The 115,090-nt window shown below is 62.6% G+C and carries 104 protein-coding genes and 1 tRNA gene (2 of these 105 cut by a window edge); 60 read left to right on the top strand and 45 right to left on the bottom strand.

Features of this window, described 5'->3' with window-relative positions:
• The 3 genes in view from paaK to paaG are tightly spaced (at most 34 nt apart) and all read right to left on the bottom strand, a layout consistent with a single transcriptional unit that may run on beyond the window.
• Window positions 1–1,058: the 5' portion of a phenylacetate--CoA ligase PaaK gene (gene paaK / locus R1T40_RS20205; protein ID WP_317385425.1), read on the bottom strand. Its footprint begins 253 nt before the window's first position; only the first 1,058 of its 1,311 coding nucleotides appear in the window; its start codon is at window positions 1,056–1,058; its stop codon lies beyond the left edge, outside the window.
• Window positions 1,059–1,092: 34 nt separating this feature from the next.
• On the bottom strand, window positions 1,093–1,542 hold the full coding sequence (gene paaI, locus R1T40_RS20200) for a hydroxyphenylacetyl-CoA thioesterase PaaI (RefSeq protein ID WP_317387013.1): 450 nt from the start codon (window positions 1,540–1,542) through the stop codon (window positions 1,093–1,095).
• Between the two features lie 9 nt (window positions 1,543–1,551).
• Window positions 1,552–2,337, bottom strand: a complete 786-nt coding sequence (gene paaG / locus R1T40_RS20195; RefSeq protein ID WP_317385424.1) for a 2-(1,2-epoxy-1,2-dihydrophenyl)acetyl-CoA isomerase PaaG — start codon at window positions 2,335–2,337, stop codon at window positions 1,552–1,554.
• A 160-nt stretch (window positions 2,338–2,497) separates the two neighbouring features.
• Here paaG and paaZ point away from each other — a divergent pair, with 160 nt between their 5' ends.
• From paaZ to R1T40_RS20135, 12 genes are all read left to right on the top strand, one after another.
• A complete protein-coding gene (paaZ, locus tag R1T40_RS20190; RefSeq protein WP_317385423.1) occupies window positions 2,498–4,528 on the top strand; it encodes a phenylacetic acid degradation bifunctional protein PaaZ in 2,031 nt (676 codons plus the stop codon).
• Between the two features lie 69 nt (window positions 4,529–4,597).
• The gene (locus tag R1T40_RS20185) at window positions 4,598–5,446 is read left to right on the top strand and encodes a PaaX family transcriptional regulator (protein WP_317385422.1); all 849 of its coding nucleotides are present in this window, start codon (window positions 4,598–4,600) and stop codon (window positions 5,444–5,446) included.
• 114 nt (window positions 5,447–5,560) lie between these two features.
• Window positions 5,561–5,637, top strand: a tRNA-Met gene (locus R1T40_RS20180).
• Between the two features lie 219 nt (window positions 5,638–5,856).
• Window positions 5,857–8,631, top strand: coding sequence for a PAS domain-containing hybrid sensor histidine kinase/response regulator (locus R1T40_RS20175; protein WP_317385421.1), 2,775 nt, complete (start codon window positions 5,857–5,859; stop codon window positions 8,629–8,631).
• 107 nt (window positions 8,632–8,738) lie between these two features.
• Window positions 8,739–11,006 (top strand): methyl-accepting chemotaxis protein, encoded by a 2,268-nt coding sequence (locus tag R1T40_RS20170; RefSeq protein WP_317385420.1) that lies wholly within the window; start codon window positions 8,739–8,741, stop codon window positions 11,004–11,006.
• 228 nt (window positions 11,007–11,234) lie between these two features.
• Window positions 11,235–12,260 carry a LacI family DNA-binding transcriptional regulator gene (locus tag R1T40_RS20165; RefSeq protein ID WP_317385419.1) on the top strand — a complete coding sequence of 342 codons (1,026 nt, stop codon included), beginning with the start codon at window positions 11,235–11,237 and terminating at the stop codon, window positions 12,258–12,260.
• Between the two features lie 94 nt (window positions 12,261–12,354).
• Window positions 12,355–13,659, top strand: a complete 1,305-nt coding sequence (locus R1T40_RS20160) for an ABC transporter substrate-binding protein (protein ID WP_317385418.1) — start codon at window positions 12,355–12,357, stop codon at window positions 13,657–13,659.
• Window positions 13,660–13,765: 106 nt separating this feature from the next.
• Window positions 13,766–14,632: a carbohydrate ABC transporter permease gene (locus R1T40_RS20155; RefSeq protein WP_106163820.1), complete on the top strand. Its 867-nt coding sequence runs from the start codon at window positions 13,766–13,768 to the stop codon at window positions 14,630–14,632.
• Window positions 14,633–14,647: 15 nt separating this feature from the next.
• Window positions 14,648–15,478 carry a carbohydrate ABC transporter permease gene (locus tag R1T40_RS20150; RefSeq protein ID WP_106163821.1) on the top strand — a complete coding sequence of 277 codons (831 nt, stop codon included), beginning with the start codon at window positions 14,648–14,650 and terminating at the stop codon, window positions 15,476–15,478.
• Between the two features lie 12 nt (window positions 15,479–15,490).
• The gene (locus R1T40_RS20145; protein WP_317385417.1) at window positions 15,491–16,498 is read left to right on the top strand and encodes an ABC transporter ATP-binding protein; all 1,008 of its coding nucleotides are present in this window, start codon (window positions 15,491–15,493) and stop codon (window positions 16,496–16,498) included.
• On the top strand, window positions 16,495–17,265 hold the full coding sequence (locus R1T40_RS20140; RefSeq protein ID WP_317385416.1) for an L-iditol 2-dehydrogenase: 771 nt from the start codon (window positions 16,495–16,497) through the stop codon (window positions 17,263–17,265). The genes R1T40_RS20145 and R1T40_RS20140 overlap by 4 nt, the downstream gene beginning before the upstream one ends.
• Window positions 17,265–18,740, top strand: coding sequence for a mannitol dehydrogenase family protein (locus tag R1T40_RS20135; protein ID WP_317385415.1), 1,476 nt, complete (start codon window positions 17,265–17,267; stop codon window positions 18,738–18,740). Before R1T40_RS20140 ends, R1T40_RS20135 begins: the two co-directional genes overlap by 1 nt.
• Before the next feature lie 164 nt (window positions 18,741–18,904).
• On the opposite strand, the gene R1T40_RS20130 is transcribed toward R1T40_RS20135, so the two are convergent.
• From R1T40_RS20130 to R1T40_RS20120, 3 genes are all read right to left on the bottom strand, one after another.
• On the bottom strand, window positions 18,905–20,326 hold the full coding sequence (locus tag R1T40_RS20130; protein WP_317385414.1) for an alkaline phosphatase D family protein: 1,422 nt from the start codon (window positions 20,324–20,326) through the stop codon (window positions 18,905–18,907).
• A gap of 292 nt (window positions 20,327–20,618) precedes the next feature.
• Window positions 20,619–21,305 carry a fumarylacetoacetate hydrolase family protein gene (locus tag R1T40_RS20125; RefSeq protein ID WP_317385413.1) on the bottom strand — a complete coding sequence of 229 codons (687 nt, stop codon included), beginning with the start codon at window positions 21,303–21,305 and terminating at the stop codon, window positions 20,619–20,621.
• A gap of 62 nt (window positions 21,306–21,367) precedes the next feature.
• Window positions 21,368–22,345: a GlxA family transcriptional regulator gene (locus tag R1T40_RS20120; RefSeq protein WP_317385412.1), complete on the bottom strand. Its 978-nt coding sequence runs from the start codon at window positions 22,343–22,345 to the stop codon at window positions 21,368–21,370.
• Between the two features lie 98 nt (window positions 22,346–22,443).
• Between R1T40_RS20120 and R1T40_RS20115 the strand changes: the two genes are divergently transcribed.
• The 6 genes from R1T40_RS20115 to R1T40_RS20090 all read left to right on the top strand — a co-directional run bounded on the left by R1T40_RS20115 (window position 22,444) and on the right by R1T40_RS20090 (window position 29,984).
• Window positions 22,444–23,694, top strand: coding sequence for a sarcosine oxidase subunit beta family protein (locus tag R1T40_RS20115; protein WP_317385411.1), 1,251 nt, complete (start codon window positions 22,444–22,446; stop codon window positions 23,692–23,694).
• 36 nt (window positions 23,695–23,730) lie between these two features.
• Complete coding sequence (locus R1T40_RS20110; protein WP_317385410.1) at window positions 23,731–24,036, top strand: sarcosine oxidase subunit delta; 306 nt, start codon at window positions 23,731–23,733, stop codon at window positions 24,034–24,036.
• Window positions 24,033–26,984, top strand: a complete 2,952-nt coding sequence (locus R1T40_RS20105; RefSeq protein WP_317385409.1) for a sarcosine oxidase subunit alpha family protein — start codon at window positions 24,033–24,035, stop codon at window positions 26,982–26,984. Before R1T40_RS20110 ends, R1T40_RS20105 begins: the two co-directional genes overlap by 4 nt.
• Complete coding sequence (locus tag R1T40_RS20100; RefSeq protein WP_317385408.1) at window positions 26,977–27,576, top strand: sarcosine oxidase subunit gamma; 600 nt, start codon at window positions 26,977–26,979, stop codon at window positions 27,574–27,576. Before R1T40_RS20105 ends, R1T40_RS20100 begins: the two co-directional genes overlap by 8 nt.
• A gap of 409 nt (window positions 27,577–27,985) precedes the next feature.
• On the top strand, window positions 27,986–28,765 hold the full coding sequence (locus R1T40_RS20095) for an HAD-IIB family hydrolase (RefSeq protein WP_106163831.1): 780 nt from the start codon (window positions 27,986–27,988) through the stop codon (window positions 28,763–28,765).
• Complete coding sequence (locus tag R1T40_RS20090; RefSeq protein WP_106163832.1) at window positions 28,758–29,984, top strand: glycosyltransferase family protein; 1,227 nt, start codon at window positions 28,758–28,760, stop codon at window positions 29,982–29,984. The genes R1T40_RS20095 and R1T40_RS20090 overlap by 8 nt, the downstream gene beginning before the upstream one ends.
• 27 nt (window positions 29,985–30,011) lie before the next feature.
• On the opposite strand, the gene R1T40_RS20085 is transcribed toward R1T40_RS20090, so the two are convergent.
• From R1T40_RS20085 to R1T40_RS20075, 3 genes are all read right to left on the bottom strand, one after another.
• Window positions 30,012–30,506: a GNAT family N-acetyltransferase gene (locus tag R1T40_RS20085; RefSeq protein ID WP_317385407.1), complete on the bottom strand. Its 495-nt coding sequence runs from the start codon at window positions 30,504–30,506 to the stop codon at window positions 30,012–30,014.
• 79 nt (window positions 30,507–30,585) lie between these two features.
• The gene (locus tag R1T40_RS20080; RefSeq protein ID WP_106163834.1) at window positions 30,586–30,843 is read right to left on the bottom strand and encodes a YjhX family toxin; all 258 of its coding nucleotides are present in this window, start codon (window positions 30,841–30,843) and stop codon (window positions 30,586–30,588) included.
• Between the two features lie 194 nt (window positions 30,844–31,037).
• Window positions 31,038–32,780 (bottom strand): sugar phosphorylase, encoded by a 1,743-nt coding sequence (locus R1T40_RS20075; RefSeq protein ID WP_317385406.1) that lies wholly within the window; start codon window positions 32,778–32,780, stop codon window positions 31,038–31,040.
• Window positions 32,781–33,123: 343 nt separating this feature from the next.
• Between R1T40_RS20075 and gap the strand changes: the two genes are divergently transcribed.
• A complete protein-coding gene (gene gap / locus R1T40_RS20070) occupies window positions 33,124–34,128 on the top strand; it encodes a type I glyceraldehyde-3-phosphate dehydrogenase (protein WP_317385405.1) in 1,005 nt (334 codons plus the stop codon).
• A gap of 129 nt (window positions 34,129–34,257) precedes the next feature.
• On the opposite strand, the gene R1T40_RS20065 is transcribed toward gap, so the two are convergent.
• Together R1T40_RS20065 and R1T40_RS20060 are read right to left on the bottom strand one after the other, a co-directional pair.
• Window positions 34,258–34,893 (bottom strand): ChrR family anti-sigma-E factor, encoded by a 636-nt coding sequence (locus tag R1T40_RS20065; protein ID WP_317385404.1) that lies wholly within the window; start codon window positions 34,891–34,893, stop codon window positions 34,258–34,260.
• The gene (locus R1T40_RS20060) at window positions 34,890–35,411 is read right to left on the bottom strand and encodes a sigma-70 family RNA polymerase sigma factor (RefSeq protein WP_207796919.1); all 522 of its coding nucleotides are present in this window, start codon (window positions 35,409–35,411) and stop codon (window positions 34,890–34,892) included. The genes R1T40_RS20065 and R1T40_RS20060 overlap by 4 nt, the downstream gene beginning before the upstream one ends.
• 299 nt (window positions 35,412–35,710) lie before the next feature.
• Between R1T40_RS20060 and R1T40_RS20055 the strand changes: the two genes are divergently transcribed.
• The 9 genes from R1T40_RS20055 (at window position 35,711) to R1T40_RS20015 (ending at window position 44,797) form a co-directional block, all read left to right on the top strand.
• Entirely contained in the window at window positions 35,711–37,021 is a 1,311-nt protein-coding gene (locus tag R1T40_RS20055; RefSeq protein WP_317385403.1) for an NAD(P)/FAD-dependent oxidoreductase, read from the top strand.
• Window positions 37,018–37,782 (top strand): DUF1365 domain-containing protein, encoded by a 765-nt coding sequence (locus R1T40_RS20050; protein WP_317385402.1) that lies wholly within the window; start codon window positions 37,018–37,020, stop codon window positions 37,780–37,782. The genes R1T40_RS20055 and R1T40_RS20050 overlap by 4 nt, the downstream gene beginning before the upstream one ends.
• The gene (locus tag R1T40_RS20045; RefSeq protein ID WP_317385401.1) at window positions 37,782–38,942 is read left to right on the top strand and encodes a cyclopropane-fatty-acyl-phospholipid synthase family protein; all 1,161 of its coding nucleotides are present in this window, start codon (window positions 37,782–37,784) and stop codon (window positions 38,940–38,942) included. Before R1T40_RS20050 ends, R1T40_RS20045 begins: the two co-directional genes overlap by 1 nt.
• Window positions 38,932–39,444, top strand: coding sequence for a chalcone isomerase family protein (locus tag R1T40_RS20040; RefSeq protein ID WP_317385400.1), 513 nt, complete (start codon window positions 38,932–38,934; stop codon window positions 39,442–39,444). Before R1T40_RS20045 ends, R1T40_RS20040 begins: the two co-directional genes overlap by 11 nt.
• Entirely contained in the window at window positions 39,444–40,664 is a 1,221-nt protein-coding gene (locus R1T40_RS20035; RefSeq protein ID WP_317387012.1) for an MFS transporter, read from the top strand. Before R1T40_RS20040 ends, R1T40_RS20035 begins: the two co-directional genes overlap by 1 nt.
• A complete protein-coding gene (locus tag R1T40_RS20030; protein ID WP_317385399.1) occupies window positions 40,661–41,224 on the top strand; it encodes a DUF3833 domain-containing protein in 564 nt (187 codons plus the stop codon). Before R1T40_RS20035 ends, R1T40_RS20030 begins: the two co-directional genes overlap by 4 nt.
• Window positions 41,221–41,943: an SDR family NAD(P)-dependent oxidoreductase gene (locus tag R1T40_RS20025; RefSeq protein WP_317385398.1), complete on the top strand. Its 723-nt coding sequence runs from the start codon at window positions 41,221–41,223 to the stop codon at window positions 41,941–41,943. The genes R1T40_RS20030 and R1T40_RS20025 overlap by 4 nt, the downstream gene beginning before the upstream one ends.
• Window positions 41,940–42,671 carry an SDR family NAD(P)-dependent oxidoreductase gene (locus R1T40_RS20020; protein ID WP_317385397.1) on the top strand — a complete coding sequence of 244 codons (732 nt, stop codon included), beginning with the start codon at window positions 41,940–41,942 and terminating at the stop codon, window positions 42,669–42,671. The genes R1T40_RS20025 and R1T40_RS20020 overlap by 4 nt, the downstream gene beginning before the upstream one ends.
• Before the next feature lie 146 nt (window positions 42,672–42,817).
• A complete protein-coding gene (locus R1T40_RS20015; protein ID WP_317387011.1) occupies window positions 42,818–44,797 on the top strand; it encodes a sensor histidine kinase in 1,980 nt (659 codons plus the stop codon).
• Window positions 44,798–44,854: 57 nt separating this feature from the next.
• Here R1T40_RS20015 and R1T40_RS20010 read toward each other — a convergent pair whose 3' ends face one another.
• The 9 genes from R1T40_RS20010 to R1T40_RS19970 form a co-directional block, all read right to left on the bottom strand.
• Window positions 44,855–46,204 (bottom strand): sigma-54-dependent transcriptional regulator, encoded by a 1,350-nt coding sequence (locus R1T40_RS20010; RefSeq protein ID WP_106163845.1) that lies wholly within the window; start codon window positions 46,202–46,204, stop codon window positions 44,855–44,857.
• A gap of 9 nt (window positions 46,205–46,213) precedes the next feature.
• Window positions 46,214–46,339, bottom strand: a complete 126-nt coding sequence (locus tag R1T40_RS20005; protein WP_279327903.1) for a hypothetical protein — start codon at window positions 46,337–46,339, stop codon at window positions 46,214–46,216.
• A 323-nt stretch (window positions 46,340–46,662) separates the two neighbouring features.
• The gene (locus R1T40_RS20000) at window positions 46,663–47,877 is read right to left on the bottom strand and encodes a formate dehydrogenase subunit gamma (protein WP_317385396.1); all 1,215 of its coding nucleotides are present in this window, start codon (window positions 47,875–47,877) and stop codon (window positions 46,663–46,665) included.
• Window positions 47,878–47,995: 118 nt separating this feature from the next.
• Window positions 47,996–48,589, bottom strand: coding sequence for a formate dehydrogenase FDH3 subunit beta (gene fdh3B / locus R1T40_RS19995; protein ID WP_106163847.1), 594 nt, complete (start codon window positions 48,587–48,589; stop codon window positions 47,996–47,998).
• 12 nt (window positions 48,590–48,601) lie between these two features.
• Window positions 48,602–51,613: a formate dehydrogenase subunit alpha gene (locus tag R1T40_RS19990; protein WP_106163848.1), complete on the bottom strand. Its 3,012-nt coding sequence runs from the start codon at window positions 51,611–51,613 to the stop codon at window positions 48,602–48,604.
• Between the two features lie 112 nt (window positions 51,614–51,725).
• The gene (locus R1T40_RS19985; RefSeq protein WP_317385395.1) at window positions 51,726–51,914 is read right to left on the bottom strand and encodes a twin-arginine translocation signal domain-containing protein; all 189 of its coding nucleotides are present in this window, start codon (window positions 51,912–51,914) and stop codon (window positions 51,726–51,728) included.
• A gap of 111 nt (window positions 51,915–52,025) precedes the next feature.
• Window positions 52,026–52,664, bottom strand: a complete 639-nt coding sequence (locus R1T40_RS19980) for a TorD/DmsD family molecular chaperone (RefSeq protein WP_394805004.1) — start codon at window positions 52,662–52,664, stop codon at window positions 52,026–52,028.
• Entirely contained in the window at window positions 52,661–53,332 is a 672-nt protein-coding gene (locus R1T40_RS19975) for a DUF3306 domain-containing protein (protein WP_317385394.1), read from the bottom strand. The genes R1T40_RS19980 and R1T40_RS19975 overlap by 4 nt, the downstream gene beginning before the upstream one ends.
• Entirely contained in the window at window positions 53,329–53,862 is a 534-nt protein-coding gene (locus R1T40_RS19970; RefSeq protein WP_165798126.1) for a DUF3305 domain-containing protein, read from the bottom strand. Before R1T40_RS19970 ends, R1T40_RS19975 begins: the two co-directional genes overlap by 4 nt.
• Window positions 53,863–54,230: 368 nt before the next feature.
• On the opposite strand from R1T40_RS19970, the gene R1T40_RS19965 reads away from it, so the two are divergent.
• Window positions 54,231–56,189 carry a 4Fe-4S binding protein gene (locus R1T40_RS19965; RefSeq protein ID WP_317385393.1) on the top strand — a complete coding sequence of 653 codons (1,959 nt, stop codon included), beginning with the start codon at window positions 54,231–54,233 and terminating at the stop codon, window positions 56,187–56,189.
• Window positions 56,190–56,207: 18 nt separating this feature from the next.
• Here R1T40_RS19965 and R1T40_RS19960 read toward each other — a convergent pair whose 3' ends face one another.
• On the bottom strand, window positions 56,208–56,978 hold the full coding sequence (locus tag R1T40_RS19960) for a hypothetical protein (protein WP_317385392.1): 771 nt from the start codon (window positions 56,976–56,978) through the stop codon (window positions 56,208–56,210).
• Window positions 56,979–57,070: 92 nt separating this feature from the next.
• Between R1T40_RS19960 and apbC the strand changes: the two genes are divergently transcribed.
• From apbC to R1T40_RS19940, 4 genes are all read left to right on the top strand, one after another.
• Window positions 57,071–58,141, top strand: coding sequence for an iron-sulfur cluster carrier protein ApbC (gene apbC / locus R1T40_RS19955; RefSeq protein WP_317385391.1), 1,071 nt, complete (start codon window positions 57,071–57,073; stop codon window positions 58,139–58,141).
• On the top strand, window positions 58,138–58,842 hold the full coding sequence (locus tag R1T40_RS19950; protein ID WP_317385390.1) for a biotin/lipoate--protein ligase family protein: 705 nt from the start codon (window positions 58,138–58,140) through the stop codon (window positions 58,840–58,842). Before apbC ends, R1T40_RS19950 begins: the two co-directional genes overlap by 4 nt.
• 15 nt (window positions 58,843–58,857) lie before the next feature.
• Complete coding sequence (locus tag R1T40_RS19945) at window positions 58,858–59,337, top strand: DUF6505 family protein (RefSeq protein WP_106163854.1); 480 nt, start codon at window positions 58,858–58,860, stop codon at window positions 59,335–59,337.
• A 156-nt stretch (window positions 59,338–59,493) separates the two neighbouring features.
• A complete protein-coding gene (locus R1T40_RS19940) occupies window positions 59,494–60,042 on the top strand; it encodes a hypothetical protein (protein ID WP_317385389.1) in 549 nt (182 codons plus the stop codon).
• An 83-nt stretch (window positions 60,043–60,125) separates the two neighbouring features.
• On the opposite strand, the gene R1T40_RS19935 is transcribed toward R1T40_RS19940, so the two are convergent.
• The gene (locus R1T40_RS19935; RefSeq protein WP_317385388.1) at window positions 60,126–62,114 is read right to left on the bottom strand and encodes a CocE/NonD family hydrolase; all 1,989 of its coding nucleotides are present in this window, start codon (window positions 62,112–62,114) and stop codon (window positions 60,126–60,128) included.
• A gap of 128 nt (window positions 62,115–62,242) precedes the next feature.
• Here R1T40_RS19935 and R1T40_RS19930 point away from each other — a divergent pair, with 128 nt between their 5' ends.
• Complete coding sequence (locus tag R1T40_RS19930; RefSeq protein ID WP_317385387.1) at window positions 62,243–63,043, top strand: helix-turn-helix transcriptional regulator; 801 nt, start codon at window positions 62,243–62,245, stop codon at window positions 63,041–63,043.
• A gap of 7 nt (window positions 63,044–63,050) precedes the next feature.
• Here R1T40_RS19930 and R1T40_RS19925 read toward each other — a convergent pair whose 3' ends face one another.
• A complete protein-coding gene (locus tag R1T40_RS19925) occupies window positions 63,051–64,163 on the bottom strand; it encodes a CaiB/BaiF CoA transferase family protein (protein WP_317385386.1) in 1,113 nt (370 codons plus the stop codon).
• A gap of 468 nt (window positions 64,164–64,631) precedes the next feature.
• On the opposite strand from R1T40_RS19925, the gene R1T40_RS19920 reads away from it, so the two are divergent.
• The 10 genes from R1T40_RS19920 to ureG all read left to right on the top strand — a co-directional run bounded on the left by R1T40_RS19920 (window position 64,632) and on the right by ureG (window position 71,186).
• Window positions 64,632–65,426 (top strand): urease accessory protein UreD, encoded by a 795-nt coding sequence (locus R1T40_RS19920; RefSeq protein ID WP_317385385.1) that lies wholly within the window; start codon window positions 64,632–64,634, stop codon window positions 65,424–65,426.
• 4 nt (window positions 65,427–65,430) lie between these two features.
• Entirely contained in the window at window positions 65,431–65,733 is a 303-nt protein-coding gene (locus tag R1T40_RS19915; RefSeq protein WP_106163859.1) for an urease subunit gamma, read from the top strand.
• 25 nt (window positions 65,734–65,758) lie between these two features.
• Window positions 65,759–65,926, top strand: a complete 168-nt coding sequence (locus tag R1T40_RS19910) for a hypothetical protein (RefSeq protein WP_317385384.1) — start codon at window positions 65,759–65,761, stop codon at window positions 65,924–65,926.
• The gene (locus R1T40_RS19905) at window positions 65,923–66,228 is read left to right on the top strand and encodes an urease subunit beta (RefSeq protein ID WP_317385383.1); all 306 of its coding nucleotides are present in this window, start codon (window positions 65,923–65,925) and stop codon (window positions 66,226–66,228) included. Before R1T40_RS19910 ends, R1T40_RS19905 begins: the two co-directional genes overlap by 4 nt.
• Before the next feature lie 367 nt (window positions 66,229–66,595).
• The gene (gene ureC, locus R1T40_RS19900; protein ID WP_317385382.1) at window positions 66,596–68,308 is read left to right on the top strand and encodes an urease subunit alpha; all 1,713 of its coding nucleotides are present in this window, start codon (window positions 66,596–66,598) and stop codon (window positions 68,306–68,308) included.
• 33 nt (window positions 68,309–68,341) lie between these two features.
• Window positions 68,342–68,956, top strand: coding sequence for a hypothetical protein (locus tag R1T40_RS19895; RefSeq protein ID WP_317385381.1), 615 nt, complete (start codon window positions 68,342–68,344; stop codon window positions 68,954–68,956).
• Between the two features lie 138 nt (window positions 68,957–69,094).
• Window positions 69,095–69,322 (top strand): DUF1127 domain-containing protein, encoded by a 228-nt coding sequence (locus R1T40_RS19890; protein ID WP_317385380.1) that lies wholly within the window; start codon window positions 69,095–69,097, stop codon window positions 69,320–69,322.
• 49 nt (window positions 69,323–69,371) lie between these two features.
• Window positions 69,372–69,902, top strand: a complete 531-nt coding sequence (gene ureE / locus R1T40_RS19885; RefSeq protein WP_317385379.1) for an urease accessory protein UreE — start codon at window positions 69,372–69,374, stop codon at window positions 69,900–69,902.
• A 1-nt stretch (window position 69,903) separates the two neighbouring features.
• On the top strand, window positions 69,904–70,548 hold the full coding sequence (locus R1T40_RS19880) for an urease accessory protein UreF (RefSeq protein ID WP_317387009.1): 645 nt from the start codon (window positions 69,904–69,906) through the stop codon (window positions 70,546–70,548).
• Window positions 70,545–71,186 (top strand): urease accessory protein UreG, encoded by a 642-nt coding sequence (gene ureG / locus R1T40_RS19875; protein ID WP_317385378.1) that lies wholly within the window; start codon window positions 70,545–70,547, stop codon window positions 71,184–71,186. The genes R1T40_RS19880 and ureG overlap by 4 nt, the downstream gene beginning before the upstream one ends.
• Window positions 71,187–71,322: 136 nt before the next feature.
• Here the strand turns inward: ureG and R1T40_RS19870 are convergent, their stop codons facing one another.
• A complete protein-coding gene (locus R1T40_RS19870) occupies window positions 71,323–71,454 on the bottom strand; it encodes a hypothetical protein (protein ID WP_317385377.1) in 132 nt (43 codons plus the stop codon).
• Between the two features lie 359 nt (window positions 71,455–71,813).
• On the opposite strand from R1T40_RS19870, the gene pgi reads away from it, so the two are divergent.
• From pgi to R1T40_RS19820, 10 genes are all read left to right on the top strand, one after another.
• Window positions 71,814–73,424: a glucose-6-phosphate isomerase gene (gene pgi / locus R1T40_RS19865; RefSeq protein ID WP_317385376.1), complete on the top strand. Its 1,611-nt coding sequence runs from the start codon at window positions 71,814–71,816 to the stop codon at window positions 73,422–73,424.
• A 30-nt stretch (window positions 73,425–73,454) separates the two neighbouring features.
• Window positions 73,455–74,906, top strand: a complete 1,452-nt coding sequence (zwf, locus tag R1T40_RS19860; protein ID WP_106163869.1) for a glucose-6-phosphate dehydrogenase — start codon at window positions 73,455–73,457, stop codon at window positions 74,904–74,906.
• A 47-nt stretch (window positions 74,907–74,953) separates the two neighbouring features.
• A complete protein-coding gene (gene edd / locus R1T40_RS19855) occupies window positions 74,954–76,765 on the top strand; it encodes a phosphogluconate dehydratase (RefSeq protein ID WP_317385375.1) in 1,812 nt (603 codons plus the stop codon).
• Between the two features lie 3 nt (window positions 76,766–76,768).
• Entirely contained in the window at window positions 76,769–77,419 is a 651-nt protein-coding gene (eda, locus tag R1T40_RS19850; protein WP_106163871.1) for a bifunctional 4-hydroxy-2-oxoglutarate aldolase/2-dehydro-3-deoxy-phosphogluconate aldolase, read from the top strand.
• 342 nt (window positions 77,420–77,761) lie between these two features.
• A complete protein-coding gene (locus tag R1T40_RS19845; RefSeq protein WP_317385374.1) occupies window positions 77,762–78,736 on the top strand; it encodes an alpha/beta hydrolase family protein in 975 nt (324 codons plus the stop codon).
• Between the two features lie 309 nt (window positions 78,737–79,045).
• Window positions 79,046–80,077, top strand: coding sequence for an AraC family transcriptional regulator (locus R1T40_RS19840; protein ID WP_317385373.1), 1,032 nt, complete (start codon window positions 79,046–79,048; stop codon window positions 80,075–80,077).
• A 341-nt stretch (window positions 80,078–80,418) separates the two neighbouring features.
• Window positions 80,419–80,883, top strand: a complete 465-nt coding sequence (locus tag R1T40_RS19835; protein ID WP_106163874.1) for a (2Fe-2S)-binding protein — start codon at window positions 80,419–80,421, stop codon at window positions 80,881–80,883.
• 4 nt (window positions 80,884–80,887) lie between these two features.
• The gene (locus tag R1T40_RS19830; RefSeq protein WP_317385372.1) at window positions 80,888–83,077 is read left to right on the top strand and encodes a xanthine dehydrogenase family protein molybdopterin-binding subunit; all 2,190 of its coding nucleotides are present in this window, start codon (window positions 80,888–80,890) and stop codon (window positions 83,075–83,077) included.
• Between the two features lie 225 nt (window positions 83,078–83,302).
• On the top strand, window positions 83,303–84,178 hold the full coding sequence (locus R1T40_RS19825; RefSeq protein WP_317385371.1) for an NAD(P)H-binding protein: 876 nt from the start codon (window positions 83,303–83,305) through the stop codon (window positions 84,176–84,178).
• 217 nt (window positions 84,179–84,395) lie between these two features.
• Window positions 84,396–84,947 carry a P-loop NTPase family protein gene (locus R1T40_RS19820; RefSeq protein WP_317385370.1) on the top strand — a complete coding sequence of 184 codons (552 nt, stop codon included), beginning with the start codon at window positions 84,396–84,398 and terminating at the stop codon, window positions 84,945–84,947.
• A 99-nt stretch (window positions 84,948–85,046) separates the two neighbouring features.
• Here the strand turns inward: R1T40_RS19820 and R1T40_RS19815 are convergent, their stop codons facing one another.
• The 5 genes from R1T40_RS19815 to R1T40_RS19795 form a co-directional block, all read right to left on the bottom strand.
• A complete protein-coding gene (locus tag R1T40_RS19815; protein WP_317385369.1) occupies window positions 85,047–85,712 on the bottom strand; it encodes a D-lyxose/D-mannose family sugar isomerase in 666 nt (221 codons plus the stop codon).
• Between the two features lie 39 nt (window positions 85,713–85,751).
• On the bottom strand, window positions 85,752–86,375 hold the full coding sequence (locus R1T40_RS19810; protein ID WP_317385368.1) for a nucleoside triphosphate hydrolase: 624 nt from the start codon (window positions 86,373–86,375) through the stop codon (window positions 85,752–85,754).
• Window positions 86,375–87,151 (bottom strand): ATP-binding cassette domain-containing protein, encoded by a 777-nt coding sequence (locus R1T40_RS19805; RefSeq protein WP_106163880.1) that lies wholly within the window; start codon window positions 87,149–87,151, stop codon window positions 86,375–86,377. Before R1T40_RS19805 ends, R1T40_RS19810 begins: the two co-directional genes overlap by 1 nt.
• Window positions 87,151–88,212, bottom strand: a complete 1,062-nt coding sequence (locus R1T40_RS19800) for an ABC transporter permease (RefSeq protein WP_317385367.1) — start codon at window positions 88,210–88,212, stop codon at window positions 87,151–87,153. Before R1T40_RS19800 ends, R1T40_RS19805 begins: the two co-directional genes overlap by 1 nt.
• Before the next feature lie 145 nt (window positions 88,213–88,357).
• A complete protein-coding gene (locus R1T40_RS19795) occupies window positions 88,358–89,374 on the bottom strand; it encodes a sugar ABC transporter substrate-binding protein (protein WP_106163882.1) in 1,017 nt (338 codons plus the stop codon).
• 186 nt (window positions 89,375–89,560) lie between these two features.
• Between R1T40_RS19795 and R1T40_RS19790 the strand changes: the two genes are divergently transcribed.
• The 3 genes from R1T40_RS19790 to R1T40_RS19780 all read left to right on the top strand — a co-directional run bounded on the left by R1T40_RS19790 (window position 89,561) and on the right by R1T40_RS19780 (window position 92,372).
• On the top strand, window positions 89,561–90,757 hold the full coding sequence (locus R1T40_RS19790; protein ID WP_317385366.1) for an ROK family transcriptional regulator: 1,197 nt from the start codon (window positions 89,561–89,563) through the stop codon (window positions 90,755–90,757).
• A gap of 110 nt (window positions 90,758–90,867) precedes the next feature.
• A complete protein-coding gene (locus R1T40_RS19785; protein ID WP_317385365.1) occupies window positions 90,868–91,704 on the top strand; it encodes a sulfite exporter TauE/SafE family protein in 837 nt (278 codons plus the stop codon).
• On the top strand, window positions 91,695–92,372 hold the full coding sequence (locus tag R1T40_RS19780) for a FadR/GntR family transcriptional regulator (RefSeq protein WP_317385364.1): 678 nt from the start codon (window positions 91,695–91,697) through the stop codon (window positions 92,370–92,372). The genes R1T40_RS19785 and R1T40_RS19780 overlap by 10 nt, the downstream gene beginning before the upstream one ends.
• Before the next feature lie 34 nt (window positions 92,373–92,406).
• On the opposite strand, the gene R1T40_RS19775 is transcribed toward R1T40_RS19780, so the two are convergent.
• The 7 genes from R1T40_RS19775 to R1T40_RS19745 all read right to left on the bottom strand — a co-directional run bounded on the left by R1T40_RS19775 (window position 92,407) and on the right by R1T40_RS19745 (window position 98,986).
• Window positions 92,407–93,201 (bottom strand): ORF6N domain-containing protein, encoded by a 795-nt coding sequence (locus R1T40_RS19775; RefSeq protein ID WP_106163886.1) that lies wholly within the window; start codon window positions 93,199–93,201, stop codon window positions 92,407–92,409.
• A gap of 178 nt (window positions 93,202–93,379) precedes the next feature.
• Complete coding sequence (locus R1T40_RS19770) at window positions 93,380–94,441, bottom strand: TRAP transporter substrate-binding protein (protein ID WP_317385363.1); 1,062 nt, start codon at window positions 94,439–94,441, stop codon at window positions 93,380–93,382.
• 36 nt (window positions 94,442–94,477) lie between these two features.
• Window positions 94,478–95,767, bottom strand: coding sequence for a TRAP transporter large permease (locus R1T40_RS19765; RefSeq protein WP_106163888.1), 1,290 nt, complete (start codon window positions 95,765–95,767; stop codon window positions 94,478–94,480).
• Window positions 95,767–96,357, bottom strand: a complete 591-nt coding sequence (locus tag R1T40_RS19760; protein ID WP_317385362.1) for a TRAP transporter small permease — start codon at window positions 96,355–96,357, stop codon at window positions 95,767–95,769. Before R1T40_RS19760 ends, R1T40_RS19765 begins: the two co-directional genes overlap by 1 nt.
• A 61-nt stretch (window positions 96,358–96,418) precedes the next feature.
• Window positions 96,419–96,928 carry a flavin reductase family protein gene (locus tag R1T40_RS19755; RefSeq protein WP_106163939.1) on the bottom strand — a complete coding sequence of 170 codons (510 nt, stop codon included), beginning with the start codon at window positions 96,926–96,928 and terminating at the stop codon, window positions 96,419–96,421.
• Window positions 96,929–96,941: 13 nt separating this feature from the next.
• Window positions 96,942–97,832, bottom strand: coding sequence for an aldo/keto reductase (locus R1T40_RS19750; protein ID WP_317385361.1), 891 nt, complete (start codon window positions 97,830–97,832; stop codon window positions 96,942–96,944).
• Window positions 97,832–98,986, bottom strand: coding sequence for an LLM class flavin-dependent oxidoreductase (locus R1T40_RS19745; protein ID WP_317385360.1), 1,155 nt, complete (start codon window positions 98,984–98,986; stop codon window positions 97,832–97,834). Before R1T40_RS19745 ends, R1T40_RS19750 begins: the two co-directional genes overlap by 1 nt.
• A 111-nt stretch (window positions 98,987–99,097) precedes the next feature.
• On the opposite strand from R1T40_RS19745, the gene R1T40_RS19740 reads away from it, so the two are divergent.
• Both R1T40_RS19740 and R1T40_RS19735 read left to right on the top strand, forming a co-directional pair.
• Window positions 99,098–99,820, top strand: a complete 723-nt coding sequence (locus R1T40_RS19740; protein ID WP_317385359.1) for a GntR family transcriptional regulator — start codon at window positions 99,098–99,100, stop codon at window positions 99,818–99,820.
• A gap of 11 nt (window positions 99,821–99,831) precedes the next feature.
• Window positions 99,832–100,938, top strand: coding sequence for a Gfo/Idh/MocA family protein (locus R1T40_RS19735; RefSeq protein ID WP_317385358.1), 1,107 nt, complete (start codon window positions 99,832–99,834; stop codon window positions 100,936–100,938).
• A 73-nt stretch (window positions 100,939–101,011) separates the two neighbouring features.
• Here the strand turns inward: R1T40_RS19735 and R1T40_RS19730 are convergent, their stop codons facing one another.
• The 6 genes from R1T40_RS19730 to R1T40_RS19705 all read right to left on the bottom strand — a co-directional run bounded on the left by R1T40_RS19730 (window position 101,012) and on the right by R1T40_RS19705 (window position 110,288).
• On the bottom strand, window positions 101,012–101,974 hold the full coding sequence (locus R1T40_RS19730) for a glucokinase (protein WP_317385357.1): 963 nt from the start codon (window positions 101,972–101,974) through the stop codon (window positions 101,012–101,014).
• A 203-nt stretch (window positions 101,975–102,177) separates the two neighbouring features.
• On the bottom strand, window positions 102,178–102,915 hold the full coding sequence (locus tag R1T40_RS19725) for a DUF1868 domain-containing protein (protein ID WP_317385356.1): 738 nt from the start codon (window positions 102,913–102,915) through the stop codon (window positions 102,178–102,180).
• A 73-nt stretch (window positions 102,916–102,988) separates the two neighbouring features.
• Complete coding sequence (locus R1T40_RS19720) at window positions 102,989–103,783, bottom strand: IclR family transcriptional regulator (RefSeq protein ID WP_106163896.1); 795 nt, start codon at window positions 103,781–103,783, stop codon at window positions 102,989–102,991.
• A 243-nt stretch (window positions 103,784–104,026) separates the two neighbouring features.
• Window positions 104,027–105,205, bottom strand: a complete 1,179-nt coding sequence (locus tag R1T40_RS19715) for an acetyl-CoA C-acyltransferase (protein ID WP_106163897.1) — start codon at window positions 105,203–105,205, stop codon at window positions 104,027–104,029.
• 23 nt (window positions 105,206–105,228) lie between these two features.
• Window positions 105,229–107,319, bottom strand: a complete 2,091-nt coding sequence (locus R1T40_RS19710) for a 3-hydroxyacyl-CoA dehydrogenase NAD-binding domain-containing protein (protein ID WP_317385355.1) — start codon at window positions 107,317–107,319, stop codon at window positions 105,229–105,231.
• Between the two features lie 194 nt (window positions 107,320–107,513).
• Window positions 107,514–110,288, bottom strand: a complete 2,775-nt coding sequence (locus R1T40_RS19705) for a methyl-accepting chemotaxis protein (RefSeq protein WP_317385354.1) — start codon at window positions 110,286–110,288, stop codon at window positions 107,514–107,516.
• Between the two features lie 518 nt (window positions 110,289–110,806).
• On the opposite strand from R1T40_RS19705, the gene R1T40_RS19700 reads away from it, so the two are divergent.
• Window positions 110,807–112,258 (top strand): aldehyde dehydrogenase family protein, encoded by a 1,452-nt coding sequence (locus tag R1T40_RS19700; RefSeq protein ID WP_317385353.1) that lies wholly within the window; start codon window positions 110,807–110,809, stop codon window positions 112,256–112,258.
• 58 nt (window positions 112,259–112,316) lie between these two features.
• Here R1T40_RS19700 and R1T40_RS19695 read toward each other — a convergent pair whose 3' ends face one another.
• The 3 genes from R1T40_RS19695 to R1T40_RS19685 form a co-directional block, all read right to left on the bottom strand.
• The gene (locus tag R1T40_RS19695) at window positions 112,317–113,621 is read right to left on the bottom strand and encodes a TRAP transporter large permease (protein WP_317385352.1); all 1,305 of its coding nucleotides are present in this window, start codon (window positions 113,619–113,621) and stop codon (window positions 112,317–112,319) included.
• The gene (locus R1T40_RS19690) at window positions 113,618–114,331 is read right to left on the bottom strand and encodes a TRAP transporter small permease (protein ID WP_106163902.1); all 714 of its coding nucleotides are present in this window, start codon (window positions 114,329–114,331) and stop codon (window positions 113,618–113,620) included. The genes R1T40_RS19695 and R1T40_RS19690 overlap by 4 nt, the downstream gene beginning before the upstream one ends.
• Window positions 114,332–114,410: 79 nt before the next feature.
• A protein-coding gene (locus tag R1T40_RS19685; RefSeq protein WP_317385351.1) for a TRAP transporter substrate-binding protein crosses the window boundary here: on the bottom strand, window positions 114,411–115,090 show its 3' portion. The gene runs 298 nt beyond the window's last position; only the last 680 of its 978 coding nucleotides appear in the window; its start codon lies beyond the right edge, outside the window; its stop codon occupies window positions 114,411–114,413.

The following is a 115,090-nucleotide window of genomic DNA, read 5'->3' as shown; positions in this document are numbered from 1 at the left end:
GTCAGCATCTGCTCTTCGATCTGGCTGGGGAAGACATTTACACCGCGCAGGATGATCATGTCGTCCGAACGTCCGGTGATTTTCGCCATCCGCCGCATGGAGCGCGCAGTGCCCGGCAGCAGGCGTGTCAGGTCACGGGTGCGGTAGCGCACCATCGGCAGGCCTTCCTTGGTGAGCGTGGTAAAAACCAGCTCGCCCAGCTCACCATCCGGCAGCACCGCGCCGGTTTCCGGGTCGATGATTTCCGGCAGGAAGTGATCCTCCCAGATGACTGGCCCGTCCTTGGTCTCCACACATTCATTGGCAACGCCCGGCCCCATGATCTCTGAAAGACCATAGATATCAACTGCATGCATATCAAACGCCGCCTCGACTTCCTTGCGCATGGCGTCCGTCCATGGTTCGGCGCCAAAGACGCCGACCTTGAGCGAAGAGCTGCGCGGATCGATGCCCATGCGGTGATATTGCTCCAGGATGTTGAGCATATAGGACGGCGTCACCATGATGCCGTCGGGCCGGAAATCCTCGATCAGCGTCACTTGCTTTTCGGTCTGGCCGCCCGACATCGGCACCACCGTCGCGCCCAGGCGCTCAATGCCGTAATGCGCGCCAAGCCCGCCAGTAAACAGCCCATAGCCATAGGCGTTATGCACCATATCACCGCGCCGCAGGCCGGACGCACGCAAGGACCGCGCCAAGAGGTCCGCCCAGGTGTCGATGTCCTTTTGCGTGTAGCCCACCACCGTTGGCTTGCCCGTTGTACCGGAGGACGCATGCAACCGGAGGATCTGCTCGCGCGGGACTGCAAACATGCCGAATGGATAGGCATCGCGCAGATCGCCCTTGGTGGTGAAGGGGAACTTCGCGAGATCGGACAGCTCCTGCAGGTCGTCCGGATGCACGCCGGCTGCATCGAACCGCGCTTTGTACATTGCCACATTGTCGTAGGCATGGCGCAACGACCATTTCAAACGCTGCAGCTGCAGGCTGCGGATCTCGTCGATGGACGCGATCTCGATCGGGTCCAGCTCGGCCCGGTTGGGTGTCAAATCACGCATAGGTATCCTCCAACGTCCCTTGATCTTCTGCGGCTCAGTCCTGAGCCACCGGGGGAGCTGTCTCCTCAAACAGCTGCCCCTTGATTGCGCGAGAACAGCCGCGCATTTCCGCGATCAGCTGCCCGTCCTGATTTTTGACGCTCGCGTCATAGAGCCCGCTGCGCCCGGTCAGCGAGACTTCGCGAGCCTCGGCCAGCAGCCGGTCCCCTTGGCGTCCCGGCGCGATAAAGCTGATCATGTTGTGCTGCGCCACCGTCGCCTGATTGCGGCTGTTGCACGCAAAGGCAAAGGCGCTGTCGGCGAGCATGAAAATCACACCGCCATGGCAGATACCATGGCCGTTGCAGTGATGCGCCTCGACGGTCAGCGCCAGCGCGGCACTGCCCTCGTCGACACGCTCGATGCCGATACCGGCCCATTTGGACGCCTGATCGTCGGCCCACATGGCGGCGGCGGATTTCTCGGCGCGGGTCTTTGCGGTCATGGTCATGCGCTATTCTCCGCGGAACGCTGGCTGGCGTTTTTCCAGAAATGCCCGCACGCCTTCGGCGTAATCCGCGCTCTCGCCACAGGTCTTCATCGCATCCGCCTCGCGCTCCAGCTGCTCGGCCAGCGTATAGGCCCCCGAGGTCTGGATCAGCGATTTGGTTAGCCCAAGACCCAGCGTCGGCCCATCGGCGAGCTTGGCCGTCAGGGCGCGCGCCTCCTCCATCAGCACATCATCGGCGACGCATTTCCAGATCAGCCCCCAATCAGCGGCCTGCTCGGCGCTCAGGGGCTCTCCGGTCAGCGCCAGCGCCTTGGCGCGGGCCTCGCCCAACAGGCGCGGCAGGTGGTAGCTGCCGGCGGTGTCGGGGATCAGCCCGACCTTGGCAAAGGACTGGATGAATTTCGCGCTCTGGCTCGCCAGCACGATGTCTGCGGCCAGCGACAGGTTTGCCCCGGCGCCCGCCGCCACGCCGTTCACCGCGCAGACCACCGGAAACTCCAACGCGCGGATCAGGTTCACCAGCGGCGCATAAAACGTGCGCACCGTGTAGCCCAGATCTACCGGGCCACCCGCCGCATCCGGGTCGCGCGCTGACAGATCCTGCCCCGCGCAAAAGCCCCGCCCCGCGCCCGTCAGTAAGAGCGCCCGCTTTCCAGAATCGCGCGCCTCTTCCAGTGCGGCGCGCAGGGCCAGATGCATCTCATCGTTAAACGCATTTAGCCGATCCGGACGGTTCAGCGTAATCTCGCACCACGTCCCGTGATCCTGCGTCAGAATGCTCTGCTCCATGATGCCTCCCCTTGCCCACGGCGGGCGATCTTGAGCCCAATTGGGAAAAGACTTGCATAAACCGACCGGACGGTCAATATTTCTCATCAGGAAAATGCGCCGCCCCGAAATCGGGCGCTGGCACTGCATTTGCACAACAGACTTCAGGGAGACGCAGCCTATGTGCCCGAAAGATGTGGCGAGCTTTGCCGCCGGAGAATGGATCCAGCCCGACAACAGCGCACGCGAGATTGCCTCTGCCATCACCGGCGAGGTGATCGCCCGCGCAGGCAATGCCACGCTCGATGTGCAAGCGATGCTCGACTATGCCCGCAACATCGGTGGGCCCGGCCTGCGCGCCATGACCTTCCATGACCGCGCCCGCATGCTCAAGGCGCTAGCGCAGCATTTGGAGGCCAACAAGCAGGACCTGTATGATCTGAGCTTTGACACCGGCGCGACGCAGAAGGACCACCTGATCGACGTGGACGGCGGTATCGGAACAACGTTTGTATTCGCCTCCAAGGGGCGGCGCGAGATGCCCGACAGCACGGTCTACACGGACGGCGCGGTCGAGCAACTGTCGCGCCACGGCACATTTATGGGCCAGCACATCTGCACCTCGCTGCCCGGTGTTGCGGTGCATATCAACGCCTTCAACTTCCCGGTCTGGGGCATGCTGGAAAAGCTCGCGCCGACCCTGCTTGCCGGTGTTCCGGCCATCGTAAAACCCGCAACCGCCACCTGCTATGTCACAGAGGCCGCCGTGCGCCTGATGCTGGACAGCGGTCTTCTGCCGGAAGGCGCGCTGCAGCTGGTGAGCGGCGGCATTGGCGACATGCTGGACCGGCTGACCTGTCAGGATGTGGTGAGCTTTACTGGCTCTGCAGCAACCGCGCTGAAACTACGGCAAACACCTGCAATCGTTGAAAACTCCGTACGATTTGTGGCGGAACAAGACAGCCTCAACGCGTCGATCCTTGGCCCTGACGCAGCGCCCGGCAGCGCGGAATTCGACCTGTTCCTCAAGGAAGTGCAGCGCGAAATGACCACCAAAGCGGGGCAGAAATGTACCGCCATCCGCCGCATCATCGTGCCCGACGCACAGGTTGACGCCGTTATTGAGGGGCTGAGCACCGCGCTGGCAAAAATCACCATTGGTGACCCGCGCGCCGACAGCACCCGCATGGGTGCGCTGGTCTCCGCCGCGCAAAAACGCGATGTGCTGGAGCAAGCCGCCAAGATCGCCACCGAGGCCACGCGGGTTTTTGGCGACCCCGACGACTTCACCGTTGAGGGCGCCGACAAGGACAAGGGTGCCTTTGTGCCGCCGATGCTGTTCCATTGCGCGGACCCCGACGCCGCCCAACATGTCCACGACACCGAGGCCTTTGGCCCCGTCTCCACCGTGATGGGCTACCGCGACCTTGCGCATGCAGCCGCACTGGCCAATCGCGGCCAAGGCTCCCTCGTCGCCTCTCTCATCACTGCCGACCCTGTGGTGGCGCGTGAGGTGACACTGAACATCGCCGCCTTCCACGGACGGGTCTATATCAACAACGCCACCTCGATGAAGGAGTCCACAGGCCACGGCTCCCCCCTGCCCCATATGGTTCACGGTGGCCCCGGTCGTGCTGGCGGTGGCGAGGAACTGGGCGGCGTGCGCGCCGTGAAACACTACATGCAGCGCACCGCCGTGCAGGGCAGCCCGGAGATTCTCTCAGCCATCACCGGTACCTGGATTCCCGGCGCCCCCGAAACAAGCGATGCCGCGCATCCCTTCACCCGCCGCTTCGGTGCGCTGGCCATTGGCGAGACGCTCAATACCGCGCCGCGCACCGTGACCAGCGACGACATTGCCCATTTTGCGCAGTTCACCGGCGATACCTTCTATGCCCACATGGATGACGCGGCCGCCGAACGGAACCCGTTCTTCCCGGGACGGGTGGCGCATGGCTATCTGCTCTTGTCCTTTGCCGCCGGTATGTTCGTTCAGCCCGAAGAAGGACCGGTACTGGCCAACACCGGCCTCGACAGCCTGCGCTTCATGAAACCCGTGGTGCCGGGCGACAGCATCAAGGTGCGCCTGACCGTCAAGGCCAAGACCCCGCGCAACGCGGACTACGGCGAAGTGCGCTGGCGTGTCACCCTGACCAATCAAGATGACGAGATGGTGGCCGAATACGAGCTGCTGACCATGGTCGCATTCTGATCGTTTATACGCGTCCAATTGCAGGCATGAGGGCTGGCGCTTACCTGCGCCCGCCCTTATCCTGACCTCATGACAACAAACGCACATGACTGGTTTACTACGGCGGTAGAGGCACTTGCAGAGCCTCAGGGTCAACGCGTTTGGTCGATCATCGTGTCGTTCCTCGGGGACATGGCACAGGATGATGGCGCTGGCATCAGCAGCGCGGCCCTCACCCGCGTGATCACACCGCTCGGCATCAAGCCCGAAGCCATCCGCGTCGCGCTGCATCGACTGCGCAAGGATGGCTGGACCGACAGCAAACGACGCGGGCGCGGATCCGTGCATTTCCTCACCCCTCATGGGCGCGTGCAGTCGGCTCAGGTCACCCCCCGCATCTATGATCCGACCGCCTGCACCACGGCAGAGTGGCATATGCTGATCGCGGGCACCCCCAGTGGTCTGGAACTTCTGGATGCCCTCAGCGAGGGCGCGCCGGACGGCGTGATCCGCGTCAACCGCCACACCGGCTTGGCTCCCGGCCCCGCGCCTGCGCCCATGTCCGATCTTTTGATCGCAAACGGACAGATCGAAAGCGTTCCCACATGGCTGCAGGAAGAGCTGTTCCCCATCCCGCTGCGCCAGAGCTGTGCGTCACTGGATGCCGCACTTGCCCCTCGTGGCGCCCCGCCTGAGCTGGATCCCTTACGCCGCGCCTGCCTGCGCACGCTGCTCGTACACCGCTGGAGGCGGATCGTATTGCGTCATCCGAGGCTGCCCGTGCAGTTTCACCCAGCCGACTGGACCGGAGAATCCTGCCGGACAAAGGTCTTTGAGCTATTGGAGCAGCTCCCGCAACCCAGCCTGTCGGAACTCGAAACCGCCGAGCCGCTGCCCATGACGTTGGACATACCGCCGTCGCCTGATGCAGCCCATTGAAATCAAATGGCAATGCGGCGTGGTTGGAAAAAACTTTTCCAAAACCACCCTTCTTTGAGATTTCGCACTTGACCCTCTGGGCGGCATTCCGTAAATCGCCTCCACACAGCGAGCGGCGGAGTAGCTCAGTTGGTTAGAGCAGCGGAATCATAATCCGCGTGTCGGGGGTTCAAGTCCCTCCTCCGCTACCACCCTTCCCATACTTACCGGCTTGATGAATGGGTTCGCCTGTCGGATGAGGCGAAACGCCTCGTCGCGATGAGTGTTTCTGGGCTTGCCCTGCCTGTCTATCTTGGCGCTGCGTCTCCCCTCCCACATCGCGTGCCTGCCAGGTTCTGCGCATCAGCTTGGCGCAATTCTCTGGATTATTTGCACCGAACCTTAAGGATCCAGCGCCTAAGTTACAGCGCATGAGCATCCGTCCTGATCCTTTTCCGCAGAGTAAGCAGCAAGAGCGCATTTCCGCGCTTGAGCAGACGCGACGCAAGGATCGGCGCAATCTGAAAATGGCGAACGCGATGCTGTGCGGCGTTGAGGCCATGAACAAGGCCAACACACGCGCAGACATACTCGACGCTCTATCGGACGCATTGAAGGACGCCATCGGCGCCCATGAGGTCACGGTGATCGGTGATGTCGCCGAAGGAATGTTCGGCGTCCCGCAAAGCCGCCCCACCGTTCTGCACCCGTTGCGGCCACAGCCGGCGCTGACACCGGACATCTTCGACTGGTTCGCCCGCCACCGTCAGATCAAAAATCTGAGCGTCTGCCGCGCCCCGGCTGCCGGGCTGGTCAGCGCCCGCAGCACAGGCAGCCTGATCTCGGCTCCCTTTCGGCGCGAGGGGGGACAAATGCTGGTTGTGCTCTGCTGGCACCCAAGCGTCGACTACTTCGATGCGGATAAGGCCAAGGTGCTTGACCGCATGACCGTCATGATGAGTCACGCCCTGCGCGGCATTCGCACGGATGACCGCCATGCACTTCTGGCCTCGGTTCTGGAGAATGCCGAAGTGCCCGTCATGTTGGTGGACCCAGCGGAACAGGGAAGCGCAGTTGTATATGTCAACCGCGCGTTCGAGGCCCTGTCGGGACGCACGCTCGCGGATGCAATGGGTATGCAATTCATCACGGATCGCTTTCGCCCCGGAGCGGACCTGGAGAGTATGGCGGCGGCTTTCGCCGCCGGGCAACGCGGACGATATCGGGTCTGGAACTCACGAAAGAACGGGGTACCCTTTCTGGACGAGATCAGCCTCACACCCATTCGGGATACCTTTGGCAGCCTGCGCTACATGCTGGCGACCCATACTGATGTCACCGAACAGGCGCAAACGCTTGAAGTCGTGCACCAGCTTGAGCAGCGCATCGAATCCGCAATGGAGGCCGTGAGCAGCGCCATTCTCGCGACCGGAGCTGATGGCGAGGTGCTGTATGCAAACACGGCCATGCACCGGCTGCTGCACGAGCTCTATGGCACGGAGATGCGCCCGCATCAGGCCATCGCGACCTTTGTCAAACAGGTTGAAGACTGCGCCCAGAACCTGGAACTGACCTGCTCTGATGGCGCCGTTTTCCTTATCCGCAGCTTTGACAGCAGCGAGGGCGGACATGTTATCACCGGCACCGATGTCACAGAGATAAAACGCGCTGAGCGGGAGCTGAAACAACGCGCGGCCGCGATGGACAGCACCACCGAAGGCATTGCGATCGTCGAACGCAGCGCGCGTATCGCCTATGCCAACCCGGCCTTTGCCCGCATTTTTGGAGCTGGTCCTCCCAGCAGTATTCTCGGCCGGAAATGGTGCGATGCATTTCTGGCGGAGGATGTGGCTCGGCTGTCGGTCGAGGTGCGTCCTAAAGTCGAAAGCCTGGGCTTTGCCCAGATCGAGATGCGCGCGCATGTCGATGGCAAGAAACTCACATTCGAGGTCTGCGTCACGCGGATCGACGACAAGATGCGCATTGTCGTGGTTCGCGACATCACCAGACGTATCGAATACGAAGACGCCCGCGCAAGCTTCGACAAGAAGCTGCATGACTTCGAGAAAAACGAAAGCATCGGACGGCTGGCCGCAGGTGTCGCACATGACTTCAACAACCTGCTGGCGGTGATCAATGGCCACTCGGCCCTGCTCAACGAACGCACCGCACCGGACAAGGTGCAGCTCTATTCCGAACGGATCAACGCCGCCTCCTCGCGCGCGGCCAAGATGATCAATCGCTTTCTCGACCTCGGCATGTCGGCCGACAATCAAAGCATGATTGATCTGCGCAATCTCATGAGTGAATCTCAGGACCTCTTGCGCAGCGCCTTGTCCGCGGAAACCCGTTTCACACTGGATATGGATGACGCGGAGATGGAGATGCTGTGCTATCCATCCGACCTACTGCGTGTGGCGCTCAATCTGGTGCAGAATGCGCAGGATGCACTTGGCGGGCGTCCCGGCCAAATTCACCAATGTCTGAAACGGTTTGCGGGTATCGACCTGATGGATCTGCCCCTCGCCATTGGCAGCATCGACCCGGAGCAGACCTACGCGCGCTACACGGTTGAGGACTCTGGCTCGGGCATTCCCGCCGACGTGCTTGGACGTCTGTTTCACGAGCACTGCTCGACCAAAGGGCAGCGTGGCAGCGGTATCGGCATGATGGCCATCGCCGAGATCATTCGCAGCCACGAGGGGGCCATACGCATTCTCAGCCAGGAGGGCCATGGCACACGCGTGGAAATCTTCCTTCCACTGTCCGACTATTCAGTCACGCGGATCAGTGACGAGGACATTGGCTCCGTGCGGCTGGATGGTCAGCTGATCCTGTTGGTTGACGACGACGCACAGGTTGCGGAATCCATTGCCGCCTTCCTGGAACGCCTTGGCGCCGAGGTCAGCATCTGCCTGCACCCGGATGAAGCTCTGGAAGCGATCAAGGAAGACCCAGGCCTTTGGTCGTTCCTCGTCACGGACTATAATATGCCCGGCCAAAACGGTGGTCAGCTTGCTCAGGCGGCGAAATCTGCAGATGGCGATCTACCCATCGTGATTGTCACTGCCCTGGCACGTAAACTCTCCGACCCGAACCTCTCTGAAGACGTGATCAGCGCCCTTCTGGGAAAGCCGGTCGACCTCAACACGCTCGCGCATTTGATCGCCCAACACGGGCGCGTGTTGCCTCCGCCGCAGCCATAGTTCACCCCGCATGCTGTCCAGTCAGACAGGCACGAACCTTATTTTAGGGAATCTATGCGAAGCTTGGCCGGTCGCGTAGATCAGAGCCCCCTCGAAGGAGTACGACTGTGTTGTTGAAGGCCTCTTCCGTTTCACTAAAGCTGAAACTCCCTGTGCTGATGGTTGTCCTCACCGTGGCTTTTGTCATTACCGTGTCGTTCCTGATCTACACGATGGCAGAGCGCAGCATTCGCGAGAATGTGGCCTCCGCACAGGCCTCCAAGGCACAGGCGGGCGCACAGGCCCTCAGCTTCAGCATCGGCGCGGCACAGCGTGACGTGGTCAACCTGGCTGCACAGCCCACCACATTCCGCGCAATAAACAATTTTGAGCGCGTCATCGGCATGATCGAAGACGATGATCAGATTGGCTACCTGAAGAAACACTTCGTGACGGAGAACCCCAATACCGAACAGCGCGCCGATCTGGTCGATCCTGGCGATGGCTCCTACTACAGTCAATCTCATGTCACATACCATCCAACGTTTGTGCAAACATCCGAATTGAATGGATACTCGGACATCTATTTGATCAGCCCGACTGGGCTCGTCTTGTATTCAATTCACAAGCAAAGCGACTTCGCCGAGACCATCACTGGTCCTGTTCTCGCCGACACCCCACTATCGCGTGTGGCTCAAGGGGCTCTTGCGGCGGAGCCCGGCGCCGTTGTGGTCGAGGATTTCTCTCCCTATGCGCCCGCTGGCTCAAACACCGCATTTCTGGCCTCCCCCGTCCTCAGCAAGCGTGGCGACACAGTTGGCGTGATTGCCGTACGCATCGGCACTGAACTTGTGCAGTCCGCGCTGACTGCGAATCTCGCCGACACTGCGCATGAGAACATCTTTCTTGTCAGTCCGGATGGGCTTGCCCGCAGTCCCAGCGTCGTGGAAGGCGCCTTCGAGATGCTGACGGAACTTCCGGACGCCCCTCACATCGCCGCAGCCCGCGACCAGGTGGCCGGTCAGTTCGAGGATGTTGTCACCGCGGCAGGACAGCGCGCAACCGCCGTGGTCATTCCTCTCAACCTTGCCGGGTTCAACTGGTCGCTGATCATGGAAACCGATTCCGACACCGCATTTGCGATGGTCTATCGCATCCGATGGATGGTGCTATCGCTCATCGGCGCCTCTTTTGTCGTATCGATCATTGTCTCTTGGGCAGCTGCCAACCGGGTCACGCGCCCGATCCACCACCTGAGGGACGTCACCAACGCACTGGCCAACAAGGATTATGACATCGACATTCCCGGCCGGACACGCGGGGATGAGTTCGGTGATCTTGCGCGCAGCCTCGACACCTTTCGGGACAAGCTGACCTCCGCAGATGAGGCCAGCAGCCGCGAGGAAGACTCAAGAAAGCAGACCAATCTCGTGGTCGATGAAATGAGCCATGCTCTCTCCGAGCTGCAGGAGGGCAACCTCGTTTGCGAGATCAACACTGCCTTCTCCCCCCATTACGAAGACCTGCGCAAGAACTACAATCGCAGCCTGGAGAACCTGCGGCAGTCGCTGCGCGAAGTGGTCGAAGCCGCCCACCATGTGGATCGGTTCTCTCAAGAACAGCGGGCCGCAGCAAATGACATGGCCGAACGGACTGAAAGTCAGGGGTCCACACTGGAAAAGACTGCCTCTGCCATGCAGGATCTCACACAGCGCCTGCGCGACACGGCGGAGAAGGCGACGGAAGTCGACAGCACCATGCGCGTTACCCGCCGTGAAGCCGAGCAGAGCAACGAAGTGGTGCGCTCAGCCGTGGCCGCGATGGATCAGATCCAGCAGGCCTCTGCCGAAATCTCCAAGTTCATCAACCTGATCGATGACATCGCCTTTCAGACCAATCTTCTGGCGCTGAACGCTGGCGTCGAGGCCGCCCGCGCCGGCGAAGCGGGCGCCGGTTTTGCGGTGGTGGCCTCCGAGGTGCGCAACCTTGCGCGGCGCGCCTCCGAAGCGGCTGGCGAGATCCAGGCGCTCACCTCAGCGAGTGAAGAGCACGTGGCCAATGGCGTCTCTATGGTAGATCGCGCAGGCGATGCTCTCACCAGCATCATTCAACAGGTAACCGCAGTCAGCGATCTCATTTCCGAGATTGCCGGAGGGGTTCAGCATCAATCGCAGGGCCTTGAAGACATCAACGCGGCCATGCGCGAGTTGGATGCTGTTACCCAGCAGAACACGGCGATGGCAGAGGAGGCCTCCGCCTCCAGTCAACTCCTGCAGAGCGAAGCCAACACGCTGTCGCAGGTCACCTCCCGTTTCCAAATTGACGCACCGATTGATGCGGATGCGCCCGCGCGTTGGGAAGACCTGTCTGATACCCAAGACGTGCAACACGGCTAGGGCTGAACGCGCGCACTCTCCCCGTACGGCAACCAGCCAGGCAGCCACTTTGACTGCACGCGCTCATTCGGGCACTGGCAGCTTGCGCTTTGAACCGGAAAAGACGATCACCCTTCTCAAACACATCCTGTAAAGTTTGCGCCCGCAAAGAATTGGGCGCACTATGGGTGAAGAACAGATCGTCGCTCGCTCCGCCCGTATCCGGGAGGGGCAGCAAGGAGGGCCTCCATGTCAGAATCGAAAATCCGGAACATGGAAGAGCTTGCCGGTGTGAGCGGCATCTCACGCCCCACCCTGTCCAAGTATTTCAACGCCCCTGACAGCGTCCGCGCCTCCACCCGCAAGAAGATCGAAGCGGCGCTGGAGACCTATGACTACCGTCCCAACATCTACGCCATGAACCAGAACCGGCGCCTGACGAAGAACATCGGCATCGTGGTTCCATTCCTCGCCGATCCGTTTTTTGCCGAGATCGCCCGCACCCTCGAGCAGCGCTGCATCGACGCGGGATTCCGCCCTACCTTGTTCAGTTCGCACGGGCTGCCTGAGCTGGAAACCGACATACTCGACACGCTTCTGTCCATGCGTCCTGCAGGGGTGCTGTTGGCCCCCTTGGGCCGGGCCTCAGACAAGGAGGCCATTGAACGATTTTGCGAAGATGTACCAACCGTGCTCTTTGACAGCAATGTGGAGCAATTTGGCATTGCCTTTGTGGGCTCCGACAACTTTCAGTTCACCAAACTGATGACAGACTACCTCTGCCGGACCGGAGAGCCGCCCAGTTTCTTTGAAATGCGCACCCCCGCCAACCCGAATGCCCATCGACGTCGACAAAGCTACCTGGACGCAATGCAAAAGTTCGGCCACACGCCTCAGGTGATCTCGGTCGAGGGCGAAGGCTGGCAATTCGAGGAGATCGGGCGTTTGGGCGGGCATGAGGCTCTGTCGTCGGGCGCGTTCAATTCCAACTCGATCCTCTGCAGCAATGACCGCCTCGCCATCGGACTGATGACGGCCTGTTACGAAAAAGGGGTGCAGGTCGGGCGCACTGAGGGATGCTCGATTCGGGTGGCCGGAATCGATGGGCACCCCTTCGGACGTTATACTTGTCCGCCGTTGACCACTGTGTCGCACGATTATGATGCCGTCTCCAAAACCGCGACAGACACCCTGTTCTCTGCGATCAACGGCGATGTATCACCTTGGAAAAGCACGAGATCCGAAGGCAAACTGATCATGCGCGACTCCGCCTGACCCCTCACAAATTTTACGCGCGTAAAATTTATATTGACGCCGCGCAGTGAACTCCCCTAGCGTGATGGCAGCATCTACCAAGGGAGGAACGAGGATGTCTTTGAGGAGCGCACTTTGTGCGGCCACTGCGTTGTCGCTGGGGACAGCCGGCGCGGGCTTTGCAGAAACCATCACCATCGCAACCGTGAATAACGGCGACATGATACGAATGCAGGGCTACTCGGACCACTTCACCGAAGCGACCGGTATCGAGGTCGAATGGGTGACACTGGAAGAGAACGTGCTGCGCCAGCGCGTGACCACCGACATCACCACCAAGGGTGGCCAGTTCGACATCATGACCATCGGCATGTACGAGACGCCGATCTGGGGCAACAACGGCTGGCTGGTGCCGCTGGATGACCTCTCCGAGGCCTATGACATCAACGACATCCTGCCCGCGATGCGCAATGGCCTGTCTCATGACGGCACGCTGTATGCCGCGCCGTTCTATGGCGAAAGCTCGATGATCATGTACCGCACCGACCTGATGGAACAGGCCGGTCTGGACATGCCGGAGGCCCCGACATGGGAGTTCATCCGAGACGCGGCCGTCGCGATGACCGACCGCGAGAAGGAAATCAACGGCATCTGCCTGCGCGGCAAGGCTGGCTGGGGTGAAGGCGGCGCGTTCATCACCACGACCGCGAACTCCTTTGGCGCGCGCTGGTTCGACGAGAACTGGACGGCACAATTCGACCAGCCGGAATGGAAAGAAGCACTGGGCTTCTTTGTCGACCTGATGGAAGACGCAGGCCCTCCGGGCTATTCGACCAACGGGTTCAACGAAAACCTGTCGCTGTTCCAGCAGGGCAAATGCGGCATGTGGATCGACGCGACCGTGGCAGCATCCTTTGTCACCAACCCGGAGGAATCCACCGTAGCGGACAAGGTCGGCTTCGCCCTGGCGCCAAACCACGACGGTGTCGAGAAGCGCGCCAACTGGCTCTGGGCCTGGGCGCTCGGCATTCCTGCCGGCACCAACAACGAGGCCGCTGCCAAGCAATTCATCGAATGGGCCACCTCCAAGGAATACATCGAACTGGTCGCGGCCAATGAAGGCTGGGCCAATGTGCCTCCGGGCGCCCGGACCTCTCTCTACGAGACGCCGGAATATCAGGACGTGCCCTTCGCCGACATGACCTTGAAATCCATCGAGGCGGCCGATCCGACCAATCCAACGGTCGACCCGGTCCCCTATGTTGGCATTCAGTTCGTGGCTATCCCGGAGTTCGCAGGCATCGCGACGCAGGTCAGCCAGGAGTTCTCGGCAGTCTACGCCGGTCAACAGACCGTGGATGAGGCGCTTGAAAAAGCGCAGGCCTTCACATCCGAGGAAATGGAAGCCGCAGGCTACTGACGCCCCTCCTCCCCTGGGCCGGAGATCGCGCGCATTGCGGTCTTCGGCCTCTTTTTTCCAACATCGTATTCGTGACGGCGCTGTCCGTCCACTGATGAGGCCCTCCATGGCAACCCAGCACTCCCGCTCTGCCGCGCGCATCATGATGGCCCCGGCCGTCATCTTGCTCCTCGGCTGGATGCTCGTACCGCTGACGATGACCGTGATCTTTTCCTTCAAGAAATACCTGCCCCTGCGCGGCGGCGATCTTGGGTGGGTCGGGTTCGACAATTACGTCCGCTTTGTATCTTCCTCCACATTCTGGCCCAGCGTACAGGCCACGCTTGTCATCGTCGGCGGTGTCCTGGCCATAACTGTGGTCTTTGGCGTGCTGCTGGCACTCTTGCTGGACCAGCCGATGTGGGGTCAGGGTGTGGTCCGCATCCTGGTCATCGCACCGTTCTTCGTGATGCCGACGGTGTCCGCATTGGTCTGGAAGAACATCTTCATGGACCCGGTGAACGGCCTGTTTGCCCATCTGTGGAAATTCTTTGGCGCCGAGCCGATCTCCTGGCTCTCCGAAGCCTCGATGCCGTCGATCATCCTGATCGTCAGCTGGCAATGGCTGCCGTTTGCCACATTGATCCTGCTGACCGCGATGCAGTCCCTGGACAGCGAACAGCTGGAAGCCGCCGAAATGGATGGTGCAAGCCCCCTCGCCCGTTTCGGTTACATCGTGCTGCCGCATCTGGGCCGGGCGATCACCGTCGTGGTGCTGATCCAGACGATCTTTCTGCTGTCGATTTTCGCGGAGATCTTCGTGACCACCCAAGGCGCTTTTGGCACTCGGACGCTCACCTACCTGATCTTTCAGCGCGTTCTGGAAAGCCAGAACATCGGCCTCGGATCCGCCGGCGGTGTCTACGCCATCATCCTTGCCAATATCGTTGCCGCATTCCTGATGCGCATCGTTGGCAAGAACCTCGATACGTAAGGGAGGACCTGCGACATGGCACGCTCCGTGACCCCGCAACGCAAGGCGATCAACACCATCGCCGCCTGGGCCGTCGGTCTGGTGATCTTCTTTCCGATCCTCTGGACCATCCTGACCTCCTTCAAGACCGAGGCGCAGGCGATCAATGACCCGCCCTTGTTCCTGTTCTTCGACTGGACGCTGGAAAACTATGCCGTTGTGCAGGAACGCTCCAACTACATGCGGTTCCTGTGGAATTCGATCATCATCGCCGGCGGCTCCACCGTTCTTGGCATCATCATCGCGGTCCCGGCCGCCTGGTCGATGGCCTTTGTGCCCTCGAAACGGACCAAGGACATCCTGCTGTGGATGCTCTCCACCAAGATGCTTCCTGCCGTGGGCGTGCTCTATCCGATCTACCTGATCTTCATCCGGATGGGATTGCTAGACAGCCGCGCCGGACTGGTGATCGTGCTGATGCTGATCAACCTGCCGATCATCGTCTGGATGCTCTACACCTATTTCAAGGAGATCCCCGGCGAAATTCTGGAGGCCGCCCGCATGGATGGTGCCAGCCTGAAAGAGGAAATCCTCTATGTGCTGACGCCGATGGCCATTCCTGGCATCGCCTCCACCTTGCTCTTGAACATCATCCTCGCCTGGAACGAGGCCTTCTGGACCCTGAACCTGACCGCAGCCCAGGCGGCGCCGCTGACGGCCTTCATCGCCAGCTACTCCAGCCCCGAGGGCCTGTTCTACGCAAAACTCAGCGCGGCCTCCACCATGGCCATCGCGCCGATCCTGATCCTCGGCTGGTTCAGCCAGAAACAACTTGTGCGCGGCCTCACCTTCGGCGCTGTGAAATAAGGACGACGACTTATGGGACGTATTACACTCGACAAGGTGACCAAAAGCTTTGGTGCAACAGAGGTCATCCCGCCGCTGGACCTGACCATCGAGGACGGCGAATTCACCGTCTTTGTCGGCCCCTCGGGCTGTGGCAAATCCACCCTCCTGCGACTGATCGCGGGGCTGGAGGATGTCTCCTCCGGCCAGATCCGCATCGACGGCAATGACGCCACCATGGTGCCGCCGGCCAAACGCGGGCTGGCGATGGTGTTCCAATCCTACGCGCTCTACCCGCATATGTCGGTACGCAAGAACATCGCCTTCCCGATGCGGATGGCCAACATGCCGCAAGAGGAACAGGACCGCCGCATCGACGCCGCCGCCAAGGCGCTGAACCTCACCGACTATCTGGACCGCAAACCCGGGCAGCTCTCGGGCGGGCAGCGGCAGCGGGTCGCCATCGGCCGCGCCATCGTGCGCGAACCCTCGGCCTTCCTGTTTGACGAGCCGCTGTCGAACCTTGATGCGGCCCTGCGCGTCGGCATGCGGATGGAGATCTCCGAACTGCACAAGAAGCTTGCAACCACAATGGTTTACGTGACCCACGACCAGGTCGAGGCGATGACCATGGCCGACAAGATCGTGGTGCTGCGTGCGGGCCATATCGAGCAGGTCGGCAGCCCGCTCGACCTCTATCGCGCGCCGCGCAACTTGTTTGTCGCGGGCTTCATCGGCTCGCCCAAGATGAACTTCATCGAGGGCGAAGAGGCCGCGAAGTATGACTGTCACACCATCGGCGTTCGCCCGGAACATATTGCCATCAGCGGCAGCGAGGGGGCCTGGTCCGGTGTGGTCGGCGTCTCCGAACATCTGGGCTCCGACACCTTCTTCCACATCCACGAAACCGGCCTTGCGGAGACCATCACCGTGCGCGCCGACGGCGAAGTGGGATTCAAGCATGGCGACCGGGTGTATCTGACCCCGCGCACCGACATGCTGCACCGATTTGACACCAAGGGCTTGAGGATCGACGCATGAGACTGAGCGGAAAAACAGCGCTGATCACCGGCGCCGCGCGTGGCATCGGATGCAGCTTTGCCGAGGCTTACGTGCGTGAGGGCGCGCGCGTGGCCATTGCCGACATCGACATCGTGCGCGCCCGCCAGACCGCGGCGGAAATCGGCGACGGCGCCGTCGCGGTGGAGATGGACGTCACCCGGCAGGAGAGCATCGACAGCGCGGTGACCCAGACGGTGGAGGCGCTGGGGCGCATCGACATCCTGGTGAACAACGCCGCGATCTTCACCGCCGCGCCGATCATCGAAATCAACCGCGCGGACTACACTCGCGCCTTCGAGATCAATGTGGCGGGCACTCTCTTCACCCTGCAGGCGGTGGCCAAGCACATGGTCGAACGCGGCGGCGGTGGCAAGATCATCAACATGGCCAGCCAAGCGGGACGGCGCGGCGAAGCGCTTGTCGGGGTCTACTGCGCCTCCAAGGCGGCCATCATCAGCCTGACGCAATCGGCGGGGCTGAACCTGATCGCCCATGGCATCAACGTCAACGCCATCGCCCCCGGCGTGGTGGACGGCGAACATTGGGACGGGGTGGATGCCTTCTTTGCCAAATACGAGAACAAGGCCCCGGGTCAGAAGAAACGCGAAGTCGGCGAGGCAGTGCCCTATGGCCGCATGGGCACGGCGGCGGATCTGACCGGCATGGCCATCTTCCTCGCCAGCGCAGAGGCCGACTACGTGGTCGCCCAGACCTACAATGTCGACGGCGGAAACTGGATGAGCTGATGACTGCCCTGCCCCTCTCGAACGCGACCCTTGGCCAGCTGCCCGAGGAGATCGCCCGCCCGACCTATGACCGCTCCGCGCTGACCCCCGGCATTGTCCACATCGGCCTTGGCAATTTCCACCGCGCCCATCAATCTTGGTATCTGCACCGTCTGATGCAACAGGGACTGGCGCAGGACTGGGCCATCGTCGGCGCCGGCGTGCGCCCTTATGATGCCGCCATGCGCGACCGTCTGCTGGCGCAGGATTGCCTGACCACGCTGATCGAACTGTCGCCAGACAGCGCCCGCGCTGAGGTTGTCGGTGCGATGGTCGACTACCTGCCGATCGAGGCTGACAATGGCGCGCTGATCGCCGCGCTGAGCCGACCCGAGATCCGGATTGTCGCCCTGACCGTGACCGAAGGCGGCTATTATCAGGATGCGGTCAGCGGTGGCTTTGCCGCCGATCACCCCGACATGCAGCACGACATCCTGCACCCGGCCAGCCCCCGCACCGCTTTTGGCGCGATCGCCGCAGCCCTTGCGCATCGTCGCGCCGCCGGGCATGGGCCGATCACTGTGCAAAGCTGCGACAACCTGCAGGGCAATGGCACGATCACCCGGCAGACCGTGCTGGGTCTGGCCCGGGCCACTGACGCCGCTCTGGCGGACTGGATCGACGCGCAGTGCAGCTTTCCCAACTCGATGGTGGATTGCATCGTGCCCGCCACCGGCCCGGCCGAGATCGCCCGCGCCGCAAGCCTCGGCATCGCCGACAGCGCGCCGGTCACCCATGAGCCCTATCGCCAATGGGTGACTGAGGATGACTTCTGCGCCGGTCGCCCCGATTGGGACAAGGTTGGCGCAATCTTCACCGATGCGGTGCATGAGTATGAGACCATGAAAATCCGCATCCTGAATGCGGGCCATCAGGTCATCGCCAACGCCGGGGAGCTGTTGTCCTGCGCCACCATTGCCGACTGCATGCAAGACGCCGATATCTCCGCCCTGTTCCACAAGGTGCAGACCGAGGAGATCGCCCCCTATGTGAAGGCGGTGCCGGGGATCGCACCTGCGCAGTATGTCTCCTTGATCGCTGAACGCTTTTCCAACCCGGCGATCCGTGACACCACCCGCCGCGTCGCCTTTGACGGCTCCTCGCGTCACACCGGGTTCATCCTGCCGATCCTACGGGAAGCGCTGTCGGCGGGCGGGTCCGTCGATGGCCTTGCACTGGTAGAGGCGCTCTGGGCGCGTATGTGCGCTGGCACGCGCGAGGACGGCAGCGCCATCGAAGCCAATGATCCACGTTGGGATGAACTGGCCATTATCGCACGCGCTGCACAAGACGATCCGCGCAGCTGGCTCGTACAAACCGGCTTTTATGGTAGCGTTTCGACAGAGCCGCGATTTGTTGAGCGGTTCGACGTTTGGTTGCGCATGATCTGGACCCAAGGCGCCCGCGCCGCCTTGCAGAGCTATGGTCACCCGTAGCGCCAAGCGCCGCAGGTGATTGTTCGCACTGGATTGTTCGCGCCATTTTTTTCGCACTGGCGGGTAGACGAGATGTCCCGCTGGTGCGCATGGGGCTGCGCGCCGATATCGCTCAAATCGCGCGCCCCCGCACAGGTTCACAAAACTCTCGCGGTATCGACCGTCTATTCCAGCGCCATCGGAGCGGTATCGCCGCTGTCCTCCAGATGCCAGATCGCGCTCCATTTTCCGTCTGTTCGGCACAATTCCAAATAGTTCCGCTCAGCGACATAGCGGTGTTTTTGTCCCGGCAGCGGATGGATGCGGATCGGGTGCCCGGGCACCGGCGCATCGCCCAGCCCCGCAAGCGCCCCCAGACTGCGTGCGTAGCTTTGCGGCGGGGCGCGATGCGCAATGCCGGACGCCACGAGCTGGTTTATGCGCGTCTCACCGGTGCCCATTTCGGCACGGGTGGCCAGATGGATTTCCCCGGACAGCACCGTGACCGGGGCGGTTTCGCGCCACTTCAAAACCTGCTTCAGCATCCGGGCCCATTCGGCCCGGTGGGCACGGCTCTGCCACTGATCGCGCAAGTCATCTTCGTATTTCTGCATGGTCGGGATCACGAGCATGAACCGCTCCACCAGTGACAACCGTGGCCCAAGAAGCGGCGTGCTGGAGATCAGGAAAGTGTGCGTCTCGCCCGGCTGCACCGCCTCTGTCGCAGACCAGCCATAGGCGCCCATGACCTGCCGACGTCCCCGCTCCGCCCGCAGATCCGGTGCAAAGAACTGCACCCCGGGCAAGGCCCGCTGCCAGGACAAAGATGTGCCGGTCTTGTCGAGGAAGAGGTCGGGAATATCCGCCTCAACTGCCGCATGCTGGAACAGCAAATACATCTCGCGCGCGACGCGGAACAGACATTGCCCCACCTCCGAATGGGTCTTGCGACGATAGAGCGAGCCCCAGCCATCGCAGATATCGTGGTCGTCCCAGATCGCCAGCGTCGGCACGCGGGCCATGATCCACGCCGGCGCGTCCCCGAACAAGGCCTGCACGTAACGCTCGGCGAACCGCTGGCGCAGGTGGTCTGCCAGATCCTCCAGCTCTTCTGCAGTGCTGGGGCGGTGCACTTTTTCAGGCCAGTCCTCGCTCAGTGGATGCCCCTGCGTGGCTTCATCGGCGTAGATCTGGTCTCCGCCTTGCAACAGCAATGCAAAGGGCGCGCGACGGTGCTCATTGCACATATGCGTCCACATCTTGTTGCGCTCTTCCTGATCGCGATCCAGATCACCTTCTTCCTCGCCATTGCAGGAGGCAAAAGCGATCCGTATGTCGCCGGTCAGTTCTGTCTGCACCTCATAGGTCTCATCGCCCAGCCGGTAACCGCCTGCTGCTTGCGACAGGTGAAAATCAAAGCGCCAGATCGCATTGCGGCCAACCTCGCGCAGCAGTTGCGGCTCATATGTGTCATCGCCCGCGTAGAGCAGGTCTGGGGTCTCACCGATGGGCAAGAGAACCATGGCCGCCAGCTTCAGCCGGTCCCCCTCAAGCCCGCGATAGTAGAGAATGGGCCCAAGCCGCGCCGCGCTAAATTCTGAAGTCATATGCCCCTCATACTGCAATCATGCGCCCATCAGGCTCGGTCAGACATAGGCAGTTCATCAGGCTGATATAACCCACGGAGGTTCGACAGGTCGTAAATCTATCGTTTATCCCCAAGGGTTCCATCTACCGGATGCGCATCGCTCCAATAGGAACGTCCCCACATGCCACGACAGAGCGTCATCTGCGCGTTCTGGTCGAGATCTCAACTCTGCTATGCCGGTTTTGTTCACCGCTTTCCTGCGTCATCCGCTGTGTTCGAACAGGCGCACAGCGTCGTCGCATTCGCAGGTGTCAGACCACATCGACCCGAAGCGGTGGAAATGGCGCGCATGTCAGCTCCATCACATCACCGCGCGCAACCGGGCCGACACCAGACGGCGTGCCGGTCAGGATCACATCACCGGCGGCCAGCGTGTAATAGCGGGACAAATGCGCGATCATCTCCGGAACCTTCCAGATCATCTGGTTGAGATCTCCCTGCTGGCGCGTCTCGCCATTCACCGTCAGGGTCAGCGCCCCTGCATCGGGATGGCCGACCTCGGCCACGGGGCACAGGGGCCCCACAGGCGCGGCGGCTTCAAAGGATTTGCCGATCTCCCACGGGCGCCCTGCCTTCTTGGCCACGCCCTGCAGGTCCCGGCGGGTCATGTCCAGCGCCAGACCATAGCCCCAGACATGCGCCAGCGCATCGGCCTCGGCGATATCGCTGCCACCCGTCCCGAGTGCCACCAATAGCTCAGCCTCGTGGTGCACATCGCTGCTCATCACGGGATAGGGAAAGCGGCCGGAGGCATCGAGGCTATCCGGTGTTTTCTGGAAGAAGAACGGCGGCTCGCGATCCGGGTCATGGCCCATTTCCACCGCATGCGCCGCGTAGTTGCGACCAATGCAATAGACCCGCCGCACCGGAAACAGGGCCGCACTGCCCTGCACCGGAAGGCTGGCCTGTGGCGGCGGGGCAATGACATAATCATTCATGGCGCGATCCTCTCACTTGTTGTTGCTCAAGGTGATAGCCGCTCTGCCGCCCCACGCCAAGCTCAGCCGGAAAGATGCCTCAAGCCAAGTTGAGCCCGGCGGTCACGTGGGCTGCCGCCGAACTGCGCGCGGTAGGATTTGGCAAAATGCGCCTGGCTGATAAATCCCGTCGCCAGCGCCACCTCGCCAACCGGCAGTCGGGTCTGGCGCAGCAGCTCGTCGGCCTTCTCCAGCCGTCGGATCATGTAGTGCCGCATCAGGGGTTGGCCGATATCATCACCAAACTGCCGCTGCAGGCTGCGCGGGCTGAGCCCGGTAAGCTGCGCCAGCTGCTCCATCGACAGGGGATCGGCCAGATGGGCCTCCATCAGCGCCAGCGCCGCCGCCACGGCGCGGTGCAGCCCGTCCGGCACGGCCCCGTCCGAGCGCTGCGGCGCATCCGCGTCGCGAATGCCGGTGTGGATGTACCAATCGCTTACCTGTGTTGCGAGCTGCGCCCCATGGTCCGAGCGGATCAGCGCATGCATCAGGTCAAGTGGCGCCACCCCACCGGCGCAGGTGTAGCGGTCCCGGTCGATCACAAAGAGACGCCGCTCCATCAGGAAGTCGTCTGACCGCGCACGCAGGGCGTCAAAATGCTCCCAATGCACGGTGAAGCGGCGGTTCTGCATCACTCCCGCCTGCGCCAAAACCGCTGCCCCGCCGGAGATCCCGCCCAGCGGCACGCCTTCGGCGCTCAGACGCCTGAGCCAGCCCAGCACCGCCCGGTCCTCAAACGCAAAGGGGTTGCCCCCCGCAATCACGAAGACCAAATCCGGCATCGGTCCGACCGCGATCAGATCGGTTTCGAAAATGGCCCCGCAGGAGGCCCGCACCGGCCCACCATCGCGGGACAGGAAGCGCAGATCATAGAGATCCGCGCCGCTGAGCAGGTTTGCCGCCCGCAATGGCTCTACCGCCGAGGCTGCCGACATCAGGGCGAATCCTTCGACCAAGAAGAACCCGTAGCGCCGTGTCTCTGTCTGCGTTTCTGCCTGCATCACAACTCACCGTCCAAAATGGGACAAAATTAGACCATATCAGAAAAGTCAAGCCTGCCGCCGCTGCTACACTCTCGCGAAACGACCTGGAGAAAGACATGCGTTATTCCGCGCTTCGCATCGCCTGGGAGGCCCTGACCGGCCACAAGGGCTGGACCCAAGCCTGGCGCGACCCGGATCCGCAGCCCGCCTATGACTACGTGATCATCGGTGGCGGCGGCCATGGGCTTGCGACCGCCCACTACCTGGCGAAAGTCTACGGCAAGGCCCGTATCGCAGTGCTGGAAAAGGGCTGGATCGGCGGCGGCAACGTGGGGCGCAACACCACCATCGTGCGTTCGAACTACCTGCTGCCGGGCAATGAGCCGTTCTACGAGTTCTCGCTGAAACTCTGGGAGGGGCTGGAGCAGGACCTGAACTACAACGCCATGGTCAGCCAGCGCGGCATCATGAACCTGATCCACAGCGACGCCCAGCGCGATGCCTTTCGCCGCCGTGGCAATGCGATGATCCTGCAAGGATCCGATGCCGAACTGCTGACCACCGACCAGGTCCGCAAGGAAGCGCCGTTCCTCAACTTTGACAACGCGCGCTTCCCGATCAAGGGCGCGCTGGTGCATCGGCGCGGCGGCACTGTGCGTCATGATGCGGTGGCCTGGGGCTATGCCCGCTCCGCCGACCAGCATGGCGTCGACATCATCCAAAACTGCGAGGTCACCGGATTTTGCATCGAAGAGGGCCGGATCAAGGGGGTCGAGACCTCGCGCGGCTATATCGGCGCGGGCAAGGTCGGCGTCGCAGTGGCAGGAAATTCGTCACGCGTGATGGCCAAGGCCGGTATGCGCCTGCCGATCGAGAGCCACGTGCTGCAGGCCTTTGTCTCCGAAGGGCTGAAACCAGTGCTGCCCGGCGTCATCACCTTTGGCGCCGGACATTTTTACGTCAGCCAGTCCGACAAGGGCGGTCTGGTCTTTGGCGGCGACATCGACGGCTACAACTCCTACGCCCAGCGCGGCAACCTGCCGGTGGTCGAGGACGTCGCCGAGGGCGGCATGGCGTTGATGCCGATGCTGGGCCGCGCGCGCCTCTTGCGCATGTGGGGCGGTATCATGGACATGTCGATGGACGGCTCCCCCTTCATCGACCGCACCCATATCGACGGGCTCTTTTTCAACGGCGGCTGGTGCTACGGGGGGTTCAAGGCGACGCCCGCATCCGGCTATGCCTTTGCCCATCTTCTCGCCACCGATCAGCCGCATGAGACCGCGCAAGCCTATCGGCTCGACCGTTTCCTGAACGGTCACATGATCGATGAAAAGGGTGTAGGCGCGCAGCCGAACCTGCACTGACCCTTCCCGCGACACCGACACAACGGACCCGCCCTCATGATCATTCCCCATCCGCTCCTCGGCCCCCGCGACGCGCAGGAGTTCACCTATCTCGGCGATGCCAGCCTGCTGGACCGCCCTGACCCCGGCACCGCGACGGCGGCAGAGGACTTCCACGCCTATGCCTATCTGCGCGACAACCCGGCAGGTCAGCACCAGGAGCTGTGGTTCCACGAACAGGGCGACCGCTCCTGGCTGGTCGTCACCCGCGACACCACCACGCATGAGATCCTGAACGCCGAACTGGCGCGCGACGTTGTGCTTGCCAGCCGGGCCGCCGCAGACAAGGGAGCCGACGCATGAGCCAGCAGAACCGCCTCTCCGGGGGGCAAATCGACCGCAGCCGGACGCTGGATTTCACCTTTGATGGCAAGAGCTACAAAGGCCACCCCGGCGACACGCTGGCCTCGGCCCTTTTGGCCAATGGCGTGCGCCTGATGGGCCGCAGTTTCAAGTATCACCGCCCGCGCGGGGTGATCTCAGCAGGTTCCGAAGAACCCAACGCACTGGTGGAGCTGCGCACCGGCGCGCGGCAGGAACCCAACACCCGCGCCACCGTGGCGGAGCTCTATGACGGTCTCAGCGCGCAGAGCCAGAACCGCTGGCCCTCGCTCGCCTTTGATGCGCTGGGGGTGAACGATCTGTTCTCCAGTGTCCTGACGGCGGGGTTCTACTACAAGACCTTCATGTGGCCACGCGCCTTCTGGGAAAAGGTCTACGAGCCCATCATCCGCCGCGCCGCCGGCCTCGGCTCGCTATCGATGCAGGCCGATCCGGATACCTATGACAAAGGCTTCCTGCATTGCGACCTCCTGGTGATCGGCGCCGGTCCCGCCGGCCTAGCCGCCGCCCTGACGGCTGCGCGCAGCGGCGCGCGGGTGATCCTCGCCGATGAGGATTTCACCTTGGGTGGCCGCCTCAACGCCGAGGTCGAGGAGATCGACGGTCAGTCCGGCGCAGATTGGGCGGCACAGGCCGGTGCAGAGCTACAGAGCCTCGCAAACGTGCGCCTGATGCGCCGCACCACCGTTCTGGGTGCCTTTGATCACGGGGTTTACGGCGCGCTTGAACGCAATGCCGATCACCTTGCCGCACCCACCGGCGAGATGCCGCGCCAGACGCTGTGGCGGATCTACGCCCGTCAGAGCGTCCTCTGTGCGGGCGCCACCGAGCGCCAGATCGCCTTTCAGAACAACGACCGCCCCGGCGTTATGATGGCGGGAGCCCTGCGCGCCTATGCCAACCGCTGGGCGGTGGCGGCGGGGCAGCGCGTTGCGGTCTTCACCAACAGTGACAACGGTCACCGCACGGCACGCGATCTCGCCGCGCTGGGAGTGGATGTTGTCGGCGTGGTCGACAGCCGACCCAGCGCCCCCGCCCTTGGCGACTACCCTCTCTTCACGGGCGCACAGGTCATCAACACCACCGGCAAATTGGGCCTCACCGGCGTCACCCTGCGGCGCGCCGATGGTGGCACCGAACATCTGAGCTGCGCCGCGCTCGGTGTCTCCGGCGGCTGGAACCCCAATGTCTCGCTCACCTGTCACCAGCGCGGCCGCCCGGTCTGGGACGATCATATCGCCAGCTTTGTCCCCGGCGAGAGCCTGCCGCAGGGCATGCATGTTGCCGGTGCGGCCGCGGGCAGGTTCTCCACCGCCGCCGCGCTCAAATCCGGCATCGACAGCGCCGTGGCCGCCCTCGACACGCTTGGCCTCAGCGCAACGCCGCTGCTCTGCCCCAAAGCAGAGGATGGCGCCTATGACCTCGCGCCGCTGTGGTATGTCGCCGAAGGCAAGGGGCGCAAATGGCTCGACCTGCAGAATGACGTCACCGTCAAGGACGTGAAGCTCGCCCATCAGGAGGGGTTTCGCTCCGTCGAACACCTCAAGCGCTACACCACCCTTGGCATGGCCACCGATCAGGGCAAGACCTCCAACCTCGGCGGGCTTGCGGTGATGGCGGAGATGACCGGTCAGAGCATCCGTGAGACCGGCACCACCATCTTCCGTCCCCCCTACACCCCCGTCGCCATGGGCGCGCTGGCCGGACGCTCGGCGGGCAAGGACTTCAAACCGACCCGCCGCACGCCATCGCATGACTGGGCCGAGGAACAGGGTGCGATCTTCGTCGAGGCCGGTCTGTGGCTCCGGGCGCAGTATTTCCCCCGCACCGGCGAGAGCCACTGGCGCCAGACCGTCGATCGCGAAGTCCTTGCTGTGCGCAGCTCCGTCGGAGTTTGCGACGTCACCACGCTGGGCAAGATCGACGTGCAGGGCAAGGACGCTGCAGCGTTCCTCAACCTGATCTACGCCAACGGATTTGCGAAACTGCCGGTGGGCAAATGCCGCTATGGTCTGATGCTGCGCGAGGATGGCATTGCCAAGGACGATGGCACCGCCGCGCGGCTGGCCGAGGATCACTTCGTGGTCACCACCACCACCGCCAATGCCGGGCCGGTCTATCGCCACATGGAATTCGTGCGCCAGTGCCTGTGCCCGGAAATGGACGTGCAGCTGATCTCCACCACCGACGCCTGGGCGCAATACGCGGTGGCAGGGCCAAACGCCCGCAAACTGCTGCAGAAACTCGTCGACCCAGAGCATGACATCTCCAATGCCGCCTTTCCCTTCATGGGCTGCGGCGAGATCACCATCTGCAGTGGGCTGCGCGCGCGGCTGTTCCGGATCTCCTTCTCCGGTGAGCTGGCCTATGAGATCGCGGTGCCCACACGCTATGGCGACGCGCTGATGCGCGAACTGATGACACAGGGCGCAGAGTTCGACGTCACCCCCTATGGCACCGAGGCGCTTGGGGTCTTGCGGATCGAGAAGGGCCACGCCACCGCCAATGAACTCAACGGCCAGACCTCCGCCGATCACCTTGGCATGGGCCGCATGGTCTCCACGAAGAAGGACTCAATCGGCGCTGTGCTGTCGCGGCGCGAGGGGTTGAATGCCCCGGACGGGCTGCGGTTGGTGGGGTTCGAAGCGCTCGACGGCAACGATCTGCCCGCTGGCAGCCATCTTTATGCCAAGGCCGCTACCCCCACCGACGCCAGCGAGGGCTGGCTGTCATCCGCCGCCTACTCGCCGCATCTGGGCAAATCCATCGCGCTTGGCTTTCTTGCCCGTGGGCAGGACCGGCTGGGCGAGACCGTGACCGTGGCCAACCCGCTGCAAGGCCAGTCTTTCACCGCCCGTGTGGTCAGCCCCCATTTCATCGATCCCGAAGGAGAGCGTCTGCGTGCCTGATCCCAGCCCCACACCACGCCTGTCCGCCCGCACGGCGTTCGGCGCCACCACAGCCCGCCTCGACAGCCTCGGCCCCTGGACGCTGACAGAGCGCCCGGACCGCGCCCTGGCCTCCGTTGCCGCGCGCGCCGCAGACCCGCAACAGGTCGCCGACAGGCTCGCATCACGCGTCGGCGGCGCCATCGCACTCGGGCAGCTGGCGCAGGGCGAAGACCACGACATCTTTGGCACTGCACAAAACCAGTGGTTCGTGATGGCGGACCACACACAGCAGGAAGACCTCGCCCGCCAGCTCAAGACGGAGCTGGGAGACATGGCCTCCGTGACGGAGCAAAATGACGGCTGGGTTGTCTTCAACCTGAGCGGGGCCGGCGTCTGCCGGGTGCTGGAGCGGCTGGTGATGGCGGACCTTGCGCAGATGCCGGACGACAGCGCCCAGCGCCTGCTGCTGGAGCATATGAATGTTGTCCTGCTGTGTCGGCAGCACGACCAGTCCTACGACATTCTTGTCGCCCGCTCCTTTGCACTGTCGCTGCATCACGCCGTGACCACCGCAATGAGGAGCGCGGCGGTGCTTGCCACGCCCAGCTGAACGGCGCATTGCACCGACGGATCCCCAAGAGCACTCTTCGCCGGGGACACCTGGGCCCTGCGCCCCAGAGATACCCTCTGCTGGCGCGGGGCCGTTCTTCGGACAAACCCGCGCGCTGTTCAGCATGCAACGCAAACACTCTTTTCAGGCCTGAAATTCGGATCAGACAAAGATATGCGCGACCATGCCTCCGTGGTCACCCGAAGATACCCGCGACCTTGAGAGTATTGCTGCGGGTCGCCTTGTTCGGGTCCCTTCGTCGAACAGCGAGAGCAAAAAATTCGCACAAAAAACACGCAACCTAACCTGATATGCCCCATTCAGCGTAAAACACATGGTCGGGACGTTTGCCTCAGGTTGCTGACGACCTAGGATCAAGAAATGGCACAGTCTTTCAACGAGGCACACCATGATCCAGTTACTCGTGTTCAGCGATCTCGACGGCACTTTGCTGGACCATGACACTTATGATTATACACCCGCGCTTCCGGCCATCGCGGACATAAAGGCACGCGGCGGGCTTCTAATCCTCGCCAGCTCAAAAACTGCCGCAGAAATGCTGCCGTTGCATCAGGCGCTTGGTCTGGAGGACACGCCGATGATCGTGGAGAACGGGGCAGCCTGCCTATCGCCTGCGTACATCGGCTCAAAGGATGCAGACTACCGCGCCATCCGTGAGGTTTTGCGCAGCTTGGGCGCGCCCTTTCGCGGCTTTGGCGACATGAGCGTGTCAGAGGTGAGCGCCGAGACGGGGCTGAGCATGGTCGATGCTGCCCGCGCCAAGACCCGCCAGTTTAGCGAACCCGGCGTGTGGCAAGGCGACGCCCATCAAAGCGCAGGCTTTCTTGCCGCCCTCGCGCGTCAAGGCATCACTGCGCGTCGGGGCGGGCGCTTCCTGACACTCTCGTTCGGCGCGACCAAGGCAGACCAGATGCAGCAGTTGTGCCGATCCTATGCACCCAGTTATTCCGTCGCGCTTGGCGATGCCCCCAATGATATTGAAATGATCGCCACCGCTGACCGCGGCGTCGTGGTGCGCAATGACCATAGCCCGGATCTGCCCGGTCTGGCGAATTACCCTCACATCCTGCGCACCACTCTTGCCGGGCCCACCGGCTGGAACGACGCGATGTTGCAGATACTCGACGAATTGAACTTCACTCAAAAAGGAGCCGCCGCGCATGGCTGATTTCCACCAAAACGGCAATATCGCCCAATTTCACGATCTACGTTGCCGTCCGGTGGAAGAACTAGAATACGAGCTTTCGACTTTTGCCCAGACTCGCAAGATCTCACTCATCCTGCCCTGTCTCTATTCCGAACTCGAAGGCCCGGCCCTGCGCCATATCCTCGATGAGCTGGCGAAAGTCCCCTACCTGCATCACATCGTTATCGGCCTCGATCGCGCCACCGAGGAGGAATATCGCCACGCGCGTCAGTATTTCGCCTCCCTGCCCCAGAGCCACCGCGTAATCTGGAACGACAGCCCGCGGATGCGGGCATTGGGGGACCGGCTGGCGGAACAGGGCCTCGCGCCGCCGGAACCCGGCAAGGGCAAGAACGTCTGGTCCTGCATCGGCTATCTGCTGGCCCAGGCCGAAAGCTCGGTTGTGGCGATCCATGATTGCGACATCACCACCTATTCCAAGGACATGCTGGCCCGGCTGGTCTACCCGGTGGCGCATCCGGCGTTTTCCTATCAGCTGTCAAAGGGGTTCTATGCCCGCGTCGGCAATGGCAAGCTGAATGGCCGGGTCTCCCGCTTACTGGTCTCGCCGCTGCTGATCGCCCTGAAACGCACCATCGGGGATCGCGATTACATCGACTACCTGCGCAGCTTTCGCTATCCGTTGTCCGGCGAAATGGCCCTGCGCATGCCCTTGCTCCCGGACCTGCGCATCCCCTCGGACTGGGGGCTGGAGATCGGCGTGCTGTCGGAGGCTTGGCGCAACCTCGGGCGAAAGGCGGTCTGCCAGGTGGAGATCGCCGACAATTACGACCACAAGCATCAGAGCCTCAGCCCCGAGGACGCCAGTGCCGGCCTCAACCGCATGTCCACCGACATCTGCAAGGCCATCTTCCGCAAGCTGGCCGCCGATGGCACCGTATTCACGCCAAATGTCTTCCGCACCCTGAAAGCGACCTATTATCGCTCCGCGCTGGATCTGCTGGAAGCCTATTCCCACGACGCCATCATGAACGGGCTGGAGATGGACCGCCACGGCGAGGAGAAGATGATCGAGATGTTCGCCAACAATATCATGACGGCGGGGCAGGTCTTTCTCGAGAACCCGCATGAAACACCCTTCATCCCCAACTGGAACCGCATCCACTCGGCCAATCCGAGCTTTCTGGGCGATCTGAAGGCAGCAGCCCTGGCCGATGACGCGGATTACGCCCCGGTATAATCCGGGGTGATGCGGGGCGTAGCGCGCTTAGATGCCAAAGGCCGGGTGATAGGCGACGACGCCCTCCGGCACGTCACCCTGCAAGGCAAGCGCCATAAAATAGCTCGCGGGCAAACCGGGCAACACCAAGCCCCTGTGGCAGGCAAAGCCGAAGCGCGCGTAAAATGCAGGCTCGCCCAACAGCACGATCCCCCGGTCGCCGCGTCCCGTAAGCCGCGCCATCCCCTCATGGATGAGCGCGGAGCCGATCCCCTGTCCCTGTCTTGTCGGCAGAATTGATATCGGCCCCAACCCCAGCCAGCCCAGATCGCGCCCATCAATGGTCACCGGCGAGAAGGCCACATGGCCCACGACCGCGCCCGCCTCCTCCGCCACGAGCGAGAGGGTCAATGCGCCTGCGGCCCGCAATCCCGCAACAATGCCCGGCTCGCTGCCGTCACTATGGGGATGTCCAGCAAACGCCGCCTCCGTCACCACATGAATTGCATCCGCATCCTTGGCCTGTTCGTCTCGAATGATCAAACCGATCCTCCTTTCATGTTTTCCAACTCAAAATAATCCGGGGAGCGCGAGGGGTTCCCCCTCGCACCCGCCCTCTTGGTCATCGATTGTCAGCCTGTGAACGCACTGATCGACGCCCCTTTTCGGAAATCTGATAGGGGCTGGACATCCGGCTTTCGACCAGCCGTTTGCGCTTCAGCCGACGAAAAATCTCCAGCGTGCAGTTGCTGAGGATCAACCCGTCGCGGGTCACGCAGGTCACCTCGGTGACCCGTCCGTTTGGCGCGCGCTCATAGAGAATACGCCCGCCCTGCGCCAGCGCGTGCAGCACGCGCTGTTCGTGTTTCGAGATGTTCATTGAAGTCTGCCTGTGATTGAACCACGTCAAAACCGCCACGCGCGCGCAGAGGCGCCGCGCGTTTCGCGGGTGCGACAGGTTCCGGGAATACCGAAACCGTCAGCAGGTGGTTGCAATCTCCAACATCAACAATTCCCTTGTCTGGAGGGGCATTTCCCCGTGCTTAGCAGCCCCATCGCAGGCGGGCAATCTTCTCAAGCCCGATTGGTAATCCAGCGGCATTGATAGGGCGCGAGTGTGATTTCCGCGTCCCAGGTCACGCCCTCGCCCGACAGGAGATCCTGCCAGTCCTCCCCTTCGATCAGGTTCAGCGCCCCCGGCGGCAGGATCACCCCATCGGCGCTGACGTTGTGCAGGGCAAAGATCGATTGCGCCCGGTCCAGCGATTGCCGCCAGAGCGCAAACACCCGATCATCCAACTGCAGGGTGAACTGCGTCGCATTGGGATGAAACGCCGGTTGTTGCGCCCGCAGGCGCAGCCGGTCCGACAACGCTGAAAGCACCTGTGACTGCTCCGTCTGCGCGTCCTGAAGCCGCTCACACAACGCCGGATAATCCCAGCGGTGCCGGTTGATCGCCCGGTTCATGCCCCGCCGCGCCACTGCGTCATGGTCATTTGGTGTCGCCAGAAGCGCATGAATGTAGAAGGCTGGAATGCCCTCAAGGCTCATCGGAATGGTCTGGGAGCAGATAAAGCGGTCAACTTTCAGATCATCCGCGCCCTGCAGGGTGCGCGACATGGCGTCGAAATAGGTGCAATTCACCTCGTAGGGCGCCTCTCCGCCATCCGGTAGCGACCGCATGGAGACCAGACCGCCGCTCTCCCTGACACACTCAATCATCTGATCGATCTCCGCCTGCGGCAACACGCCTTCGGCCGGTCTCATGCCGATCCCATCGTGGCTGGCGGTGAAATTCAGATAGGCACAGCCCAGCGGCGCTGGTGGCATCGCCCGAGCCCATTTCAGCAAAAACCGCGCCGAGCCCGCAAGCATCGCATGCAGGATCAGCGGCGGCAGCGGAAAGTTGTAGACCACATGGGCCTCATTGCGATTGCCGAAGTAGCTCAGGTTCTCCGCCCGCGGCACATTGGTCTCGGTCAAGAGCACCACCGTCTCGGTCGCGTAATCCGCCAGCAAGCGCAGCAGCTGCACGATGGCATGGGTTTCGGGCAGGTGGATCGAGGGGCTGCCGGCCTGTTTCCAGATGAAGGCCACCGCGTCGAGCCGGATGATCCGCACCCCCTGATCGATATGCAGCCGGATAATGCGCAGGATTTCAAGCAGCACCTCCGGGTTCTCGAAATTCAAATCGACCTGATCGTGGCTGAAGGTGCACCAGACGTGTTTCACCCCGTTTGCCGTCTCCACCTCCTGCAGCAGCGGAGTCGTGCGGGGCCGCACCACCTGCGACAGGTCTTGCTCAGGGCTGGCATCGTAGAAAAACCCGTCGAAAGGCGCCTGCCCCTGGCGGTAGGCGTTGAACCATGGGCTTTGCGAAGAGACATGGTTGAGCACCATGTCCGACATCAGGTGAAACGCCCCGCCAATGCGCCGGATATCGGCCCAGTCGCCCAGCTCCGGATTGACCTTGCGATAATCAGTGACCGCAAACCCATCGTCCGATGTATAGGGAAAGAACGGCAGGATATGCACGCCGTCCACGACCCCCTGCATATGGGTCAGCAGGAAATCATGCAGCAAATCCAGAGGCTTGTGGCTGCCATCAACCAGCGAATTGCCATAAGCGATCAGCAGCGCATCCCGCTCGGACCAGAGCGTGTTGCCCGGCGTGCGCGGCCGTTTGCGCCGGTGCGTGTCCTGCGGCCAGAAGGCCTCCACCACCTGGGAGCCCAGGATCTCGCTGTCCAGCTCCGGATAGATCTGCTGCAGGAGCCGTGTCAGACGACCCCCGAAAGACGCGCTGCGCTGCACCATGTCCGACCCTCCTCCGGCTGCGCGCGGATCATTTTCCGCTTTGCCTTCAATTGCTTCGCTCAAAGGCCTCTGAGCCTCAGCCTAGCCGCGCCATCGCACTTGCGTAAACCGCTGGCCCGCCACTTGGCGCGGGTTTTGCGCAAAGTGACCATTTTACGGGCAGGTATCGTGACGTGGATCGGAAATGCGCTACGCTCCAATAGGTAATAAATCGCCGTGATGCCGAGGGGCAGGCATCGTCACGGGGCTTGATCGACGGCGACGTTAGCGTTAACGATGGCCGCGAGTGATAGCGGTACCATCAGGGTGCCGTGCCCGGAAACCGAACCGGAGTTATTGGCAAATGACCCTTAAGATCGCGATCAATGGATTTGGCCGGATTGGCCGCAATGTGCTGCGCGCGCTGCTGGAGAATGACACCACCGACGTCGAAGTCGTGGCGATCAATGACCTCGCCGCACCCGCAACCCAGGTCCACCTGCTGAAATACGACAGCGTGCATGGCCGTCTCGGCGCCGAGGTGGTGATCGAGGGCGACACCATGAAAGTGGGCCGCCACGAGATCCGCCTGACCGCGATCCGCAACCCCGAAGAGTTGCCCTGGTCCGACGTGGACATCGCATATGAGTGCACCGGCCTCTTCACCTCCCGCGAGGCCGCCGCCCGCCACCTGGAAAACGGCTCCCAGCGGGTGCTGATTTCCGCACCGGGCAAAGAGGTCGACCGCACCGTGGTCTTCGGCGTCAACGACGCGGATCTGACCGCTGAGGATGTGATCGTCTCCAATGCCTCCTGCACCACCAACTGTCTGGCCCCGGTGGCCAAGGTGCTGGACGATGCATTCGGCATAAAGACCGGCTACATGACCACCATCCACGCCTATACCGGCGACCAGCCGACCCATGACAGTGCCCACAAGGACCTCTATCGCGCCCGCGCCGCGGCGCTGTCGATGATCCCAACCTCCACCGGGGCTGCCCGCGCAATCTCTGAAGTGCTGCCGCATCTGAAGGGCCGTCTGGAAGGCTCCGCCATCCGGGTGCCAACGCCAAATGTCTCCGTCGTCGATCTGACCTTCCAGCCGGAAAAAGCCGCCAGCGTCGAGAGCATCAACGCCGCGATCCAGGCGGCTGCCGCCGACGGCCCGCTCAAGGGCATCCTCGGCTACGAGGACGAGCCGCTGGTCTCGACCGACTTCAACCATGACCGCCGGTCGTCGATCTTTGCCGCGCCGCAAACCGCCGTCACCTCCGAAGGTCTGGTGCGCGTAGTCAGCTGGTACGACAACGAATGGGGCTTCTCCAACCGCATGATCGACACTGGTCGCGCGATGGGCAAATTCCTCTGACCTCCAGCAGAGCTCAGAGCTGAAGACCTCAGACCCAAACACCAAAGGGCCGCAGCACATGCCGCGGCCCTTTTCATCTTCTGCATAAATATCCCGGAGCACGAGGCAGAGCCTCGTAAGACCCTTGCGTCAGATCCGGAAGATCGGCTGTAGCATGCGCGGGACAAAGGACCGGAACCGCAGCGCGGCATCGGTGGCCGCAAGGCAGATGCAGGCCGGGCCATCCTCGGCCACCGGCTCATGCTCCAGATCGCCGTCTGCAACCTCCAGATCGCCAACACCAAACCGGCCGGTCTCATCCGAAAAGGCCCCTTGCAGCACCAAAGTCAGCTCCAGACCGTTGTGTCCGTGATCCGGCACTGCCATGCCGCCCGGAATATACAGCAGACGCACGCTGCCGCTGCGGTCGTGGTTCAGGATCATCTGCCGCACGCCGAGGCCAAGGGGCTTCCACTTCGGTGGCAAACCGCCCAGCGCCTCCATCACCGGTGCCGGAAAGATGCCGGAGCGCTCATAGACCCGCTCTGTCGCCGCCGGGGTATCCAACGCATCAAACAGACGCGCCTTCATGTCGGAGGAGACATCCTGCACGGGTGTATCATCCAGCAGCGCGCCGCCCAGCGTCTCATGCGCGCCAAGGCGGGCCCGGCACTCGTCACACATGGAGACATGCGTGGCGACCACGGTTGAAAACGCCTTTGGCAAGCTGCCTGAGGCATATGCAATCAGCAGCTCGTCAGGGATATGATGCGTTATGCCCGTCATGTCCTGTCCGTTCCCTTCAATTCGTGACGCAGCTTTTCCAGCCCGAGCCGGATGCGCGACTTGATGGTGCCCAGCGGCAGGCCGGTTTCGGCCCGGATCTCCGCATGGGTCAACTCGCCCAGATAGGCGCGTTCGACCATCTCGCGCTGTGCGGGCTTCAACCTGTTCAGCGCCGCCCGCAAAGCTGTCGTCTCCTCTTCCAGCGCCACAATCTGTGACGCGTCGTCTTCTGCCGTCTCGGCCGGTTTCAACTCTTCCGGCACCGGGCGGCGTTCCTTGCGCAGCACGTCGATCTGACGGTTGCGCGCAATCTGATATATCCAGGCCGAAACCTGCGCCCGACCGGGGTCGAACATATGCGCCTTGCGCCAGACCGTCAGCATGACGTCCTGCACAATGTCCTCCGCCTGAGCCGGCGGCAGGCCGGATCGACAAATCACCCCTTTCAAACGGGGGGCGAAGTGGTCGAACAGGTGACCAAAGGCCACCTTGTCCCGCTGGTCGCGCACCGCCAGCATCCAGACCGTTGTTTCGGCATAGGGTTCGCCTGTCACCAATATGTTCTCCCTGGCACGCTTCGCGCCATCGCCCACCCTAGCGGGCGCGGCTTCGGCTTCAAGCCTGTCTTCCAAAAGAACGTCTTCACTGACATCGAACATGACTTTCATACGCCGCCCCGCTCCGGCTGGATCAAAAATTCTGTACCCCGCAAAAAATTCGTAAAGCGACGAGAAACCCTGCCACGTTTTTCTTTTTTGCTTTTTTGATCCAACCGGGCCGCGCCTTGCGTAAGATCATCAAAACCAATGGAGTTTACATGTCTTTTGATGCCCTCTCGTCACAGCGTCGCCGAATTGCAATCGTGGGTGGGGGGATTTCCGGACTGGCGTCGGCGTGGTGTCTTGGGCCGCGTCATGACGTGACGCTGTTCGAGGCCGCTCCGCGTCTTGGAGGGCACGCGCGCACGGTCACAGCAGGCATTCGCGGTGACCAGCCGGTCGACACCGGCTTCATCGTATTCAACTACGTGAACTACCCGCATCTGACGCGCATGTTCAACGAACTCGATGTGCCAGTCGTGCGCAGCGACATGTCCTTTGGCGCCACTATTCAGAACGGCGCGGTGGAATACGGGTTGAAGGACCTCACGGCCCTGTTTGGTCAGCGGCGCAACCTTGGACGTCCGGCCTTCTTTGGCATGGTGCGCGATATTCTGCGCTTCAATGCCCGCGCCGAAGGCGCAGCCCGCGACGACAGCACCACTATCGGCGAGCTGGTCAAGGAGCTGTCTCTCGGTGAGTGGTTCCAACGCTACTATCTGATGCCGATCTGTGGCGCCATCTGGTCCACCCCGCCGGAAGAAATCCGCGATTTTCCGGCCCGCTCTCTGGTGCGCTTCTTCCGCAATCACGCGCTGCTGTCCGCTGCGGGGCAGCACCAGTGGTGGACGGTCAAGGGCGGCAGCATCGAATATGTCACCCGCCTCTGTGCCCATCTGGAAAAAATCGGCGTTGATCTGCGCGCCGCCTGCCCCGTGCGCTCGGTCGAGCGTCACGACAGCGGCGTTACCCTGCATCTACCCGATGGCCAGTCGGAGGGCTTTGACGAAGTGATCTTTGCCTGCCATTCCGACGACGCACTCCGCCTACTGGCGCGTCCAACCACGCAGGAGCAGGCCACCCTTGGGGTCATGCGCTATCAGGACAACCAAATGATCCTGCACCGAGATGCCGGACAGATGCCGCGACGTCGCGCCTGCTGGTCCTCCTGGGTCTACAAGGCCGACCAGCAAGACGACCGCCCCGCCATCGGCGTCACCTACTGGATGAACCGGCTGCAGAACCTGCCGGAAAACGATCCGCTGTTTGTGTCGCTGAACCCCGTGCAGGAGGTGAACGCAAAGCTGATCTACGATGAAAAGACCTTTCGCCACCCGGTCTTCGACCGCGCTGCGGTCCGGGCACAAAACGCGGTGCAGGCGATGCAGGGACAGAACAACACCTGGTTCGCCGGGGCCTATCTGCGCCATGGCTTTCACGAGGACGGCTTTGCCAGCGCGGTCCGCGTGGCCCGTGCGCTGGAGGCCCGTCACCTGCCGAGCCGTGATACGCAAGAGGTCCTGGCATGAGCGCCAGCACCGACATATGGCCTGAACATGTGGCAGGATACACCACCCACGCCCGGCGTGGCAGCATCCGCAATTCATTTCGCTACAGCGTCGATTATGTGCTGCTGGACCCGAAATCCGCAGACGGGCCGCGCCTGTTCTCGCGCAACCGCTGGAACCTGGCTTCCGTGCAGGACCGCAGCCACGGAGGCGCGCCCGGACAGGGGCGCGGTGTGGTCTGGGCCGAGGAGATCCTGACGCAGGCCGGGCTGCCACTTTCCGGGCTGCGCGTCATGCTGCTGACCCAGCCTTCATTCCTCGGCTATATCTTCAACCCGGTCAGCTTCTGGCTGGCGATGGACGGCACCGCGCTGCGGGCGGTGATTGCCGAGGTGTCCAACACCTTTGGCGACCGGCACAGCTATCTCTGCGCCCTGCCCGACTTTGCCCCCATCACGGCGAAATCCTGCCTCACTGCACAGAAAATCATGCATGTCTCACCTTTTCAGGAGGTCGCGGGCGCATATCGGTTTACGTTTGATATCGGGGAGGATCGGATCGCAATCCGGATTGCCCATGAAAACGGCTCCGAAGGCGTCATCGCCACGCTGATCGGAGACCGTCATCCCCTGAGCAATTCCCGGCTGATCACCGCCGCCCTGCGCCGCCCGCTGGGCGCCATGCGCACCATCGCGCTGATCCACTGGCAGGCGCTCAAACTCAAACTCAAGGGCGCGCGCTACAGAAGACGCCCGCTTCCGCCCGAACAGGAGGTAAGCTGATGCTGTTCATCACCAACCGCGTCAAACGCGATTTTCTCGATAGCTGTGCCAGGATACGACGCGGCAGCCTGCGGCTGATCACGCCCGAAGGCGAAGTGCATGATTTTGGTCAAGGCGCGCCCGAAGCCGAAATGCAGATCAACGACTGGTCAGTGGTCACAGCGCTGGCCTCGCGCGGCGACATCGGACTGGGCGAGGCCTATGTCGCCGGCCTTTGGGATACACCATCGATCGAGGCGGTGACCCAGGTGGCGCTTTTGAACCTCGACTATCTTGAGGCCTTTGCCTACCCGAGCCCGCTGGCCACGTTGAAATTCCGTGTCGTGGACCGTTTGCTACGCGCAAATTCCCGCAGTGGCGCCAGCCGCAACATCAAGGCGCATTACGATGTCGGCAATGAGTTCTATCAGCTCTGGCTTGATGAAAGCATGACCTATTCCTCGGCCCTCTTTGCCCCCGGCGACCGCAGTCTGGAGGATGCCCAGCACCGCAAGTACGACCGCATCCTCAACCGTGCCAGCGACGCCGAACGTATCCTGGAGGTCGGCTGCGGCTGGGGTGGATTTGCCGAACGTGCGGCCGATCATGGCCGCCATGTGACCGGTATCACCATCTCGCCCAGCCAGCACGGGTTTGCCGATGCGCGGCTTGACGGGCGGGCGGAAATTCAGCTCTGCGACTATCGCGACACCAAAGGCAAATTCGACGGCATCGTGTCGATCGAGATGATCGAAGCGGTGGGCGAGCGGTATTGGCCACAGTATTTCGCCATGCTGAAGGACCGTCTGACCGAGAGCGGCCGCGCAGTCGTGCAGGCCATCACGGTGCCCGACGCCTATTTCGACATCTATCGCAAAGGGTCAGATTACATCCGGCAGTACACCTTCCCCGGTGGCATGCTGCTGTCCAATGCGATGATCGCCCATCACGCCCAGCAGGCAGGCCTGAAGGTCACCGACAACTTTGGCTTTGGTCTCGATTACGCCCGCACCTGCCGCATGTGGTCGGATCGGCTTAGCGCCGCTTCGGACAAGGTTATGGGGCTTGGCTACGACCAGAGCTTCCTGCGTAACTGGCAGTTCTACCTGCAGATCTGCGCTGCCTCGTTCGAGACCCGTCAAACAGATGTGGTACAGGTGGAGCTGGCCCATGCGAGTTGATCTCCGCGCGGTACTTGCACTGGTCCTGACCCTTGGAGCCCCCGCCATCAGCCATGCCAATGGCACCGGCCTTGGCGCGCCCGTCCCACTGGGGCAGGCCACCCTGCGGTTCCTCGGCTTTGAGGTCTATACCGCCACCTTGCACACCGAAGGGGCCGATCAATTCGACTGGGACCGGCCCTTGTCGTTGCGACTGGACTACGCGCGCGGCTTCTCTGCCGAGGATCTGTTGCAGGGCACCCGCAAGGAGTTGCAGCGCATCGAGGGCAAGCGCTCCGATCAACCGCAAATGCTGAAAAAACTGGCCACCTGCTTTCGCGCCGTGGGTGACGGGGACCACTACGTGGCCGTGTCCACCACGCCGGATACCGTCGAAATGCGCCTAAATGGCGCGCGGACCTGCCGTGTCTCCCACCCGGATCTGCGCAAGCGGTTCCTCGGGATATGGCTGTCGCCCAACAGCCGGTCCGCGCGCCTTTCGGCCCAGTTGCGGGGCGAATGATGCATCCCTGGCGCGTCAGCACCTATGCGCTGATGCTGGCGGCCGCCGGTCTGCCGCTCTATATCCATCTGCCGCGCTATGCCACCGGTGAGCTGGGGCTGAGCCTTGCGACCCTCGGGGTGATCCTGGCGGGCATCCGCGTGATGGATTTTGCTCAGGACCCGGCGCTTGGCTGGCTGGTTGATCGCTACCCCGCGCGCAAACCCGCCTTTGCGGTGCTGGCCGCGCTTGGCATGGGGGTCGGTTTCGTGATGCTTTACACCCTCCGCCCGGAAACAGGCACGATCCCCTGGCTGATCGCGGCGCTGGTTCTGGTCTTCACCGCATATAGCCTTGGCACCATCCTGTTCTATGGCCAGAGCGCTGCCCTCGCCGGCAGCCCCGATGGGCTGATCCGACTTGCAGGCTATCGCGAGGCCGGCACGTTGGGCGGGATCATCCTCGCTGCAACCGCACCGACCGCGTTGGTGGCCCTTGGCGCATCTGGCAGCGGCTACAGCGCCTTTGGCCTGTTGCTGGCAGCGGTCTGCCTGATCGCCCTCGTGGTGAGCCGCCCCCTTTGGCGTGTCTCGGCACCGGCAGAACGCCCGCTGTCCCTGTCAGAGCTGCGCAGCTCCGGCGCGCTTGGCCTGCTGGGGTTGGCCTTTGTCAACGCTCTGCCGGTGGCGATCACCTCGACCCTGTTCCTGTTCTTCGTCGAGGACCGGTTGCGCCTGCCGGATCTGGCTGGTCCCTTCCTCATCCTGTTTTTCCTTGCCGCAGGGATATCGGTCCCACTCTGGACCCGCGCCTCTGCGCGCTTCGGCCCGGCCCGGGTGCTGGTGCCCGCCATGGGGCTGGCCATCGTGGCCTTTATCGGCGCTGCGGCCCTGCCCACAGAGGCGGCCTTCGGGTTTGCGCTGATCTGCCTCGGCTCCGGTGCAGCACTTGGCGCCGATATGGTGATCCTGCCGGTGCTCTTTGCCGGCGCATTGAACCGCGCCGGGCTGCAGGCGGGTCGCGCCTTTGGCCTTTGGTCCTTTGCCGCCAAACTGGCGCTGGCCAGCGCGGCCGTGCTGTTGCTGCCCCTGCTGGAAATCAGCGGCTACCGCCCCGGTGCCACGAATTCCGACGCCGCCCTCACCGCGCTAACGCTGGGCTACGCAGTGCTGCCCTGTCTCATCAAATGCGTCGCCATCGTGCTGGCGCTGCAACTCCCCCGGAAAGAGGTTTCTGCATGAAGCTCCTGCTTGCTCTTATCATCCTCGTGCTGCTCCTCCTGCTGCTGCGCCCCGGATTTGGCTTTCGTGCCCAGCGGCCCTCGGACTATGCGAACACCGGGCCCGCCTTTGACATCCGCAAACATCTGAGCGGGCGTTTCATCTCCGAAGGGATGATTTACGGTCCCACCGGGCGCGTGGTATCGCGTTTCGTGGCGGAAATGACCGGCGAGTGGGAGGGCGACAGCGGCACGCTGAGCGAAGACTTCCAATATGCAGGCGGCGGCACGCAGGCGCGAAAATGGATCCTCACCGCCGGGCCGGATGGCGCCTTCACTGCCGAAGCGGACGATATCATAGGCACAGGGCGCGGCCAGCACTCCGGTTCAAGCGTGCGGCTCGACTATCGCATCCGTCTGCCCGAGGACGGCGGCGGGCATGTGCTGGACGTCACCGACTGGATGTATCTGATGGAGAACGGCACCATTATGAACCGCTCCGAGATGCGCAAGTTCGGCGTCAAGGTGGCCGAGCTGATCGCCACCATTCGCCCGGCCTCGGACACGGAGGCAGAGCAATGAGTTTTGAAGGAAAGACCTGGTGGATCATCGGCGCCAGCGAAGGTCTCGGTCGTGCGTTGGCCACGGCGCTGGACCGCGAAGGCGCGCGGCTGATCCTATCCGCCCGAAACCCGGACAGGTTGACGGAATTGGCCGGTGAGCTGCGCGACGCCGTGCCGTTGCCGATGGATGTGACCGACGCGCGATCCGTGACGGCAGCGGCAGAGGCGGCCCAAGACGCGGATGCGGTGCTCTATTGCGCCGGTCTTTATGATCCGATGACGGTTCAGGACTGGGAGCCCGAGGCAGCCGAAGAAATCTGTGAGGTGAACTTCATGGGGGTTATGCGTGTGCTGGGCAGAGTGGCCCCGCGCATGGCACAGCGGGGGCGCGGGCATATCGCCCTGATCGGCTCGCTTGCTGGCTACACCGGCTTGCCCGGTGCCATCGGCTATGGTGCCTCCAAGGCGGCGGTGATGCATCTGGGCGAAAACCTGCACCGTGATCTGCGTGATACGGATGTGAAGGTTCAGGTGATAAACCCCGGCTTCATCAAGACCCGGCTGACCGCGAAGAACGACTTCACGATGCCGATGATTCAAAGCCCCGAGGACGCTGCGGCCTGTTGCATGAAAGCGCTGCGCTCAAACCGGTTTCAAAGCGCCTTTCCCGCGCCATTTTCCTGGGTCTTTCGTATCGCGGCGTATCTGCCACGCAAACTTGTCACGAGGCTCATATGACGCAGAGCACTCCCCGCGAAGTCGTCATTTTCGGCGCGTCAGGAGGGCTGGGGCGTGCGCTGGTCGCGGCCTACGCCGCTCGCGACAGCGTCACCCGCATCCATGCCGTCGGGCGCCGCGTAGATGCATTGCCAACCGGCGAGAAGATCACTCCGCACCGCGCCGACATCACCTCCGAGACGGACCTTGAAGCGCTGGCGCCACAGCTGGGAGAACCGGATCTGGTTCTGGTGGCCACCGGCCTGCTGAGCGACCCCGAAACAGGGCTGAAGCCGGAAAAATCCTATCGCCAGCAAAGTATGGCCGCGTTCGAACAGGTGTTCCGCGTCAATACGTTCGGCCCCGGGCTGGTGGCCAAACACCTGCTGGGGCGGATGCCGCGTCAGGGCCGCACGGTCTTTGCGGCATTGTCCGCGCGGGTCGGGTCAATTTCCGACAATGGATTTGGCGGCTGGCATGCCTATCGCGCGTCCAAGGCCGCGCTGTGCATGTTGATGCGCAACTATGCGATCGAGGTGGCGCGCAAGAACCCGGATGCGATTTGTGTCTGCCTGCATCCGGGAACCGTCGACACAGGTTTGTCGGCCCCGTTTCAGTCCAATGTGCCCGAGGACAAACTGTTCGCCCCCGACTATGCCGCCAACTGTCTGCAAGGGGTGCTTGACGGATTGAACCCAAAGGACAGTGGCGGACAGTTTGATTGGGCCGGTCAGAAAATCCCAGAATAACATCATCCAAACGCTGCCAGTGCGAGGCCACTTTGTCGGGTCCGTTCGGGCCTCGCCTGTGGTCTTGCCCCCCGGCGTCGATCCGGCGACACTGACGGACTATTGCCACCTGCGTCGGTGGCACCGCAAGGAGACCATCGCTTGTGCTGAAATCCGTTCGCCTGCGCCTGCTAATCCTTGCGTTGCTGCCCCTTAGTGTCCTGATGCCGCTGCTGATGGTCGTCGCGATGGCGCGATGGAATGCAGATTACGACAAGGTCCTGATCGCCAATGTCGAAAGTGACCTGCGGATCGCCGAACAATACCTCGGCCAACTCCAGGGCAACTCCGCCCGCACCTTGCAGGGATTGGCAGATTCGGCGCGTCTGGCAACGGTGCTGTCCTCCGGCGCGCTTCAGGTTGACCGCTTTCTCACCACCCAAAAGAGCGCGTTGCAGCTCGATTTCCTCTATCTGTTGCAAGGCGACGCCTTGACGGCGGCCAAGGCGAAATGGCCGGTCATCCACGAGGCCGCTGCTGGCCGCATGGCGTCGGAAATAGATATCTTCTCTGCCGCAGAACTTATGGATGTGTCTCATGCTCTGGCAGCGCAGGCGAGCATAGACCTGATCGAGACCGAAGCAGCTGCCCCCACCGATCACGACGTCGAGGATCGGGGCATGGTCGTCCATACCGCCGCCCCGGTGCGCGTCAGCGGCGCCGACGGGGTGTTGGTTGGTGGATTGCTGCTGAACCGCAACCTTGATTTCATCGATACCATCAATGCGCTGGTCTATCTGCACGGGCAATCGGATGTCAGCCGTCAGGGCACCGCAACACTGTTTCTCGACGACACCCGCATTTCGACCAATGTACGTCTGTTCGAAGATGTGCGGGCGCTTGGAACGCGGGTCTCGGCTGCCGTGCGCGGCGCCGTTTTAGGCGACGGCGAGACCTGGCTTGATCGTGCTTTTGTCGTGAACGACTGGTATATCTCAGGCTACATGCCCCTGACCGACAGTTTCGGGAAACGGGTCGGTATGCTCTATGTCGGCTTTCTGGAGGCCCCCTATCAGACCGCGAAGAGAGCCGCCTACTGGACGGTTGCCGGCGCCTTTGTTCTGGTCATCGCCTTGACCGCGCCGTTGTTCCTGTGGCTGGCCAAGGGGATTTTTGCCCCGCTCGAACGCATGACCCGCACCATGGCGCGGGTGAAGCGCGGCGATCTGACTGCGCGCAATGGCACCATCGGGCGCAGTGACGAAATCGGCCAGGTCGCCAGCCATCTCGACACTCTGCTGGATCAGGTACAGGAACGGGACAAGCGCCTGCGCAACTGGGCGGACGAGCTGAACGCCCGCGTCGAGGAACGCACCCGGGAGCTGAAAGTCGCCAACACCAAACTGGAGGAGACGTTCCGGCAGTTGGTGATGAGCGAAAAGCTGGCGTCGATCGGTGAAATCACCGCCGGCGTTGCGCATGAGATCAACAATCCGGTCGCCGTTATCCAAGGCAATGTGGATGTGATGCGCATGACGCTCGGCGAGGCCGCCGACCCGGTGCAGACCGAACTCGATCTGATCGACAATCAGGTGATGCGGATCGGTGCCATCGTCGGAAAGCTGTTGCAATTCGCGAGGCCATCAGACTTTGGCACCTTTGCGGAACATGTAGACGTGGCCGCCGTGGTTCGGGATTGTCTGGTATTGGTGGATCATGTGATCTCGAAGCAGGAGATCCGGGTCCTTACCCAGTTCGACGACACACCTTGCGTCCGCATCGACCCCGGTGAGTTACAGCAAGTTGTGATCAACATCATCATCAACGCCACCCAGGCGATGGATGGACGGGGTACCCTGGCGATTTCTGTTGGGGCGACGTCCCGTGAGGGTCAGAACGGCACCGCCCTGCGCATCGCAGACACCGGTCCCGGCATTCCATCCGAGCGGATCGATCATATTTTCGATCCGTTCTTCACCACCAAACAAGGAGAGGGCACCGGGCTTGGCCTGTCGATCAGCCAGACTTTGATCCAGCGCGCCGGGGGCCGCATCACGGTGCATAACCGAGAAGCGCGTGGCGCAGAGTTCCTGATCTGGTTGCCGGATCCTTCATCGTCCGCCGCAGATCTCAACGCCCCGCACTAGCACAGCGTCCCGACACACCGCTGTCAGGATTTGCACTCAGCCGTTGGCAAAGGCCTTTCAAACGCCCCAGCTGGCACATTTCCTGTCAATGGTCTTGCGCGAGACCCCAAGCCGCCGCGCCGCCTCTGCCCGATTGCCCTCACAGGCATCGAGCACATGCATGATATGGCGCTGCATCACCATATCGAGGTTTTCGACCGCCTCCACTCCGGTGACGGACCCAGTGCCTGTGAATTCCTCTGGAAAGGCACCAAGGATCACCGAACGTTCGACAAGGTTGCGCAGTTCCCGCACATTGCCGGGCCAGTCGTAGCGGGAGAATTTCAGCAATGTCTCCTCATCCAGCTCCAAGGTTGGCATGCCAAGGCTGAGGGCGAATTGTTCCGTGAACAGCGCCGCCAGCTCGACGATATCCTCGATGCGCTGTCGCAGGGGCGGCATCTCGATATTCACGACATTGATGCGGTGATAGAGGTCGGCGCGGAACCGCCCGCTTTCGACCGCCTGCTGCAGGTCCGCATTGGTGGCAAAAAGAAAGCGCAAATTCAGCGGAATGTCCCGCTCTGCTCCCACCGGACGCACCTTCTGATCCTCCAGCACCCGCAACAGCGCTGCCTGCACCTGTTCGGGCATCTGCGCCACTTCATCAAGGAACAGCGTGCCGCCATCGGCGTGCAGGAACAGCCCGTCGCGGCGGCGGTCCTGCGCATCGATCACGCCAAACAATTCCTCCGCCAGCCGATCCGGCGACAAGCCGGCGCAATTGACGGCAACAAAGGGTTGTTCGGCCCGGTCAGACAGCGAATGCAGCGTGCGCGCCGCAATCTCCTTGCCGGTGCCGGACGCCCCTGTGAACAGTACCGGCGTCGGCAGCGGTGCCAGACGTTGCAGCATCTGGCGGACCTTGCCGATGGCCACGGATTTGCCCAGCAACCGCCCGCGCGCGCCCGCGTTCTCTGCCGACAGCTCATGTTTCAGCAGGTAGTTTTCGCGGCGCAAATACTTGCGATCCAGCGCCCGCGCTACCGCGTTCAGGATCTGATTGGCGCGAAAAGGTTTGAGCACGAAATCCGCAATCCCGATCCGCAACGCCTGAATGGCAGTGTCCAGATCCGCATAGGCCGTCACCAGGATGGTATCTGCAAAAAGCCCCACTCGGCGCTGCTCGGCGACCCACTCAAGCCCCGTCTTTCCGGGCATGATATTGTCCAGCACAATCAGATCGAAATGCGCCTTGTCGAGGATGTCAGAGGCGTCCTTCGCCGAAGCTGCCTGCTCCACCCGCTTACAATGAGGCTCCAGCACCTTGGTCATGAAATGGCGCATGCCCGGTTCGTCATCAATCACCAGGATCGACGCAGAGGACAGCGACGCGGAATACTCATCGCGAAGGGCGGTGACGTTCATGGGATACAATCAGTTCAGGCGTACAGCAGCGCCAGAGTTTTGATCCTGCGCGGAGAACCCTGCACGCTCCAGCGCAAAGTCCGCGCCGACGGCGATCACGGCGATGAGGGCAAAGCCCGCAAGCATGGCTTTCATATCAGATGTCCTCTTGGTGTGTTGTCGCAGTTGTCAGGTGGTCTTGCAGATCCGCCCGGTCGATGTGGGCCGCGATCTGCGTCATTGGTTTCATTGAAGCCGGCAGGCCGTAATATAGCGCTCCAGCCGGTGAACTAAAAGCACATCTATAGCCCCAACGTTCAAGGCATTCCTCATTTTTGAACGCACATCAGAAGGAAGATCACCCGAGGGAAGAGCCCTGTAGCATCCCCTTGCGGTTCCCAGTGATGATCTCCGTCTTCCGGTTTGCCAACCGGGGCGACGTCACAAGGCGCAGGCCAGGTATCAGTCGCCCCATGGTCCTATTCTGCCGGAGTAGCGCCCGTAGTCCCGGACTTCGCCCGCTCCTTCTCCTGAACTTCCTCAAGCCAGATCGAATGGTGCTGGTGCGCCCAAGTCTCGTCCACCTCGCCGGTGCCCATGGCATCATAGGCCCCTTCCATGCCCACCGTGCCGATGTAGATATGCGCAATGATGATCGCCATCAGCACAAAGGCCACGATGGCATGCCACAACTGCGCCAACTGCATTTCCTCCTGCGGCGCCAGCTCGGTCGGCAAGGCACCATACCCCAGCCATTGCGGCAGGCCGAGATCGTTGAGGATGCTGAAGGTCTTGGCAAAGAGCGGCAGTTCATACGGGAACAGCAGCGACAGGCCGGAAATTGATATCGACGCGCCGAACAAGATCACCGACCAGAAGATCACCTTTTGGCCTGCATTGAACTTCTTTGCCGGCGGGTGTTTCTTGCCGACGATGCCGCCAAACTGCTTGATCCAGACCAGATCGAGCTTGTTGGGGATGTTATGCGCAACCCACATGAAGAACACCATGATCAGGGCCAGCATGAAGGCCCAGGACACCGAATTGTGGATCCATTTGGAGCCGATCAGCAGCAGGGAATTCACGTCCTTGCCCAGATAGGGCTGGATCGCCACACGTCCGAACAGCGTCAAAAGGCCGGTCACCCCGAGCAGAATGAAAGATCCCGCCAGCATCCAATGGGCCAGACGCTCGATGAACTCAAAACGGGTCACGGTGCGACCGGTTTGTTCGCCATCGACACGCACCCGCCCTCGCAGCAGGAAGAACAGCGCCAACGCCCCCATCGTGCCGAGGAGCAGCCAACCGCCATATTGGCGCAACGGTCCTTCGCGGAAGGTCAGCCAGCTCATGCCGCCATCCTGCACCAGAACAGTGGCCACTTCGCCGCCCGCCGAGACGCGAATGTCGGCAGAATTGTAGCGCAAGGCCCGCCACAGCTCCGGGTCGGACTGGCCACCAAGGGTGCCCAAGTGCTCGTTGATCGCGGCGGCCGCGTCCGGGCTGCCGGTGGCCTCACTGCGGAATCGATCGTCAATCGGCTCGCCACGCTGGCGGGCCATGATGTCCTCCAGCGTCTGCGCCCCACCCGTCGCGCTGCGGTCGGGGGCAGTCGGGGCGGCGTCTTGTGCATAGGCCGAAAGGCCGCACATCAAGGCCAGCTTCAGAACGAATACGAAAATCAGGCGCGGCATGGATGGAACTCCCCGTTAAGCCGGATTTGAAAAATTGAATAGAGGGCACACCGGAAGGGGCCCGCCGCATGGCGGGCCGCCTCCTGTTGTCGGCGTGCCTTGAGAACAAAGGCCGGCGTCAGCCGCCCTTCTGTTCGTAGGCTGTGCCCCAGCCCCATGCGCCGGAACCAAAGCCACGGGCCACCACACGCTCACGGTAGACCGAGGACACCACGTCCCCATCACCCGCCAGGAGCGCTTTGGTGGAGCACATCTCGGCGCAGATCGGCAATTTGCCTTCCGCGATCCGGTTGCGCCCGTACTTCTGGAACTCGGCCTGCGAGTTGTTTTCTTCGGGACCACCGGCACAGAAGGTACATTTGTCCATCTTGCCGCGGGAGCCGAAGTTGCCCGCCTGCGGATACTGCGGCGCGCCAAAGGGGCACGCGTAGAAGCAGTAGCCGCAGCCAATGCAGAGGTCCTTGGAGTGGAGAACCACCCCTTCCTCGTTCTGGTAGAAACAATCCACCGGGCAGACCGCCATGCAGGGTGCATCGGAACAATGCATGCAGGCGACCGAGATGGACCGTTCACCGGGCTTGCCATCATTGATGGTCACAACACGGCGCCGGTTGATGCCCCAGGGCACCTCGTGCTCGTTCTTACACGCGGTGACGCAGGCGTTGCATTCGATGCAGCGTTCGGCGTCGCACAGGAATTTAGCTCGTGCCATTTATCCGTCTCCTTACGCTGGCATGATTTTGCAGAGGGTGGCCTTGGTCTCTTGCATCTGAGTGACCGAGTCGTAGCCGTAGGTCTGCGCCGTGTTGGTGCTTTCGCCCAGAACATAGGGGTCGGCGCCATCCGGGTACTTGGACCGTTGATCCTCGCCCTGGAAGTGACCACCAAAGTGGAAGGGCATGAAGGCCACGCCGGCCCCTACCCGTTCGGTCACCATTGCCATCACCTTGACCTTGCCGCCCTCGGGGCCTTCGACCCAGACCTGAGCGCCATCGCGCACGCCGATGTCGTTGGCGTCACGCGTATTGATCTCGATGAACATGTCCTGCTGCAGTTCGGCGAGCCACGGGTTTGACCGGGTCTCGTCGCCGCCGCCCTCATATTCGACCAGACGGCCGGACGTGAGGATGATCGGATACTCCTTGGAGACATCGTTCTTCTGGATCGAGGCATACATGGTGGGCAGACGGTAGAATTTCCGATCCTCATAGGTCGGATAATCCGCCACCAGATCACGCCGGTTGGTGTAGAGCGGCTCGCGGTGCAGCGGCACCGGATCCGGGAAGGTCCACACCACAGCACGGGCCTTGGCGTTGCCGAAAGGGGCGCAGCCATGTTTGATCGCGACCCGCTGGATACCGCCCGAAAGGTCGGTTTTCCAGTTCACCGAAGCGGTCTTGGTGTTGAAATCAGACGGGAACGGAGACATGGACTGCTCGCCCACTTCTTCGCCTGCGCCCTGATTGCCAGTACCACTGGTTCCGGCTTCACCCATGCCATCGAGCTGCACGCCCGCGACACCTGCGATGACGGTTTTCTCCTCTTGGGTCAGGTCCTTGTCCCAACCGAGGTCGACCAGCATCTGCATGGTAAACTCAGGGTAGCCATCCTGAATTTCCGCACCGGGGTTCGAGACGCCCTCGGCAAGCAGATTGTCGCCATCGCGCTCCACACCAAAGCGGGCGCGGAAACAGAGACCGCCATCCGCCACCGGCTTGGACATGTCATAGAGGTTCGGCGTGCCCGGATGGTTCATCTCCGGCGTGCCCCAACAGGGCCACGGCAGACCGTAGAAATCGCCATCCGCCGGACCACCGACCGCTTGCAGCGTGGTGCGGTCAAACGTGTGCTGGTTCGCCATATGGAGCTTGATGCGTTCCGGGCTCTGGCCGGTGTAACCCACCGTCCACATGCCTTGATTGAACTCGCGCGTGATGCTCTCGATATTGGGGGTCTCGGCGTCTTCCATCTCGATATTGCGGAAGAGACGATCTGCCCAGCCGAACTTGTTGGCGAATTTCGCCATGATCACATGATCCGGCAGGCTCTCGAACAGAGGCTCGACCACCTTGTCGCGCCACTGCAGCGACCGGTTCGACGCCGTTACCGAGCCGCGTGTCTCGAACTGAGTACAGGCGGGCAGCAGGTAGACGCCATCAGTCCGGTCATGCAGCACGGCAGAGACGGTCGGATATGGGTCCACCACGACAAGCATGTCGAGCTTTTCCATCGCCGTCTTCATCTCCGTCATCCGGGTCTGAGAGTTCGGCGCGTGGCCCCAGAGAACCATGGCCCGCACATTGTTGGGCTGGTCGATGTTCTCTTTGTCCTCAAGGATACCGTCGATCCAGCGGGACACCGGAATGCCCGTCAGGTTCATCAGGTTCTTGTCCTTGCCGTCGGCGGATTTGACGGTTTCGAACTGTCCCTTGAGCCAGTCGATATCCTCACCCCAGACACGGCTCCAATGGCCCCATGCGCCAGCCGACAGGCCATAGTAGCCCGGCAGCGTGTGGCTGAGAACGCCAAGGTCGGTTGCGCCCTGCACGTTGTCGTGGCCGCGGAAGATATTGGTGCCGCCACCTTCGGTGCCCATGTTCCCAAGCGCCAGCTGCAGGATGCAGTAGGCACGGGTGTTGTTGTTGCCGTTGGTGTGCTGCGTGCCGCCCATGCACCAGATCACGGTGCCGGGACGGTTGTTCGCCATGGTCCGCGCCACGCGCTTGAGCTGGCTGCCGGGGGTGCCGGTCACGCGCTCGACTTCCTCGGGCGTCCATTTGGCGACCTCGTCGCGGATCTGGTCCATACCCCAGACACGGGTGCGGATGAACTCTTTGTCCTCCCAACCGTTCTCGAAGATGTGCCACAGGATCCCCCAGACCAGCGCCACATCGGTGCCGGGACGGAAACGGACATATTCGTCCGCGTGGGCCGCGGTGCGGGTGAAACGCGGATCGCACACGATCAGCGGCGCGTTGTTCTGCTCTTTGGCCTTCAGCACGTGCAAGAGCGAGATCGGATGCGCCTCGGCAGGGTTGCCGCCGATGATGAAGATCGCCTTGGAGTTATGAATGTCGTTGTAGCTGTTGGTCATGGCGCCGTAGCCCCATGTGTTCGCAACACCCGCAACGGTGGTGGAGTGACAGATCCGCGCCTGGTGATCCACGTTGTTGGTGCCCCAGTAGGCGGCAAACTTGCGGAACAGATAGGCCTGTTCGTTGTTGTGCTTGGCCGAGCCGAGCCAATAGACGCTGTCAGGGCCGCTTTCTTCGCGGATCTGCATCATGCCGTCGCCGATCTCGTCGATCGCCTGTTCCCAGCTGATACGCTTCCACTCACCGCCTTCTTTCTTCATCGGGTACTTCAGGCGACGCTCGCCGTGGGCGTGTTCGCGTACCGATGCACCTTTGGCGCAATGCGAGCCAAGGTTGAAGGGGCTGTCCCAACCGGGTTCCTGGCCGGTCCAGACACCATCCTGCACCTCGGCAATCACGGTACAGCCGACCGAGCAGTGGGTGCAGACAGATTTGATCGTTTCGACCTTACCGGTTGCCGAAGCCGCCGCATTGGCCTGCGTCACGGTCCCGCCGGTGGCGCTGATCGCTGCAAGCCCGCCGATGGCAAGGCCTGAGCCGCGCAGGAACGCGCGGCGGTCGACGGCTGTTTCGCCGACCTTGGACAGGATACTGGTCCGCTGGGGGCGTCGCGCTACCCCGTTGGTCTTTTTCCTAAGCATTTTAAACCTCCCTTGCTTGTCCCTGCAGTCAGGAACGCGCTGGGTTCATTGAGAAACCTTCGCTCAGTCGGGCGTCACGCAACCAGTCGGCTCAGGCATGAATGGCAACCGATCAGAACCGGGTGCTGTCGTAGTAGGCGCGGGTATGCGCGGTATCCTGCATCTTGTCCGATGACAGGTCCGGGGTCGCGGCCTCGGCCTCGCCTCCGGTGGTTGCAAGCGCCACCGCTGCTACGGGCGTGGTGGTTGCAGCCAGTTTCAGAAAGTCGCGGCGGCTTGCGCCATCCTCTTTCCGTGACATGTGGATCCTCCTCCTCTTTGGTCTTGTCGGGTCCAACTCTTCAGGCGATCGGGCCGCCTCACCCTGCGCGTGCCCACCACGCGCGTCATAAATGGACTTCGCCGGGGCCAATCAGCCGCCCATGCGAAATGCCTCTGCCTCGATCTCCATGAAGGCACGCCCAACCGAGGCGACCGACGCATAGAGCACCGAGTTTTTTGCCCCCTCAAGGTCGGCAAAGAAATGCGTCGCCCAGGGACCGATGTGTTTGTTGAAGAACGTCTTTTGTTCGTCGAGCGTGGCCGGAGCGCCAAAGCGCCCCACGATCATTGCGCCCATCATCTCCATCAAGGAGGCGATGTTGTCTTCGGGCTCAAAGCTGTTGGGCGCACGGCTCAAGCCACGAACGCTCATGTCACTGCGCAGCGCCGCCAGCGGTTTTTCATTGAGGAACCCGGTCAGATAGTAGCTGGCGTAGGGCAGCAGTTCGCCCCGGCCAAGGCCGATGAACAGCGCGTTGAACTCTCGTTCCGCTCCGGCAGGTTTGGTGCGTTTTGCCACCCGCGACAGCTGCGTGATCGCCTGCCCCAGCGGGGTATCGTCGCCACTCAGCCCAGCTGTCTGCTCCAGCAGCATCTGGTCCGGCGCGGAAGCCAGCATCAGCCCGAGGTAATTGTAGAGATCCGCGCGCAGGCGATCCTCTTCATGTGCCATGGGCTGCTCTACTGACGCGCTCAACGCTGCCTCTGTCATCCGGCTCTCCTCCGTCATGTTTCTGTCTCCGCCCCATCAAACGCAAAGCGCATTCGCCGAGAAGGGGCCACACCAGAGACCTCGTCCTCAGAGCCAATCGTGCTGACCTGTTGCTGCGCCTCATGCTGGAGATCCGCGAGATCGCCTGCCTGCTCTGGCAGCGCTGGCGCATCCTGGTCCTCAGCCTCAGCCATCCCGGCGTCCGCCTCCGCGCCGTCATCCTCTTCGAGAGAGGTTTGGTCGGTCTGCCCTACATCGCCGGCCTCAGCCGCCGCTTTCAGCTCCGCCTGACGCGCCAGTTCCTCGACATGGGCGGTCATGCCCTTACCGACCTGATAGGCGGTCTGGATGTTCTCCACCGCCATTGCCGCGTCAGTGAAATCCTCACCGTAATCCAAGAGCCCGTCGACATTGGCCAGCACCGGGTTGGTCAGCCACAAGCGACGCAGCGCCCGGGTCTTCAGCCGCGCCGGAACCGCATCAGACAGGAAGGCCTTGAAATCATCGCCCGCCCCCAGCGTGTCCGGGTCAGGCAGGTCCAGCTCGGCCAGCAGCTCCGCCTCATCACGGTCCGCCAGTGCGGCCTCGCGCTCGGCGACCTCGACTTCCGCCACAGCGCGCGCCTCCGTGACCGCCTCCGCCTCGACCGCAGCGCGGCGGCGGGACCAGAAATCCCGCGCACTCATTGCAGGCGCTCCTTGCGGGCCTTGACCGGCGCGCGATAAACATCCGTCAGTTGCGGAATGCGCGCATCGCCAACGCCATCTTCCTCAAGATCAACCCGCTGGCGATCCCGCCGGCGTTTCTTGAATTCTTCTTCCTTGAAATGCGTGAGGGTGAAATCCCGCACCCAGGCCACCAGCCCGGCGGGCATGTCCACCTTCTCGACCTGATCCTCGCCAGTGTCGGCATAGTCCTGCGCCTCAAACGGCGAGGCGGTCACCAGCGTCACCTCCGGGCGCGCATTTGGCCCCGGGCGCAGCACCACGTAGATGCTCGGCGGATTTGCGGTCAGCCCCTGCATGTAAGCCTCGGCATCGGCGCGGTGCAATTCCAGCGTCAAGGTGGCCGCGTGAAACTCACACGCCCCATCCTCTTCGCGCAGCAGAGCCCAGTCCGCATCCGCCGCCCCCGGCAGCACGGCCACGACCGTCCACGCCCAACGCGCCCACGGCGTCACCCCGGGGGTTCGCCGAATAACGACGCCCAGCGGCATCACGTCGATCTTTGAGCTGTTCTGGTCCACGGCCCATCCTTGGCTTGGTTCCCGCAACACTGCCGCAAACCATGCTGCATGCAAAAGCACACAGTGCATCTCCTGCCCGTATTTTCATCAGCGCTGGACAATTTGGCGGCCCGTTTAGCCCACCCCGGACAACAGTGGACGAATTGTCTAATTCTAGTTTTTTTATCAGGCATTCAGTTTTTGTGATGACGGCGCGAATCACCTCGCCTATCGATGCAGAGCCGCGCATCACCCGCCGTGCGACCAGTGGTTTACGACCGGATGAAAACATGTCTAGGGTGAGGGCCGAAACCGTAAAATCGGCGCCAAATGCCAGCCTGACCGCGAGCGAGAAATCAATGACCAAACGTTTGATATTGTGTGATTGTTCCGGATCACAACCCCTCGACCCGGAGGCATTGACTGACGCGACAGGACTGCCGTGTTCCAAGGTCCATTCCGCCCTGTGCACCCGGGAAACAGAGGCCGCGGTGGCGGCTCTTCACGAGCCTGACACAATTATTTGCTGTGGCCAGGAAACCCGACTTTTCGCCGAACTTGCCGAGGAAACCGGCGCTGGCTCCCCCCTCTTTCTCGACCTCCGGGACCGGGCAGGTTGGTCCACCGAGGCCGAAAAACCGGGGGCGGTGATACCCAAAATGTCCGCCCTGATCGCCGAAGCACAGATGGGCGGCACCCAGGCCAAGACGCTGGATGTGATCAGCGAAGGCCTCTGCCTCATTCTCGGCGCGGCTGATGTGGTTTTGCCCGCCGCGGCGAAATTGCAGGATATTCTTGGGGTCACGGTGCTGTTGAGCGACACGGAAGAGCCGCCAATGTCGCGCGGTTTCGACGCAATCCGCGGTCAGCTGCGCAGCGCGCGCGGCGCCCTTGGCGGCTTTCGTATCACGGTCGACGCGCTGCAATCGCTCGATGTCACCGGGCGCAACTGGACCTGGAGCCCCCCCCGTGATGGCGGCCAGTCGGAGTGCGATATCATTCTCGACCTCAGCGGTGGCCACCCCCTGTTCCCGGCTCCGGAAAAACGCGAGGGGTATCTGCGTGCGGACCCCAAATCGCCCACCGCAGTCGCCGATGCCATTCTCGCCGCAAGTCAGCTGGTCGGCACGTTTGAAAAGCCGCTCTATGTCAAAACCGAGCCGCTGCTCTGCGCCCATTCTCGCGCCCGGCAAACCGGCTGCACGCGCTGTCTGGACGTCTGCCCCACCGGCGCGATCCTGCCCGATGGTGACAGTGTGTCCATCGACCCGATGATCTGCGCGGGCTGTGGTGCCTGCGCCTCGCTCTGCCCGTCTGGCGCGATCACCTATGATGCACCGCCCGCCGAGAGCCTGTTTCGCCGCATCCAGACCCTCGCCAAGGCCTACCTCGACGCCGGGGGCACCGAACCGCGCCTGCTGGTGGTCGACGCCCATGGCGCCGAGATGATCCGCCTGGCCGCCCGTTTTGAACGTGGCCTGCCCGCCGCCATGATCCCGCTGGAGGTCGAAGCGCTCAACACCTTTGGTCACGCCGAGATCCTCGCCGCCCGCGCCGCAGGGTTCCTCGACGTCTCCCTCTTGCCCGGCCCCAGCACCGACATGGAGGTGCAGATGCGGGAGATCGCGCTTGCCGATGCCATCGCTCCGGGCGCGGCCCGGATGCTGCAGGCGAGCGAGCCTGAAGCGTTCTGCGATGAGCTTTATGCCGAGCGCACCCTGCCCGCCCCTGTCGAAACACCCCAGCGTCCCATGGGCACCCGCCGTCAGATCACCCGGCAGGCGGCGCTGGCCCTCACACCGGCGGACACTCAGCTGCCGCTGCCCGAAGGCGCGCCTTACGGGGCTGTTCTGGTCAATCAGGACGCCTGCACCCTGTGCCTCTCCTGCGTGTCGCTCTGCCCGTCCGGCGCGCTTGGCGACAATCCGGACCTGCCGCAGCTGCGCTTTCAGGAGGACGCCTGCCTGCAATGCGGCCTCTGCGCCAATGTCTGCCCGGAGGATGCAATCACCTATGAACCGCGCCTCAACCTCGCCGCCTCGGCGCTGGATCAGGTGGTGCTGCACGAGGAAGAACCCTTTGCCTGCATCGAATGCGGCAGCCTGTTTGGCGTCAAATCCACGGTCGAGAAGATCACCGAGAAGCTGGCCGGAAAGCACTCGATGTTCGGCAACCCCGAGGCCGCAAAGATGATCCAGATGTGTGATGACTGCCGGGTCAACGCCCAGTTCCATCAGCAAAACTCGCCTTTTGCCGGCAAGGAGCGTCCGCGCGTGCGCACCACCGAGGACTACCTCAGCAAACGCCGCGATCACTGAGGGCGCGGCGCAATGAGGTCACTTCATCTGCAGCGGCGGGCCGAGGTCGGCGGGCACCATCAGCGCCACATAGGCGAGGATGCTGTCAAGTTCGTCCAGTGTCATCTCCACCGGCACGATGGGCGACGGGCGCTCCGCATCAAACGGCGCTGTGACGTCTTCGATCTGGGTGAAGGCACCGTGCGGTTTCAGCACAAAAAACGCGCTGAACCGATCCTCCCAGTCGGCGAAACCGCGCAGTACGGAGAACGACGGCGTCGAGCCGATGGCCTTCATCCGGTTCTGCTCCGACACCACGTGGCACCGTCCGCAGTGCTGCAGCGACAGCGCCTGCCCTGCTTCAGCATCGCCGTCGAAGACCTGCTCCTCGGCCGCCTCCGCCGCAACCTCCGGGGCGTGGAACAGCGCCGCGCCCTCTGGCGCAAAGCTCAACACCGTGCGCAGGCCGACCTCCGACAGCAGCCAGTCGGCGAAACGGTCGGCGCCCGCATGATCCGGTGCCAGCACCTGCAGGTGCCAGCTGCCGCTCTGGTCGGCGAAAACCGCCACGCCGTCGCGGGCGATCACCGCCTCTACCGGGGCACCGCTGGCCACCAGCGACACACGCACCTGTGTTTTCAGGGAAAATCGCGGCAGGATGTAATCGAACAGGCCAGTGTCGACCAAGACCTGTGGCGCGGCAAGGCGCAGGTTGCGCGCCTCCTGCGCTCCAATCCCGTCCGGCCCGCCCGGCAGCACTGCCAGCAGCGCGCCCCCGATCAGACCGCTTATCCCTGTCGCCCGAGCCATATGCCATGCTAGATAGCCCGCAAGAGATCCGTCAAGCGTCCTGCCCCGCGCAGCCGCAAGACCTCAACAGACCAACCAAGGAGTAGCCCCGCGTGTCCATCACCCGCGACGCCGTCCTCGACGCCCTCAAGACCCTCAAGGATCCCGTAAGCGGCAGCGACATTGTTGCCGCCGGGATCGTTCGTGCCCTCACACTCGAAGATGCCAATGTGCGCTTCGTGATGGAAATCGACCCCGCGAAATCAGATACTTACGCCCCACTGCGCGATCAGGCCGAGGCCTTGGTCAGCGACTTACCCGGGGTGGAGAAAGTCTCCGCCCTGATGACCGCGCATAGCGCCAAGGCACCGCCGCCGGATCTCAAGGCCGGCAGCAAACCTGCACAGCCCCAAGGCCCGCAGAAGATCCCCGGCGTTGCAAAAATCATCGCCGTGGCCTCCGGCAAAGGGGGAGTCGGCAAATCCACCGTCTCCGCCAACCTGGCCTGTGCCTTGGCGCAGGCAGGCCGTCGCGTCGGATTGTTGGACGCGGATGTCTACGGCCCCTCGCAGCCGCGGATGCTCGGCGTTTCGGGCCGCCCGGCCAGCCCCGATGGCAAAACCATCCTGCCCCTGCGCAACCACGGCGTCACCATGATGTCGATCGGCCTGATGACCAATGACGATCAGGCCGTGGTCTGGCGTGGCCCGATGCTGATGGGCGCGCTGCAGCAGATGATGATGCAGGTGCAATGGGGAGCGCTCGACGTGCTGATCGTCGACCTGCCACCGGGCACCGGCGACGTGCAGATGACGTTGGCGCAAAAGGCCGAGGTGGACGGCGCGATCGTGGTCTCCACCCCGCAGGACGTGGCGCTGATCGACGCGCGCAAGGGCATCGACATGTTCCAGAAGCTGAACGTGCCGATCCTCGGCCTGATCGAGAACATGTCGACCCATATCTGTTCCAACTGCGGCCATGAGGAGCATATCTTCGGCCATGGCGGCGTTGCTGCAGAGGCGGAAAAGCTGAACGTGCCGCTGCTGGCCGAAGTGCCCCTGCATCTGGACGTGCGTCTAGCCTCCGACGGGGGCGCGCCGATCGTGGTCTCCAAGCCCGACAGCCCGCAGGCCAAGGCGTTTCAGGACATCGCGGCAGGGCTGGTGGAGCGCGGCGCCGCATGAGCGAGGAGGTCACCTTTCCGCCCCTGATGACGGGCGAGGCTGCCGGTCCGGGGCAGGATCCCTTTGACCTGGCGCGCCAGAAGGCGGAGTTGGGCGTGGATGCAGGGCTGGTGGTGTATGACCTCGGCGCCGACACTCTGCGCGCGGCGCTGGTGCTGGCGCCGGAGGTGCCGCTGGCACAGGCGATGGCGATGCTGCCCACCTGTGGCGTCGGTTTCCAGAACGCCCTTGGCGCACTGGCCCCGCCAGAGGTGGCCGTGCATCTGGACTGGGAGGGCGGATTGCGTATCAACGGCGCCCGCTGCGGCAGCCTGCGCATTGCCGCCAGCACCGATGATCCCGCCGCGCGACCCGACTGGCTAGTGGTCGCGCTGGAGCTGCCGCTCTGGCCTCAGGGCGACGGTGGCGAGACGCCGGATCAGACCGCGCTTTATGCCGAAGGCTGCGCCGAGGTCACCGCCCCGCGCCTGCTGGAGAGCTGGACCCGCCATTGCCTGCACTGGATCAACCGCTGGGACGAGGGCGACCTGAAAGCGCTGCATGCGGAATGGCAGGGATTGGCCCATGGCATCGGCGAGGATCGGCAACAGGCCGGCCTCAACGGCACATTCCTTGGCGTGGACGCAGATTTCGGCATGCTGCTGCGCGATGACACAACGACCCACCTGATCCCGCTGACCACCGTGTTGGTGCGGGACTGACAGGAGAGAGACGACATGAAACTGGCCCGTGCCATCCACTTTGACGAAAGCGACATGAACGTCTTTGCCAGCCCTGCCCGCACCGGCGAGTGGTGCATCTCCGGCGGCTTTGAATTCTCCAACTGGAGCGAAGGCGATCTGGTCGGCAAACAGCGCCAGGCCTTTGCCAACGGCTGGATGGGTCTGGAAACCGGAGGGCGCGTGACCTTTGTCGCCGTCACCCAGGTCGAGAGCGATGAGGCTGCTGCCCTGATCGAACAACTCGCCGCGCATTTCGTCACCCTCTACGGCGCTCCCGATCTGGCGACTGCACGACCGGTGGCCGAGGCCGAGCTCGATCACATGGCGGAATTGTGCGAGGATCACGCGCCCAACACGCTGCTGACCGTCGCGCGCGAGCTGACGGATGCCGGGGTGCGCGAGAGCTTTCGTGTGATCGAGGCACAGTCGGCAGGGCTGGAGCAATTCGCCATCCACGCCACCCCTGAAAGCTGACGGATGAACCTTGCCAACCCAGACGCGGCACAGGCGAGGAAAGAACATGCAATAGGGGGACGGCAGGGCTGGCACGACCCCACATCTCGCATTAAGATTCCTGCATGGATTGCGTCATATCGTGGCGCGAACCAGACATTCAACAGGGTATCAAATATGCTGAAAACTACATTTGGGGCTTTGGCCCTGTGTTGCGTTGCGGGGTTGGGCAATGCGGCAAATCTCTTTACCGAAGCGGGCAACTGGGCCGCTGTCTACAAGGGCAACACCTGCCACGTCTATACCGTATCATCGGCGCGCGACACCTCCGGCTATCTTGAATTCACCTTCCAGAACAAAGGCCTCAACGCAACGTTTGACTATATCTATACGCCCTACACCCCGGACGAGGTCGACCCACCCTGGGACGAGTCGGAAGATTTTGTCACGCTCTATATCGATGACGAACAAGTCTGGTTCGGCGACGAGATGTTCTTTTACACCGGCCCCGGCTTCACCTATGGCGCAAGCATGACGCCCGGTTTCATTCCCGAAGTTCTCGATGCCATGCTGTCAGCCCAGAGCGATTTCGGCTTTGCGGTAGAGCGCGCCGCCGAGGGCGAAACCTGGCTCTACGGTGGCTTCTCGCTTGACGGGCTGGATCAGGCGCTCGCCAAGGCGGGCGAGATGTGCCAGTTCGACCCAGGCGCGCTGCCCCAGTCCTGACGCTCCGAACCTGATATTCCGAAGGGGTACAGCCGAGGGGCGCGGGTTGACCGCCCCCCTTATTCACAATCCCGCCGCCGGCCTCAGTGGCACCCGCGCGGGATTTCCTCCTGCCACTCGCGGGTCAGCACGAGCTCTTCGCCCTCATAGGCCTTGATCCCGCGCCAAAGGTAGAATGTTTCGCGGTCACAGGTCATGCGGCTGTCCGTCTCGATCCGCACCGCCCAGTCGTCGCGCGCGAATTCGAACACCCAATTGCAGTCGAACTGTGCTGTGGCCGGGTCATCGGGGTGGATCGCATAGCGCATGCGCACATTGCTGCCGACCAACTGGCCGTGGCTGGCGTTGCGCGCCGCGCCATAGCTGTCAAAGCTCTCCAGCACCTGCGTGCCATCGGCCTCCACCCGCGTTTCCGCCTCGCCCCAGGGGGCCTCCAGCACCTCCGCCTGATAGGTCGGATAATCCCGCGCTGGGGCTGGCGCTTGCGGGGCGATCTCTGTGTCCACCCGGCGTTCCGGCAGCACCAGCGCGCAGCCCTCCAGATGCAGGGTGATCTCCGCCGCCTCCGGCGCGGGCCAGACGATGGGCCAGTAGGAGGTGGATAGCGCCAGCCGCAGCTGATGCCCTGCCAGCAGACGATGGGCGCATTCGTTCAGCTCGAACTCCACCTCGTAGCGCTTGCCCGGCTCCAGTCGCGTTGCGACCTCGTGACTGTCATCGTGGCACAGGTTGCGGGGACGATAGGTGATCCGCTGCGATTGCCCCGAGGGCGCCACGTCACAGAGCCGCGCCACCACCTGCGCCACCGGCCGATCAACGCTGAAGGACAGCCGCACACGGGGGCGGCCCAACAGCTCCATCGGCGCCAGCAGGGGCGTGCTGTCAAAGCAGGTCGATGCCGCATCATCCACCGTCTGACCGTCCGGGCGTTCGTTGTCGATGCGGATGCCGGGGCAGAAATAGCCGCCCGCCTGCCCCACTGTCGCGGGGCTCTTGACCCGCGCCGTGCCCGCCTGCGGATCCGGCGCAAACCCCTCTTCGGCCAGCGGCCAGACAACCTCGGAAACGCTCGGTGAGGGCCAGACCTCCTCCGCCACCCAGCGGCCATTCTGGGGCACATTCTTCGGGCTTGGCGGGGTGAATTCCTGCATGAAGACGCGATAGTCCGGCAGGCTGTCCGCCCCGGCCTCCTCGCCCTTCAGGTACTGATCAAACCAGCGCAGCACCTCGCCATGGAAATCCGCGGCCTCAATTTGCGAGATATGCGCATAGCGATGCTCCCACGGACCCATCAAGGCCTTGGCGGGTGCGCCGGTCATCTTTGCCGCAATCGCCGGGGGCGCGTTCACATAGGCATCGGCCCAGCCAGTAATCGCCAGCACCGGCGCTGTGATCGCCGACCAGTCCTCGCAGATGGAGCCGTGTTTCCAGAACCCGTCCCGCGTCGGATGCCGCAGCCAATCCGCCGCCATGAACGGCAGATCCTCGATCCGTCCCAGCCATTCGCTGCACCAGTCGGGGCGCAAAACCGGGTCCAGCGGGCGGGTCATATAGGCGAACATCTGGCTCGCCCAGTTTGTGTTGTCACTCAGCAGGCAGCCGCCCATGTAGTGGATGTCATCGGCGTAACGATCCACGGTGGAGGCCACGGAGACCACCGCCTTTAGTGCCTCGGGGCGCCGATAGGCCATCTGCAAGCCGTTGAAACCGCCCCAGGAAATGCCGATCATCCCGACCTTGCCGCTGGACCAGTGCTGCGACGCGATCCAGTCCAGCACCGCTTCGCCATCGGACAATTCCTGTTCGGAATACTCATCGTCGAACCGTCCGTCGCTATCGCCGGAGCCTGCGATATCCACCCGCACGCAAGCATAGCCCTGGGCGGCGAACACCGGATGCGTGGTGCCATCACGCGGCGCGGTACCGTCGCGTTTGCGGTAAGGCAGGTATTCAAGGATCGCGGGAAACGGCCCCGTGCCCTCCGGCAACCACATCCGCGCCGCCAGACGGCGGCCATCGGGCAGTGGTATCCAGAGGTGCTCGGTCTCGGTGATCTGATATTGGTCGGACATGCCGGCCTCCTGCTCTTGCGTCTTTGGCCCGGACCCTGCGCCAAATCAACGTAAGGTGAAACTGCGCGCTTGTACGCGATTGCACGTATCTTTACGCATACTCGCGTCACATCGCGAAAGGGCATGCTATGAGCACCGCATTCAGCCAGAACCTCCGGTTCCTCTGTGCCGAGGCGCCCTCCATCGCGCAGGTCTGCCGCGAGATCGGCCTCAACCGGCAGCAGTTCAACCGCTACCTGTCGGGCGCGGGGCTGCCCTCCGCCCACAACCTGCGCCGCATCGCCCGTCACTTCGCGGTGGCGGAGGCGGATCTGTTTGCGGACCCTGCGCGCTTTGCCGCCGCCCGTAGGCCCGTCGCAGCCCCCAACCTGCCCGCCCCGCTGACCCATTTGGGCCGTGGCTTTGCCGATCAGGCGCGGCACCTGCGCCGTTTCCTCGGCAGCTATCACGGGTATTACCGTACCCCGACCTGGCCCGGTCAGGTGCTGCGTTCGCTCATCCACTTGAAGGAACAGGACGGCCATGTGGTCAGCCACACGTTCGAACGCGCCCGCGCTGCTGATGGCAGCATAAAGCAGCGCAGTGTATATCAGGGTCTGGTCGCCCTGCGCGGCGGGCGCATCTGCCTGTGTGAAGCACCGCGCAACGATCTTGGCGCGATTTCGGAGACGATCCTGATGCCGGAGCATCCGCATCAGATCTCCTACCTACAGGGACTGGTGCTTGGGGTGTCTGCCGGGGCCAGCCGTCGTCCGTTCTCCGCCCGCACCGTCTGGCTTCGGCTGGAGGAGAAGATCACCGCCCGCGCCGCCCTGGCGGCCACCGGCACGCTGGCGCAGGACAGCCCGCGGTTGGACCCGAAGATTCGCCGCCTGCTGGGAGCGGACACGCCACTGACCCTCGCCCCGGACGTCTTTCCGCCCAGTTGACCTGCACCTAGCCTGCGTCGCGCGGCAATACCGGCGCGGAGCGCTCCAGCGCCAGCTCCGCATCCGAGAACACCCATGGGCCGCGCACGCCGGGCACGCCTTCGGGGGCGATCTGCATGCCGCGATGCTGGATCTGCGCGTCCTCAAAAGCCTGACCAATGGTGTTGATCGGCCCGGCCGGCACCGTGGCCTGTTCCAGCGCGGCCAGCAAATCCGCTTGGCCCCACTGCGCCAGCGCCGCCGCCAAAACCGGCGTCAGGTCGCCCCGGTTGGCCACCCGCAGCTGATTGGTCGCAAAGCGCGGATCGCCCTTCATTGAACCGAGGTTCAGCACATCGCAAAGCCGGGTGAACTGCCCGTCATTGCCCACCGCAAGGATCACATGGCCATCGCGCACCGCCATCACCTGATAGGGCGCGATGTTGGGGTGTTCATTGCCCATGCGGCTGGGGCTCTCCCCCGTCGCGAGGTAGTTCATGTTCTGGTTCGCCAGCATCGCCGTGGCGCAATCCAAGAGCGACATATCGATATGCTGCCCACGCCCGGTGCGATGGCGCTGCTCCACCGCGGCCAGAATGCCGATGCTGCCATAAAGCCCGGTGACCACATCGGTGATCGCCACACCCACTTTCTGCGGCTCGCCCTCTGCGGCCCCGGTGACCGACATCAGCCCCGACATGCCCTGCAACAGGAAATCATAGCCCGCCCGCGTTGCATAAGGTCCGTCCTGACCGAACCCCGTGACCGAACAATAGATCAGTCTCGGATTGATCTCCTGTAGGTTGGCGTAGTCCAGGCCGTATTTTGCCAGCCCGCCCACCTTGAAATTCTCGATCAGGATATCGGCATCCTGCACCAGCGCGCGCACCTTCGCCTGCCCCTCAGGGGTGCGGAAATCAGCCGTCACGCAGCTTTTGCCCCGGTTCGCGGCATAATAATATGCGGCGGTGCTGTCGCCATCACGCTCGATGAAGGGCGGCCCCCAGCGGCGGGTGTCATCGCCCTCCGGGCTTTCCACCTTCACCACATCGGCACCCAGATCCGCCAGCGCCTGCCCGATCCAGGGACCGGCGAGAATACGGGCGAGTTCCACCACCTTGAGGCCTTGAAGCGGGGTCATGAGCGCCATCCTTTGCATGTTAAACACTTGTTTTGCCTTGCATAGCCGACACCGACACCAAAGGCCAAGCCTTGCCGCACGCGACATAAGGGCCGAGGCCGCGCCAAACGCAGCCTCTCTCGGTGCCATCCGAACACGCATGCATGTCATTGCAGCGCCGCATGGCTTGGAGAGGGCCGCGCGAGCATTGCCAGACTCTTCGGATGCTTAATTCTTAAGCAGGCTTTGCGCAAATCGCCGCAAAATGCGCCACACGCCCGCCCCCACATCACAAGTTTGCGGACTTAAATGGCAGTTTCGCAACCAGACTGGGAAAAAACAGTCACGGAGTTTGGGCCTCGGCGCAGCATGCGCGGGCCGCCACACCGGAGGAGGCGCGCGATTACTCACATCGCTCATATCAGCACGCAGGGCGCGCAGCAGGCCGCATTGGCGACGGCGGATCAGCCGCGCGCTGTGGGTCGTGCGATGGTGTCATCCAAGCGCCGCGCCGATGGGTGCATCGCACTGGATGGGCTGCGCCAATCCGGCGCGCTGAAACTGCTGTTCCCGCAGGGCCGTCCGCCGGTGGAGGCGGTGATGGTCAATACCGCTGGCGGCATCACCGGCGGCGACCGCTTTTCCGTTGCGGCGACCGCTGGTGCGGACAGTCAACTCACCCTGACCACACAGGCTGCAGAACGCGTCTACCGCGCGCAGCCGGATCAGACCGGCGAGATGATCACCACGCTTGATGTTGCAGGTGGCGCACGATTGAATTGGCTGCCGCAGGAGACGATCCTGTTTCAGACCAGCAGCTATCGTCGGTCCTTGCGCGCGGATCTGGCCGCCGATGCGCGGTTGTTGCTGGTGGAGCCCCTCGTGCTGGGCCGCGCCGCCATGGGAGAGCAGCTGACCGCAGCGCAGTTTTACGATCGTATCGAGATCTTTCGGGCCGGTCGGCGGGTCTATCATGACGCGATCCGCTTGCACGGCGACATTGCAGCCCAGATGGCCCGCCCTGGTCTTGCCGGAGTCCTCTCGGCCCCTTGCGGCGCGATGGCCACATTGGTTCTGGCCGCACCGGAGGCCGAGGCGGCGCTGGACTGGATCCGCAGCGCCCTGCCCGCTGGCGGCACCGCCCTTGGGGGCGCTTCCCTGCTGGCCGCCGACCTTCTTCACCTCAGGCTTCTGGCGACCGACAGCTTTGTCCTGCGCCAGAGCCTTCTGCCCATTCTCGACCGGCTGACCAATGGCGGTCTGCCGCGCTGCTGGAGACTTTGACGCGATGAACCTGACCCCGAGAGAGAAAGACAAACTGCTGGTCGCCATGGCCGCCGAGGTGGCCCGCAAACGGCTGGCGCGCGGCGTCAAGCTCAACCACCCGGAGGCGATCGCGCTGATCACCGACGCGGTGGTCGAAGGCGCCCGCGATGGCCGCTCGGTGGCAGAAATGATGCAGGCGGGCGCCGAGGTTATCACCCGCGATCACTGCATGGCGGGCGTGCCCGAGATGATCCACGAGGTGCAGGTCGAGGCCACCTTTCCCGATGGCACCAAGCTGGTGACCGTCCACAATCCCATTCGCTGACAGTATAATCCGGAGACCCAAACCTATGAAACACCTGCCCGCCCTGACACTCGCCCTGATGATCGCTGCCGGACCGGCATTGGCCCATGGCGGCGCGCATATCCATCCGCATGGGGCGGAGGTCTGGATCGCCCTCGCCGTGGTTGCGGTGATCGTGGTGGGCTGCATCAAACTGTTGCGAGGGCGCAAATGATCCCCGGCGAGATGTTCCCGGCCCCCGGTGATCTGGTCCTGAACGCCGACGCCGAGGTGATCACGGTGATGGTTGCCAACACCGGCGACCGGCCGGTGCAGGTGGGCAGCCACTATCACTTTGCCGAAACCAACCCGGCGCTGGACTTTGACCGGGCGGCGGCCCACGGCCTGCGTCTGCACATCGCCGCTGGAACCGCCGTGCGGTTCGAACCCGGTCAGCGCCGCGAAGTGCAGCTGATCCCGATCTCCGGGGCGCGCCGGGTCTATGGCTTCAACCAGCAGGTGATGGGGGATTTGTGATGGAGATGCTGAGGGCCGCGACCGAGCCTGGGTGGGCGCTGCTGCCATCTATCAGGACTGCGCCCTCACCCCCCGGAGCACCGATCTCGCCTGCCTCAACGGTGCCAACGCCCCCCCCCGGGGGGGGGGCGGGCGCGGCCCTGCCTGTCGTCCGGGCGGATCACCACCAGCCACGCCATTGGTCAAGACGCGCAAGGATCGAAATGAAATGGCCGGTGATCGGACGCCAAAACGCGACGCTCGACAAGACGATGCCTCGCTTTGTTGATCGCAAGAAACAGTGTCGTCACCGGCACCTGCCGAAACAAGCACATGTCAGCCACTGACGAACACAAAGTATCATATAACATTATCATAAGGTTAGGTCATGCCCGCCAAAATATCCCGCGCCGATTATGCCGCCATGTATGGCCCCACCACCGGAGACCGTGTGCGCCTGGCCGATACTGATCTGATCGTTGAGGTGGAGCGCGACCTCACCGGGCCCTATGGCGAGGAAGTGAAATTCGGCGGCGGCAAGGTGATCCGTGACGGCATGGGACAGTCTCAGGCAACACGCGCCGCGGGGGCTGTGGATACCGTCATCACCAATGCGCTGATCCTTGATTGGACCGGGATCTACAAGGCGGATGTCGGCCTGCGGGATGGTCGCATTGCCGCCCTCGGCAAGGCAGGCAACCCCGACACGCAACCGGGTGTCGACATCATCGTCGGCCCCGGCACCGAGGTGATTGCGGGCGAGGGTCGTATCCTCACGGCGGGCGGCTTTGACAGCCATATCCATTATATCTGCCCACAACAGATCGAGGACGCGCTACACTCTGGCCTCACCACCATGCTGGGCGGCGGCACCGGGCCGGCCCATGGCACTTTGGCCACCACCTGTACCCCCGGTGCCTGGCACCTTGGTCGCATGATGCAGGCCGCAGATGCCTTTCCCATGAACCTCGCGTTTGCGGGCAAGGGCAATGCCTCCCTGCCCGCTGCGCTGGAAGAACAGGTCAACGCCGGGGCCTGTGCGCTGAAACTGCACGAGGATTGGGGCACCACCCCTGCCGCCATCGACTGCTGCCTGAGCGTTGCCGACGCGATGGATGTGCAGGTGATGATCCACACCGATACATTGAACGAGAGCGGCTTTGTCGAGCACACCGTCAAGGCTATGAAAGGCCGCACCATCCACGCCTTTCACACCGAGGGCGCGGGCGGCGGCCATGCGCCGGACATCATCAAGATCTGCGGCGAGGAACACGTGCTGCCGTCCTCGACCAACCCGACCCGGCCCTTCACGGTCAACACGCTGGAAGAACACCTCGACATGCTGATGGTCTGTCACCATCTGGACAAGTCGATCCCCGAGGACGTGGCCTTTGCCGAAAGCCGCATCCGGCGCGAAACCATCGCGGCCGAGGACATCCTGCACGACATGGGCGCGTTTTCGATCATCGCATCGGACAGCCAGGCCATGGGGCGCGTTGGCGAGGTGATCATCCGCACCTGGCAGACCGCCGACAAGATGAAGAAACAACGCGGACGACTGAGCGATGAAACCGGCGAGAACGACAACTTTCGCGTCCGTCGCTATGTGGCGAAATACACCATCAACCCGGCCATCGCCCATGGCATCGCCCATGAGATCGGATCGATCGAGGTCGGCAAACGCGCCGATCTGGTGCTGTGGAACCCAGCGTTCTTTGGCGTGAAGCCGGAAATGGTGCTGATGGGCGGCAGCATTGTCTGCGCCCAGATGGGTGACCCCAACGCCTCAATTCCGACACCGCAGCCGGTCTACTCACGGCCCATGTGGGGCGCCTATGGCCGCTCGGTCGAACACTCCGCCGTGACCTTCGTCTCCGAGGCCGCGCAGGCCGCGGGCATCGGCAAATCGCTGGGGCTGGCGAAACAGACACTGGCGGTGAAGGGCACGCGCGGCATTGGTAAATCGGCGCTGAAGCTCAATGACGCGACACCGCATATAGAAGTGCATCCGGAGACCTACGAGGTGCGCGCCGACGGCGAACTGCTGACCTGCCAACCGGCGGCAGAGCTGCCGATGGCCCAGAGATATTTCCTGTTTTAAGGTGACGACGCATTTAACTAGAGGAGCCTGCCCATGTCCCGCCTGCCCGCCCTTGTCGCATCGCTGATGCTGCCCCTGCCGCTGTGGGCAGAGACCTGTCCCGTTGCCGCAGATCTGACCACCGGAGGTATCGCCTTTGATGTCAACGGGATCGACATCGAGATCTTTCGCCAGAAACGCCCTGGCCTGATCGAAAGCTTTTACGCCTATGAGGGCGATCCAGAGAACGGCACTCGGGCAATGCTGGCGCAGGGTCTGTATGTGCTGGAGCTGGTGGATCTGGAAAACGGCGACATCACTCCCGACAGCCGGGGCGTCTACAGTTTCCCGGTTGCCCCGTCCCAACTCCCGCTACCTGACCTCGAGACCTCACCCGGCACCGAATGGACCTTTACCGTTGCTCATAACTTCAGCGGTGACCTTGGCAGTGAAACGCAGGTCTATACGGTCATGCCGAAGGAGGAAAAAAGCTATGGCGACTGTGCCTATCCGATGATTCCCATCCAGATGCGTTACACCACCGACACCGGAGAAGAGATCGAAATGCTTCATTTCCTGCCGGACCTCGGGATCTCTTACCTTGCCAGCGTAGCGTATGACGGCGGCGAGGATATTTATGACTATCAAACCATCAGGGCATTGAAATAATGCGAGTTTTTTCAGCAACCTCAACAGCCTTGCCTTTGACGCATGACGGGAATGCGTCAGAACTACTAACCTATTTGCTGCAACGCAGCTATGTTGAAGCCACGGGAGCCACAGTCTTGAACACAGGAGCAATTCCCAATGGCATACGCAACGAACGCACAAGCAAACAACACCTTCAATCCGCTGGCACTGATCGCCGGTTTCTTCCGCGCCATCGGCAACGGTCTGGTGCACATCGCGGAATCGAACCACCGCGTGAACCGTGCGCGCACGCTGATGGCGCTGTCGGACGAAGAGCTGGCACAGCGCGGCATGAAACGCGACGATGTGGTGAAACACGTCTTTGGCGACATCATGTATATCTGAGCCACCGCGCGCTCGATGGTACTGAAAATATCCGCCTGGGGGGCCGCACATGAGCGCCCCCCGGCTGACCGCCCGCCGCTACCATGGCCACGCCCATGACCCGAGCCCGTGCGACAGCGTCGTGCTCGACTATGACGCCCGCTTTCTGCGCCGCAAGGTCCTGACCTGCGCAAGCGGAGCGCGGCTGCTGGTGGACCTTCCACAGACAACCTCGCTCGACCACGGTGGCGTATTGCTGCTGGAGGATGGCGGCGAGGTGCGTGTGGTCGCAGCCCCGGAACCGCTTCTGGAAGTGACCGATGGTCACCTGCCACGCATTGCCTGGCATATCGGCAATCGCCACACCCCCTGCCAGATCGAGGACAACCGCCTTCTGATCCAGCGCGACCACGTGATCCGCGCCATGCTGGATCATCTGGGCGCCACCTGCCGCCCGGTCGAGGAACCCTTCACCCCCGAGGGCGGCGCCTATGGTCACGGGCGCACCCATGCACATGAACACGGCCATACCCACCACGATGGCGGCCATTCTCATGCGCACGATCATGACCACACGCATGACCACAGCCACGAGCACTGAGATGAGCGGCACGGCGACGCTTCTGCTGATGCAATGGCTCTCTCCGGCCTATCCGGTGGGGGCCTTTGCCTATTCCCACGGGCTGGAAACCGCCGTTGCCGACGGGCACGTCCAAGATGGTGCAGGGCTGAGCGACTGGCTTGCTGATCTGCTTTGCCATGGCGGCGCGCAATCGGATGCGGTTCTTCTGGCCTGCGCCTGGCGGGCGCAAACGGGCGAAGAGCTGGCAGAGATCGACGAAGTCGCACGCGCCTTCTGCCCCTCGGCGGAGCGCCTGCGCGAAACCGACCTGCAGGGAAATGCCTTCTGCCGGACCACCGCCGGGATCTGGGGCGACGCCCTCCCCGCGCTCACCTACCCGGTGGCGGTGGGCCGCGCGGCGCAATTGCACGACATTCTGCTGGAGCCCACGTTGCAGATGTATCTGCAGGCTTTTGTGTCCAATCTCATCGCGGCGGGCCAACGCCTGCTGGCGCTTGGTCAGCAGGAGGCACAACATCGCCTCGCTGCGCTCACGCCCTTGCTGCAGGACACCGCGGCATCTGCCCTGATCGCGACGCGCGACGACCTGTTCGGGGCAAGCTTTGCCGCCGATATCGCCTCCATGCGCCACGAAACCCAATATTCGAGGATCTTTCGCTCATGAGCACACCAAACGGCCCCCTGCGCGTGGGCATCGGCGGCCCGGTCGGCGCTGGCAAGACCACGCTCACCGCGCAACTCGCCCGCGCACTAAAGGATCACCACTCCATCGGCGTCATCACCAATGACATCTACACGCAGGAAGATGCGGAGGCGCTGATGCGCCAGCAGATCCTGCCGCAAGACCGGGTGATCGGGGTGGAGACCGGCGGCTGCCCCCACACCGCAATTCGCGAGGATGCCTCGATCAATCTTGCCGCCGTGGCGGAAATGCAAAACCGCCACCCGGAGATCGAGATTGTGCTCATCGAGTCGGGCGGCGACAATCTGTCGGCCACGTTCTCACCGGAACTGGCGGATGTGACGCTCTATGTGATCGACGTGGCGGCTGGCGAGGAAATCCCGCGCAAGGGTGGCCCCGCCATCACGCGCTCCGACCTGCTGATCATCAACAAGACCGATCTTGCGCCCCACGTTGGCGCGTCCCTCGAGGTGATGGAACGCGATGCCACCCGCATGCGCCGGGGGCTGCCCTTTGTCTTTGCCGCCATGCGTCATGGCGAGGGGGCGAAGGAGGTGATCCGGCACCTGTGCGAGATCGGCGGTCTCGACTCACCCGCCGCTCTGACCGAGCGCAATTGAACACAGGCGCTGCGCTGACGGCCCTCTCCCAATGGGCCCAAACATGAGTGTACCCGAGGCCATCAGACCGTCGGGCACATGAGGTGTCGTCTTTGTATTCAGATGTCCGGCTGCCAAAACGCTGCGCCCCCGAGCGTCAGTCGCTGCGAACCATGGCATAATCAGCAGAGGTTCCGGAGGCGCAGTGAATGCCCTCGGCATAGACCTTCGTCAGAGAGACGCCTGCAACAAGGGCGGCCAAAGAAATTGTTTTAATGTGTTGAATCATATCCGTACCCTCCGGCAATCGGGACTGGGAATGTGCCCCATTGATTTTACGCTAGCAGCGGATCTACGCCGGAAATATGAACCGCTTCACACAAGGGCGTAAAAATCTCTGATCCACCTTGGTCCGTTTTCCGCTCCGTGCCATACAGGGGACCGACGCACGCGTCAGGGCAGCGGTCGAACAAGGGCAGGACAACAGCAATCCCTTTCAACACCAAACCCTTTGCGACATTGATATGAAATTTGAGAATTAGAACTGGAATTGTTAGCGCTAACTTGGCATATAGGCCGCGAGACTGGATCTCTCGCGCCGTGCCGCGTCGCGCGGACCCCCAACGAGACCCCTGAGGAGCTGATCCGATGAGCGATATCTGGCAGACACTCGCCGACCACCGCGCCACCACCAAAGACACCCCGCTGGCCGCCCTGTTCGATCAGGACGCGCAGCGCTTCGCCGGCTTCTCGGCCGAGGCGGACGGGCTGTTGATGGACTACTCCAAGACCGCCCTGGATGGCACTGCCCGCGACCTGTTGCTAGAGCTGGCGCATCGCTGCGACCTGCAAGGCAAGATCGACGCGATGATGTCGGGCGCAAAGATCAACACCACCGAGGGCCGCGCGGTGCTGCACACCGCCCTGCGCGCCCCCGCCGATGCGGTGATCGAGGTGGACGGTGAAAACGTGGTGCCCGGCATTCACGAGGTGCTGACCCGCATGGGCGGCTTTGCCACCGCCCTGCGCGATGGCAGCTACAGCACCAAATCCTGCGTGGCCTTCACAGATGTGGTCAACATCGGCATCGGCGGCTCCGATCTGGGTCCGGTGATGGCAACGCTGGCGCTGGCGCCTTATCATGACGGCCCGGCCTGTCATTTTGTCTCCAACGTGGATGGCGCCCATATCCATGACGTGCTGGCGGGCCTGAACCCAGAAACCACGCTGATCGTGATCGCCTCCAAGACCTTCACCACCATCGAGACGATGACCAACGCGCAGACCGCGATCACCTGGCTGCAGGCCAGCCTGGGCGAGGATGTCTCCGGCCATCTTGCCGCCGTCTCCACCGCGATGGACAAGACCGCCGCCATGGGCATCCCCGACGCCCGGGTGTTTGGCTTTGCCGATTGGGTCGGCGGGCGCTATTCCCTCTGGGGGCCGATCGGCCTGCCGATCATGATCGCCGTGGGGCCGGAGAACTTCCGCGCATTCCTCGATGGCGCGGCGGCGATGGACGCCCATTTCCGCGCCGCACCGCTGGCGGAGAACCTGCCCGCCCTGCTCGGCCTTATCGGCATCTGGCACAACAACATCTGCGGCTATGGCTCGCGCGCGATGCTGCCCTATGATCAGCGATTGGCGCGCCTGCCCGCCTATCTGCAACAGCTCGACATGGAATCAAACGGCAAATCCGTTGACCTCGACGGCGCCCCGCTGCCCCGCGCCTCCGGCCCGGTGGTCTGGGGCGAGCCGGGCACCAACGGCCAGCATGCGTTCTATCAGCTGCTGCATCAGGGCACCCAGGTCGTGCCCACCGAGTTCCTCATCGCCGCCACCGGCCACGAGCCGGATCTGGCCCATCAGCACAACCTCCTGAAAGCCAATTGCCTCGCCCAATCCGAGGCCCTGATGCTGGGTCGCTCCTATGAGGAGGCCCACAGCATCGCCGAAGGCCGTGGCTTTACCGGTGCCGAGGCGGAACGGATGGCAGGTCATCTGTCCTTCCCCGGCAACCGCCCCTCGATCACCCTCGCCTACCCGAAACTCACGCCATTCGTGTTTGGCCAGATCGTTGCGCTATATGAACACCGTGTGTTCACCGAAGGCGCGATCTGGGGCATCAACTCCTTTGACCAATGGGGCGTCGAACTGGGCAAGGAGCTGGCCACCCGCCTGCTGCCCATGGTCGAGGGCGAAGATGCCTCGGCCAAGGACGCCTCCACCCGCGGCCTGCTTGCAAAGCTCGCGACCTGAGCCCACCCGCCAACCAAGAGGACGACATTCATGGTATCCCGCGTCATCCCCGTAGACAGTTTCGACTTTGTCCTGTTCGGCGCCACCGGCGACCTGGCACGGCGCAAGATCCTGCCCAGCCTGTTCCACCGTTTCCAGATCGGCCAGTTCGACGAGGCCAGCCGCATCATCGGGGCCTCACGCTCCAAGATGGATCAGGGCGAATTCCAGACCCTCGTGGGCGACGCGCTGAAGGAATTCGGCGACATCCCCGCCGATGCGGAGCCGGATGTGGAACGGTTTCTGGCGCTGCTGGACTATGCCTCGGTGGATGCCAAGGGCGATGGCGGCTGGTCCGACCTCGGCGCAAAGCTGCGCGACGGCGTGGTGCGGGCCTTCTACCTTTCAGTGGCGCCCTCGCTGTTTGGTGACATCGCCGGACGGCTGAAGGCCACAGGTGTTGCCGATGACGACAGCCGCATCGTGGTGGAAAAACCCTTTGGACATGACCTCGCCTCGGCGCAGGCGCTGAATGCCGCCCTGCGCGAGCATTTCGAGGAAAGCCAGATCTACCGGATCGATCATTACCTGGGCAAGGAGACGGTGCAGAACCTGATGGCGCTGCGCTTTGCCAACTCGCTGTTTGAACCGCAGTGGAACTCGCATCACATCGACCATGTGCAGATCACCGTCTCCGAAAGCATCTCGGTGGCGGGGCGTGGTGAGTACTACGACAAATCCGGCGCGATGCGGGACATGGTGCAGAACCACCTGATGCAGCTTCTGTGCCTGACCGCGATGGAGCCGCCCTCGACCTTTGAACCCAACGCCGTGCGCAACGAAAAACTCAAGGTCATCGAAAGCCTCGAGGCCACGCCGATGGACAATATCGTGCGCGGCCAGTACCGCGCCAAGGCGGGCGACGACAGCTACCGCGATCATGCGGGTGATGCCGCCAGCCGCACCGAGAGCTTTGTCGCGATGAAGGTCGAGGTGGCCAACTGGCGGTGGGCGGGCACGCCGTTTTATCTGCGCACCGGCAAATGCCTGCGCGAGCGGGTGTCGGAGATCGCGGTCTACTTCCGCAAGCCGCCGCACAACATCTTTGGCGAGGACAACGCCATCGACGGCAACATGCTGGTAATTCGCCTGCAGCCGGACGAGGGCATCACGCTCAAGACCACCATCAAGGATCCCGGCCCCGGTGGCATGCGCCTGACCTCGGCGGATCTGGACATGACCTTTGCCGACAGCCTGCCCGAGGCGGGGCGCCCACAGGACGCTTATGAGCGGCTGATCATGGATGTGATCCGCGGCAACCAGACCCTGTTCATGCGCGGCGACGAGGTCGAGGCCGCCTGGGCCTGGGCCGATCCCATCGTCGGGGCCTGGGACAATTCCACCCGCGCGCCGCAACCCTACGATCAGGGCGGCTCCGGACCCGAAGACGCGCTCCTGCTCCTGCATCGCGATGGCCGCCGCTGGCGTCCCATCGGCGCATGACCTCAGCTTTGACCCATCCCGTTTCGACACCATAAGGAGGCACGCCAATGTCGCTCCACGCTACACTCGCCGCCGTCACCGACCGGATTATTGAACGCAGCCGCCCCACCCGCGAGGCCTATCTGGCCCGGATGCGCGCCGCCGCCTCCAAAGGCCCCGCACGCGCGCACCTCAGCTGCTCTGGTCAGGCCCATGCCTATGCCGCCACGGGCGAGGATCAGGACACGCTGGCCACCGGCAGCGGCGGTCACCTCGGTATCGTCACGGCCTATAACGACATGCTCTCGGCCCATCAGCCGTTTGAGACCTACCCGATGCTGATCCGCGAAGCCGTGCGCGAGGCGGGCGGCACCGCGCAGGTGGCGGGCGGCGTTCCGGCCATGTGCGACGGGATCACCCAGGGCGAGGCGGGTATGGAGCTGTCGCTCTTCTCCCGCGACAGCATAGCCATGTCGGTCGGCATCGCCCTCAGCCACAACGTCTTTGACGCCGCCGTCTTCCTCGGGGTCTGCGACAAGATCGTGCCGGGTCTGGTGATCGGCGCGCAGGCCTTTGGCCATCTGCCCGCAGTGTTCCTGCCCGCCGGGCCGATGACCTCCGGCCTCTCGAACGATGAAAAGGCCCAGATCCGCCAGAAATTCGCCAAGGGCGAGATTGGCCGCGACGAGCTGTTGAAGGCCGAAATGGCCGCCTATCACGGCCCCGGCACCTGTACGTTTTATGGCACCGCCAACACCAACCAGATGCTGATGGAGTTCATGGGCCTGCACCTGCCCGGCTCCTCCTTCATCAATCCCGGCACCGAGCTGCGCGATGCGCTGACCCGCGAAGGCGCGAAACGCGCGCTGTCGCTCTCGGCGCTTGGCAATGACTACACGCCGACCTGCGACATCCTGGATGAGAAGGCTTTCGTGAACGGCATGGTCGGGCTGATGGCCACCGGCGGTTCCACCAACCTGCTGATCCACCTGATCGCCATGGCGCGCGCGGGCGGGATTATCCTCGACTGGCAGGATTTCTCCGAAATCTCCGACGTGGTGCCGCTGATTGCGCGGGTCTATCCCAACGGGCTGGCGGATGTGAACCACTTCCACGCCGCAGGCGGTCTGGGCTACATGATCGGTCAGCTGCTGGACGCGGGCTATCTGCATCCCGATACCAAGACCGTCGCCGGCGAAGGTCTCGGCGCCTATCTGATGGAGCCCTTCCTCGACGCGGGCGCCCTCACCTGGCGCAAGGGCAGCACCGAGACGCTGAATGACAAGATCGTCCGCCCGGCCTCCGATCCGTTTCAGCCCACCGGCGGGCTGTCGCGTCTCAGCGGCAACCTCGGCACCGGGGTGATGAAGATCTCCGCCGTCGCCGAGGAACACCGCGTGGTCGAAGCCCCGGTGCGGGTCTTTCACGATCAGGATGAGGCCAAGGCCGCATTCAAGGCGGGCGAACTCAACGACGGCGACGTGGTCATCGTGGTCCGCTTCCAGGGCCCCAAGGCCAATGGCATGCCCGAGCTGCACTCCATGACGCCCTTCCTGTCGATCATGCAGGGCCGCGGCCAGAAGGTGGCGCTGGTCACCGACGGGCGCATGTCCGGCGCCTCCGGCAAGGTGCCCTCGGCGATCCATGTGGTTCCCGAGGCGCTCGACGGCGGCCCCATCGCCAAACTGCAAGATGGCGATGTGGTGCGGGTGGATGCCCTCACCGGCGATCTGCAGGTGCTGACCGAAGGCGTTCTGGACCGCCCCGCGGTCACCGCCGATCTGTCGTCCTATCAGCACGGAACGGGCCGCGAACTCTTCGCCCTGTTCCGCAATTCCGTCACCTCCGCCGACACCGGCGCAACCGTATTTGGAGTCTGACCCATGGCCCTTACCCCGCAAGACGCCAGCAAACTGGCGCGCGAGATCTGTGCGCTGGCCCCCATCGTCCCCGTCCTGGTGGTGCATGATGTCGCCCACGCCCGCCCCCTCGCCGAGGCGCTGGTCGCCGGTGGCCTGCCCGCTCTGGAGGTGACCCTGCGCACGCCCGCAGCACTCGACGTGATCCGCGAGATGGCGCAGGTTGAGGGCGGTGTGGTCGGCGCCGGTACGCTGGTGACCCCTGCCGACGTGAGCGCCGCCGTGGCGGCGGGTGCCAAGTTCGGCGTCTCGCCCGGCTCCACTCCGCTGTTGCTGGATGCCGCACTGGCCGCCGATCTGCCGATGCTGCCGGGCGCTGCCACCGCATCTGAGGCCATGGCGCTGCTGGAGCGGGGCTATGACATGCTGAAGTTCTTCCCCGCCGAGGCTTCCGGTGGCGCTCCGGCACTAAAAGCCATCGGCGCGCCGCTACCGCAGATCTCTTTCTGCCCCACCGGCGGTGTCAGCCCGCAAAACGCCGACAGCTACCTGAGCCTATCGAATGTGGTCTGCGCTGGCGGCAGCTGGGTTGCACCCGCAAAGCTGGTCGAGGCCGGGGACTGGAAGGCCATCGAGGAACTAGCCCGTGAAGCCAGCCAGCTGCCGCGGGGCTGATAGCCGACTGACGCCCGTCTGACGGCGGGCCAAGGATCGCCGCCTGCATACAGCTCTGAAACGCCCGCTCTCTGTACCGAGAGCGGGCGTTTTGTCATTTGTCGCGCAGGTGCCGCATCATTCACTGCCACACTATCCCGCGCCGATACGGCAACAACGACGCGGACTGACAGGCTTGGACCACGTTTCCATTTGCATCCCGGAGATTGCCGCCAGGCGGCTGACCAACGACGCAAACTGCCATCGGCACCAGCGTCAAGGAAAGCGGCTTGGCGGACAACCCTGTCATTGCCAGCCCGAGTGGAATCAGCTTCTATCCCGCTCAGTTTTGTGGAGATCCCAATGAAATTCATTCAGTCCTTTGCCATCCCGCTTGTAGCGATCACGACACCTTTGCTTGCGGATGCCGCCCCCGGTTACACGCGCCTCAAAGACACAACCCTAAACGACCGCCCACTTACACTGTCAGTATGGTATCCCTCTGACCAGACGGCTTCGGCGAAGATCGGCGGCAATGCAGTTTTCGTCGGAACACCCGCCTCAGTTGATGCTTCAACTCCCACCTCTCGACATCCGTTGATCATCGTATCTCATGGTGGTTTGCGCTCCGCTATGGATACAGGCGCATGGCTCAGTGCGGCATTGGCACAGGCCGGGTCTATCGTGGTCGAAGTAAACTCGCCGCGCCCCCAAAACGGACCCGCCGCGACCGGGGAAATCTGGCAGCGCCCCCAAGATATAACCCGTGCCTTGGACCATATGCTGAACAGCCCTGTCTGGGGCGATCACATTGATCAGGCCGAGATTTCTGCTGTTGGATTTGCATTGGGCGGCACGGCGGCGCTTCTGGTGGCGGGCCACGCATTTAATGCCGATCACTATAGGCAATCCTGCGCGCGGAGAGACGCCGGAAATCCGGATTGCGACTGGTACGCAGGTCAGGGTGTTGATCTGTCCAAAACAGATGTGACCCCATTGGAACAGCCCTTGAGCGACGCCCGCATCACCTCCGCTGTGGCGCTGGCCCCCGAATACCTGCCTGGATTTGATCCAGATGCCTCTTCGGCAAACTCTCCGGTCCTTCTGATGTCATTTGGCAGCGAGGGGCTGTCGTCAAAAGCAGCAGGACAAGACGCCTCTGTTGTGTCTCTCGATGCCACAGCCCCGGACGCGTTTTCCGTTTGCACCAAAGCTGGGGCAGAAATTCTACGCGAGGATGGCGGTGACGACACATTATGCGCCGGACCGCAGGCAAACCGTTTGGCGATCCACAAAGCCATTGCCGCAAAGATCAGCGCCTTCCTTGGTGCGAAGTAGAGGCTCTGAGCCCGCCGGGATCCGACCCGCCGCGGGCTGCACGCTCTGCGCATGACCGCTTCGGACACAAGGGTCCGATGCGGTCACATCATGCCAGGCCATCCCCTGATGCCTTGGCAAACACGTCTCAGCCTTGACGGCACGCGCGCGTGACCCGGCCCCGTGCCCTGAATAAATCGTGCCAAGCCACCTGCAAATCGTGCCACTGCCGCGAATCCGCCGCCTCGCCCCTTGCACTGCGACGAAATGTGCCGATCTACTGGTATCCTTTCCCTGCCCCCACAGGCCAACCCGGAACATGAGGTCCCCATGGCGCAAGCAGAGCGTTTCCCCTTTGTCAAAACACTGAAAGGGTGTTGCGCCGTGCTGCAGGTGGAGCCGGAACACATCATGCGCCGCGCCAGTCTACCCGTCGAGATGCTGGCGCATGAGGAACGTGGTGTCTCGGGCCACCAGATCTTTGCCCTCTGGGAGGCAACCTTTGCCGAAGCCGGATCGTTGGAGCGGGCGTTTTATCTGGCCAAGACGTCCGCGCGCACGCCGTTCAAACCAGCGCTTCTGGCGTTTTCCTGTAGCCCCGACGTGGTGACCGGGCTAGAGAGGCTGAACGTTTTCAAGCCGCTGGTCGCACCGGTGCAGATCACCTGTGCCCGGATGGAGGGGCGCACCCGAGTGATCATCACCTCGACGCTGCCGGACTGTCCGATCCCGGCAGCAACGTCGGTCTTTGAGCTGGTGTTCTTCCTGGAGGTGATCCGCGCCTGCACGGCGCATCACGTGGTGCCGATCACGGTCACGCTTCCGGCCTCGGTGTTGGCGCTGGACCTTGATCTGGCGGATCTGGAAGCCGAGGTCGGCTGCCGGATCACCATGGGCGAAAGCCTCAGCTTTCTGCTGTCAGCCGAGGACAGCACCCGCGGGCTGATTTCCGAGGCCACCGAGGTCTGGCCCGCCTTCGAGAAGGAGCTGCGCCGCCAGATGCTGGACTGGCGCGCCAGTCAACCGACCTCGGCGCGGGTGAAGTCGGCGCTGCTGGAACTGCTGCCCTCGGGCCATTCCACCGCAGATTCGGTCTGCCGTCAGGTGGTGATGTCGAAACGCACGCTCTACCGTCACCTCGCGCAGGAGGGCGTGACCTTCCAGTCGGTCCTCGACGAGACACGCACCGAGCTGGCGCTGCACTACCTGCGCCAAGACGACATCAGCGTCGAGGAGATCTCCTATCTCCTGGCCTATAGCGACCCGAATTCCTTCTACCGGGCCTTTCGCAACTGGACCGGGCTGACACCGCTGCAGGCCCGCGCCCGGCTAGCCGCAGGCGATCTGATAACCTCGCTCTGAGGCCACCCGCATCGGCCCGTTTCACCCGACGACCGGGGGCTCTCCCGCCCAACGTCGCCGCATCACAGATGCAGCCACGTCGGTTGGGCCGGACGGGGGCGCGGGCTCGCAGAGCCCGCGCCCCCGCTGGTCGCGTCAGGCAACGCCTGACGTGAAACCCCTCTGGCCACATCTGCATGAAGTTTGGCACCAATTGTTTTTGAACCCCTCGCACCGCACCCTATTTATTGAGAAGTCACCAGACGGCTGACCGGCCCCCATCCCGATCCGCCCACCTTGACCTGCAGGCAATGGCCCGCCGCACGCATGCGGGCCGCCACCCCAACAGGAGACCGCAAGCCATGAGCTTTACCCTCAAGATCAACGGCGAGACCAAGACCGTCGATGCCGAACCGGGCACCCCCCTACTCTGGGTGATCCGCGATGACCTCAAGATGACCGGAACCAAATTCGGCTGCGGCGTGGCCTCCTGCGGCGCCTGTACCGTGCATCTGGATGGCGAGCCGGTGCGCTCCTGCCAGACCTATGTCGATGACATCGAGAATGCCGAGATCACCACCATCGAAGCGATCCAGGACGACAAGATCGGCGCCGCTGTCCAACAGGCCTGGACCGAGCTTGACGTGGTGCAATGCGGCTATTGCCAGTCTGGCCAGATCATGTCCGCCGTCGGCCTGCTGCGCGAAACCCCCAAACCCACCGCCGAAGACGTCGACAGCTACATGTGGGGCAACGCCTGCCGCTGCGCCACCTACCAACGCATCCGCGCCGCCGTGCTGCGCGCGTCCGAAATCATGGAGGCCTGAGATCATGACCCTGAACACCTCCCGTCGCGGGTTCCTGAAATCCGCTGCCGCCGCCGGTGCCGTCCTCTTCGTCGGCGCCACCGCCAAGGGCGCGATGGCCGCAGGCCAGAGCGCCGACGCCATGCTGACCCCGTTTGTGAAGATCGATGCCAGTGGTCAGGTGATCGCCATCATCAAGCACTTTGAGATGGGTCAGGGCCCCGCCACCGGCCTTAGCACCATCATCGCCGAGGAAGTCGGCGTGACGATGGAGCAGATCGGCTTTGAGTTCGCACCGTCGGATCCGGCGGTCTACAATAACCTGTTCTTCGGCGCCTTTCAGGGCACCGGCGGCTCCACCGCCATCGCCAACTCCTGGGAGCAGTATCGCACCGCCGGCGCCACCGCCCGCGAAATGCTGATCGCCGCCGCCGCACAGGCCTGGGGTGTTGAGGCCACTGCGCTCGACATCATCGACGGTCAGGTGACCGGTGCGGGCAACAGCGCGCCGCTCGGCGATTTTGTCGCCGCCGCAGCCGAGATGACGCCGCCCGAAGCGCCGCGCCTGCGCGACCCGTCGGAGTGGAAGATCATCGGCAACCCCAAGACCCGCCGCCTCGACAGCCCGGCCAAGGTCAACGGTCAGGCGCAATTCGCCATGGATGTGCAGCTGCCGAACCAGATGGTCACCATGATCAAGCGCACGCCTCAGCGTGGCGGGCTTGTGGTCTCCTTCGACGACAGCGCCGCGAAGGACGTCAAGGGCTTCATCATGGCCCAGACCCTGCCCACCAAACACGGCGTCGCGGTCTATGCGGAAAACACCTGGGCGGCGATCCAGGCGCGCGAGGCGCTGGAGGTCGAATGGGACATGGCCGCGGCCGAAACCCGCTCCAGCGATGAGATCCGCGATGAAATCATGGCCGCCCTTGACGCAGAGCCCACCTACAACGTCAACAAGGCCGAGCGTGCAGCGGTGAAATCCGCCGTTGATGGCGCCGACACGGTGGTGGAGAAGACCTTCTACTTTCCGCTGCTGGCCCATGCCCCGATGGAGCCGCTGAACTGCACCATCGAGCAGACCGCCGAGGGTGACATCGTGCTGCATGACGGCGCGCAGATGCCGACCGGGCCGCATATGGCCTATCAGCAGATCTTTGAGCTGCCGCCCGAGAAGATCCACATCAAGACGATGCTGGCGGGCGGCTCCTTTGGTCGCCGGGCAACGCCGGATGCGGATTATCAGGTGGAGGCGGGCCTCGCCTTTGTGATGACCGACCGCACCCGCCCGGTGAAGCTGGTGTGGACCCGCGAGGACGACATCCGCGGCGGCTACTACCGTCCCGCCGTCGGCCACAGGGTGCGCGTGGGCCTCAACGCCGATGGCACGATCGCCGGCTGGGAGCATCAGGTTGCCGGGCAATCCATCGCCAAGGGCACCCCGTTCGAGCCGATGATGGTGCATGACGGCATCGACCATTCCTCCGTCGAAGGTATCGGCGACAGCCCCTACCAGATCCCGGGCATGGCCGTCGGCCTCACCGACACGCAAAAGGCAACCTCGGTGCTGTGGTGGCGCTCGGTCGGACACACCCACACGGCCTATGTGATGGAGACCATGATGGACATGGCCGCCCGTGCCGCAGGTCGCGACCCGGTGGAGTTCCGCCTGGCGCATCTGACCGGCGATGAGGCCGACCAGACCCGCAAGGCCGGCGTGCTGAGGCTGGCCGCCGACAAGGCCGGTTGGGGCAAGGCACCCACGGGCCGCGCTCAGGGCATCGCGGTGCATAAATCCTTCGGCTCCTACGTCGCGGAGGTGGTGGAGATTTCCGGCAACATCGACGATGGCATCGTGATCGAAAAGGTCACGGCGGCGGTCGACTGCGGCATCGCCATCAACCCGGATGTCATCACGGCCCAGATCGAGGGCGGTATCGGCTACGGCATCGGGCACGCCATGCGCGACCAGATCACCCTGTCGGATGGCGCGGTGGAGCAGTCGAACTTCCCCGACTACGAGCCGCTGCGGATCTCGGACATCAAGATGATCGAGACCCATATCATGCCCTCGACCGTTGCCCCCACCGGCATCGGCGAGCCGGGCACCCCGCCCTCGGCCCCGGCTCTGGCCAACGCCATTGCCGCCCTGTCCGAGGACAGCGAGCTGGTGGCGGAGCTGCCGATGGCCGAGGCCGGTGTCTATTTCGCCTGATCCCGCCTGCGGTAGTCAGGACTTTGCAACGACATCAGGGGGCGCCTTCGGGCGCCCCTTTTTTTGCGCCTGCTGTCCTGCGTTTGCGCCTGTGGTCCTGCGTTTGCGCCTGCCGTTGCACCTAACGTTGCAGCTGTCCTCGCACCTGTTTGAAAAACCACTTGCCCTCAACCATGGTTGAGCCGTGACAAAGGTCTCCGATCAAAATTATCGGAGACCATGCACATGCAAATTTTCCTTCTCGGCGCCACCGGCTCCATCGGCAGCGCAATCCTCAGCACCCTCGTGGCTGCGGGCCATCAGGTCACCGCCCTCTGCCGCTCCGACCACAGCGCCTCTGCGGTGGCGCGACGGGGCGCCGCCGTCCAACGCGGCGACATGCGCGCACCCCGGGGCTGGGCCCATGCGCTGAGAGATCAGGACACGGTGATCCAGGCCGCCGCCACCTTCGACACCGACATGGCAGAGGCCGACCGCGCGGTGGTGGATGCGCTTCTCGATGTGGGCGCGACCCGCAACAGCCCGCTGCGGGTGATCTATACCGGGGGCTGCTGGCTCTATGGTGACACCGGCGGGCGGATCGTCGACGAGGCATGCGGATTTGCCCCGATCCCCGCCTTTGCCTGGATGCTCGACCACGCTGATCTGCTGATCCGATGCCCCGGCCTCTCCACAGCGGTGATCCACCCCGCCATGGTCTATCACGCAGGCGGCGGCGTGTTCGATGACATGCTTGCCGACATCCGTGCCCACCGCCCCATCGAGATCCGCGGCCATCCTGATATCCGCTGGCCACTGGTCCATCGCGATGATCTCGCCCTCGCCTACCAGCTGCTGGCAGAGATGCAGGGGCTCACCGGTCACTTCAATGCCGTCGCCCAGACCGGAGTCGAGATTGGCGTGATCGCCGCCACCCTCGCCCGTGCATCCGGGCATAACGGCCAGCTGACCTGCCGTCCCCGCGCCGAGGTGCTCGCCCGCGAGGGGGACTGGGCCGAAGGGCCGATGCTGGATCAACGGCTTTCGGCCAGACGCCTGATCGAGGCCACGGGCTGGACGCCGCAGCACAGGGATCTGAGCCAGACCTTCCCCGCCAGCTGAGCCGTTGCCGTTGCGCCGGACGCCCACATCACGAAACCTCATTAAAATTTAAAAAAATCAGTATGATAGATCACACCTCCTGACCTATTGTTTCGCGCGCGAAACATTGCGTCAGGAGAGTTGACCTATTTTTCGGAAACAATCTTGTTTTGCGCAACCTGTGGTGGTAGCCCTCGTCGCCTTGAATTTACACAGCTGCGGACACCGGGAGGTCGCGATGCAACGGGTGATGATCCTTGGACAGCCGGGCTCCGGCAAATCCACCGTGGCGCAAAAGCTCGGCGCCCGCACCGGACTGCCGGTCTTTCACATCGATCATATCCACTGGTCCCCGGGCTGGGTCGAGCGTCCGCGCGACGAAAAAAACCGCCTTTGCGCAGAGGTCCACGCGCGCGCTCAATGGATCTTCGAGGGTGGCCATTCCGCCACTTGGGCCGAGCGACTGGCGCGGGCCGATACGGTGATCTGGCTTGATGTGCCGCTGGGGCGGCGGATCTGGCGGGTGATCCGCCGCTCGCTGTTCTACTGGGGGCGCAGCCGTCCCGACATGCCCGAAGGCTGCCCGGAGCGGTTCAGCTTAGAGTTCTATCGTTTTATTTGGCGAACCCGCCGGTCCTCGCGCGACCAGATCAGACGTCTGATTACGCAGGCCCGGGCGGAGAAATCCGTACATGTTCTGCACACCCTGCGCGACGTCGACAGGTTCCTCGACAGCCTGTCGGCAGACCGGACCGGTGGAACTCCCTCAGGCGGAATGCAGACGGGATAGCTGCGCAGTCTGCGCCCTGCATGGCACTGAAAGCCCCGAGATATTGCACCTAGATCGCCCGTGATGAAGGCCGCACACCGCCATCACCCGGCGCGCGGATCAGTAGTCCGACACCAGCAGATGAGACGGTGCGACATCCTCGTCAATATCGCTGAAGCGACCGATCTTCATCTCGAACACATTATCGGTCCGGTCATCATTGACGGTCGAGACCTCGCCGATCAGACAATCGCTTCCCTCCGCCCAGAACGCATGCCAGATGCCCGGCATGAGGGTGACGCTCTCGCCCGGTTGCAGCATCAGCTTGCCACCGGCAGGCAGCGTCCGCGCAATCCCGTCCGTGGGCACAGTCACATCGGCCGAACGGTCAATGCCGCCTTCTGCATCCGGCGCGAACAGCTCAATCACCAAGGTGCCGCCGCCGCGGTTGATGATGTCCTCGGCCTTGATGACGTGACGATGCATCGGCGACAACTGATCGCGGCGTGAGATCATGACCTTCTCCGCATAGAGCATCCCTCGTCCGGCGCTCAGATCGGCGTGGCTGCCGTTGCGGGTGGTGAACAGGAACAGACCCAGCTCGTCAAACCGACCCTGCCCGTAGTCCGTGATATCCCAGCCAAGGCCACGAGTGCGGATATCTGCAGCCTCCGGAGCGCGCATTTGCTCCGGCGTCCAATGGGCGAAGGGCGGAAGATGCATGCCGTGACTTTTGATGAAGGACCAACTGCGGTCCAGAATATCGTTTACCTCAGAGCGTTTCATGCCCGGTCTCCTTGATCGTCATTTTTGGTGCGCCCCGCCTCAACGCCATGTCAGATCGGCGGGCAGTCTGGCGCTCGCGATGCGCTGCGCATTGGCAAGATCATTGCCCCGCGCCCGCGCCTCTGCCGCGGCCTGATCAAGGCCATGGGTCAACCAGCGCTGCACCAGCCGCGCCTCCAGGTCCGCAAGCGGAACATCCAGTCGGATCGATACGTCCCACAGATCCGCCAGATCGCGCCAGCCGGGTTCGTCGAACAACAGGTAGTTGCCTTCGATCACCGCCACGCTGCAGTCCTGCCCCACATGCGCCGCACCGGCGATAGCAAGATCGCGACTGCGGTCGAACAGCGGGTAGACCACCTCATCATCCGCGCGCAGCGCATGGCAGAGTCGGGCAAAACCGCCCAGATCGAATGTCTCCGGCGCGCCCTTTCGCGGCATCAATCCGCGTGCTTTCAGCAAGCGATTGTCCAAGTGGAACCCGTCCATCGGCACGACCTCAGACCGGACGCCGCGCTCTGTCAGCATGGCCGCCAGTGGCTCCGAAAGGGTCGATTTACCGCTGCCCGGCGCACCGGACAGGGCAACCAGTCGACGCCCCCCGCCCGACAGGTCCAGCCGGGCCAGCACCGCATCGCACAGCTCTTCCATCCGTCGCAGCATCACGCCACCGACATTTCCTGCTCTGGCTCCTTGGCGCCGGTCATATAGGCCACCGCATCGGACATCTCATGCTGTTTTGGGTCAATCACGCAGAGCCGCTTGCCCAGTCGGTGCACATGGATGCGGTCGGCGACCTCAAACACATGCGGCATGTTGTGGCTGATCAGGATGATCGGAATGCCGCGCGACTTCACGTCCTGAATAAGCTCCAGAACCCGGCGGCTTTCCTTGACGCCAAGCGCCGCCGTCGGCTCATCCAGAATGATGACCTTGGAGCCAAAGGCCGCCGCGCGGGCCACGGCGACGCCCTGACGCTGGCCACCGGACAGGGTTTCCACCGCCTGATTGATGTTCTGGATCGTCATCAGCCCGAGATCGTTGAGCTTTTCCCGCGCCATCGTTTCCATGCGAGCCCGGTCCAGCTGCCGCAGAACCTGCCCGCGCCAGCCCGGTTTGCGCAGTTCGCGCCCCATGAACATATTGTCGGCGATCGACAGCGCCGGAGACATGGCGAGGGTCTGATAAACTGTCTCGATCCCCGCTTCGCGGGCGTCGATGGGCGAGTGGAAATTGATCGGTTTGCCGTCCAGCTCCACCGTACCCTCGTCCGGGATCACCGCCCCCGACAGGGCCTTGATCAGGGTGGATTTGCCAGCGCCGTTGTCGCCGATCACCGCCAGGATCTCGCCCGGCATCAGCTCAAAATCGCAGTGATCGAGGGCCGTCACGCGCCCGTAGCGTTTCACCAGGCCGCGGCCTTTGAGAATGGGTTCCATTACACCGATACCTTTCTGATCCACTGGTCCACTGCGACGGCAGCGATGATGAGCACACCGATGAGCAGATAGGTCCATTGCGCGTCCGCCCCCAGCAGCCGTAACCCGAGGGTGAAGACCCCGACGATCAACGCGCCGAAGAAGGTGCCCAGCACCGAGCCGCGTCCGCCAAAGAGCGAAATGCCCCCGATCACCACCGCGGTGATGCTCTCGATATTGGCGAGCTGGCCGGAGGTGGGCGAGACCGAGCCGATGCGTCCGATCAGGGCCCAGCCGGCAAAGGCGCAGATCAGGCCCGACAGCATGTAGACCGAGATCAACACCTTGTCGGTGTTGACGCCGGACAGCTCCGCCGCCTCCTTGTCATCGCCCACCGCATAGACGTGTCGCCCCCAAGCGGTGTGGCGCAGCACATATGCGAGGATCAGCACCAAGAGCACCATGAACAGCACGCCATAGGTGAAAACCGCACCGCCGATTTTGAACTTCTCGCCAAAGAACTGCAGGAAAGGTGCCTCGGCGGATATTTCCTGGCTGCGAATGGTTTCATTGGCGGAATAGAGGAAATTGCCCGCCAGCACGATTTGCCACATGCCGAGGGTCACGATGAAGGGCGGCAGCTTCATCCGTGCGACCAGCCAGCCATTCACAAAACCGCAGGCGGCGCCGCACATCAGCCCGCACGCCACCCCGAGCGCCGGCGGCAGCCCGTAGCGGAAGGTGAACTGACCCATGACCACCGAACTCAGCACCATGATCGCGCCCACCGACAGGTCGATGCCCGCGGTCAGGATCACCAGCGATTGCGCGCTGGCCACGATGCCAACGATGGCCACCTGCTGCAGGATCAGGGTCAGCGCGAAGGGAGAGAAGAATTTCGACCCCAGCAGCACACCAAAGGTCACGATCGACAGGATCAGCACGATCAGCGGCACCAGCGAAGGCGTCACATGCAGCGCGTGTTGGAGCCTCTGGATAAAACTCTGATGGCCCTGATCGAACTCTGCCACCTGATCCGGGCTTCCGGTGACAGCGGCTTCATAGCTCTGCGGGGTAGACATGATGCTCCTCCAAATCACCCGATGTCAGCGGGGTTGGTGTATTTTCTCTTGTGGTCCGAGAGGCCAATGGGGCGGGCACGCATGTCCACCCCATTGGTATTGTGTGTCGAGAGAGAGGGGGCGCATACGTCCCCTCTGTGTCAGCTCAACCCCAGCAGAGGTTGGTGCCCTCTTCGGTGTCGATGCTGTCAACGCCATCCACGGGTTTGTCGGTCACCAGTGCAACGCCAGTATCAAAGAAATCCTTGCCCGGTGTTGGTTCCGGCTTCACGCCTTCGTCGGCCCATTTCTTAATGGCCTCAACACCGAGGGACGCCATCATCAACGGGTACTGCTGCGACGTCGCGCCGATCACGCCGTCCTTGACGTTCTGCACGCCGGGGCAGCCACCATCGACAGAGACGATCAGAACGTCATTCTCGCGCCCGATGGATTTCAGTGCCTCATAGGCACCGGCGGCAGCGGGTTCGTTGATGGTATAGACCACATTGATCATCGGATCCTTGGCGAGCAGGTTCTCCATCGCCCTGCGACCGCCCTCTTCATTCCCGGCTGTCACGTCATTGCCGATGATGCGCGCGTCGTCCTCATCGCCCCATTTGTTGGGATCACCAAGGTCGATGCCAAAGCCCTGAAGGAACCCCTGATCGCGCAGCACGCCAACGGTGGGCTGGCTGACCGCCAGATCGAGCATGCCGATTTTGGCGTCGGCTGCGTCCTCACCCAGTGCAGCGGCAGCCCATTGGCCGATCAGCTCACCGGCGAGGAAGTTGTCAGTCGCAAAGGTCGCATCCGCCGCGTCGATCGGGCTGAGCGGCGTGTCCAGCGCAATCACCACAAGGCCCGCGTCGCGCGCCTGCTGCACTGCGGGCACGATGGACGAGGTGTCGGACGCGGTGAGCAGGATGCCCTTGGCCCCATCCGCGATGCAGGTCTCAATCGCTGCAACTTGCGTTTCATGATCGCCGTCGATCTTGCCGGCAAAGGACTTGAGCTCCATGCCAAGTTCTTCGGCCTTGGCGGTGGCGCCTTCCTTCATCTTCACGAAGAAGGGGTTGGTGTCGGTTTTGGTGATCAGGCAGGCAGTCACCTTGTCATCGGCCTGTGCGGCACCGGCAATCAGGCCCACACCAGCGATGGTGGTCAGCAGAAGTTTCTTCATGGTCTCCTCCCAGAAACGCGTATTGCATGTCGCTTCGCCCCACCCTGTTCTCCCTTGGCGGGTGCGTCGCCTGCCCGCATGAAAGCCGCGATTCCTCGCCACTGTCAATAAATAATTCAACTTGATTTATTAACTATCCAGCGGCACGCTCTTGCCTCATGTGGAGGAGGAGCGCATAGACCGCACATGCCAGAGACACGTCCCTATACCAGCGGCGCAAATCAGAGCGAGGTGCGCGCGCATAATGAACGGTTGATGCTGTCGGTCCTGCATCAGGACGGCGCCATGCCGGGCAGCGAGATGGCACGGCGCACCGGCCTGTCGTCGCAAACGGTGTCGGTCATTCTGCGCAAACTGGAGCAAGATGGGCTGATCCTGCGTGGCGAGAGCCAGAAGGGACGCGTCGGGAAACCCTCGGTGCCCATGGGCATCAACTCCGAGGGGCTGTTTTCCTATGGCATCAAGATCGGGCGGCGCAGCACCGACTTGATGCTGATCGATTTCAGCGGAGGCATTCGCGCCGAGCGCCGCCTGCGGTATCGATACCCGCAACCTGACGAGGTGTTCGGCTTTATAGAAACCAGCCTGCGCGACATCGGGTCCGACCTGACCGCAGATCAGCGCGACCGCATCTGCGGTATCGGCGTCGCGACCCCCTTTGACCTGTGGCGCTGGCACGCACAGGCCGGCGCACCAAAGACCAGTCTTCAGGCCTGGAAAGAGCTGTGCCCGGTGACCGAAATCGCCCGGTTCAGCCCCCTGCGATGCTTTGTCATCAACGATGCGACCGCCGCCTGTCGCGCGGAGCACATGTTCGGCGCCAGCCGCGCCTGGCGGGACAGCATCTACTTCTTCATCGCATCATTTGCCGGCGGCGGCGTGGTGCTGAACAATTCTGTCTATGAGGGCAGCATGGGCAACGCAGGGGCGCTCGGCCCGCTGCCCACGCGCCGTCCCGATGGAAGCGACGGACGCCTGCTCGACACCGCGTCGATCCGCGAGCTGGAACGGAGACTGGTGGAGGTCAATATCGATCCGATCGTGCTGTGGACGCAACCGCAGGACTGGAGCCGTCTGGAAGAGCATGTGGCGCAATGGCTGGAAGACACCGCTGTTGCGCTGGCGCGCGCGGCTCTTGCAACCTGTGCCGTCATCGATTTTCAGGCTGTGGTGATAGATGGCGCCATGCCCCCGTCCCTGCGCGCGCGTCTCGTGGATCGGGTACGCGCCGAGCTGCCAACGCTGGACGTACGCGGGTTGATCCGACCCGTTGTGGCAGAGGGTGAGATTGGCGCCCATGCCTCTGCCCTTGGAGCCGCTGCCAAACCCCTGATCGCGCAATATCTGATGGACACGCACGCCGGGTTTGCTCCGGCGTCCTGAGACGCGACCCTGCCCCACCGGCGAGGGTTGACGGGTGATTTATGCGCGGCTTACAACCAATCTGAAATTGGTTGCCTCCCATCGAGGCCAGAAGTCAGGGCGAGAGACACATGTTGGAAATTGAAACGCTATTGCCCCTGGCGGGCGTTGCCGCTGCTGCAGGGGTTGCCGGGGGCATTCTTGCCGGCCTGCTGGGCGTGGGGGGCGGTATTGTCATCGTGCCCGCACTCTATTTCGCACTGGCCCTGACCGGCATGGATCCGGCGCTGACCATGCAGGTTGCCGTTGGCACGTCACTGGCCACCATCGTCTTTACTGCGCTGTCGTCGGGCTATGGGCACTACAAGAAAGGCGCTATCGACATGGCGCTGCTGAAGCTCTGGGCGCCGTCGATCCTGGCGGGTGTCGTCATCGGCGGGGTTTTGGGCGGGCTGGTCTCGGGCAATGTTCTCATCGTGGTCTTTGCCACCGTTGCCATGGCTGTTGCCATCGACATGATTTTGCGCAAACCCAAGGAAACCCCAGAACCGAGATCATTCTCCACACCCGTCTGGGCTGGTCTGGGCGTGTTTGCCGGTGCGGTCTCGGCGATGATGGGGATCGGCGGTGGCTCCGTCTGCGTGCCGACGCTCAGCTTTCTTGGCTATGACATCCGCAAGGCGGTCGGCACATCAGCCGCGATCGGGTTCATCATCGGCCTGCCGGGCGCCCTGATCTACATGGCGACGGGGTTCGGTGCCGAAGGTCTGCCACCGATGTCGCTGGGCTATGTGAACCTGCTGCTGGCGGCGATCATCATCCCGCTATCCACCACATTTGCGCGCGTGGGCGTGAAACTCGCCCATTCGATCCCGCGCCGGGCGCTGAAGCTGTCGTTCGGACTGTTCCTGATGGCGACCTCGCTGCGCATGGTTGCGGATCTGGCCGAGCAGGCCGGATGGCTCTGAAGCCACCTGCCCCCGGCGCCGAGGCCCTGCGTCAGGCGATCCTGAGCGGGGAGCTGGCAGAAAACGGGCGCCTGCTGCCGGAACGTGCGTTGGCACAGCGACTGTCCGTATCCCGCGCGCAATTGCGCGGGATATTGGATGATCTGGCCAGCGACGGGCTGGTATTTCGCCGCCATGGGCAGGGCACCTTTTTGCAGCCCCCACCCGTGCAGGGCGCCGAGCGGCTCGGCGCGCTGGCCCAGCGTGTCTCTCCCCACGATCTGATGGAGGTTCGCCTTGATCTGGAACCCGCACTGGCCGCGCATGCGGCAGAGCGAGGCCGCGCAGAGGACAAGGTGCGCCTGGCGCAGCTGAGCAAAGCCACACGGTCTGCGGCCGACGCCGCCAGCTATGAACGGGCCGATGATCTGTTTCACTACAAGATCGCGCAAATGGCCGGGAACGCGGTTTTTCTGACGCTGTTTGAGGAAATTCGCAGCCTGCGGCAGGCAGCAGATTGGACGCGCGTGCGGCAAGACGTTCTCGGCGTGGACGAAATCTCGCGGATTTCCGACGCGCATACGACCATTTGTGACGCGATCTGCGCCGGTCAGTCAGAAGCGGCGCGTCTTGCGATGCGCGCGCATCTGGAGCAGGTCTGGCAGACCTTGGGGCGCGCCGAGGGCTGAAAAGCGTACGAGCCCCGGTGGCGACTCCGTCCTGTCAGCCACCAAGGTCCTTGAGAACCGCCAGTAGGTTGTCGACGTCTCCCTGTTCCAGATAGCGCTGCACCTCGATTACAATCCGGAGCTGCTTGGCCAGATAGGCAAGCTGGCGGTGGTTGTTCTCGATGTGACGGGCCGAGATTTCGGCGTCGATGGCCTCGGCCTCCTTGAGCAGTTTCTGCACCTCGGCGAGGGTCTTTTCATTGGCGATATCCTGTTTCTTCAGATGCGCCTTGATCGCGGACAGCCCTTCCAGCGCGATGGCACGGGCCTCGTCACGCACGGTGGTTTCCTGCTCCGGGTCCGCGATCGCGTCAAGCACCCTGCCCAGCGCCGCATCCAGTTTTGCAACCAGCCCGCTGCGCTCGCCTCCGGCAATGGGCAGCAGGTCGTTCACCGGCAGCGACAGAGGCAGGTTCTGGCCCTTCGCCTTTGCCAGCAGTCCCCGGCGGGCGGCGACAAAGGTCTTGATCACAAAGCGCGACGCTTCGGCCGCGCGTGGTGAGCGCATCAGCGTCGCGGCCATCACCGCGCCATGCTCTGTATACATGAGCGGCGGCGTGCGCAGGCCACCATGGCCTTTTGATATTCCAAGTTGGAATTTCAAGTCGGCGAATTCTTCTGCATCGAGGCGAAAGGCAAAATCCTCGCCAAAACGATCGGTGTTATTGCTCACCAGTTTGTTGAGGTTGCCGGTGGTGTAATCGAACAATGCGGCCAAATCGGCGTCGCGGATCACCGGTTGGCCGCGAAAGGTAAAAATCTGCGGTGTGGTCAATGTCTGATCCGTCATGCGCGCGCGCAGGGCTCCTATCGGTGAAACGTCAATGACCCCAAGGTTGATCTTCCGGACCGGAAGATCAAGCCGAGACTGACCGCCGTCCGACACACACCCGGCACCGCCGCACATCTGAAAACCAGAACGGGCGGACCAATGGCCCGCCCGTCCCTGCGATTTCGCAATCTTCGGACTATTGCAGATCTTTGGCGCGGGCCGCGTCGATCTCTTCTTCTGCAACCGCGACGGCATCGGTCAGCGCGGCAAAGGCCTCCTCACCCTTGGTCACATTGGCCTTGAACCAGTCGTAGACCGGCGAAGCAGCCTCTTTGAAGGCGGCTTTCTGCTCAGGTGACGGAACATACAGATCCCCGCCGCCCGCGACGAATTCCTCGTAGGCTGCGATCGACTTGCGCTTGGGCGAGGCAAAAGTGGCCTGCTGCAGCGCGTAGAAACCATCGACAACCACCCGGCGCATATCTTCGGGCATCGCCAGGAAGGACTCGTTCGACATCCACCACAGGGCGCCCATATAGGCGTGACCGTCCAGGGTGATGTACTGCAGCCCGGCATCCGGGAATTTCATGCCCATGATGTCGGTGATGCCGTTCTTGGAGCCTTCGACCACGCCGGTCTGAAAGGAGGTGAACAGCTCCGGCCATGGGATCGGGGTCGGCGAAGCGCCCAGCGCCTTGACCAGTTCCTGCGGCAGGTCCGCGACCACGGTTCGGATCTTCAGGCCTTCCATATCAGACGGCTCTGCCACACGGCGCTTGGTGTTGGCAAAGTTGCGCCAGCCGCCGGTGTTGCCGATGGTCATCAGGCGGATGGTATCGCCGGAATCCTCCAGCGCCATATCGCGGATTGTGCGGGTGAAATCACCCGACAGCACATGCTCCGCCACCCGGTCGTTGGCCATCAGATAGGGCAAATCCAGCACCTGCACGTAAGGGAACAGGCCCGCCGCGCCGCCTGAGGTGGAGATATAGACGTCGATGGAGCCATCAGCCACGCCCTGCAGGCATTCCGCGCCGTTCGAACACAGCTGGGTGCCGATGAACAATTCCACCTCGATGGCGCCGTTGGAGGCCGCCTCGACATAGTTCTTGAACACCACGAGACCGTCATAGTCCTCGTCGTTCTCGTTGGAATTGGCGGTGGCGCGGATGGTGTAATCCGCGGCCAATGCGGATGTCGCCGCACTCCCTGCCATAAGGGCCGCAACGGCGACCGTCTTGAGGGCTTTCTTGAGCATTTAGTGTCCTCCCTGATGCTCTTCTCTTTTATGCAGTCAATTCACAAACCCGGTCAGACGCGGGATCGTCATGGAAATGGCCGGGACGAAGGTGATCAGGAAGATCACCGCGATCTCTACGGCCAGAAACGGCAGGATGGCGCGCGCGATGGTGGTGACCCGCTCGCCGGAAACGGCAGAGGCCACAAACAGCACCAGCCCCATCGGCGGTGTCGCCAGCCCCACGGTGAGGTTCACGCACATGATGATGGCGAAATGCACGGAATCGACGCCAAGGCTTGCAAACACCGGGCCAAGGATAGGACCGAGAATGATGATCGCCGGTCCCGCATCGAGGAACATCCCCACCACAAACAGCAACAGGTTGATCAGGAACAGCAGCAGCAGCGGGTTTTCCGTCAGCGTCAGGATGAACTCAGCCAGCTGCTCCGGGGCATGGCTCAGCGACACCACCGTCTTGAACGACATCGCCGCGCCCACCAGCAACAGCACTACAGACGAGGTAATGCCGGCCCGGGTGAAGACATCTGACAGCTCGCCCAGTTTAAGCGTTCGCAGCACAAACAGACCGATCACCAGCGCATAGGCGACGGCAACGGCGGCGGCCTCGGTCGGGGTGAAGACCCCTGCAAGGATGCCACCGAGAATGATCACAGGGGTCAGCAGAGGGAAGAACGCCTTAAGGCTCGCCTGTCCCCGCTCGCCCCAAGAATAGCGGCGCGAGGCGACGGGGAAGTCGTATTTATCGGCCATGACCTTGACCATGACCATCAGGCCAACCCCGACGAGGATGCCCGGCACCAGCCCGGCCAGGAACAGCGCCGCGACGCTTTCGCCCATCACATAGGCGTAGATGATCATGATGCCCGACGGCGGAATGATCGGCCCGATGACAGAGCTGGCGGCGGTGATCGCGGCGGCGAACTTGCGGCTGTAGCCCTGTTTTTCCATCGCCGGGATCAGCATGGAGCCGAGCGCCGAGGTATCCGCCACCGCCGAGCCGGACAGACCGGCAAACAGCATCGACGACAGCACGTTAACATGCGCAAGCCCCCCGCGCAGATGCCCCATCAGCGCCTGAGAGAATTCAACCAGCCGCAGCGTGATGCCGCCTCGGTTCATCAATTCGCCCGCCAGCATGAAAAAGGGGATCGCCATCAATGGGAAACTGTCCATGCCGTTATAGAGGTTGCGGTACAAAAGCGTGATGTCACGCTCCTGCCCGTTCAGCCACAGCATCAGGCCCGGCGCGGCCAGAAGGCCAAAGAACACCGGCAGGCCGACCATCAGGAACAGCAGGAAAAGCGGCAAGAACCAGATCAGCATCACTCGGCTCCTTTGGCAGTGGCGAATTCAATTTCAGGCAGGCGGTCCGCCCCGCCGAGAAGCGCAACAAGGCGGTGCAGGATCAGCTCAACATTGACGAGGATCAGCAACGCCAGCCCCACCAGAAGCGAGAGCATCATCCAGCTGCGCGGCAGCCGGAACCAGCTGTCAAAGGCGATGGAGGTGGGCAGGTAGAGAGAGGCTGTGGCGAAGCGACCACCGATGCCGGTGACCTCATTGTAGCCGATCTGGATTGCCACGATCATCACCAACAGGCTGAGCCCCAGAAGGATGAGCGACAGGAGCGAACCGACCCGCTGCGGCAGCATCGCAGAGACCGTATCGATGGCGACAAACCCACCCTGGCGAAACGCCGTCGGCGCCATCAAGCCGGTCATCCAGAGCATGCAGAATCGCGCCGCCTCGTCAGGCCAGGGCAGCGCGTTGTTCAGAACGTAGCGACAAAAGACCTGAATCAGGATTGCCACGACCATGGTCGCCACAGCGGCACATCCCAGCCAGCGCCCGATGCGCAAGAGGGTTGAGTTGATCCAGTACAGCGGTGTCACCACCGCCATCAATGCGTTCATGTTGCTCCTCCCAGAACCCGAACTTCGAAGCGCCCTCCCAGACACCCCGACAGCGCACCTGTCAGTGCCCGGTAACGCGGCCCATTTGCCCTTTGAAGAAGGCAAGCGCCTCGCCTTCCTCACGCATCTCCGCCCGGTTCACGACGCCCAGCACGATGGCATGGTCTCCCCCGTCATAAACCGCATGGCGGCTACATTCGAAACGCGCCAGACAGCCCTCAAGCACCGGCACGCCCTCCGCATTCAGCGCCAGGTCGAGATCACGCAGCCCGGCCGCATCCTTTGCCACGCTGTAGCAAAGGTCCTGCTGATCGGCGGCAAGGACATGGATCGCGTAGTGCTCTGCGGCCTCGAAATAGGGAAAGCGCCGCGAGTTGCGGTCCGGCGACCACAGAACCATCGGCGGGGTCAGTGACACCGAGGAAAAACTGCTGGCGGTGATCGCCACCACACCTTCGGGCGTCTGCGCCGTCACGATGGTCACGCCGGTTGCAAAGCGGCCAAAAGCATCGCGCAGCAGTCGGGTGTTGCTCTCGTCCGGCACAAAGGCCTGTTGTGTTTTGTTGCTCATGTGCAGGCCCATGTTACGCGACCTCCTGGCCCAAGGCGGCCTCGTAGAGGCGGAACCAGCTCTGGCGGTCCAGCTCCACCTTCAGCGCGTCCGAAATGTTTTGGATGCGTGACAGGTTGTTGGTGCCCAGCACCGGCAGGATCATCGCCGGGTGACGCAACAAGAAGGCCACAGCCACGGCGGCGCGGTCGACACCCTGCGCGGTCGCGATCTGATCCAGACGCGAGGCCAGCTCCCCCTGACCGGTCATCAGGCTGCCGCCGCCAAGCGGCGACCACGCCATGATTGGCTGCGCGTTCATCTGGTGGAACGCCAGATCGCCATTGGTGAAGGGCGCAGGCTCAGAAAGCGAAATCTCGATCTGGTTGGTCACCAGGGGGCTGGTCATCGCCGATTGCAGCAGGTTCCAGTCCCAGGGACGGAAATTCGACACACCTACGGCTTTCACCTTGCCCGATTTGACCAGATCATCAAGCGTCGCACCGGTTTCGTGATGGTCCATCAGCGGGTCCGGACGGTGGATCAGCAACAGGTCGATCTGCTCGATGTTCATTTCGCGCAAGGAGCGCTCTACCGCACTCTCGATGTAGGCGCGCGACGTGTCATAGTATTTGACAGGCTTGTCGCTGTGGATGCCGATGGGCGCAACGATATCGCATTTCGTCACGATCTCCATCTGCGCCCGCAACGCAGGGTTCGACTTGAGCGCTGCGCCAAGGATCGCTTCGGCGCCGTAATCGCCATAGATGTCAGCCTGATCGAAGGTGGTGATCCCCTGTTCCAGGCAGGCGTGGATCTTGGCTTCGACATGTTTGACGGATGTATCGGCGTCATCACCGATCCGCCACATGCCGTAGATCAGGCGGGAAAGTTCAAGGTCGTCAGCTAGCTTTACGCGATCCATCAGCGGCGCACTCCTACACCAAGCGGTGTTTCTGGGGGGCTCGCCGGCACCCGGCCATAGGCCTCGGGCAGCGAGCAGGTTTTCATGTTGGGGAGGATGCGCGCACCGAAGTGTTCGGCTTCCTCGATATGGGGGTAGCCCGACAGGATGAAGGCGCGGATGCCCATCTTCTGATAGGCCTCCAGCTTGCTCATCACCTGGTCGGTGGAGCCAACCAATGCCGCACCGCAGCCCGAACGGGCACGGCCAACGCCAGTCCAAAGATGCGGCTCGATAAAGCCGTCATCATCCGCGATCTCGCGGTTCTTGGCCTGATGGCTCACCCCGAGCGATTTGGCATCCAGCGCCCGCTCCCGAATGGCGGTGCCTTGCCCGTCGTCGAGCTGCGACACGATATAGTCGGCATATTCGCGCGCTTCTGCTTCGGTATCGCGCACGATGGTGTGCACGCGCAGACCGTAGTCCAGTGTACGATCGTATTGTTCCGCCACCGCGTGCACGGCCTGCATGCGGCCCTGAAGCTCTTCCATCTTTTCCGGCCACATCAGGTAGACATCGCAATGCTGCCCGCACAGCTCCAGTGCCGAGGGGCTATAGCCGCCAAAATACAGCAACGGACCGCCGGTCTGGTACGGCCTTACCGGATCCGTGGTGAGCCCGGAGAAGTTATAGACCTCACCTTCGTAGTTGATCTCGTCCCGGGTCCACGCCTGTTTCAGGATCTCCACGACCTCTCGCGAGCGCTGATAGCGATACGCGCTCTCGGCCTTCTCGCCCGGAAAATCGGAAGAGATGATATTCACCGTCAGGCGGCCTTCCAGCATGTGATCGAGCGTCGCGAGGGTGCGGGCCAGCATGATGGGCTGCATCTCACCACAGCGCACCGCCGCCAGCATGTTGATCTTCGAGGTGATCGGAGCACACCCAGCGACGAACGACAGCGTGTCCTGCCCCACCTGATAGGAGGAGGGACACAGGATGTTGCGGAAACCCTGCGCTTCGGCGGTTTTCACAATCTCGGAACAATGGGCCCAGGATGACCGAAGGTCGCCATCCGGCACGCCGAGGAACTGGTAGTCATCCGAACACAGGGCAGAAAACCACGAGACTTCGGCAGCGTCCAGATCGGGCGATGTGATGGGAACGACGGTCATTTGGCTCTCCTGGAACAGTCGAATTTCCTCTTGCGTAGCAGCGGATTTAAAGTACATCAATGGTGCATCAATTATTTCCGCCCGTCCACACTCTTGCGCATGGGACCCCGCATGACCCCGCTGAACGACCTTGACCGAGACACCCCAACCGCCCTGCCGATCTACATGCAGATCAGCGAATTCCTGATCCGCGAGATCGCCGCCGGGCGTCTGGTCGATGGGCAACGCCTGCCGCCCGAACGGGAGATGGCAAAGAACCATGGGACCACCGTGCGCACCCTGCGCAAGTCCTTGTACGAGCTGGAGAAAAAAGGGCTTCTGGAACGTGTGCAGGGCTCCGGAAACTACATCCACGCCAACCACAAGGCGCAGAGCGTTTATTCGATGTTCCGGCTCGAATTGACCACGGGTGGGGGCCTGCCCACTGCCGATATTCTGGAGGTGTCTGCCGTCGAAAAACCGGCAGATCTGCCAGTGTTTGGCACCGCAGATCACGGCACACGGGTACGCCGCCTGCGATTTCTCAACCGCATTCCGATCGCGGTAGAGGAGATCTGGCTCGATGGGGACGCCGGCATCATCAAGCCCGAGCAGATGTCAGATTCGCTCTACCGCACGTATCAGATGCAATTGGGCCTGATCATCGCCCGTGCCGAGGACCGCGTGTCCATCGGCCATGTGCCCGACTGGGCCCCGAACAGCTTTGCGCTCCGGCCCGGAACGCTCACCGGCTATATCGAACGCTTCAGCTGGGCCGAGGTTGCGGCCCCGGTGGAGTTTTCCAGAACCTGGTTCGACACGAACAAGGCGCTCTATGTACAGCGCCTGATCTGAGGGAGACACTCTTGTCACAAATTATCAATTACGGCGTCATCGGCTGCGGCATGATGGGGCAGGAACACCTGCGCAACATCGCACTGTTGGACGACACACGCGTCGCGGCGATCTTTGAGCCGGACGCCCAGATGGCCACGGAGAGCCGCAAGTTCGCACCCGACGCGCAGTTTGTCGACAGCGTGGACGCGCTGCTGGCGGTGGAGGCGCTGGACTGTATCCTGATCGCCAGCCCCAACTATCGCCACGTTGAACAGCTGGAGGCCCTGGCGGCCCATCGTCCGCTGCCGGTGCTGGTGGAAAAACCGCTCTTCACTGACCCCGCACATGCGGAGCGACTGGCGGCGTTCCGCGCCAATTACCCCGCGCCGGTGTGGGTGGCGATGGAATATCGCTACATGCCGCCCGTGGCGACCCTGCTGGCCGAGGCCGAGGCGGCCACTGGCGGCATCAAGATGCTCACCATCCGCGAGCACCGGTTTCCCTTCCTCGAAAAGGTCGGCGACTGGAACCGTTTCAACCGCTTCACCGGTGGGACATTTGTGGAGAAATGCTGCCACTTCTTCGACCTGATGCGGCTGACGCTGAAGTCGGAACCTGTTCGGGTGCTGGCCTCGGGGGGCGCGGATGTGAACCATCTGGGTGAACGCTATGACGACGAGGCGCCGGATATTCTCGACAACGGCTATGTCATTGTCGATTTTGCCAATGGAACCCGCGCCATGCTGGAGCTGTGCATGTTCGCCGAAGGCGCCCGCTATCAGGAAGAAATCTCTGCCGTGGGTCCAAAGGGCAAGATCGAGGCGCTGGTGCCGGGGCCGGGCCGGTTCTGGCCGGACCATCTGGGCGAACCGCCGGTTCCGCAGGTTGTAGTCTCGCCACGCGCCCCCAAGGGGCCGGAGATTCGCGACATCCCGGTCGACCCCACGCTGCTGGAAGCCGGCGACCACAATGGATCGACCTTCTATCAGCACAAGGGTTTTCTAGATCTGGTGCGTGGCCTGCGCGCGCACCCCGACGTAAGCTTGGAGGACGGTCGCATCGCGGTGCTGATGGGCATGGCGGCGCAGATCTCCATGACCGAGCATCGCGCCGTGGAGATTGCAGAGCTGCTGTGACGTCACAGAATTTGCGAAAGGCCGCCCCCACGGAGGCGGCCTTTTAAACGCGTGCTTACGCTTGTCTGTGCAGCTACCGCGCCGTCAAGTAGTTGCGAGCCCCGATCAGGCCGAAGTTGGGTTGATGGTAGAGGTGCAGCGGCAGCTCCTGTCGCCAGGACGTATGGCGCCCACCCGCGTTGAAGGCCGCAACAAAAGCCTCATCAAAAATCCACGGGTTGGCCGCCGCCACACCCCCGCTGATGAAGACGCCGCCCTTGGCTGCAAAAACAAGGCCGAGATCGCCAGCGACACCCGCGAGATACTGCACGAACAGCTCAACCGCGCGTATTGCGGCGGTATCAAGCCTCGCTTTCGCGGCCTCGAAAATTTCAGCACCTGTCCCCAGTGGGGCGGTCAAATCCATGCTCTTGGCCACCGCGCGATAGAAATATGGCAAGCCGGTGCCCGAAAGAATGGCTTCGGCTTCGACCACCAACCCCGGCCCCATGCCGACCTCGGGCCATTCTTCGCGCAGCGCCTCAAAGATCGGCACCTCCTCCGGGGTGCGCGGACCAAGCGCCACATGTCCGCCCTCGCCCGGAATCACGCAGGGTTCACCATTGGCCCAGACCAGCGCCCCCACCCCGAGGCCGGTCCCGGGGCCAACAATCAGGCAAGGTTCGCGCGGAAACACCGCCTGCCCTTGAAGGACGGTCACATCCCCCTCTGCCACCGTGGCCAGAGACCAGGCGGCCGCCTCGAAATCATTCAGCACTTTTGCGCGTTCGATCCCGAGCGCCACGGCGATACCGCGTTCGGAAAAGCTCTGATCTGCATTGGTCAATTGCACGGAGCCGTCGCGCACGACACCCGCTGCCGCAATCACGGCCCGGCCCGGCGCACTACCGCGATGGGCTGCGAAATCCGCGCAGGCCTGCTCAAGGTTCAGCGTGCCTTTGGTGTCATAGCGGGCGCGTTCGAGAATATCGCCCTCGGCGTTCACAGCTGCCAGTCGCATGTTGGTTCCGCCAACGTCGGCGATGAGATTCCACATCTTTGCCCCTCCAGTCCGGTGCCTGCCCATAAGGGTGGCCGGACCCGATGCTCAGGTTGTCAGTTGCCAAGGGTCAAACAGCCTCGCATGGCGCAGGTCAAGACCTGCACGTCGATTATGACCGCTTTGCGGGCCCTATCCTCGGAGTCGCGTGACTGTTGCCTGTGATATCTCGCAAGGCAAGCGTTAGCGCAAACAGTTCATCAAGATGACGCCGCGCGTGTCAGATAAGCCACCGGTTCAAAATGGTGCATATGCTCGAATGTGCACAGCTCCAGTGGGCCAAGCTCTATCACAGCCAGCCGATCCGCATAGCGGGCAAAAAGCTCATCGGAGAATGACAGCAGATCCGCCGCCTCTGCCACATCAAGCCAGCGCAACAGATAGGCAAGGGTCACATGAAACGTGTAAGTGTCAAAATGGTCCTGCCGCAATCCGGTCAGCTCGCGCAGAGAAACACGGGTTGCCCGCAGGCGGGCCTCTGCGATCTCGTCGGCCCCTTCAAGCGTCAGTGAATGTCCACCGTAGAGGCCGCGCGCGCAGACACGGCGGGTTGCAGGCAGGTCTTGCCCGTCCAGCCGCTGCCGGAATGCGGCTGTCACCTCATCGCGGGTCGCCTCGACCGGAATATCTGCGGGCCAGTTCCGTTCATCGGGAGCAATGCCCTGGAACACCGTCATGTGCAGGCTAGCGGGGGGCAAATAGGTGAACAGAGCACCGAAATCGCTCTGCCGGATTTCATCCTGCATGTCGCACAGGGCCGCGTGCACATCACTCGCCGGGTCGATGTGGCAGAGTACCGTGTTGCCGGGAAAGGGCAGCACCCCTCCATTGGGGGTGAATTTTCCACCCTGCCCCGGGTCGGAAACCGCCTTCGGGCGAGACGTTTCGGCATCGGCGCCAGTCAGAAAACGCATCGGATCGGGGCGAAAAGTGGCCATGGGGCAAAGTCCTTTGATAGTCCTACCGAACAGGTCTACGCGCCTTACATGTCAATGGTTTGACACATGCCAGCTACTCTGACGAGACCGCTGACACGGCATGTCCGGTTAGAGATTTGAGCCTGTTGACCGCACGCACCAGTTCCGCGCCCACTTCGCCGTGGATGCGCGTATCGCTGAGGTCATCGACATTTGCCCCGCAGAAGAACGAGACCGGTTCGCCGATTTCGGAGGGGCGAAACGGCGTCGCGACGGCGTTGATGGCGCGCGAATAGCGGGCCTCCTCCTCGACACAGACATAGCCCTCGCGCTGCAGCTGCAAGCGTTCGCGCTGCCAGACCTCTTCACAGGCCTCTGCGTCGGCCTCCGGCAACAAGGCTTCCAGCTTTTCCCGCTCATCGCGCGACAGCGCACCAAGATATGCGACACCGGAGGAGGACGTCAGCACCGGCATACGGTACCCCACATCAAGCCAAATGGTGCGTGAACCTTCGGGCCGCCAGGTTTTCACGATCAGCATATTGCCATCGTCCTGGATCGACACGCCAACCAGCGCGTTCATCTGATTGGCAAGCGCCTGCATGATCGGTGCCGCGACCGACACAAAGCCAAAGGCCGCCGATGCGATATTTCCCAAGGCCAGCGCCGCCGGTCCGAGGCGATATTTGTCGAAATGACGCCCGTGAGTCAGGTATCCCAACGCACATAGCGTGAAGGTCAGACGTGACACAGTTGACCTTGGGATGCCGGTGCGCTCGGAAATTTCGAGATTTCCCAGACCGTTGTCGGACGGGCGAAAGGCACGCAGGATACGAAGGCCACGGGCCAGCGTATTGGCGTATCGCCGGTCCTGCTCAAGCTCACGCATGGTTTTCCGTCCTGTTGGATCATCCGGGGGCGTCATCATAAGACCCTAACTCGCATCAAGAAAAGCACATTCGTCACCCCGCAGCACGCGATTTGCTTAGGCCCGTGCACCAAGAGTGGTGCGCAACATCTTGGCAGGCGCCCCAGCTGAGTGGAGCGATTTCGCTGCTTGCCGACACCGGCGAACTGAGGGGCGACCCTCAACACGCGCCGACTAATTGCGCCGGCGCGTATAGGCCTCCGATCAGAAGATCTCGAACAGGCCAGCTGCGCCCTGACCGCCGCCGATGCACATGGTGACAACGCCGAGCTTGGCACCGCGCCGCTTGCCTTCCAGCAGCAAGTGCCCGGTCATCCGCGCGCCAGTCATGCCGAAGGGGTGGCCGATGGAGATCGAGCCCCCGTTGACGTTGCAGATCGCCGGGTCGATCTCCAGCCGCTCGCGACAATAGAGCGCCTGGCTCGCGAAGGCTTCGTTCAGCTCCCACAGGTCGATGTCGGAGACCTTCAGCCCGTGACGTTCCAGCAGACGCGGCACGGCAAAGACCGGGCCGATGCCCATCTCGTCCGGCTCGCAGCCTGCGGTCACGAACCCCTTGAGCGCGCCCAATGGCTCCAGCCCCTGTTGTGCGGCCAGATCGGCGTCCATCACCACCAATGCGGCGGCCCCGTCCGACAGTTGCGAAGCATTGCCCGCAGTCACGAAATTACCCTCGCCGCGCACCGGGTTCAGGCCGGACAGACCCTCCAGCGTGGTGTTGGGACGGTTACAATCATCCATGGCGAAGGTGACCTCCTTGTAGGAGACCTCCTTGGTTTCCTTGTCGGTGATCTTCTGCGTGACGGTGATCGGCACGATCTCATCATCGAATTTGCCCGAGCTCTGGGCCGCGGCGGTGCGCATCTGGCTTTCCAGCGCCAGCGCATCCTGTGCGTCCCGGCTGATGCCATAGCGCTGCGCCACGATATCGGCGGTTTCGATCATGGTCATGTAGACCTCGGGCTTGTTTGCCTCAAGCCAGTCATCGCGCCGCTGCGCCGGGCGCGAGGGGGGCATCTGGCTGATGCTCTCGACACCGCCAGCGATGGCGGCAGAGGCGCCCTCCATGGTGATCGCGTGCGAGGCCATTGCCACCGCCTGCAGGCCGGAAGAGCAGAAGCGGTTCACGGTGGCGGCGGCCACTGTGACCGGCAATCCGGCACGCAGCACGGCCTGACGCGCGATATTGCCGCCGGTCCAGCCCTCGGGATAGCCGCAGCCGATGAAAGCGTCCTCAATCAGTGCCGGGTCCACCTTCGAGCGCGCGACCGCGTGTTCGATGGCATGCCCCGCCATCTGCGCGCCATGGGTGTCATTGAACGCACCCCGATAGGATTTGGCGAGGCCGGTCCGGGCGGTGGAGACGATAACAGCTTGTTTCATGGGGAAATTCCTCTTCGAGGTGATCAGGCAGCGTTGAGGTCAGCAAAGGTCTTACCCTCAGCGACCAAGCGTTTCAGGAGCGGTGCGGGCTGCCAGAGGAACGAGTCCTCGGCGGCGAAACCTTCGATATCAGCGAGGATCTTGTCGAGGCCAACACTGTCGGCGTAATGCATCGGTCCGCCGCGCCAGCGTGGAAAGCCATAGCCATTCAGTAGCGTCACATCGACATCCAGCGGACGCAGAGCGATGCCCTCCTCGACCACACGAGCGGCCTCGTTGACCATTGCGGCCATGTAGCGGTCGACGATCTCCTGATCCGAGATGTCGCGCGCCGTGATCCCTTTGGCCGCGCGTTCGGTGGCGATATGATCCAACACCGCGTCATTGGGAGTCTGTGCGCCATCCTCGTAGACGTAAAACCCCTTGCCCGTTTTGCGTCCAAAATCGCCTGCCTCGCATAGGCGGTCGGCAAATTCCGCGTAGGTTTCGCGCGGGTCGCGGGTGGGGGCGAGCCGCTTGCGCGTAGCCCAGCCAATATCCAGCCCAGCAAGATCGCTCACCGCATAGGGCCCCATGGCGAGACCAAACTCCGTGAGCGCCCGATCCACGTCAAACGGGCTTGCCCCGGCCAACACGGCGCCGTCGCCCGCTTTGCGATAATGGCTGAGGATGCGGTTGCCGATAAAGCCATCGCACACCCCCGCACGCACGGCGACCTTCTTCAGCCGCTTGGCCAGGGCAAAGCCCGTCGCGGTGACCTCGGGCGCGGTCTTGCCGGCCACAACGATCTCCAGCAGCCGCATGACATGGGCAGGCGAGAAGAAATGCAGGCCAATCACATCCGCAGGCCGAGAGGTCATCGCTGCGATTTCGTTGACATCAAGGTAGGAGGTGTTGGAGGCCAAAATGGCATCTGGCTTACAGATCGCGTCCAGCTTGGTGAAGACATCCTTCTTCACCTCCATGCTCTCGAACACGGCCTCGATGACGATGTCGGCCTGCGCGAGGGATGCGTAGTCGTCACTGGCACGGAAGGTACCGGCCATGATGGCGTCATATTTCTCCTGAGCAAGCTTGCCGCGTTTGACAGAGCCTTGCAGCGTTGCGGAAACGGTCTTTTCCGCCCGGGCAACGGCCTCCGCATCGCGTTCAATCAACGTTACATCAAGGCCCGCGAGCAATGCTGATACAGCGATCCCCGCCCCCATTGTCCCGCCACCGATCACACCGATCCGGTCCGTATCCCGAGGTTGCACCCCCTTGATATCAGGCACTTTCGCCACTTGCCGCTCTGAGAAGAACGCGTGGATCAGCGCCGATCTCTGATCGCTTTCCATCAACTCCTGAAACAGGGCGCGCTCCTGGGCCAGCCCTTCGGAGAAGGGCAAGTTGACGGCAGCCTCCACCGCCTTGATGCAATTCTGCGGAGCGATCTGGCCTCGCGCTTTTTTGGCCATCTTCCGACGCGTCTCATCAAAGACATCGACGTCCCCGATGGCGACGCTGCTCTCGCTGGTACGGCGCGGGCCTGCGCCTTCCGATATCAACTCTCGAGCATAGGCAAGACCGGCAGTGCGCGGATCATGCGTTTCGGCGATCTTGTCGAGAACACCTGCGGTGAGCGCTTCTTCTGTACCGATCTGACGACCGGAGGTGATCAAGTCGAGTGCGACCTCCACCCCAGCCAAACGCGGCAGACGCTGCGTACCCCCCGCTCCGGGCAAAATACCAAGCGTCACTTCAGGCAGCCCAAAGCGCGCGGACGGCACCGCGACGCGGTAGTGCGCGCCAATCGCGACCTCAAGCCCGCCCCCCAACGCCGTGCCGTGCAAAGCCGCAACGACGGGCAAATCGCAGGCTTCGATCCGGTTGATGAGGTCGGGCAAAAAGGGTTCCTGCGGAGGCTTGCCAAATTCGCGGATATCCGCGCCGGCTATAAAGGTCCGGTCGGTGCCATAGAGGACCACTGCCTCCAGGTCCTTGCGGTCCGCAATTTCGGCGAAGGCCGCATCCAGTCCGGCGCGGACCGCATGGCTCAGCGCGTTCACCGGCGGGTTGGCGATGGCGATGACTGCAATAGCATCAGTGGTTTTCAGGGACACAGGGTTCGACACGGGCGGTTCCTCTTTCCAAGACGCAGGGCGCATTTGTCTGAAAGGCCTAGATGATCCCTCCACAAATTTCAATATGCGGAATTATGTCTTTCAATGTGGAATTTATTCCATGGCCCCTACTCCATGACCCCATGAAAAAACCGGCTGGTCATGAGACCAGCCGGGGTTTGTACGTTTCAGTTGCTGTGATTTTTTCAGGACGTGCCGGTGGCCTGCTGACCGTTCTCGTCCCAATTGAAGTCCGTCCAATCCGTTTCCGGCGCCGCAATGGGCTCTGCGGTCTCCCATTCCGCTCCATCGCCATTTCCCCAACTGGTTGGCTCAGGGGCGATTTCAGCGGGCGCGTCTTGCGGCGCTTCCACAGAGAGGTGTGTCGCTTGTGCAGTCTGGAAACGCGCGACCAACTCGCCCAGGGTCTGAGCATCAGAATTCAGCAACTGACCAGCGGCGGTCGCCTGTTCTACCATTGCGGCGTTCTGCTGGGTCACCTGATCGAGCTGGTTCATGCCGGTATTGATTTCCGCCAAACCGGTGGATTGCTCCTGTGCGCCAGTGGCGATGCCAGAAATCAACTGTGAGATATGGGAGACGCGTTGAAGGATGCTCTCCAAGGCACCACCCGCCTTACCAACCAGATCAACACCACGTTCCACCTGTTTTGAGCTATCACTGATAAGGTTCTTGATCTCCAGCGCGGCATCGGAAGATCGTTGCGCGAGCCCCCGCACTTCAGAGGCCACCACCGCAAAGCCGCGACCGGCCTCACCGGCCCGAGCGGCCTCGACGCCTGCGTTCAAAGCCAGCAAATTGGTCTGGAACGCAATGTCATCGATCACAGAGATGATCTGGGAGATCTTGCTGGAGCTTTGCTCGATCTCGGTCATGGCAGACACGGCGTTCTTCACGATATCACCACTCGCCTCGGCTTCACTGCGCGTCTCATTCGTGGTGCTCTCCACATCGCGTGCGCCTTCCGCTGCGGATTTTACGCTTGCGGTCATCTCATCAAGGGCAGCCGCGGTCTGCTCCAGAGTGGCGGCCTGGCTTTCAGTGCGATGGGACAGATCTTGCGAGGCCTGGCTGATCTCTGACGCACCATTGCGGATCGAAGACGAGGTCTCCACCACCTGCCCAACCGTTTCGTTCAACGTATCCAAGGTGCGGTTGAAGTCTGCACGCAACTGCTCATAGCCTTCGGACAGTTCATAGTCTATTCGCGCGGTCAGATCCCCTTCGGACAAGCGGGACAACCCATTCCCCAGAGCCGACACGGCCTTTTCCTGAGCGGCCATGCGCTGGCTGCGCTCCTCCTCGGCAAGCCGTTCCATTTCTTCTTTCTCGACGATACCGTCGCGGAATACGGACAAAGACCGCGCAATGCGGAAAATCTCGGTGCTGGCCCGTTCAAAGCCGACAACCGGGCTACGATCGCCATTTGCAAGCCGTTCGGTGCTGGCGCTGACGCGGTTCAATGGACGCATGACCAGCATCTGCATCAACAGCAACGCGGTCAAGAATACTCCAGCAATCCAGCCGAGAGACACAATCAGGTTGCGGTTCGCCGTTGCGATTTCAGCAGAGATGTCGCGCGCCATGCCGCCAATGCCCGTCAGCGACCCCGCAGCAAAGTTCGCTGCGCGCTCTGCAATTCCGACGACTGTTACCTCGGTTTCGCGGGTGGCCACGTCTGCGGCAGCCCGGGCATTGAGAACATTGATCCGAAGCGCTGCAAGGCCCGTCTCCGGCGCGTTGAGGGCACCGAGTTTCTTCAGCAAATCGCCCACGCGAACGTCTTCAAAGTCCTCATAAAAGGACAGGTTCATGCTCGCACTCGACATATCGAACGCGGCGTCGTTGACAAGCGCCTCGTCATTCGAAGTGATCACATCAAGGGCGGCCACTTGGAACGCGTTGACCCCGGCACTGATATCCATCAGCGTATTGAGAAAACCGACTTCGTTTTTCATGAGGCGGCGCAGCGCATCCCCGTTTTCCTTGCTCGCCCGGTCAGCTGCGATGGAGAGTTTGTCGACCTGCGCGTCGATCCCCATCACGATAAAGCGCTCCGTATCCGCACGCGCTTTCATAGCCGCCTGACGCAGAGTTTCCGATGGAAACAGGCTCTGTGCGATCACTGACTGAAGTGTGAAGGACGCATTCCGAAGCAGGGAAACATCAAGCAACTCGGGCGCGTTCGCCTCGATAAGATCGGCAAGCTCCAGCAAACGGGCATCTGAACTGTCGGCCAGCTTCTGCAACTCCGCCAGTGTCGTCGGATCCTTCGTTCCACCAAATGCCACAGCCGTGCCGGCCAGCAGGTTCAGTTCCGCTCGGGCCTCCAGCAACATTTTCAGGTTCTGAAAGTCCACTTCTACAAGGGTCTTCAGGGAGTCATCGATGGCGCTGTAGGTGGCCACCGCCCCCTTGTTCAGCTCAACCGAGGCTGACTGTGTCAGCTCCATCATCAACCCACGCAGTTCACTGCTGATCCGATGCAAGTCTTCAACTCCGACATCGATCTGCGCATCGCTTTCCAATGCCATCCGCCGGGCCGAGGCCAGATCAGTCAGGGCGTCCGACACTTCCGACGCGCCCGCTTCGAACTCGGGCTGCATGGTCTCATCCAAGTCCGATATCAACGCCAGCAGCATCTCAGTTGAGGTTGCGACCTTGGCCACCGCGGCATCGATGCCCGCGGTATCATCTGCAATCATCAAAGAGATCATGCCGTCTTTGGCAAGCCCGGCCGCAAGCGATATCTCACCGGCAAGCACCAAGTCCGGAAGCTTCTCGGTATTGAGATTGGTCATGTCCTGATCGATCTTGTTCAAGACCGAATACATCATGTAGGCGAACAGCCCGAACGAGATGCCCATCAGCAGCAGGATCATTCCCATCTTGGCGCGAATACTGCGCAGCAGACCGAAGCGACGGCGGCGGGCGGGTTTGATAGTGGAAGTATCGGTCATTGGCTCACTCTGCGCGCTGGAAAGCCACGCTTGGCGCTGAGGATAGCGCGCGATCGCATGGACAGGAGAAGATCGGGCAGACACAAGGAGAGATTGGCAAAGCAGATCGCGGCTGGCAGAGCGGTATCATGCCCATCGAAACAGGTCCGCTGGCGCATTTTGCATTGCTGAGTGACAACGAGGGCCAAACATCATCTCCAGTATCATTCAGCCAGAAGACTGCTCTGCACGCCCTTAATTTTCGATGAAATCGAAGGCGCTTTACGCATATACTCCGCTGCCCTCACGGAAGAATAACGCGAATTTGCGCCTTTCTTTTGGAGCGATTTAGTTCAAATTCACCACACTGATTTCACTGCCACCAACGCCACCATGTCGCCTCGGAGGGCCTACACGCCGTTTTCCCGTTTGGAACAGCGTGCCACCTCTGCTCCACTCGGCTGCGCCGATACGCAGCGCATGAATGCTCCGGCCCTAAAACTCGCGGCGCAGAGTGCCGCCACTCAAAGGATAGAACGATGACCGAGCTGCCTGCCTACTGGAAAAACCACATCGCCGGGGACTGGGTGGATGGCGGTGCGGGGCGTATTGACGTTTTGGACCCGGCCAGTGGCGAGAAAATCGCCGAACACGCCTTGGCAGACGCTGCTGATGTGGATCGCGCCGTGCAGGCTGCGCGGGCCGTGCATCTCTCCGGCGCCCTCAGCCATATGCGCCCGATCGAACGGGGCCGTATGGTGCAGGCCATGGGCCGCTACCTGCTGGAACACAAGGACGAGATTGCGCTTACCCTGGTCCTGGAACAGGGCAAACCGCTGTGGGAAGCGGTGGTCGAGGTGGAAGGCGCTGCCCTCTACTTCGAATACTACGGCAACCAGGCCAGTACGATCGAAGGCCGGTCAATCCCGCTCGGCGCAGGCTACTACGACTTCACCGACTATGAACCAATGGGGGTGTCGGCCCAAATCATCCCGTGGAACTATCCGGTGGAGATGACGGCCCGCTCGCTCTCGGCGGCGCTGGCGACCGGCAATGCCTGCGTGATCAAGAGCCCGGAGCTGACGCCACTGACCAACGCCTGGTTCGCCCATGCCGCAACGGCCGCGGGGTTTCCGGCGGGCACGGTGAACGTGATCTGCGGCTATGGGCATGAGGCAGGTGCCGCGCTGGCAGGCCACCCGGATGTGAACCAGATCGTCTTTACCGGCTCCGTTCCCACCGGGGTCGCCATTGCCAAGGCGGCAGCGCAAAACGTGGTGCCCTGCGTGCTTGAGCTGGGTGGAAAGTCCGCGGCCATCGTGCACGACGACGCCGATCTGGAAGCGTTTGAGAACGATATTCGCTGGGGGATCTACTTTAACGCAGGACAGGTGTGTTCGGCCATGAGCCGGGTGATCGTGCATGAGAGCCGCGCCGAGGAACTGATCGCGCGCGCCGAAACCATTGCAACCGGCCTGTCGGTTGGACCCGGAGTGGAGCGCACAGAGTTCGGGCCCAACATGGGGGCCATGGTCTCCGAGGCGCAGCGCAATCGCGCCGTCGCCATGGTGGCACGTGCGGAGGAACAGGGCGCGCGCCTGGTGACAGGGGGGCGGGCGCCAAACCATCCGGGTGCCTTTTTGCAGCCAACGGTGGTCGCCGACGTGACCCCGGACATGGACATCGCGCGCAACGAGGTTTTTGGCCCGGTTCTGTCCGTCCTGACCTTCAAGGACGAGGCGGAGGCCATCGCGATCGCCAACTCCACGGATTATGGGCTGGTCGGCGGCGTATTTACCCGCGATCTGGACCGCGCCACCCGCGCCGCCCGTCAGATCCGCGCAGGTCAGGTGTTCGTCAATGAATGGTATGCCGGTGGGGTGGAGACGCCATTTGGCGGTGTCGGAAAATCCGGATATGGCCGCGAAAAAGGGCGTGAGGCGCTGTGGAACTACGTGCAGACAAAGAACATTGCAATCCGCCTGCGCTGAGCAATCAGCGAAACGCAAAGGCCGCCCCACCTAGGGCGGCCTTTGCCGTTAAAGCGTCCTACTGCCGCCGAATATTCTCCGGCAACCATGTGGCCAGTTCTGGCCAGACCACAAGGATCACCACCATCAGAAGCATCAGCGCCACCATCGGCACTGCGGTCTTGGCAATGTAGGAGATCTCGTGCCGGGTCATGCCTTGCAGCACAAAGAGGTTGAAGCCGATTGGCGGCGTCACCTGCGCGGTCTCAATCACCACGACGAGGAAGATACCGAACCAGATCACGTCAATTCCCGCTTGCCGGATCATCGGCTCCACAATGGCCATGGTCAGGACCACGGAGGACAGACCATCCATGAACATGCCGAGGATCAGGTAGAACACCGTGAGCACCGCAATCAGGGCAATGGGCGACAGGTTGTAGCTATCAATCAGCCCGGCCAGCGCGCGCGGCAGACCTGTGAACCCCATCGACAGCGACAGGAAGGCCGCCCCCATCAGGATGAAGGCAATCATCGCGGATGTGCGCGTGGCTCCCATCAGGCTTTCGACAAACGTTGCCCAGCTGAGGCTGCCCTGCATCAGCGACAGGCCCAAGGCGCCAAGAACGCCCACTGCGGCGGCTTCGGTCGCGGTGGCAAATCCCGTGTACATCGACCCGATGACCACAAAGACCAGACCAAAGAGCGGCAGTAGAAAGCGGCTCTCGGCGATCATTTCGCCCAGTGACAGGCGCGGCTCTGGCTTGGGGCGCTGAGCGGGGCTAAAGAAATGCCACCCGATGATATAGAGCATGAACAGTCCGGCCAGAACGAGGCCGGGAAAGACGCCCGCCATGAACAGCTTGGTGATGCTTTCGTTGATGCTGACACCATAGACGATCAGCGTCAGCGAGGGCGGGATCATCAGGCCCAGTGTGGCGGCACCGGCCAAGGTGCCGATGATCATATACTCGGGGTAGCCGCGCGCCCGCAGCTCCGGGATCGACATCTTGCCCACCATATTGAGCGTTGCCGCCGAGGAGCCGGAGACAGCGGCAAAGATCGTGCAGCCCGCGATATTGGTGTGCAAAAGCCCGCCGGGCAGGAACCGCATCCAGGGTGCGAGACCACGAAACATGTCCTCGGATAATCGGGTCCGATAGAGGATCTCTCCCATCCAGATAAAGAGCGGCAAGGCGGTGAGCGTCCAACTGGAGGCGCCACTCCAGATGGTGGTGATCATGGCATCCCCTGCCGGACGGGAGGTGAAAAGCTCCATCCCAACCCAAGCGACGCCCATCAGCGCAAGGCCAATCCACACGGACCCGCCCAAAAGTGCGAACAGGACAAAGAGGAAAATGACCGTGGTGTAGATTTCGATCATTCGAGGACCTCCCCCTTGATCTGCGGCGCACCGGTCACAAGCATCCGGGCGAGGTAGTCCCACAGCGCGACGGCCAGCAGAACAGTTCCGATCGACATCGGCAGTTGCGGCAGCCAGACCGGCGTATAGACCCAGCCCGAACCGCTCTCAGCCCAGAGCGCGGCCCAGTTCCAGGGCCAGGTTCCGAACATGGACACCGCTGTCAGCAGCCACTCAGGCGCGAAATCCTGTCCCTGCGTGCGATCATTCAGCATCTCCGACAGGACATTTGTCTTGATGGCGTAGCGGGCAAAATAGGTGGCCGTCAGAGCCGAAATCAACATCGCCCCCGCATCGAGCCAGAAATGATGCCGCCCACCAAGGTTCAGAAAGATCGACACCCGGATGTGCCCCCCGTGGGTCAGTGTGTAGGCCAGTGCAAAGAACGATGTCGCGGCCATCGCATAGCCCGCATATTCGGTCGAGCCGGGAAAGGTCAGTGACGCCCAGCGCGCCCCCATCTGCCCGACGATCAACAGCAGGATCGCCACCATGAACAGCGCCGCGATTGCGCCCGCGCCGTTATAGATCCGATCCAGCGCGCCCCAGAGCGGTTGCAGCACCCGGCGCATGGCGGCCGGTCTCAAAATGCACAGCAGCATCAGAGCTGTTGGCACAACGAAGAGCCATACCCACAGGGGCAAGCCCAGAACAGGTTGCCAGTCACGCATGTCTTGTCCTTTGGATGAATAGACTGATCGAGAGGAGGCGGAGCCGGTTGCCCAGAAGGCCTCCCGGCTCCGTCGCGGATCAGTTTGCCTTGAAACCGTCGAGGATCGCCTGACCATCCTCACCCGCAGTGGCGAGCCAGTCCTCGGTCATTTTTGCACCGATGGTTTCCAGTTCAGCCAGAAACTCCGGTCCGGCCTCAACCACATTCATGCCATTGGCTTCAAGCTGTTCAAAATACCAATTGGCCAGCTCCTCGGACTTGGCAGCACAGGCGGCGCCGGTCTCTGCGGCGGCTTTTTCGACCGAGGTTTGCACCTCGGCATCAAGACCGTCCCAGACCTGCTTGTTCACCATCACGTAGTTGCGCGGCAGCCATGCGTTCACCTTGTAGTAGTGGCTGAGCTGTTCCCAGACCTTGCGATCATAGCCGGTGGCACCGGATGAAATGAACGCTTCCGCCACGCCGGTCGCAAGGGCTTGGGACAGTTCGGCGGCCTCGACCTGTACCGGGATCATTCCCAGCTCCTCCGCAAAGGTCGCCGTTGCGGTATTGTAGGAGCGGAATTTCACGCCCTGGGTGTCCTCGGAAGAGTTCACTTCCTTGTTGAAATAGAACCCCTGCCCCGGCCATGGGCAGGTATAGAGCGTGACGAGGTTCTGATCGGCAAGCTGCGCGTTGACCTTGTCCTTGGCGATTGCCCAGAGTTTTTCATTGTCCGCATAGGACGTGGCAAGGAACGGCAGGTTGTCCCAGCCCA

The organism is Tritonibacter scottomollicae (assembly GCF_032924845.1).
In the GTDB taxonomy this organism is placed as follows: Bacteria; Pseudomonadota; Alphaproteobacteria; order Rhodobacterales; family Rhodobacteraceae; genus Epibacterium; species Epibacterium scottomollicae.
The sequence above is the reverse complement of the archived record's forward strand: the minus strand, read 5'-3'. Positions and strand labels throughout refer to the sequence as shown.

Coding starts and splice junctions, on each gene's coding strand:
- R1T40_RS19825 (WP_317385371.1), top strand. CDS start 83,303: ATGCAAATTTTCCTTCTCGGCGCCACCGGCTCCATCGGCAGCGCAATC.
- R1T40_RS19760 (WP_317385362.1), bottom strand. CDS start 96,357: ATGAACGCATTGATGGCGGTGGTGACACCGCTGTACTGGATCAACTCA.
- R1T40_RS20005 (WP_279327903.1), bottom strand. CDS start 46,339: ATGAAAGCCATGCTTGCGGGCTTTGCCCTCATCGCCGTGATCGCCGTC.
- gap (WP_317385405.1), top strand. CDS start 33,124: ATGACCCTTAAGATCGCGATCAATGGATTTGGCCGGATTGGCCGCAAT.
- R1T40_RS19930 (WP_317385387.1), top strand. CDS start 62,243: ATGAGCACCGCATTCAGCCAGAACCTCCGGTTCCTCTGTGCCGAGGCG.
- R1T40_RS19745 (WP_317385360.1), bottom strand. CDS start 98,986: ATGACCGTCGTTCCCATCACATCGCCCGATCTGGACGCTGCCGAAGTC.
- R1T40_RS20080 (WP_106163834.1), bottom strand. CDS start 30,843: ATGAACATCTCGAAACACGAACAGCGCGTGCTGCACGCGCTGGCGCAG.
- R1T40_RS19705 (WP_317385354.1), bottom strand. CDS start 110,288: ATGACCGATACTTCCACTATCAAACCCGCCCGCCGCCGTCGCTTCGGT.
- R1T40_RS20165 (WP_317385419.1), top strand. CDS start 11,235: ATGTCAGAATCGAAAATCCGGAACATGGAAGAGCTTGCCGGTGTGAGC.
- paaZ (WP_317385423.1), top strand. CDS start 2,498: ATGTGCCCGAAAGATGTGGCGAGCTTTGCCGCCGGAGAATGGATCCAG.
- R1T40_RS19695 (WP_317385352.1), bottom strand. CDS start 113,621: ATGATCGAAATCTACACCACGGTCATTTTCCTCTTTGTCCTGTTCGCA.
- R1T40_RS19725 (WP_317385356.1), bottom strand. CDS start 102,915: ATGGCCACTTTTCGCCCCGATCCGATGCGTTTTCTGACTGGCGCCGAT.
- R1T40_RS20060 (WP_207796919.1), bottom strand. CDS start 35,411: ATGCTGGCGGTGCGCGACCAGCGGGACAAGGTGGCCTTTGGTCACCTG.
- R1T40_RS19775 (WP_106163886.1), bottom strand. CDS start 93,201: ATGACGGATCAGACATTGACCACACCGCAGATTTTTACCTTTCGCGGC.
- R1T40_RS19835 (WP_106163874.1), top strand. CDS start 80,419: ATGAGCTTTACCCTCAAGATCAACGGCGAGACCAAGACCGTCGATGCC.
- R1T40_RS19965 (WP_317385393.1), top strand. CDS start 54,231: ATGACCAAACGTTTGATATTGTGTGATTGTTCCGGATCACAACCCCTC.
- R1T40_RS19800 (WP_317385367.1), bottom strand. CDS start 88,212: ATGTCTACCCCGCAGAGCTATGAAGCCGCTGTCACCGGAAGCCCGGAT.
- paaI (WP_317387013.1), bottom strand. CDS start 1,542: ATGACCGCAAAGACCCGCGCCGAGAAATCCGCCGCCGCCATGTGGGCC.
- R1T40_RS19700 (WP_317385353.1), top strand. CDS start 110,807: ATGACCGAGCTGCCTGCCTACTGGAAAAACCACATCGCCGGGGACTGG.
- R1T40_RS20135 (WP_317385415.1), top strand. CDS start 17,265: ATGACTGCCCTGCCCCTCTCGAACGCGACCCTTGGCCAGCTGCCCGAG.
- R1T40_RS20090 (WP_106163832.1), top strand. CDS start 28,758: ATGGCTGATTTCCACCAAAACGGCAATATCGCCCAATTTCACGATCTA.
- R1T40_RS20125 (WP_317385413.1), bottom strand. CDS start 21,305: ATGAATGATTATGTCATTGCCCCGCCGCCACAGGCCAGCCTTCCGGTG.
- R1T40_RS19880 (WP_317387009.1), top strand. CDS start 69,904: ATGAGCGGCACGGCGACGCTTCTGCTGATGCAATGGCTCTCTCCGGCC.
- R1T40_RS19790 (WP_317385366.1), top strand. CDS start 89,561: ATGCCAGAGACACGTCCCTATACCAGCGGCGCAAATCAGAGCGAGGTG.
- R1T40_RS19905 (WP_317385383.1), top strand. CDS start 65,923: ATGATCCCCGGCGAGATGTTCCCGGCCCCCGGTGATCTGGTCCTGAAC.
- R1T40_RS20095 (WP_106163831.1), top strand. CDS start 27,986: ATGATCCAGTTACTCGTGTTCAGCGATCTCGACGGCACTTTGCTGGAC.
- R1T40_RS19940 (WP_317385389.1), top strand. CDS start 59,494: ATGCTGAAAACTACATTTGGGGCTTTGGCCCTGTGTTGCGTTGCGGGG.
- R1T40_RS20045 (WP_317385401.1), top strand. CDS start 37,782: ATGCTGTTCATCACCAACCGCGTCAAACGCGATTTTCTCGATAGCTGT.
- R1T40_RS19985 (WP_317385395.1), bottom strand. CDS start 51,914: ATGTCACGGAAAGAGGATGGCGCAAGCCGCCGCGACTTTCTGAAACTG.
- R1T40_RS19720 (WP_106163896.1), bottom strand. CDS start 103,783: ATGCGTGAGCTTGAGCAGGACCGGCGATACGCCAATACGCTGGCCCGT.
- R1T40_RS19910 (WP_317385384.1), top strand. CDS start 65,759: ATGAAACACCTGCCCGCCCTGACACTCGCCCTGATGATCGCTGCCGGA.
- R1T40_RS20120 (WP_317385412.1), bottom strand. CDS start 22,345: ATGCAGGCAGAAACGCAGACAGAGACACGGCGCTACGGGTTCTTCTTG.
- R1T40_RS19795 (WP_106163882.1), bottom strand. CDS start 89,374: ATGAAGAAACTTCTGCTGACCACCATCGCTGGTGTGGGCCTGATTGCC.
- R1T40_RS20160 (WP_317385418.1), top strand. CDS start 12,355: ATGTCTTTGAGGAGCGCACTTTGTGCGGCCACTGCGTTGTCGCTGGGG.
- R1T40_RS19765 (WP_106163888.1), bottom strand. CDS start 95,767: ATGCTGATCTGGTTCTTGCCGCTTTTCCTGCTGTTCCTGATGGTCGGC.
- R1T40_RS20185 (WP_317385422.1), top strand. CDS start 4,598: ATGACAACAAACGCACATGACTGGTTTACTACGGCGGTAGAGGCACTT.
- R1T40_RS19925 (WP_317385386.1), bottom strand. CDS start 64,163: ATGACCCCGCTTCAAGGCCTCAAGGTGGTGGAACTCGCCCGTATTCTC.
- zwf (WP_106163869.1), top strand. CDS start 73,455: ATGGTATCCCGCGTCATCCCCGTAGACAGTTTCGACTTTGTCCTGTTC.
- R1T40_RS20140 (WP_317385416.1), top strand. CDS start 16,495: ATGAGACTGAGCGGAAAAACAGCGCTGATCACCGGCGCCGCGCGTGGC.
- R1T40_RS19920 (WP_317385385.1), top strand. CDS start 64,632: ATGGTGTCATCCAAGCGCCGCGCCGATGGGTGCATCGCACTGGATGGG.
- R1T40_RS19895 (WP_317385381.1), top strand. CDS start 68,342: ATGTCCCGCCTGCCCGCCCTTGTCGCATCGCTGATGCTGCCCCTGCCG.
- R1T40_RS19810 (WP_317385368.1), bottom strand. CDS start 86,375: ATGCTGCGACGGATGGAAGAGCTGTGCGATGCGGTGCTGGCCCGGCTG.
- R1T40_RS20175 (WP_317385421.1), top strand. CDS start 5,857: ATGAGCATCCGTCCTGATCCTTTTCCGCAGAGTAAGCAGCAAGAGCGC.
- R1T40_RS20030 (WP_317385399.1), top strand. CDS start 40,661: ATGAAGCTCCTGCTTGCTCTTATCATCCTCGTGCTGCTCCTCCTGCTG.
- R1T40_RS19915 (WP_106163859.1), top strand. CDS start 65,431: ATGAACCTGACCCCGAGAGAGAAAGACAAACTGCTGGTCGCCATGGCC.
- R1T40_RS19770 (WP_317385363.1), bottom strand. CDS start 94,441: ATGCTCAAGAAAGCCCTCAAGACGGTCGCCGTTGCGGCCCTTATGGCA.
- R1T40_RS20145 (WP_317385417.1), top strand. CDS start 15,491: ATGGGACGTATTACACTCGACAAGGTGACCAAAAGCTTTGGTGCAACA.
- R1T40_RS20025 (WP_317385398.1), top strand. CDS start 41,221: ATGAGTTTTGAAGGAAAGACCTGGTGGATCATCGGCGCCAGCGAAGGT.
- R1T40_RS19990 (WP_106163848.1), bottom strand. CDS start 51,613: ATGCTTAGGAAAAAGACCAACGGGGTAGCGCGACGCCCCCAGCGGACC.
- R1T40_RS19945 (WP_106163854.1), top strand. CDS start 58,858: ATGAAACTGGCCCGTGCCATCCACTTTGACGAAAGCGACATGAACGTC.
- R1T40_RS19970 (WP_165798126.1), bottom strand. CDS start 53,862: ATGCCGCTGGGCGTCGTTATTCGGCGAACCCCCGGGGTGACGCCGTGG.
- R1T40_RS20040 (WP_317385400.1), top strand. CDS start 38,932: ATGCGAGTTGATCTCCGCGCGGTACTTGCACTGGTCCTGACCCTTGGA.
- R1T40_RS19980 (WP_394805004.1), bottom strand. CDS start 52,664: ATGACGGAGGAGAGCCGGATGACAGAGGCAGCGTTGAGCGCGTCAGTA.
- R1T40_RS19950 (WP_317385390.1), top strand. CDS start 58,138: ATGAGCGAGGAGGTCACCTTTCCGCCCCTGATGACGGGCGAGGCTGCC.
- eda (WP_106163871.1), top strand. CDS start 76,769: ATGGCCCTTACCCCGCAAGACGCCAGCAAACTGGCGCGCGAGATCTGT.
- R1T40_RS20155 (WP_106163820.1), top strand. CDS start 13,766: ATGGCAACCCAGCACTCCCGCTCTGCCGCGCGCATCATGATGGCCCCG.
- ureC (WP_317385382.1), top strand. CDS start 66,596: ATGCCCGCCAAAATATCCCGCGCCGATTATGCCGCCATGTATGGCCCC.
- ureE (WP_317385379.1), top strand. CDS start 69,372: ATGAGCGCCCCCCGGCTGACCGCCCGCCGCTACCATGGCCACGCCCAT.
- R1T40_RS19750 (WP_317385361.1), bottom strand. CDS start 97,832: ATGGATCGCGTAAAGCTAGCTGACGACCTTGAACTTTCCCGCCTGATC.
- R1T40_RS20035 (WP_317387012.1), top strand. CDS start 39,444: ATGCATCCCTGGCGCGTCAGCACCTATGCGCTGATGCTGGCGGCCGCC.
- R1T40_RS19845 (WP_317385374.1), top strand. CDS start 77,762: ATGAAATTCATTCAGTCCTTTGCCATCCCGCTTGTAGCGATCACGACA.
- R1T40_RS19805 (WP_106163880.1), bottom strand. CDS start 87,151: ATGGAACCCATTCTCAAAGGCCGCGGCCTGGTGAAACGCTACGGGCGC.
- R1T40_RS20150 (WP_106163821.1), top strand. CDS start 14,648: ATGGCACGCTCCGTGACCCCGCAACGCAAGGCGATCAACACCATCGCC.
- R1T40_RS19715 (WP_106163897.1), bottom strand. CDS start 105,205: ATGAAACAAGCTGTTATCGTCTCCACCGCCCGGACCGGCCTCGCCAAA.
- R1T40_RS19690 (WP_106163902.1), bottom strand. CDS start 114,331: ATGCGTGACTGGCAACCTGTTCTGGGCTTGCCCCTGTGGGTATGGCTC.
- R1T40_RS20130 (WP_317385414.1), bottom strand. CDS start 20,326: ATGACTTCAGAATTTAGCGCGGCGCGGCTTGGGCCCATTCTCTACTAT.
- R1T40_RS20075 (WP_317385406.1), bottom strand. CDS start 32,780: ATGGTGCAGCGCAGCGCGTCTTTCGGGGGTCGTCTGACACGGCTCCTG.
- R1T40_RS19755 (WP_106163939.1), bottom strand. CDS start 96,928: ATGAGCAACAAAACACAACAGGCCTTTGTGCCGGACGAGAGCAACACC.
- R1T40_RS19815 (WP_317385369.1), bottom strand. CDS start 85,712: ATGAAACGCTCTGAGGTAAACGATATTCTGGACCGCAGTTGGTCCTTC.
- R1T40_RS19840 (WP_317385373.1), top strand. CDS start 79,046: ATGGCGCAAGCAGAGCGTTTCCCCTTTGTCAAAACACTGAAAGGGTGT.
- edd (WP_317385375.1), top strand. CDS start 74,954: ATGTCGCTCCACGCTACACTCGCCGCCGTCACCGACCGGATTATTGAA.
- R1T40_RS20000 (WP_317385396.1), bottom strand. CDS start 47,877: ATGCCGCGCCTGATTTTCGTATTCGTTCTGAAGCTGGCCTTGATGTGC.
- R1T40_RS20050 (WP_317385402.1), top strand. CDS start 37,018: ATGAGCGCCAGCACCGACATATGGCCTGAACATGTGGCAGGATACACC.
- R1T40_RS19820 (WP_317385370.1), top strand. CDS start 84,396: ATGCAACGGGTGATGATCCTTGGACAGCCGGGCTCCGGCAAATCCACC.
- R1T40_RS19740 (WP_317385359.1), top strand. CDS start 99,098: ATGACCCCGCTGAACGACCTTGACCGAGACACCCCAACCGCCCTGCCG.
- R1T40_RS20065 (WP_317385404.1), bottom strand. CDS start 34,893: ATGACGGGCATAACGCATCATATCCCTGACGAGCTGCTGATTGCATAT.
- ureG (WP_317385378.1), top strand. CDS start 70,545: ATGAGCACACCAAACGGCCCCCTGCGCGTGGGCATCGGCGGCCCGGTC.
- R1T40_RS19870 (WP_317385377.1), bottom strand. CDS start 71,454: ATGATTCAACACATTAAAACAATTTCTTTGGCCGCCCTTGTTGCAGGC.
- pgi (WP_317385376.1), top strand. CDS start 71,814: ATGAGCGATATCTGGCAGACACTCGCCGACCACCGCGCCACCACCAAA.
- R1T40_RS19780 (WP_317385364.1), top strand. CDS start 91,695: ATGGCTCTGAAGCCACCTGCCCCCGGCGCCGAGGCCCTGCGTCAGGCG.
- R1T40_RS20055 (WP_317385403.1), top strand. CDS start 35,711: ATGTCTTTTGATGCCCTCTCGTCACAGCGTCGCCGAATTGCAATCGTG.
- R1T40_RS19975 (WP_317385394.1), bottom strand. CDS start 53,332: ATGAGTGCGCGGGATTTCTGGTCCCGCCGCCGCGCTGCGGTCGAGGCG.
- R1T40_RS20115 (WP_317385411.1), top strand. CDS start 22,444: ATGCGTTATTCCGCGCTTCGCATCGCCTGGGAGGCCCTGACCGGCCAC.
- R1T40_RS19960 (WP_317385392.1), bottom strand. CDS start 56,978: ATGGCTCGGGCGACAGGGATAAGCGGTCTGATCGGGGGCGCGCTGCTG.
- R1T40_RS20010 (WP_106163845.1), bottom strand. CDS start 46,204: ATGAACGTCACCGCCCTTCGCGATGAGTATTCCGCGTCGCTGTCCTCT.
- paaG (WP_317385424.1), bottom strand. CDS start 2,337: ATGGAGCAGAGCATTCTGACGCAGGATCACGGGACGTGGTGCGAGATT.
- R1T40_RS19890 (WP_317385380.1), top strand. CDS start 69,095: ATGGCATACGCAACGAACGCACAAGCAAACAACACCTTCAATCCGCTG.
- R1T40_RS19935 (WP_317385388.1), bottom strand. CDS start 62,114: ATGTCCGACCAATATCAGATCACCGAGACCGAGCACCTCTGGATACCA.
- R1T40_RS19730 (WP_317385357.1), bottom strand. CDS start 101,974: ATGTGGAATCTCATCGCCGACGTTGGCGGAACCAACATGCGACTGGCA.
- fdh3B (WP_106163847.1), bottom strand. CDS start 48,589: ATGGCACGAGCTAAATTCCTGTGCGACGCCGAACGCTGCATCGAATGC.
- R1T40_RS20105 (WP_317385409.1), top strand. CDS start 24,033: ATGAGCCAGCAGAACCGCCTCTCCGGGGGGCAAATCGACCGCAGCCGG.
- R1T40_RS19830 (WP_317385372.1), top strand. CDS start 80,888: ATGACCCTGAACACCTCCCGTCGCGGGTTCCTGAAATCCGCTGCCGCC.
- R1T40_RS20110 (WP_317385410.1), top strand. CDS start 23,731: ATGATCATTCCCCATCCGCTCCTCGGCCCCCGCGACGCGCAGGAGTTC.
- R1T40_RS19785 (WP_317385365.1), top strand. CDS start 90,868: ATGTTGGAAATTGAAACGCTATTGCCCCTGGCGGGCGTTGCCGCTGCT.
- R1T40_RS20020 (WP_317385397.1), top strand. CDS start 41,940: ATGACGCAGAGCACTCCCCGCGAAGTCGTCATTTTCGGCGCGTCAGGA.